Raw genomic sequence first — 115,343 nt, forward strand, 5'->3', positions numbered from 1 at the left:
GAACTTTTACGGTACCCGCAGGAATTACTAGTGTAACTGCACAAGTCTGGGGGGGCGGTGGAAAAGGAAGCACGAGAGGTACTAATGGTAATGGCGGTGGCGGTGGTGGTGGTGCTTATGCAAGCCAAGCTGTAACTGTAGATGCTCTTAATCCTACCTACACTGTTACAGTGGGTACAGGAAGTACAACAACAGCTGATGGACTAGACTCTTGGTTTTCTACGGCAGGTACTGTCCTTGCAAAGGGTGGTAAATCTCAAGCAGACAACACTCCTGGTGGAGCTGTTGGTGGCTTAGCCTCCACAAGTATAGGAACAACAAAATGGAATGGAGGTACTGGAGTTACTGGCGCTGTAGCTTATGGTGGTGGTGGTGGTTCATCAGCAGGCACAGGAGCTGTAGGAGTTACTGGATTGCTATCAGCAGGAGGAGTTGCTCCCGCTGGAGGTGGAAATGGCGGAGATGGTAAAAATACAACTCAAGGCGATGGATCACCTGGTGTAGTTCCTGGCGGTGGCGGTGGCGGTGGCTATAGAACTTCTAACGGGACAAGAAATGGTGGTAATGGAGCAGATGGTAGAGTAATTCTTACTTGGACTTGTCCAGCCGCTGGATATAGTTTAACAGGTACTTCAATAGCTTCACCATTGTGTAATACAAATGGAGCAGTGGTTACACTTACAGGAGGAACAGGTTTACCAACAGGAAACTACACCGTAACTTATACCCTTACTGGAACAAATGCTGCAACAAATGCTACAGCCACTATGAGTGTAACAACTGCAGGAACAGGAAGTTTCACTACAACAGCATTAGCTAACGTAGGACTTACAAATATTCAAATCACCAATCTTTCAAGTGGTGTATCGCCAGATAATTGTACTAGTGCTATAAGTAGCGGTAATACTGCCAGCGTTACGCTAACTACAGTACCTAATCAACCAAGTACCATAACAGGAAATACAAGTTCTTGTTTAAATACGTCACAGACCTATAGTGTCACAGCAGTAGCTGGTGTAACTTATACATGGTCATTCCCTGCTGGTTGGGTACAAACTGCAGGAACAACTACTAACTCTATAACCGTTACTACTAGTTCAACAGCTGGAAATGTTAGCGTTACTCCATCAAACAACTGCGGAAACGGCACAGCAAGAACTCTCGCAATAACAATAACTACGCCAACAGCCAATGCAGGTAGTGCCTTAAGCGCAATATGCCAAGGAGCAACATCAGCGGCATTAGGAGGATCTTTTGGAGGGACTGCAACTGCAGCAATATGGTCTGACGGCGGTACAGGTGGAACTTTTACCAATAATACAGGGTCAACTCCTAATACTACAACTTGGACTCCCCCATCCACTTATTCAGGGACAGCAACCTTAACACTAATCACATCAGGTGGTTCTTGCGGTACAACAACTGCCTCAAAAACACAAGTCGTAAATCCAGGACCTACCACCGCTACTGTAGGTAGTTTTCAAACTATTTATGCATCATTCGTTTCTACCTCATTAGGCGGCAACACTCCTAGTATTGGTTCTGGAGCATGGTCTAAAATATCTGGTCCAGGAACAGCTACATTTAGCGCTGGAACTTCGGGAACTTCAACTGCTACTGTTACATTAAACGGGGCTTATGTATTCCGCTGGACTATCACGGGTACTTGTGGTTCAAGTAGCGATGACATTACTGTAACTTACTTACCCTTTAAGGATCCTGAATATACTATTTTATACGAAAATTTTGATAATAGCAATGGTAGTTGGACATCATCTGGAACAACAGGCGTTTGGGGATATACAAATACAGCATCATCTGTTCACAGGGGAGAAGGCAATTTTTGGGCAGTAAATACAACTTCAAATCTTTACCCTAATAGTGCTTTAACATATCTTACGAGTCCTGCCGTTAGTACCACTGGCTATACGAATGTAAAACTCTTTATAGATGTAAGATACGACACTAATAATGACACTGATGATGGGATGCAATTACAGTACAGTACTGATAATGGCAGTACATGGTCTGTGCTAGGAGCTGGGTCTACTTCTTTTTATAATGCTACTAATGTTAATGCACTATCAGCTTCATTAACAAATACTGACGGATGGAATAATGATAGTTATTCATACAGCCCGTCAAAAAGCTCTACTGTATACTCTCAATTTCGTGAGAAATCAATACAAACCAGTGTTTTAGATAACAAAGCTACACTAAAATTTAGAGCCGTTTTTGCATCTGATGGAAGTAATCAAGATTCGGGAGTAGCAATTGATAATTTTATTATTAAAGGTGATCCCACAATTGCTTTCACAGATCCTGTCTCTGGACCAGGAAGTATTAACAGTAATTTGAAATTATGGTTAAAATCAAATACTGGAACTAATACCACAACAGATGGTACTTCGCTGGGAACTTGGAGCGATCAGGCTTTCAATAACAACTCCGTCGGAATTACTGGAAACAGCCCAGTTTTTAGAAATAATGCAACACGAAATATTAATTTTAATCCAGTAGTAGATTTTACTGCTGCTTCCTCTCAATTGATGAAAGGAAAAGGTGGATTCTGGTCACAAGATTATTATGTTGTAGTAAAAACTAATGGAGTGATTAATAATTCCGCAGCCAGCAGACAAGTACCTATTTCCGGTCGTCTTTCAGTAGATAGCTTTGAAGTAGACGGAACCGCTTTAGGCTTAGGAGATTTCACGGCACGTTACACAGATGAAATGGTTTCCCATAATATTAATTCAATCCCAGACAGTCCCCCTACACTTACTAAAAGTTATGGTAGAGCTTATAAAAGCTCAACAGATAGTTACAATCAACAAACCATTATTTTTAATATCAAAACAAATAGTTCAGGAACGGCATCTGAAATATACAAAAATGGTAAAAGAATAGACAATACAACTGGGTTAGCAACTGATAACGGGACCCTGAATTTTTCTGAATTCAATAATCTTCAATATAATTTAGGTGTAGGACGCTTTACATTAGGTGGTAATGTAGGCTCCTATTTAGACGGAAGAATGACGGAAATAGTTAGTTATTCTGCCCCTAAATCAGTTTTAGAACAACAAAAAATACAATCTTATCTCGCCATAAAAAATGGAGTAACACTTCATGACACTGGCAGTACTACTGCAGATGATCTTTGTGATGCTAATTATGTTGATTCATCTGGAAATACCATTTGGGATGCTACTGCCAATACTGGTTATAATTACGATATTGCAGGAATTGGTAGAGATGACAGTACGTTATTAAATCAAAAACAATCCAAAACAGAAAATCCAACATCCGATATTAGTGTGGGATTGGGTGATTTATTAGATGTAAACACAAACAACACAAATACCTTTGATACGAACCAAAAATACTTAGTTTGGGGTAACAATCATGGTACTTTAGCCGCACAGACTCCGGTAATAGTAAACATAAGTTCCGGAATCACTTCTCCATCTACTTTAACCAGTGATGTAAGTTTTGTTTCTGTGGGAAGAACTTGGAAAGTAGTGGAAACAGGTGGAAATGTTGGTACTGCAAAAGTATCTATTCCTGCAACAATGCTTACTGCAACTATTACACCTCCAGGAGATTACTTAATGTTTATATCCGATACTCCCGTTTTTAATCCTACGGCAGAATACCGTATTATGACTGTCAATGGTTCAAATCTGGAAACTACCTATGATTTTGACGGAACAAAATATGTGACTTTTGGATATGCACCAGAAAAAACGTTTGTACGTTGCATAAAATTTGATGGTGTCAATGATTATTTAGATGCAGGAAAAGTATTAGACTTAAACACTTCATTTACTGTTTCAGCTTGGGTAAATAGAAATAGCGTCAATCAAACTATTCTTTCTAAAAGAGACAGCGGTTTCTCTCAAGGATATGACTTAAGCATTAATGCAGCAGGAAAAGCTGAGATGAGTTGGTATGTAGGTGTCGCTAAAAAAACAATTACTTCTAATGTGGTAATACCATCCGGATACTGGCATCATATAGGAGTAACTTTTGATGGTACTACAGCTAAAATGTACATAGATGGTGTGAATAAAATAAGTACAGCGGCAGGAGTTCCTACTGCAACAACACAATCTTTTCTTGTAGCTGCAGCTGACGGAGTAACTCCAACATCTTTCTTTAATGGTTCAATTGATGAAGTACGTGTTTGGGATGTTGCCCTTACTGATGCTCAGTTTCGTTATGTGATAAATCAGGAAATTTTAAGTAATGGTACTTTAACAAATGGTGCTATTATTCCTAATACAATAACATTGAATAATATCAGCAGTATTCCTTGGGCAAATCTAAAAGCCTATTATCCAATGTCAACCTATACCTATACCAATGCAAAAGACATTTCGAATAATCATTATACCGCTGCACTACGAAATCTTACAACAGTAGATTTACAAACAGCTCCATTACCTTATGAGTCAGCTGCAAATGGAAATTGGCAAACTATAGGAACCTGGACAAACAGCACCTTACAAGATTTACCAAACAGTTCTTCAATAGAAGACAACACAAAAACTATTGATTGGAATATTGTTAAATCATCCCATACCATTACTTCAACAGGAAACAAAACTGTTTTGGGATTGTTTGTAAATAGTAACACACTTACAGCAACTTCTGCTTCAGGATTACAAACTGATGGAACAAAAATTGAAGTTTCGCATTATTTAAAATTAGACGGGAAAATTGATTTAGTGGGAAGATCACAATTGGTACAAACTGAAGGCAGTGACTTGGATGTGACCAGTGCTGGCTCAATTGAAAAAGACCAACAAGGACAATCAAATAAATTCAATTATAATTATTGGAGTTCTCCTGTAAGTCCAATAAGCACAACTGCTAATAACACTAATTACACTGTAGGGGGTGTATTAAAAGATGGAACAAATCCAGCTGTTCCAGTCAACATCAATTGGGTTACAGGTTATGATGGTTCTGCAACAACTCCTATTAGTTTAGCAAAATATTGGATTTATAAATTTGACAATGCCGCTAATCTTTATGCCAATTGGAATCAAATTTTTGAAACTGGGACTATTCCCGTAGGACAAGGATTTACATTAAAAGGAAGTGGAGCTGCTACTGCAACTCAAAACCTAACTTTTACAGGAAAACCAAATAATGGGACTATTACAAGGACTGTAGGAGCTACACAGTTATTACTGGTAGGAAATCCATATTCATCAGCATTAGATGCTAATGCTTTTATAACAGACAATAGTGGCTCTATAGACACTACAACACCAACCGCAACTGATGGTGCTCTGTATTTCTGGGAGCATTATACTGGAAACGGTACCCATATTTTAAGTGGATATCAAGGTGGATATGCTGTTCGAAATGCTGCTGCTGGTGTTGCACCAAGTTCAGTAGGAGTAGATTTTATTAGTACTTCTGGTACTTCTCTTCGGGCAGCCCCAAATCAATACATTCCTGTAGGACAAGGATTCTTTGTTATTGGGAATGCAACGGGAGGAACAGTCACTTTCAAAAATAGCCAAAGAGCATTTGTTAAAGAAGATAATGCCGCTTCACAAACTATGTATCGTATTCCAACAAAACCAAAAGGATTAGATCATTGGACAGATAATAGTGATGACCAAATAGAAAAAGACACCTACAAAAGAGTTCGTTTAGGATTTAACAATTACAATGAAGTTTTTCATAGACAAGTAGTTGTTGCCTTTATGGATGAAAAAGCAAATAGTGAGATAAACGAAGGATATGATGCTGAGAATATAGACGATGTTGATACCGATATGTATCTGGTAAATTCAGATAAAGAGTTAATCATTGAAGGCGAAGGATATTTTAATGAAGATGCCTCCTACCCTATTGGTGTTCGGTCAAATGCTGCAGGAAAAGTCTCTTTCGTTTTAGATGGCTTAGAGAACTTTGATGATAGTCAATCTATTTTTATTTATGATAAATCAGATGATACTTACCATAATATAAAAGACGCTTTGTATGAAGTAGAACTTCCTGAAGGAACTATTGATGATCGCTTCTATCTTCGCTTCACTGACAAAACCCTAAGTGTAAAAGATCAAGTCTATGAAAATGCTATCCAAGTAGACTATATTCGCTCTACTTCTATTTTGACTATTATAAATAATTCTAAAGACAATACCGTTAACACCGTATCCCTTTTTAATATTGAAGGAAAATCTATTTCTAAATGGGATATAAAGGATAAAGACCAAACGAATATTAAACTTCCTATTCAAAGTATTGCTTCAGGAGTTTATATCGTAAAATTAAAAACCTTGAAAGGAACAATTAGTAAAAAGATTATTATCAAATAATAAATTAAATATTGCCTTACATAAAAGACTTCTCAAATTGAGAAGTCTTTTTTTTTGTTTTTTAATGCTATAAAATTTAAACGCCAAATACAATTCCTAAGTATTAAATAACATTGATTTATAAATCATCAGAAAAAAATAAACTATCAAAATTTTTTTATTGTTTTATAATATTTTATAGTTTTTTACTTACTAATTAAATAAAAACATTCATTTAATCGATTATATCAGCTTTTAGTCTAAAAAATAAAACAAATTATTTAAATTTAATATCGCAATTTTAATTGTTTTTCTGAACTGATTTCATCTGGAATAAAAAACATATATCATAATTAATTAAATCGAAGAAAATTATGAAGAAAATCTACTTAAAAAAAAGAAAGTACAATTTAATATATTTATTATTTTCGATGCTGTTCTTTGTTGTGTCTTTTCAAATAGAAGCACAACAAGCTCCTACTTCTCCGCAAGTAAATTTTGCGCAAAGAACTTCTTCAGCCACACCAGCTAAAACAATATATAATGTCAAGGGCGATTTTACAATGTTAGGCAATACCAACTTAACGCTTATTAATTACGCTACCGGAACTGACAATCAGAACAATGCAATGAAATATGTTGATATTGATGGTAATTCCAGTACTTTGAATTCTTCTATGGCTACACTTGAACTTTCAAATTCGGGGGAGAATAGTGCCAACCAAAATTGTTCAACCGTGCTTTTTGCTGGCCTTTATTGGACAGGAAAATCAGATGACGCAAATGAAACATTTTCCATTAACAACACAACTATTGTCCATAATTCTACCATTCCATACACTAACTATACAATGACCGTATCTCTAGGAGGATCAGGTCCAAATAATTATTATCCCATTTATACTTTCACAGGTAATAGTCATACTTACGCCTTTAATTTTACCAATGCAGCTACGTCAGGTACTTCTACCGTTACGCTTACTTTAGACGGAGTTGCACAACCAGCTATTAATGTTACCTACAGTTCCGGAACGGCAACATTTTCCTATACATCCAATGCTGCATACGGCTCCCCCTTTACTATTAATAGTTTAACAAGAAACACATCAAAAAACCAAAGTGAACCTCAATATCAATCTAACAGTTATGCCAATGTTGCTTACTCACCTTCTAAAAATTACGACAAAAAAGTAGTTTCTTTAAAAGGCCCCGGAGCTACAACTTATACCACCATCACGGCTAAACCAAACGGTGCCACTTCTGATATCCGTTTCCCTGGATCATCCAACAGTGGGATTTTTATTGGTTATCAAGAAATTACCGATTACGTAAAAACTTATGGACCAGGAGCATATACTGTTGCTGACATCGCTTTGAAAGAAGGAACAAATTCTAATCCTGGTCTATCGGGAGGTTGGTCAATGGTTGTTATTTATGAAAACCCTCTAATGAAAAGCCGAGCCGTAACCGTTTTTGACGGCTATGCTTATGTAAACGGACAGCTTGCAGCAACTTCTCCTTATACTGCTCAGGGCGAATATGGAACGATCCCCATTTCAGGATTCACAACAGTTGGATCAGGGCAAGTAAATATGAAACTCGGAGTAATGACTGCTGAAGGAGATGCAAACTTAACAGGAGATTATCTGTCAGTACAAAAACTAAATTTAGATCCAACTGTTTATCCGACAAACTATTTGGTGTTAACTAATCCAAGTAATAATACAACCAATAACTTCTTCAGTTCTTCCATTTACCCAGTACCAGCCTCTGGTACAAGTAGTCCTATTTTACAAAACAATACAGGAGTTGATTTCAGCATGTTTACAATTCCAAATTCATCAAATTCAATCATAGCCAATAATCAAACTGCTACTACTTTTAGATTTGGTTCCACTTCTGACGTATTTACTATTTTCGGTTTTGCTATGTCAGTAGATGCCTATATCCCGGAACCCAAAGGATTAATAAGCGTAACTTCGATTAATAATGTTCCGAACCCTACCATTTTAAATGCATCTCCGGGGCAAACAATCAACTACTCCCTCAATATTACTAACGAAGGTACCGAAGCCACGAATAACACAATAGTTGCAATCCCCATTCCGGCAACCGCAATTTTCCATACAGGAACTATTGTATACCACACTTATAATGGTTTCACCACGACGAACGTTCCTTATTTTGATTCGGCAACAAACAAAATTATTTGGAATTTAGGAACATTACCCATCACGTCTGGTCATCCCGAATATATATATGCTGATATAAGCTTTACCCTCGATGTTACAACAGATTGTGCGATTATATTAAATGCAGGTTGTAGCCCAGAAGTTTCTTTAGAAACAGGTACAATAACGGGTACGGGTGCTACATCGGGAACTTCATTTACAAAATATTTTTTTCAAGGATATGATTCAACCTCTTGTCATTTACCAATAGATGGCTCAATTAAAGTAGCAATAGCTACAACTTCTTGTTTGTCCACATTAGCTGGACCAGATCAGACAACTTCTTGCGGAGGAGAATATGTTACATTAGCAGCAACATCTGGAACAACAGGAGCATGGTCCATCGTTAGTGGACCTACTGGTGGTGGAGAAATTTTCTCGAATAATACAAGTCCCACCACAACATTTTATAGTCCTAATGTTGGTGTATATACATTAAAATGGACGACATCAAGTTGCGCTTCTTCTTCAGATACTGCAATTGTTACTCTTATGCTTTGTAATGTTGTCAATTTTGATGGAATCGATGACAATATTAACTTTAAAAATAGCTTTAATTTAAACAGTGGTAATTTTAGCATAGAAGTATGGGTAAAATCAAATGCGACTAATGGCAATACTCAAACTATAACTTCAAAACACCTTAGTACGAATTCGACTGATGGCTATGATTTAAGATTAGTAAACAATTTCATTTCATTCAATTGGAACAATAACTCCATAATCGCCACTCATGCAATAGACACTAACAGATGGTATCACATTGGGGTTACTTTCGACGGTACTAACTATAAATTGTACATTGACGGAATATTAGACAAGACCACATCAGGCGTAAACCCAACATTGAATACTGTTGATTATATCATAGGTGCTATGAGTCAAAACACCAACACACCCTATAATTATTACAATGGCTATGCAGATGAACTCCGTATATGGAATGTTTCTTTGACAGTTGATCAAATTCGCCAAATGATGAATCAAGAAATCACAAATGATGGCCTTGGTAATGTAAAAGGAGTAATAGTACCTAAAAACATCAGTGGATTAATTTGGACTAATTTGGTAGGTTATTATCAAATGAATCGAACAAGTGATATCAACAATGGCTATTTAGTAGATAAATCCGGCAATTCCAAAAATGGTAAATTGAAAGGTATCTATGTCCAAGAGCCGGATACTGCTCCAATACCTTATACCTCAGGAACTAATGGTAGTTGGGAAACAGATGCCACTTGGACTAATTATCCTGTTTGGGATGTACCCAATAGTGTTGGTATAGATAATTCAACAAAAATAGACTGGAATATAGTTAAAACATCACATAATATTACTTCTAATGGCAATAAGACTGTTTTAGGATTGTTAGTGAATAGTAATACATTAAGCGCCGCAAATGATTCAAAAATTGAAGTTTCTAGTTATCTGAAATTAGATGGAAAAATAGATTTAGTAGGAATGTCACAGTTAGTTCAAACTACTGATAGCGATTTAGATGTTACCAGTTCCGGATCAATAGAAAGAGACCAGCAAGGACAATCAAACAAGTATAATTATAACTATTGGAGTTCTCCAGTAAGCCCTATAAATACTACTGCTAACAACACCAATTATAGTGTTACTGGTGTTATGAAAGATGGTACTACAACAACTCCTCAAAACATTAACTGGATTGGAGGTTATGATGGATCTCCAACAACTCCTATAAGTTTAGCGCGATACTGGCTTTATAAATTTGATAATTATGCCAATGCTTATGCTAATTGGTTTCAAATATTAGAAACAGAGGCATTGCGTGTTGGGCAAGGATATACATTAAAAGGAAGCGGAGCGGCATCAGGAACCCAAAATTATACTTTTGTTGGAAAACCAAATAACGGTACAATTGCAACAAATACCGTAGGTGATGATCAATTATTGTTAACCGGTAACCCCTATCCATCTTCATTAGATGCAGATGCTTTTATAACTGACAATATAAGTTCTTTAGAAACTTTCACAAGTCCGTCTATTGATGGAACGCTATATTTTTGGGAACATTACGCCTCTAATAACACTCATATTTTACGCGACTATCAAGGGGGTTATGCTGCAAGAAATTTAACCGGTGGATTAGCTCCTTCGGCAGCAGGAGTTGATTTTATTAGTCAAGCAGGTACCCCATCAAGAGGCATTCCTAATCGATATATCCCAGTAGGACAAGGCTTTTTTGTAAACGGAAAAGTTGGTTCGGGTGGTACGGTTGTTTTTAGCAATAGTCAAAGAGCCTTTCATAAAGAAAATGAATCTTTAAATTCTAATGTGATGTATAAAATTATGCCCGTTAAAGACAACTCTTGGAACAACAATAATAATGACCCTGTTATAAATAATACTTATAAAAAAATTCGTTTGGGATTCAATTCGCATAATGATTATCACAGACAAGTGCTTTTAGGATTTATGGATGAAAAAGCTACCAGCGAAATGGATTACGGTTATGACGGTTTAAATATTGACGATTTCCCTAATGATATGTATTTATTAAACGGAGAAAATCAACTTGTAATTGAAGGGGAAGGTTTTTTTGATGCCAGTGCCTCCTACCCTATTGGCGTAAAAACAGATGCGGAAGGAACTGTAAAATTCATGATTGATGACTTAGAAAACTTTGGCCTTGAACAAACTATTTTTATTTATGACAACGATACGGATATGTATCATGATATTCGCAATGAAATATTTGAAATAAACCTTCCTGAAGGGGAAAACAATACCCGTTTTTCACTACGTTTTACTGACAAAACATTGAGCGTTGATGAGAAAATCATCAATGATAATGCGATTAAAATTACTCATTTACAAAATGGAAACACACTTGTAATCAATAATAATTTATTGGATGCAACAGTTAAAAAAGTTACTTTATTCAATATTATTGGTCAATCAATAAGTACTTGGGAAATTAAAAATCAAGATCAAAAAAATATTCAACTACCAATTAAAAAAATAAGTTCCGGTGTATATATCGCAAAAATCCAGACTACAAAAGGAGATTTTAGTAACAAAATAATTGTACCATAACCCACAAAAACTAATTTTAAAAATATAAAACTGTCTGAAAAGGCAGTTTTTTTATTTCAAAATCAACTTTAAATGACGAAAAAACGGAAATATATAAAGTTAATTTCCTGAAAACGAGTAGTTCATCGGATGATAAAATCCTTTCATCGGAAAAAAATTTTTTTTTAAAACAATATCATCCTAAATAGTTAATTTTAAGGTATGTAAGCCTTATACATTAAAACAAAAACAAATAAATAGTACTCCGAGCACAATTCTTCTTATTACTTTTTGTGTAAAAAATAATTAAAAACTGCACCAAAACAGTAACAATAGGATCCATTTTTCATTGAAAATAATACCACTACAATAAACATTTTTTTGTTTGTAAAAAACAGCATGAATTTCTCTATGCCTTTTTATAAAAATATTAATCGTTTGATTTTAAAATGTAGGTGTCATGAAAAAAAATTACTTATTTATAATTCTATTGTCTCTAAATTCGCTTTGTAGTTTTGGACAAGATTGTATAACAGAAAGAATCATATCTGACCCTACAATATGTTTAGGTGAAAATGCCATAATCACGCTGTTCAATAGTGAGACTGGTATGGATTATCAATTACGAATAGGAACTACAGATGTTGGTAGTCCTGTGAGTGGCTTAACAGGAACCGACATAACTTTTTCAGTTTCTCCTTCCATCACAACTATTTATAATGTAATCGCAACAAGTGGAGCAATCTGTACCATTACCTATTCTGATGTTGCTACTGTCACTGTTAATCCATTGCCCATTGCCACAGCAGGAAGCAACTCTCCACAATGCGCCGGTTCTACATTAAACCTTACTGCATCGGGAGGAATCTCCTATAGTTGGACTGGACCAAATGGCTTTACATCAACTTCACAAAATCCATCGATCACTAATGTAACAACTGCTGCTTCGGGGACTTATACGGTGACCGTAACAGATGCAAATAGTTGCTTTGTAAGTGCAAGTACGACTATAGTAATTAATCCTTTGCCAATAGCTTCAGCTGGAAGCAACTCTCCACAATGTGCCGGTTCTTCATTAAACCTTACCGCATCGGGAGGAATCTCTTATAGTTGGATGGGACCAAATGGTTTTACATCAACTTCACAAAATCCATCGATCACTAATGTAACAACTGCCGCTTCGGGAACTTATACAGTGACCGTAACTGATAATAATGGTTGTATCAATACAGCAACGGTTACAGTAACGGTGAATGCTCTTTTAGTACCATCAGTAAACATTGGAGTAAATCCCGGAAATAATATTTGCGCCGGTACTTCTGTTACTTTTACTGCCACTCCTGTTAATGGTGGCGCCACCCCTATTTATCAATGGAAGATAAATGGTGTAAACGTAGGAATTAATAGTCCAACGTTTACTACTTCTTCATTAGTAAATACTGATAAAGTGACGGTTGTTCTAACTTCTAGTGTTACCTGTCCTGCTCTTGCAAATGTCACCAGTAATATTATTACGATGACGGTAAATGATATTGTGATACCATCGGTAAGTATTTCCGCATCGGCTACAACGATTTGCCCAGGTAATTCAATAAATTTTTCTGCTATACCAATAAATGGAGGTAGTACTCCTTCATATCAATGGATGATTAACGGTTTTAATGCAGGTACAAACAGTCCAAATTTTGCTGCCTCGTCATTCGTTAATGGTGATATAGTTACCGTTGAACTAACATCAAATGCACCTTGTTCGTCTCCCACTACTGCTATTAGTAATCCTATTACTATTACCGTAAACCCAGCAACACCAGCAACACCCGGGGCTATCAACGGAACAACTCCTGTATGTCCTGGTATTACAACTTTAACTTATGACATTACACTAGTCCTTAATGCAACAACTTATACTTGGACGGTTCCTACTGGATGGTCAATTACAGCTGGTGCAGGAACAAATTCAATAATTGTAACATCAGGAAGTACAGGTCAAAATGGAAATATTAGTGTCACCGCTGGAAATAGCTGTGGAACAAGTGCTGCAAGAACTTTGGCAGTAACTGTAAGTCCGGCAACACCAGTAACACCAGGAGCAATAACAGGTACTGTTACACAATGTCCAGCTCTAACAGGTCAGACATATACTGTTGCTCCAGTAACCAATGCGACAACTTATAATTGGACAGTTCCAACAGGATGGTCAATAACTGCAGGTACAGGAACTAATTCAATTACTATAACATCAGGCAATACTGGTCAAAATGGAAACATTAGTGTTACAGCTGAAAATAGCTGTGGTACAAGTGCTGCAAGAACTTTGGCAGTAACCGTAAGTCCAGCAACACCGGCAACACCGGGAGCAATAACGGGTACAGTTACACAATGTCCAGCATTAGCAGGACAAATATATAGTGTTGCTGCGGTTACCAATGCTACAACTTATACTTGGACAGTTCCTACAGGATGGTCAATAACTGCCGGTACAGGAACTAATTCAATAACTGTAACATCAGGTAACGCGGGTCAAAATGGAACTATTAGTGTCACTGCTGGAAATAGCTGTGGAACAAGTTCAGCAAACACTTTGGCAGTAACTGTAAGTCCCGCAACACCGGCAACACCTGGAGTAATAACTGGTACTTCACCTGCATGTCCAGGAATTACCGGATTAACGTATAGCATTGCTGCAGTAGCCAATGCGACAACTTATACTTGGACAGTTCCAACAGGATGGTCAATAACTGCCGGTACAGGAACTAATTCAATAACTGTAACATCAGGTAGTGCTGGACAAAATGGAACTATTAGTGTGACTGCTGAAAATAGTTGCGGAACAAATGCAGCAAGAACCTTGGCCGTAACGGTAAGTCCAGCAACACCGGCAACACCGGGAGCAATAACAGGAACGGTTACACAGTGTCCTGCATTAACAGGGCAGATTTATAGCATCGCTGCTGTAACCAATGCGACAACATATACTTGGACTGTTCCTACTGGATGGTCAATTACTGCTGGCGCAGGAACAAATTCAATCACTGTAACATCAGGTAGTGCTGGACAAAATGGAAACATTACCGTTACTGCTGGAAATAGCTGTGGCACAAGTACAGCCAATTCCTTGGCAGTAACTATAAGTCCAGCAACACCGGCAACACCTGGGGTGATAAGTGGAACTTCCCCGGTATGTCCAAGCATTACAGGATTAACGTATAACATAAGTGCAGTAGCTAACGCAACAACTTATACTTGGACAGTTCCTACAGGATGGTCAATTACAGCTGGCACAGGAACAAATTCTATTACTGTAACATCGGGTACTGCCGGTCAAAATGGAAACATTAGCGTTACCGCTGGAAATAGCTGTGGTACAAGTCCAGCAAAAACTTTGGCTGTAACTGTAAGTCCGGCAACACCTGCAACACCAGGAGCAATAAGTGGCTCAACAGAACAGTGTATAAGTAAATCAGGCCTTATTTACAGTATAACTGCTGTTCCAAATGCTACTTCTTATACATGGGCTTTACCTTCAGGATGGAGCATAACAACAGGGGTAAATACAAATTCTATTACGGTTTCAACATCAGGAACTGCAATTGGTGGAAATATTACCGTAACCGCAACCAATTCTTGCGGTACAAGTAGTGCTCAAACTTTTGTAGTAACTGTAAATACAGCTATTCCCGTAACACCAGCGATACCAACTAGCCCACAATCTACGTCAGTATGTCCCGTTGTTTCTGGATTACAATACAGTGTTACCGCAGTGGCTAATGCCACAAGTTATACATGGACTTTGCCAACAGGCTGGATTATTACTGCTGGCTCCGGTACCAATTCAATAACGGTTACTGCATCATCTTCTGCAGTAACCGGTAATATATCAGTAAAAGCAAGTAATGCCTGTGGTTCAAGTGCATCTAGTGCAAATTTACTCGTAACTGTTGGTAATTTTGCTTTTGTGGATGCAGGGGTTGATCAGGTAGTTTGCGCTGCATCACCGGATGTTTCCCTTTCTCCTACAACTGGAGGAGCAACAGGGAACAATAACGTAGTATGGAGTTCTTCTAATGGAGGTTCTTTTTCTCCTAATGCAAATAAATGGAATGCAACTTATACTCCCGGAGCTGCTGCAATAGCTGCGGGAACTGTAACATTAACCATTACATCTGATGATCCGTCAGGATCTTGTACAGCAGTAAGCGACCAAATGATAGTAACAATAACACCTATTGCGAGTATAGCTTCTGTTACAGGTACAAGTACTTTGTGCAGTTCCGGAACAACTACCTACATAGCGAACTCTGTAGTTCTTAGCGGTGGTATTGGTACTTGGAGTAGCAGTAATACTGCTGTAGCTACAGTTAACAGTTCTGGAATCGTAACAGGAATCGCAGCAGGTAATTGCAATATTATTTATACTATTACTGGAGGCTGTGGCGGAACTAAAACAGCCTTTCAATCTATCACTATTAACGCAGCACCAACTGTTAATGCCGGAGGACCCAAAAAAGGCGGAGGAGCTACAACCGGCGCATGGTCCATAACCTCTGGCGGGGGATTATTAAGCAGTACAGCACAAACTGCAACTCCTGCAACAGTAACTTATACTCCTGCAACAAACTTTAGTGGTACTGTTACCCTTACGCTTACTACAAATGCTCCTAGTGCCTGTTCTGTTGTAAGTGCAACTAGAACTATAACTATAAACACTGCTCCAACTGTTAATGCCGGAGGACCCGATGTGATTTGTCAATCTGCAACTCCTGCAAACTTTAGTGGTACTGTCACTCTTACGCTTACTACAAATGCTGCTAGTGCCTGTTCTGTTGTAAGTGCAACAAGAACTATAACTATAAACGCTGCCCCAACTGTTAATGCCGGAGGACCCGATGTGATTTGTCAATCTGCAACTCCTGGAGCCATTACATTAGCTGGAGCAACTCTAGGTGGTGGAGCAACAACTGGCGCATGGTCCATAACCTCTGGTGGGGGACTATTAAGCAGCACAGCACAAACTGCAACTCCTGCAACAGTAACTTATACTCCTGCACCAAACTTTAGTGGTACTGTTACTCTTACGCTTACTACAAATGCTCCAAGTACATGTTCTGTTATAAGTGCAACTAGAACTATAACTATAAACGCTGCTCCAACTGTTAATGCTGGCTCTGACTCAACAATTTGTTCAAATACCACTGCTACAATGGCTGGTTCTTTTGGAGGAAGTGCTACCTCAGCCACTTGGAGTACAAGCGGAAGTGGTACATTCAATAACAATACACCAACTGCAATTTATACACCAAGCGCTGCTGATATTATTGCAGGTATCATTACGCTAACATATACTACAAATGATCCGATTGGTCCATGTTCATCCGTAAACGCAGCTATCATCCTAACGATTAAAAAAGCTGTAGTAATTACAACACAGCCTTCAAACACGAGTGTGTGTGCTAGTTTTCCTGTAAATTTAAGCGTCGTTGCCATTGGTGATGGGTTAACGTATCAGTGGTATAAAGGCTCATCTCCAAGCGGAACACCAGTAGCTAATTCAGCCAATATTTCAGGAGCTCAATCAACAAATCTTCATTTTAATCAGGCAAATTTAACTGATGATGGTAATTATTATGTAATAATTGGTGGGGCGTCACCATGCGCATCAGCTACCTCTGCTCAAAGAACATTGAATGTAGACCAAGCTATTATTGTATCTACACAACCAGTTTCACAAGTACTGTGCACAGGTTCTAATGTGACATTTACTGTTGTTGCTGATGCGAATGGAGATCCTTTGTCTTTTCAATGGAGAAAAAATGGGATAAATATAGGTGGGGCAACTTCAACCACAACATCTTCTACATTAACAATCAATAATAGCACGGCAGCAGATGCGGCAAATTACGATGTCTTGATTTCAGGTCCTGCAGGTTATACGTGTTCATCTGTTCAATCTGCTGTTGCAGCATTAACTGTTAATCCGCTACCAACAATTAGTGGAACACTAAATGTGTGTGAAAGTTCCACAACTCAATTAAGCGGTTCAGCAGCACCGGCAGCAGTCAACCCTTGGGTATCTTCCAATACTTCGGTAGCTAGTGTAAGCAATACTGGTCTAGTAACTGGTATCACTGCAGGTACAACAGTAATAACTTATACCAATAGTAATGGTTGCAAAATAACTGCAACTGTCCTTGTTAATTCAACACCAAATGCTATAGCCACAAATGCTACACAAACAATTTGCTCAGCTGGTGCAATTACCACAATAGTTTTGTCAGGAAATGTAGCTGCTACAACTTTTAATTGGACTAGAAATAATACAGTCGCAGTAACCGGAATTCCTGCCAGTGGAACCGGTGACATTAGCGGAAGCTTAACCAATTCCACTAATGCACCAGTAACCGTAATTTTCACTATTACCCCAGTAGCAAATGGATGTCCGGGAACACCAATAACAGCAACAGTTTTAGTAAATCCAACTCCTAATGCAGTTGCAACTCCAGCATCACAAACAATATGTTCAGCCAATGCAATTACAACAATAGCATTTTCTGGAAGTGTTGCTTCGACTACTTTCAATTGGACTAGAGACAATACAGTAGCAGTAAATGGAATAGCAGCTAGTGGAAGTGGAAATATTAGCGGAAATTTAACCAATACAACCAATGCATCTGTAACAGTAACTTTTACCATTATTCCTACAGCTAATGGATGTCCAGGAACACCAATAACAGCTTCAGTTCTCGTGAATCCAACACCAAATGCAGCCGCAACAAATTCGGCTCAAACAATTTGTTCGGCAAATGCAATTGCAACAATGGTTCTTTCTGGAAGCGTAGCTTCGACTACTTTCAATTGGACTAGAGATAATACAGTCGCTGTAACCGGAATTCTTGCCAGCGGTAGCGGAAACATTAGCGGAAGCTTAACCAATTCTACTAATGCGCCTGTAACAGTAACTTTTAACATTACTCCTACAGCTAATGGATGTCCTGGAACATCTATAACAACAACAGTTTTGATAAATCCAACTCCTAATGCAGTTGCAACTCCAACATCGCAAACGATATGCTCAGCCAGTGCAATTACAACAATAGTACTTTCTGGAAGTGTTGTTTCAACTACATTCAATTGGACAAGAAATAATACGGGAACTGCAACTGGTATAGCAGCCAGCGGAAGTGGAAATATTAGCGGAAATTTAACCAATACAACTAATGCTCCAGTAACTGTAACTTTTACTATTACCCCTACAGTTAATGGATGTCCAGGAATACCAATAACTGCTACAGTTCTAGTGAATCCAACACCAAATGCAGTTGCTACTCCAGCGTCACAAACAATATGTTCAGCCAATACAATTACAGCTATAGTTTTATCAGGAAACGTAGCTTCAACTATTTTTAATTGGACTAGAGACAATACAGTCGCAGTAACCGGAATTTTGGCTAGTGGAAGTGGCAACATCAGTGGAACTTTGACAAACACAACTAATGCCGCTGTAACGGTAACTTTTACTATTATACCAACGGTAAATGGTTGTAGTGGGACACCAATAACTGCAACTGCTATTATTGAAGCTGCTTCAGTAGGAGGTGCAGTTACCGTTTCTCAACCCAATATTTTACCTGTGGTTAAAATCGTTACGGTATGTCACTCTGCCAGCGGAACGATATACTTGAGTGGGCATACCGGTACTATTGTGAGATGGGAATCTTCAACCACTGGAGGAGCTAGTTGGACGCCAATTGTAAATACTGGTACAACTTATAATTATACAAATATTCTGGCGACTACACTATTTAGAGCGGTTATCCAAAACGCATCATGTACACAAACCTATTCAGCAGCTGCTATTATAAACGTGATTCCAAATATCAAACCATCACCAGTTAGCGCAACGCCGTCAACAATATGCAATGGTGATTCAACAATTCTATCTTCACAAAGCGGTTATGCTACAAGTCAAAACCTTGTAACCGGCGGTGCTTTTGATAATTCTAACCCTACAGGATGGTTGGTAGATGGTTGCGGTAATTGTCTAAATGCTGGTTCAAGTAATACAAATCCAAACCCATTTCAACTAAGCGCAACAAATGGCGGTACTTATTCTGGCATTAATTATACCTCCGTTGGTAAATTTGCTATTGCTAATGGTAATTTTAACTCTATATTACAAACCCCTGTTTTTACTACTTTAGGTCTGTCATCAGCAAGTTTAAGTTTTGACCAAGCCTATTTTTTAACGGCTGGTGCTTCAGCAAAAGTTGAAATTTCTATAGATGGAGGTCTGACATACAACACTATTTTGGCTCAATACACTGGTCCAAGTTCTCAAGGACCTTATAATATCAGTACGAATATGAGTATTGATTTGAGTGCCTATTTGGGACAAACCAACTTAAAAATCCGATTTAACTATCAAGGTACCGTAGGAAGTTCATGGGCAATAGATAACATTAAAATTCCTGAAGCCCCTGTAGGAGTGCTGACATCACAATGGATAGATACCAATACTAATACCGTTATAAGTAATAGTAATTCTACAAATGCAACGGTATCCCCAAGCGTTACAACTACCTATGCCGTAACATCATTTCTTAATGGTTGTACTAGTTTTGGCCCTAACGGAACTACCTACGTAACAGTAACGGTAAATCAAAGACCTACAGCAAGCATAGGAGTGAATCAAACCATTTGTTATGATGGGACTGCCACTTTTAGTGTTGCATTAACAGGAACTGCTCCTTGGAGTGTAACCTATAGCAATGGTACAACTCTAACAACAGTTAACAATGTCAATGTGAATCCTTTTGTATTTACTATTTCTAATATCATAACAAATAAAACCTATACTATCACAGCATTAAGCGATTCTAAATGTACCGCAAAACCAATAGATTTAACTGGATCGGCTACTGTAACAGTTTTAAATGGAACAGCTGGTTTATGGACCGGATTGGTAAGTACAGATTGGTTTGATTGCAAAAACTGGGCTGGTGGATTACCTTCAAGTACGATAAATGCCCAAATCCCTACCGTCCCTTCTGGAGGACCTAGAATGCCAGTAATCGATCCGGCAAACTCTACTTTTGCGGCAGCATACAGCAATATTGCAAGCGCACAAGATATAATTATTGCAAGCGGAGCCTCGGTTACTATGGCTTCCATTGGGGCTTCAAATTTGCAAATTAGTCGCGACTGGAAAAATAGTGGCTCTTTTATTCCGGGAATTGGAACAGTAACCTTTAATGGGGGAACTGCTAATCAAATTCAGACTGTCAATCTGGGCATTAAAACCAATGAAACTTTTTATAATTTAACTACAAACAATTCAGGCACCGCTAAAGGAATTAGTCTAGTAGACAACTTTGAATTAACTGTTTCTAATATTTTATCCTTATTGAGCGGTGATATCCGTTTAACTGGGGAAGCGCAATTAGTTCAGGCTGGAAGCGGAGCAAATCCTATTGGCGGTTCCGGAAAATTATTGAGAGATCAACAAGGTCAAAAAAACAGTTTCAATTACAATTACTGGTCATCCCCTGTTAGTCTAAATAATACTAATTATTCTATTAGCGGTATTTTAAGAGACGGTACTGATGTAACCACAAGCCCCTTTAGTCCTGGAACTATAAATTTTGGAGATGGTGCCTATTTTGCTGATGGAGTTGCTACAAACCCAATAAAAATAAGCAACCGTTGGTTATTTGCTTATAATTCTCTTACACCTGATTCGAATACTGATTTAGAAAACTATTATCAATGGAATGCTATTGGGAATACTGGTTTATTAAAACTGGGAGAAGGATTTACAATGAAAGGAACTGATGGTACAGCTTCGCTTTTATCGACCCAAAATTATGTTTTTGTTGGTAAGCCTAATTCTGGGACTATTTCCTTAAGCATAGGCTTAGACCAAACCTATTTAATAGGGAATCCATATGCATCTGCACTTGATGCCGATGAGTTTATAAAAGACAATTTAAAAGATTGTGGTGGCTGTAGAGCTGGTGCAAATATCTTTAGTGGAGCACTTTATTTTTGGGATCATTTTGGATTAACAAGCAATCACTTTCTGGCGGAATACGTTGGAGGTTATGCAACTTATACCCTAATGGGTGGTTTAGTAGCCATCGCTGATGACCCTTTAAATGTAAATAATGGTTCAACCGGAACAAAAACACCAAAACGCTACATTCCTGTAGCCCAAGGATTCTTTGTAGACGCTTCTTTAGACCCATCATTAGCAGGAACAGCAACTACCGTTCAAGGTGGAACCTTGAATTTTAAAAACAGTCAAAGAGCCTTTATTAGAGAAAGTTCCGGGAATTCAATATTTATGAAACAAAGCGTTCCTAAAAAAATGGCAGTCGAGCAAATTGACCCAAGATCTAAAATCAGATTGAGTTTAGTATCAGCTATAGGAATAAATCGACAATTATTAGTGGGAGTTGACAGTAATACCACTAATGAATTTGACATTGGTTATGATGCCCCAATGCTAGAGATAGAAGGAGATAACATTTATTGGGAATTTAGTAATAGTAAGTTTGTGATTCAAGGTGTCCCCGATTTTAATGACGACCAAATAATTCCTATAGGCCTTACTATAGCAAATGAAGGCTTGACTACCATCAAAATTGATGCGCTAGAAAACGTACCTGAAACTACTGAAATTTACTTATATGACAATGTTTCCGGAAATTATCATGACATGAAAAATAGTGGATTTGCGATTCCGCTTGCTGTTGGCGAATACAACAATCGTTTCTCTTTGCGATTTACCAACAAAACACTCGGTGTTGAGGACAATATAATTAATGATGGTATTCTAGTCTTGTATTCAAACAACTATAAAGTTTTAATTATCCAAAACAAAGTGCTTGACACTATGATTAATGAAGTTCACCTGTTTAATCTATTAGGGCAAGATCTTACAAAATGGGATGTTGAAAATAGGGATCAAACTAGAATTCAAATTCCAATCAAGAATCTAAGTTCCGGAATTTACATTGTAAAACTAAAAACTTCGAAAGGAGATTATAGCAAAAAAATTATAATCAAATAAAAAAGTTATATCTAATGATAAAACTGGCGTAATTAAGTAAACATTAACCATAAATTTAAAATTGATATTAATTATTCTTTTTATATTTGAGGAATTAATTCCAATTAATTTTCGATCAAAATAATAATTACAATTTTAACTTTACAAAAATGAAAAAAATAGGTACCCTTTTAGCAATACTTTTATTTACAATCAGTGCCAGCGCACAAGAAGCTAAACCAGTTGCAAAAGAAAAAGCTAAAAAAGAATCTTGTTGTGCAAAAACAGATTCAAATGAAAAAGCAATGACAGCCGCAGAAGTGGAAAAATGCAAGATTAAATGCAAAGCCGAAGGTAAAAAATGTGAAGCAAAAATGGCGCAAGCTGAAGGTAAAAAATGTGGTACCACAATGACCAAATCCGAAGGAAAAAAATGCTGTGCTAAAAAAGCATAACTTAGTTTAAGAATGAAACGCCTCTAAATTTAGAGGCGTTTTTCATTTTTATTATTTCTATTACTACTAATTTATAAGTATTTTATTTAACTCTTACACTCCATTCAAAATCCATTTCGGATACTTGGACTCCTTTTTCATCTGTTCCAATGGATTTCATCCAAAAGGTTTGCCCCTCTCCATTAGCAATAGTTTCTTGAATCGCTTTTTCTATTAAATAACCATCTTTGCAAGTAAAAGTGATTCTTCCAGTCGCTTTCTTTGTAAAATTTCCTTTGTTGTTAGCCACTAACATCGATATTTTTCTGCCGCTTTGTTGAATTTGATACATAACCAAAGCTCCCGTAGAAAGCTCAGCAGCCATAGCTTGCACAGCAAAATACATGGAATTAAATGGATTTTGGTTAATCCAGCGGTGTTTTACTGACACTACACATTTATGCTCGTCTATCTCTTTTACACGTACGCCACAGATAAATGCCGATGGTAATTTGAATAATAAAAATTTATTAAGTTTTGATACGGTAAGTTTCATATATAGTTACTATTTGTTTTTTATAGGAATTATGGTATCGCTATTCTTCATTATTTTTGGGATTTTGAATCATGGCGAGTTGATTATTGCTGGTTTTTTTGCTAAAATACAAAAAAATACTATGCGTACATATAAAAATATTTTGTTAATATTTTGTTAATATTTGGTACTATGCGAAACAAGATACTGTCTTTTAGCCATATATTTGCATAAGAAATTACTATATACTTTTAATCATGGAAACAACTACTGAAAAAAACACCGCTACATTTACTCATTTGAGTGCATTAACTCAATATTTCATTCCTTTTGGAAATTACATTTTTCCAATATTGATTTGGTCTTCAAAAAAAGACAAATCAGAATTTGTAGATCATAATGGAAAACAAGTACTGAATTTTCAATTGAGTTTATTACTCTATTCTTTAGTATTAATTATGATAGCTGTCCCAATCTTTCTAATTACTTTCTTAAAGAATATTCCTTTTGAAGCGCTAATAAATGATCACGATATAGTTTTAAGAAATTTTAGTTTTGAGGGTAACATAGGATTGTTAACAGTAGGTTTAGTAGCTGTTTTAATTTTTGGTCTTTTGAAAGTGGCTGAATTCTTTTTAATCATTTATGCTTCCATAAAAACATCAAATGGTGAAAAATACAACTACCCAATTACGATTCCGTTTCTTAAATAAAAACAGAAATAGATTAAAAGATAATAGCAGTAGAAAATAAGGAACCAAATAGCCCTGATTGAAATGGAAATCCTTTTTTATTTTCCCTTTAAAAATAAAAAAGATTGAAATGGAAAGCAGGAATAAGCTCCAAAAAAAAAATCAATCATCAATCAAAAAATGAATAGTTTAATCAACCAAAAATCAAAAAAAAGAAATTATGAACATTGAAAACACAAAAGCCCAGATGCGTAAAGGTGTTCTCGAGTTTTGCATCTTATCCGTATTGAAAGAAAAAGATGCCTACACATCGGAAATATTAGACACTTTGAAAAACGCTAAATTGTTAGTCGTGGAGGGAACTATTTATCCATTACTTACAAGATTGAAAAACGATGGATTGCTCAACTACCGTTGGGAAGAATCAACATCAGGACCACCAAGAAAATACTATGGCCTGACCGAAATAGGACAAACTTTTTTAAACGAACTTAGTGGTACTTGGACTGAATTATCTGATGCCGTAAACCTTATAACCAACCAAAAACAATAGTCATGAACAAAACTGTAAATATAAACCTAGGCGGAATGTTCTTTCATATAGATGAAGATGCATACCAAAAATTAACACGATACTTTGATGCTATAAAACGTTCTTTATCGAATTCATCAGGGCATGATGAAATTATAAAAGATATCGAAATGCGTGTTTCGGAATTATTGAACGAGAAACAAAAAAGCGACAAACACGTTGTAGGATTAAAAGATGTAGATGAGGTAATTGCGGTAATGGGACAACCTGAAGATTACATCATTGAAGATGAATTGAAAGGTTCTCAAACGTATAGTGACAACACTAATAGAAGATCAAAAAAGCTTTACAGAGATAAAGAAAAAGGAATGATTGGCGGTGTTGCTGCAGGATTAGGGCACTATTTTGGAATCGATTCAGTTTGGATTAGAATTGTTTTAATATTATTAGTTTTTGCTGGATTTGGAACTGGTATTCTTGCTTACATTATCCTTTGGATTGTAACACCAGAAGCCATTACAACATCAGAAAAACTAGAAATGACTGGAGAACCGGTTAACATTTCGAATATCGAAAAAAAAGTTAGAGAAGAGTTTGAAAGCGTTTCAGGAAAAATAAAAAATGTTGATTATGACAAATATGGCAATCAAATAAAAACGGGTGCCAGTAAAATAGGAAACTCATTTGGTGATTTTATCATGACAGTTTTTAAAGTTTTTGCAAAATTTTTAGGGGTGATTTTGATCATAACAGGAATTGCAACTTTAATTTCTTTACTGATAGCCGTTTTTACTTTAGGTTCTTCTAATTTTATTGATGTGCCTTGGCAAAGTTTCATTGAGGCGGGAAATTTTACTGATTATCCAATATGGTCTTTTGGACTATTGATGTTCTTTGCTGTAGGGATTCCGTTCTTTTTCTTGACTCTTTTAGGTTTCAAATTATTGTCTCCTACCATGAAGTCAATAGGAAATATTGTAAAATATACATTATTGGCACTTTGGATAATTGCTATTGCCATCCTAATTTCAATTGGAATAAAACAAGCATCTGAAGTGGCATACGAAGGAAAAACAGTTCAAAAAGAAACTATTAATCTAATGCCAACAGACACTTTATATGTAAAATTCAGATACAATGATTATTACACAAAAAGTATTAATGACAGAGAAAACTTCAAGTTTGTTCAGGATTCTGCAAATGCTCAATTAATTTACTCCAATAATGTGAGATTCCAAATTTTACATACTGACGAGAAATTACCATTCATTCAGATTGAGAAAATGGCAAGAGGGAAATCATTTCAAGACGCTAAACTAAGAGCTGAAAAAATAAAGTATGCTATTAAAATTGAAGGAAATCATGTTATTCTTGACAATTATTTATTGACTGAAGTGAGTAATAAATTTCGTGATCAGGAAGTGGAAATCTTCTTATATTTACCTGAAGGAACTTTATTGAAACCAGATTCATCGGTTCAGGATTATGACAGGTCTGATGATTCATTCTTCAACTTACATTACAGTTCTGACAGCTATATTTATAAAGTAGAAAACTCACAAATAAAATGTTTGAATTGTCCTGCTGATGAAAATGAATATGATGACGTAGATAATGATACAGACAATGACAGCAGTCAAACATCAGTTACGATCAACAAAGAAGGAGTTTCAGTAAAAAATGACACTATCATTAACTCAAAAAACAACATTCAAGAATTAAAAATTAATAAAGACGGCATTATCATTAAAACCAAATAGCCATGATAAAAATCATCACATTAATCACAAAATTCATTATTGTCACTTTGACTGCCTTGTTATTTGCATCATGTAATCATATGATAAACATGAAATCAATAGAAGGAAGTGGCCATGTGACAACCGAAAAACGAATTGTACAAGGCGATTTTAAAAGTGTTGAAGTCAGCAATGCCATTGAACTTGTCATTGAACAATCAGACAAAACAGAAATCATTGTTGAAGCAGATGACAATTTGCAGAAAGAAATCACCACCAAAGTGGAAAACGGCGTTCTTATTATTGCTTGTGATTTCAATTCTTTCAACAATATAAAATCAAAAAAAGTAACGGTAAAAATGCCTGTTATTAATAGATTAGAGGCTTCCAGTGCAGCTACAATCAAAAGTAGCAATACATTGAAAGGGGAAAACATTAAACTGGAATCCTCAAGCGCAGCATCAATAGATATAAATATTGAATCGGATACTATTTTTGGTGAAGCCAGTAGCGGCAGTACTATTAACATAAATGGGAAAGCACTTAAACTTGATACTGAAGCATCAAGTGGCAGTACAATAGATGCCAAAAATTTATTGGCAAATGAAATCAGTGCTGAGGCTTCAAGCGGCGCATCTGTCCACGTACATCCAATTGTAAGCCTGAATGCAGAAGCATCTAGCGGAGCGACCGTAAGTTATAATACAGTTCCTAAATCAATTCAAAAAGAAACAAATTCCGGGGGAAGCATTCATCAGGAATAATAAAACTATTTACTTTAAAAATAAGATCAATCATCCATCAAAAGTGGATGATTTTTTTATATTTGTATACATCCTAATCCAAATGAAAATGAAAAAATATACTGCCATACTCCTACTCCTTTTATCAACGACATTGACATTGGCACAAAAAAAAGATAAAATAAAAGGATCAAAAACGGTAACCATTGAACAAAAGGAAGTTGGTAATTTTGAAACGTTAGAAGTTGAAGACAATCTCGAAGTCCATTTGGAAAGAGGAGAAAAAACGGAACTAAAAATTGAAGCGGATGACAATTTACATGATATTATTTCATTCGATTTAAGAGACAAAACGCTTCATATTTATACCACTAAACAAGCCGTAAATTATAAAAAACTAATTGTAAGGGTTACTTATACTAAAGATTTAAATTTGATAACTTCAAAAAATGAATCGACTATAAATGCAATACAAGAAATTCAATTAGACAATTTAACATTTAAAGCTTATGATTATTCCCAACTTTATTTGAATGTCAATACCAAAAATTTCATATTACAAGCGGATGATAAATCAAAAACCGAACTGAATTTAAAATCAGAAAGCGCAATTGTAGAACTAAGTAAAAGTTCCGCTTTCAAAGCATTAGTTACTACTATTGATTTGAAAGTTGATATGTACCAAAAATCAACTGCAACTATTGAAGGTGATGCTACCAATGCAATTATCCGATTGGATAATAATTCAAACTTGACAGGAAATAAACTAATTCTAAAAAATGCCGATGTAACCACCGAAAGTTATTCCAATTGCAGTTTAAACACAACAACAGCAGTAATTATTGATGCTGCTAATAAATCAGAAATTCAACTTTTAGGAACTCCAAAAATTGAAATCAGAAAATTTGCTGACGAAGCTAAATTGATAAAAAAACTGAAATAGAAAATCCTCTCCCCGGCCCTCTCCAAAGGAGAGGGAGTAAAAACTGGATTAAATAATTTTCTCCTAACCAACAAAAAGTCCCACTTGCTAAGGCAAATGGGACTTTTTTATTTTGAAACTTCCAGATTCTGATTATTCTTTAGAAGCTAAATATCTTTCGGCATCTAGAGCAGCCATACAACCCGTTCCAGCAGCAGTAATAGCCTGACGATAGACATGATCCGCTGCATCTCCTGCTACGAAAACTCCATCAACATTCGTTTTTGAAGTCCCAGGAGTATTGATAATGTATCCTGTTTCGTCTAAAGTGATATAGTCTTTAAAAATATCTGTATTTGGTTTGTGACCAATGGCTACAAAGAAACCAGTAGCTTCAATATCAAAAATGTCACCTGTAGTTTTATTTAAAGCTTTTACTCTTTCAACAACTTGTTCGTCACCTAATACTTCAACAGTATCATGATTCATTAATATAGTTATGTTTTCTGTTTTACGAACACGTTCTTCCATGATTTTAGAAGCCCTGAATTTTTCACTTCGCACCAACATTGTTACTTTTTTACAAAGTTTTGACAAATAATGTGCTTCTTCACAAGCTGAATCTCCTGCTCCAACAATTACTACTTCTTGGTTTCTATAGAAAAAACCGTCACAAACAGCACAGGCAGAAACGCCACCACCCATTTTTAAATAATGTTGTTCTGAAGGCAACCCTAAATATTTAGCAGACGCTCCAGTCGAAATAATTACGGTTTCACAATGCAATTCTTTAGTGCCATTGATCCAAACTTTATGGATATCTCCTGAAAAATCTACTTTAGTAGCCCAACCATCACGCACATCAGTACCAAAACGTTGTGCTTGTGCTTGTAATTGAACCATCATTTCAGGTCCAGTAACTCCATCTACATAACCAGGAAAGTTCTCTACTTCATTGGTTGTTGTTAATTGACCTCCAGGTTGGATTCCTTGATATAAAACAGGATTCATATTAGCTCTGGCGGCATAAATAGCTGCAGTATAACCTGCTGGACCAGAACCTATAATAAGACATTTAATTTTTTCGATTGTATCAGACATAGTAAGGTATATATAATTTTTAACAGCACAAAAATAAGTCATAATTGCTGTATTATAGAACCTGAATAATCAGTTTTTGTTATTCTATAATAAAAAAATCCCTTCTGTTGAGACAGAAAGGATTTTTAGTCGGGGTGGCAGGATTCGAACCTGCGGCCTCCTGCTCCCAAAGCAGGCGCGATAACCGAGCTACGCTACACCCCGAAAGCGGTGGCAAATATATAACTATTTTTTGCTTCTCCAAAACTATTTTGAAAATAAGAAATAAATTTATTTGGCGCAAAAAACAGTTCGAAAATCGAAAAGAAATGGACAACACAAAACAGCATTAAATCCCAACTCCTATAGCCCTGATGGCAGTGAAAAGCTTCGCCGAGCTGCTCGTTGTTTTTTCTTGACGTAAAAGAGCGACCAAAGGAAGCTCCTTTTATGACTTTAGAAAAACTAGGAGCAGCTCAAGAACTTGTAGCGCACAGCTGGAATAGCTTCAGAAAATCATATTCGTTTTAAAAAAATTAGAATCTGTCAAATAACGACTAATCAAGCTTTAACAAATGTTAACAAAATAGATTTTTAGAAACCATAAATAATTGTATTTTTACGGTTCAAAATTTAGAAAAATAAATGGGCAAAATCATCGCGATTGCTAATCAAAAAGGTGGAGTTGGAAAGACTACAACGTCAGTAAATCTTGCAGCTTCATTGGGGGTTTTAGAAAAGAAAGTATTACTTATTGATGCTGATCCACAGGCGAATGCCTCTTCAGGATTGGGTATTGATGTTGAATCTGTTGAAATAGGTACCTATCAAATTCTGGAACATAGTCATACGCCGAAAGAGGCCATCATAAAATGTTCTGCTCCAAATGTGGATGTAATTCCATCACATATTGATCTTGTTGCTATTGAAATTGAATTAGTCGACAAAGAAAATAGGGAATATATGCTTAAAAAAGCATTGAAAAGTGTCAAAGACGAGTACGATTATATTATCATCGATTGCGCACCATCTCTTGGATTACTTACCTTGAATGCTTTGACTGCTGCCGATTCTGTAATTATTCCTATTCAATGTGAATATTTTGCATTAGAAGGTTTAGGCAAATTATTGAATACCATAAAAAGCATCCAAAAAATTCACAATCCAGATTTAGATATTGAAGGGTTATTATTGACCATGTTTGACTCGAGATTGCGTTTATCAAACCAAGTAGTTGAAGAGGTTCAAAAACACTTTAACGACATGGTTTTTGATACCATTATTCAAAGAAATGTAAAACTGAGCGAAGCGCCAAGCTTTGGAGAAAGTATAATAAACTACGATGCAACAAGCAAAGGAGCTACCAATTACTTACATCTTGCTCAAGAAGTTATAAAGAAAAATAGTAAATAGTTTTATGGCAAAAGCAATAAAAAAACAAGCCTTAGGAAGAGGATTATCTGCGTTATTGAAAGATCCGGAAAACGATATAAAATCCGTTGACGATAAAAATGCCGATAAAGTTGTAGGAAATATTATTGAGCTTGAAATAAATGCGATTGAAATAAATCCGTTTCAGCCCAGAAGTAATTTCAATGAGGAATCATTGAGAGAATTAGCTACTTCTATCAAAGAATTAGGCGTTATTCAGCCCATTACAGTACGAAAATTAGACTTCAATAAATACCAATTGATATCAGGGGAGCGTCGTCTTCGTGCGTCAACTCTTGTGGGATTGACTACCGTTCCTGCTTACATTCGTATTGCAAATGACAATGAATCGCTAGTTATGGCATTGGTTGAAAATATTCAACGTCATGATTTAGATCCAATTGAGATTGCACTTTCGTACCAACGTTTAATTGATGAAATTCAATTGACTCAAGAACAAATGAGTGAGCGTGTAGGAAAAAAACGTTCTACAATCGCTAATTATCTAAGACTTTTAAAATTAGACCCGATAATCCAAACCGGAATTCGTGATGGTTTTATCAGTATGGGTCATGGTCGTGCGATAATCAACATTGAAGACCAAGATATTCAAACTGATATTTATCAAAAAATCGTTAGTCAAAACCTTTCGGTTCGCGACACAGAAGCTTTGGTAAAAAACTATCAAGAAAGTTTAAAACCAAAACCAGCCGGTAAACCTAAAGCGGCTTCGTTTGAAATTGCAGATGCTCACAAAAGCACTTTTACGAATTATTTTGGAACCAAAGTAGATGTAAAAGTAGCTGGAAACGGTAAAGGAAAAATAACAATCCCGTTTCACTCTGAAGAAGACTTCAACAGAATTATTAAACTAATAAACGAGTAGTGCGTAAAATCATTTTCATAGGTCTATTCCTCTTTATAACAGGAAATGCTACTGTTTTTGCACAAACGAAAACCGATGCGGTTTTGGTGGCGAAAGACACTTTGAAATCAAATGATATAGACCCTTTAACCCCTGCAAAAGCAGCATTTTATTCGGCCGTCTTACCCGGATTGGGACAAGCTTACAACAAAAAATACTGGAAAATACCGTTGGTTTACGGAGCTATTGGAACCAGTTTGTATTTTTATATTGATAATAATAAAAAATACCATCAATATAGAGATGCTTATAAAAGAAGATTAGAAGGTTACACGGATGACAATTATGCTTATCTTGACAAAACCAGATTGATTGCCGGTCAAAAATTCTATCAAAGAAATAGGGATTTGTCTGCTTTAGTCACTTTGGCATTTTATGCATTGAATATTGTGGATGCCAATGTGGATGCTGCATTAATACAATTTAATGTTGATGAAAATTTATCCGTAAGGCCAATTATTTATCCAAATGATGTAACATTCAAAACAAACTTCGGACTAACTCTTAATTATAATTTTTAACTACAAGACAAACAACGCGTCAGGTTATTGATTATTTAAATTTTAAAAAATTAAAACAAATGAAAATTGCGCTTTTAGGATACGGAAAAATGGGTCAGGTAATAGAAAGAATTGCTCTTGAAAGAGGTCATGAAATCGTTTTGAAAAAAGACGAATTCAATACTTATGACGGGCTTTCAAATGCTGATGTAGCGATCGATTTCAGTGTACCAACTGCCGCAGTGAGTAATATTTCCAGTTGTTTTCATGCCAATGTACCTGTAATTTCAGGAACTACGGGCTGGCTAGAACATTATGATGAAATGCTCGCACTATGCGCAGCAAAAAATGGCGCATTTATTTCCAGTTCAAACTTCAGCTTAGGCGTAAATATATTCTTTGAGCTCAATGAATATTTGGCAAAAATCATGGCGAAATTCGACAGCTACACAGTAGAAATGGAAGAAATTCATCATACTCAAAAACTGGATGCACCAAGTGGAACCGCAATTTCATTAGCAAAAGGAGTTATCGAAAATAGTTCATACACTAATTGGACATTAGAAAATCCTGAATCAAATCAAATTCATATCGAAACCAAAAGAATTGGTACTGTTCCGGGAACTCATACTGTAACGTACAATTCATCTGTAGATGCTATAGAGATAAAACATACGGCACACAATCGTGAAGGTTTTGCTCTAGGCGCGGTGATTGCAGCCGAATGGATTGTAGGTAAACAAGGCGTTTTCACAATGAAAGACGTATTAGATTTAGATAAAATTCAATAGACAAATTAGAGAATAAATTTTAATTCATCTAATAAACGATTAACAAAATAACATTATTATGACACTATATCAATGGTTTGTGTTTTTTCTTCTGGTTCAGATTATTCACTTTTTAGGAACTTGGAAGTTATATGAAGCTGCTGGCAGAAAACGTTGGGAAGCTGCTATTCCAGTATATAATGCCATCGTGTTAATGAAAATAATAGGTCGCCCTACTTGGTGGACTATTTTACTTTTTATACCTATCATTAACCTTATAATGTTTCCTGTAATTTGGGTTGAAACTTTAAGAAGCTTTGGAAAAAGAACTTCTTTAGATACTTTTTTAGGCATAATTACTTTTGGTTTTTATATCTATTATATTAATTACACACAAAAATTAGATTACGTAACCGACAGAAGTTTACAACCTGAAAATAAAACAGCGGACACAATCAGTTCATTGCTTTTTGCAATTATTGTAGCTACTTTAGTGCATACTTATTTCATTCAACCCTATACCATTCCTACCTCTTCGCTGGAGAAATCATTGTTAATTGGTGACTTTTTATTTGTGAGCAAAATGAATTATGGTGCTAGAGTGCCTATGACTACTGTGGCTTTGCCAATGGTTCATGATTCAATCCCTTTGACTAAAAGCAAATCGTATCTAAGTTGGCCACAATTACCTTATTTCAGATTGCCTGGTATTCAAAATATAAACCGAACAGACATCGTAGTTTTCAACTGGCCGGTCGATACCGTTTATAAGTTTTTTGACACATCAAAAAGAAGAGCTTATAAACCCGTTGATAAAAAATCGAATTACGTAAAAAGATGTGTTGGTATTCCCGGTGACAGTTTGTCTATAAAAGATGGTATAGTTTACATCAATGGTACAATATTACAACTACCGGAAAGAGCAAAACCTCAGTTTTCGTATGCAGTAGCATTGGACAAAAAAACACCAATCGATTTTGAATCTCTATTAAAAGAATTAGATGTTACGGATGATGCAGGCTTTAAAAGTGATTTAAGAGACACTTTATTCTTAAAAGCACTTACTGCTGCAGGAGCAGAAAGATTAAAAAATGTTCCCGGAGTAGTATCTGTTACCAGACAAATTTCAAAAGGTGTTGAAGATGGTATATTCCCTCATATCAACAAATGGAACCGTGACAATTTTGGTCCGATTTATATTCCTCAAAAAGGAAAAACAGTTGCGTTGACCACCGAAACACTACCTTTTTACAGAATGATTATCTCTGAATATGAGAAAAAAGATTTAAAAGTCAATGGAAGCGAAATTAGAATTGATGGTAAAGTAGTAAATAGTTATACTTTCGACCAAAATTACTATTGGATGATGGGAGACAACCGTCACAATTCTGAAGACAGCCGTTATTGGGGTTATGTACCTGAAGATCACATCGTAGGAAAACCAATTTTTATATGGCTAAGTATTGATCCACATGGAAAAGGGTTAAATAAAATTCGTTGGGATAGAGTTTTCACAACTGTTAGTGGTGAAGGCCAACCGCAATCATATTTTAAACTATTCCTACTTGCTTTAGTTGCATTTTTTGTTGGAGAATATTTTTGGAAAAAAAGAAAAGAGAAAAAGGACCTCTAACTAAAACTCGAATCTAAAAAACTTTAAACTATAAGCAAATATCATGACACTAAATCAGTGGTTTCTTTTTTTTCTAATCATTCAGGTCGTTCACTTTTTAGGGACTTGGAAACTATACGAAAGCGCAGGTAGAAAAAGATGGGAAGCAGTCATTCCAGTTTATAATGCTATAGTTTTAATGAAAATAATAGGCCGTCCCACTTGGTGGACGGTTTTACTTTTTATTCCGATTATAAATCTCATTATGTTCCCTGTAATTTGGGTCGAAACACTGAGAAGTTTTGGAAAAAAATCTTATTTAGATACTTTTTTAGGCATAATAACTTTTGGATTCTACATCTATTATATCAACTATACTCAAAAGTTAGATTATAAAGCTGACAGGAGCTTACATCCTGAAAACAAAACAGCAGATACCATTAGCTCTTTACTTTTTGCAATTATCGTAGCTACTTTGGTTCATACTTATCTTATACAGCCATTTACGATTCCGTCTTCTTCATTAGAAAAAACATTATACATTGGCGATTATTTATTTGTGAGTAAATTAAATTTTGGAGCAAGAACTCCTATGACTACAATTGCGCTACCTATGGTGCATGATTCAATCCCCTTTTTAGGAGTTAAGTCATACCTATTTGATGATGATATTACAAAAAAGGAAACTTCTATTTTTAACAAGTTTCAATTACCATATTTTAGATTCCCTTCGATTGAAACGATTAAACGCAATGAAATTGTTGTGTTTAATCAACCCGCCGATACTTTATTGGATATGGATAATTTTAAACCAAAAAGAAATTATTACAAACCGATTGACAAAAAAACAAATTTAGTAAAACGCTGTGTTGGAATACCCGGAGATTCTTTGGAGATTCGTGAAGGGAACATTTATATCAATGGAAAACCAGCTAAATTACCAGAAAGTGCAAAACTCCAATATAATTTTTTTGTAAATACTCAAGGCACAAGTATGGATCAAAATTCGCTAGTAAACATGTATGGTGCTAGAGATGGTTTAAAGAACGGGAATGGAGATTTTGCATTGACCAATAATGGAGAATATGTATTGACATTAACCGATAACGAAGCAAACAGAATAGCAAACAATCCCGTAGTTAAAGGTGTCAAAAAGTATTTACTTCCAAAGGGAGAAGATGGAGATGTATTTCCTCATATTCATTCGTTAGGATGGAACATAGACAATTTTGGACCAATTTATATTCCAAAAAAAGGAAAGACAATTAAATTAGACAAAAAAACACTCCCATTTTATAAACGTATCATACAGGAATACGAAAAAAACACATTACTGATTAACGGTGACAAAATTATAATAAACGGAAAACCAGTTAGCACCTATACTTTTAAGCAAGATTATTATTGGATGATGGGAGATAATCGTCAAAATTCTTTAGATGCAAGGTTTTGGGGATATGTTCCTTTTGATCATATAGTTGGCAAACCAGTATTCATTTGGTTCAGTTGGGATAAAGATGAAAAAGGACTTCAAAAGATAAGATGGAATCGAGTTTTCTCTTTCGTAAATAGAAATGGAGAGCCTAAATCTTATTTAATTCATTTCTTAATCGCTTTTGCCGCCTTTTTTGTTGGAGAGTATTTTTGGAAAAAAAGAAAAGAGAAAAATAATTAGTCAAAAGTTTCAAAGTCGAAAGTTTTAAAGTTTATATATTATCAAACTTTATGCCTTTCGATTTTATGACTTTAAAAACTTTAGACAAACATGAACACACTATTACATCCCACCTATTTCCCATCGATTAGCCATTTTGCGGCCATGGCACAATCTGAAAGTGTTACATTTGAAATAGCCGATAATTTCCAGAAACAAACCAATCGCAACCGAACTTATATTTATAGTCCAAATGGGATTCAGTTATTGAATATCCCTGTAAAGCATTCGAAAGAAAGTCATCAAAAAACAAAAGATATAAAAATAGAAACTGATTTAGACTGGCAAAAACAACATTTTAAATCACTGGAAGCAGCATACAGAAGCTCTCCCTTTTTTGAGTTTTTCGAAGATGACTTACGTCCAATATTCGAAAAAAAATACACTTTTCTTTTAGATTTAAATTTTGAATCTTTAGCTGTTCTAACTAAGTGTTTGCGAATGAAATTAGAATATTCTAAAACCTCCGAATATTTTCATGAAGTAGATACAAATGCCATAAAAGACTTCAGATTTTTAGTAGATGGAAAAAAAGACACTTCCTCATTTGAAAGTTACACTCAGGTTTTTGATGACAAATATGGTTTCATCAATAATTTAAGTATTCTGGATTTATTATTTAATGAAGGAAAATATGCAATGGATTATTTGAAGCAACAAGAACTTATAATAAAATAGATTCCAACAGTTTTATTCGAAAGATAATCTGGCCATTATAGGAAAATGATCCGAATTAATAAATTCCGGGAAACTTTCAAATTTCTTGACAGCAATTTTTTCGTCAGTAAATATATAATCGATACGAGCAGGATAGTATCTAAATTTATAAGTGGCGCCAAAACCCTTTCCAGCTTCTTCAAAACTGTCTTTTAGCTTTCCTTTAATACTGCGGTAAACATACGAAAAAGCACTATTATTCATGTCTCCACAAATTATAATAGGATATTTACAATCCTTTTTATGTTCCATAAAAATCTCTGCTTGCTCTTGTTGTTGTTTAAAAGCAACACTAATTCTTTTGAACATCATTTGAGATTTATCCTGATTAATTGCATCAATATTCTCATCAATTTCATTAACATCAGGAGATATTTTTAAGGATTGTAAATGCATATTATAAACCCTGATAACATCTTTTCCTTTTTTAATATCTGCAAAAACAACATTATTAGTTGAGTTAGGAAAAATAATATTTCCTTGGTCAATAATGGGGAATTTAGAAAAAATAGCCTGCCCACTTTTAATATTGTTTCCATCAGTAAAAATATATCTATGTGGATATACTTTTAAATCAATATTAGCTGAAGAAGAATATTCCTGAATACACAAAATATCAGGATTTTTTTCATTTATAAACGTTAGAATCTCGGCAGGAACATCATCTCTATCAATCCACTTGAACACATTAAACAGGTGAACATTATAACTCATTACAGTAAAATCCTTTTCTTCGACTGGGAAGTCAGTTGTAGAAAATTTATAAAATTTATTTATAAAAGTAATTCCTATCAAAAGAACTAAACCGGAAACAAACATTCTTTTTTTAAACTGTAATGCCCAATAAATAAAAAACAATCCATTCAAAATAAAAAAAAGAGGCATAAAAAGAGTCAATACCGACAAAAGAGGAAAAGATTTTGGAGCTAAAAAAGGAAAAACATAAGCAATGAATGTCACTATAGTGAGCATCATATTTAAAATAAACATCCCTTTATTGAACCATGAAAGATTTTTCATTTTTTAGTTTTTTTCTGCAGATTGAAAGTTAAACATTACCAACTTACTTCCCCGCTTTAAACAAGAATTCTTTTTCTTCTTTGGTTAAACTATCATAACCGGATTGACTTATTTTATCCAAAATTTCATCAATCTGTTGCTGCGCTTTGTCTTTTGTAATTATTCTTGAAGTGCTTTTTTCAGCTGGTTTGCTATAATTTTTATGGACAGCTTTAAAAGGCGTGGAAGAAGATTTTGAAAATAAATTAGTAAAAAAATCTAAAAAACGAGAAACTATTTTACTTAAATCAATTCCATTTTGGAGCAATTTAATGAAAATAAATCCAAAAAAAGCTCCTGAAAGGTGCGAAATATGACCTCCAGTATTTTCTAATCGAAACTGCATTAAATCAATCAGAATAATTACAAAAGTAATATGCCATAGTTTTACATTTCCTATTAACAGTAATCTTACATTCATCAAAGGATGATATGTTGTTGTAGCAACTAAAATAGCCATTATTGCTGCTGAAGCTCCAACAATAGCCGAACTTAAATTCAAGAAATAATATCCGGTAACAAAGGCTATTCCAGCAAATATAGCGCTCAATATATACAACCCAAAATATTGTTTTGGAGTAAAAAATGTCAAAAATAAAGTACTCGAAAAGTTTAAAACCATCATATTAAAAAACAAATGCCAAAAACCATCATGCAGAAACGCATATGTTAAAAAGGTCCACGGTTTTATAATAAAATTAGAAGGCTCTGAGGAAAGTGCAATCCAACTTGGAAAATCAAATGCGCCAACCTTAAAATTATAAAAAAATAATAATGAAACTAAAAAACAAAGAACATTCCAGAAGATTAGCCTAATTGCTACTCCTCCTATTTTGTATTGTAATTTAAGATCGTCTATAATATTCATAATTTAATTCGTTTTTAATGTCATTCATAATAGCCTTAAAACAGAACAGTACAAATTAAAATTAATTCTTTTTTTAATTCCAGCGATTTTTATTAAACTGATTTTTCTTCCAGTACCACATAATTAAAAAGCCAAATAAAGCCCCTCCGACGTGAGCAAAATGGGCAATTCCTCCTCCTCCACCAAAAATAGATTTACCAGAAACTCCTAAATACAAGTCTACTAAAACTAACCCTGGTACAAAATACTTTGCTTTTATTGGCACCGGAATAAACATCAAAGCCAATTCAGCATTAGGAAACATAAAAGCAAAAGCAACAATTACACCATATATAGCTCCAGAAGCTCCAACAACAGTTCCGAAATAAGCACTTACAAAATTTTGAAAACTAGGACTGTTTAAAAGCGGGACAATCTGATCATTCCCTTTTCCATTTAAAACTGCTAAAATTTCCGTTTTAGAAAATCCTTGCTCCATCAAAACATTTAGTCCATCTTGATAGTAATAATAATTGATTCCTGTATGAAGCAATGCTGCACCTAATCCACAGGAAATATAGAAAAAGAGAAACTTTTTACTTCCCCAAATACTTTCTAATGCAGACCCAAAAGAATATAACGCAAACATATTGAAGAAAATATGCATAAATCCACCATGCATAAACATGTGTGAAATAGGCTGCCAAACTTGGAAATTTGGATTTTCAGGGAAATACATGGAAAGCATTTTATAAGCGGGATCCCCTAAAGCAAGTGTCCCGACAAAAAATAAAATATTAATAATGATTAATTGCTTAACCGTTTCTGTTACGTTTCTCATAGTGCAAACTTTTTATCTAAATCTTCCACACGCATCGTGATGAAAGTGGGTTTATGAAATGGGGAAACATTGGGGTCTTTACAAGCAAAAAGCCCGTTTACCAAATTTTCCTGTTCTTTTTCTGTAAGGTGTGTTCCGGTTTTCACCGCTAAACTTTTCGCCATTGATTTGGCAATCGTATCATTTTGGCTAAAACTACTTTCTGGAATTCCATCCTGTAAATCACTTAACAATTGTTCCAAAACTAATGAGACTTCACTCTCTGTCACATTCACGGGTATTCCTGAAATGACGATATGGTCTGTATTATTTTCTTCGAAAACAAATCCGGTGTTCATTAATGAAAGTTGTAATTCAGCGATAAGTTCCATTTCGCTTGACGAAAAAAACAAGTTTAATGGGAATAACAACTGCTGGCTTGATGCCTGATTAACTGTGATATTAACAAGAAATTGTTCGTACAAAACACGTTGATGTGCCCGCTGTTGATCCACAATAACCATTCCTGATTTTATGGAAGAAACAATGTATTTTTTATGAATTTGATAGGTTTTATGAACCGCATGCTCTACTTCTTCATCATTAAATAAAGACGAAGTCACTTCTTCATTTTCGAAAGTGATATGACCAATTTCATCTGTATCTTGTTTTAAGCCTACATACAAACTTTCCCAATTTGCTGTTGGTTCCTGTTTTCTATAATTAGAAAATTGTTTGCTGGGTTTATCTTCAGAGAACGGATTGAAATTTCCATCAACCTGAATCGTTGGAGTAGCACCTTCTAAATCTTTGTAATGATAGGGCGTGTCCAAATTAGAATCCCGATCAAAATCCAAAACTGGAGCCACATTAAATTGTCCCAAACTATGTTTTATTGAGGCTCTTAAAATCGCATATAAAGCGTGTTCATCATCAAACTTAATCTCCGTTTTAGTGGGATGAATATTAATATCAATCGTATTAGGCGGTACTGATAAATATAAAAAATAACTAGGTTGCGCACCATCTTTCAAAATCCCGTCATAAGCAGCCATAACTGCATGATGCAAATAACCACTTTTTATAAAACGGTCATTCACGAAGAAAAACTGTTCTCCACGATTTTTCTTGGCAAATTCTGGTTTGCTTACAAATCCTTGAATCGTCACTATTTCTGTTTCTTCCTGAACTGGCACTAATTTCTCATTGGTTTTACCCGAAAAAATATTGACAATTCTTTGTCGCAAAGTCGAAGGTGGCAAATTAAACATTTCACTACCGTTGTGATAAAATGTAAAATGTATTTTGGGGTGAGCCAAAGCCACTCGTTGAAATTCATCAATAATATGGCGGTATTCAACTGTATCCGATTTCAAGAAATTGCGTCGTGCAGGAATATTAAAGAATAAGTTTTTGACAGCAAATGAAGTGCCTTTTGGCAAAACAGCTACGTCTTGCGATACAAACTTACTGCCTTCAATTATAATGTGCGTCCCAAGTTCTTCTTGATCTTGTTTGGTTTTCATTTCTACATGGGCAATAGCTGCAATAGAAGCCAATGCTTCTCCACGAAACCCTTTGGTATGCAAAGAAAATAAATCTTCGGCTTGACGAATTTTGGATGTGGCATGACGTTCAAAACACAAACGCGCATCGGTTACGCTCATTCCTAAACCATTATCAATCACTTGAACCAATGCCTTCCCTGCATCTTTAATAATTAATTTGATATCCGTTGCTCTGGCATCAACTGCATTTTCAAGCAATTCTTTAACCACCGAAGCTGGTCTTTGAACAACTTCTCCAGCAGCAATTTGATTGGCAACGTGATCAGGAAGTAATTGAATAATACTCGACATTAAAAAATTTAGGTTTAAAGTTTACGTTTTTAGGTTTTCAGAACCAAGAAGTACAAATTTAATGAAATTCTATTGGGAATGGTAGCTTATTTAATCATAAAAAAAACAAAAAAACCTATACTATTCATGAAACAGTATAGGTTTTAATAATTAGTATTTTTATTATTTATTCTTTCAACTCTAAAGGCGAACCTTCTTCAATTTGAATTGCTCCTGCAGACAATAAATGTTGATTATCTATTTGATGTGACAATGAAGCCTGCTGACGAATATACGCCATTTTTATAGCCGCAATAGCCGCTTCTGTACCTTTGTTCCCGTGAATTCCTCCACTTCTATCAATAGATTGTTGCATGGTATTATCAGTCAAAACACAAAAAATAACCGGAATATCAGTTTGTACATTCAAATCTTTAATTCCTTGAGTTACTCCTTCACATACAAAATCAAAATGCTTTGTTTGCCCCTGAATTACACATCCAATAGCAATAACAGCATCAACATTCTGCGTTTGCAACATTTTCTTTGAGCCATATATAAGCTCAAAGCTTCCAGGAACATTCCAGCGAATGATATGCTGAGATGGAACTTGGTTTTCCAAAAGGGCTTCTATAGCTCCTTTATAAAGTCCTTCAGTTATGGAATCATTCCATTCTGAAACAACAATCCCAAAGCGAAAATCTTTCGCGTTTGGGATTGAATTTTTATCGTACTCGGATAAGTTTTTATTTACGGTAGCCATTTGATTTTAGAATTTTGATTATAGAATTTTGATTTGAGATATTAAAGATAGCATTTTGAAAACAAAAATCTTCAATCTTCAATCAGGAATCTTAAATCATTTTTACTATTGTGCCAATCCTATCAAAACGTCAATTGAAGCAGCTTCTGGAGTTGCATCAAAATTTTCTTTTATGTCTGTAAAATATTTCAAAGCATCCGCTTTATTTCCTAATGCCAAAGCAGTTTTTCCGGCTTTCAACAAGAAACGAGGTGTAGTGAAATCATTTTTATTTGTCTCAGCAGCTTTTACATAATTCTCCAAAGCTTCTTTCGGTTGATTTTTTTGAGAATAAGCATCACCTATTGCTCCTTTTGCCAAAGCTCCCAATACAATATCTTCAGATTTGAATTTACCTAAATATTCAATTGCTTCAGTATATTTACCTGTGTTCAAATAAGCAATACCAGCATAATAGTTAGCTAAATTTCCTGCATCTGTTCCAGAATACTCATCAGCAATTTTCAAAAAACCAAATTTACCTTCTGAACCATTCAAAGATAATTTATACAATGAATCACTAGCTACTCCATCAGTCGCTTTTTGAAAATTTTGTTGTGCAACAAACATTTCGTTAGCTGCTTCGTCTTGTTTTGGCGTAGCAATAAATTTTTGATACGCTAAATAACCAACAGTAAATAATGCAACACCTGCAACTAATCCAATAATGACTTTTTGATTTCTGGCAACCCAATCCTCAGTTCTTGAAGCTGTTTCGTCTAATGTTGAAAAAACACCAGCTGTTGTGCTGTCTTTTTCATCAATTACTACCTCTTCAACTCCGTCTTTTACTTCCTTTTCTTTTGGTGCTTTATATCCTCTTTTACTGTAAGTAGCCATTTAATTTTAATTTAGTGAGTCGCAAAAATAAAATTTTTATTCAAATCTAAAAGCCATTTTTATCGATATTTTTCAATAATTTGCACCCACTTTGAAAAACCTGTTCAAAAACATCAAAGTTCTCAATACCAGCAAGCCTTACAGATGTATTTAAAAAAAATTTCATTATTCAATTATAAGAATTTTTCGGAAGCAAATTTCGATTTTGACAACAAAATAAATTGTTTTGTAGGTAAAAATGGTATTGGAAAGACTAATGTGCTCGATGCAATCTACCATTTATCCTATGGAAAAAGCTATTTCAATCCATTAGCCGTTCAGAATATAAAACACGGTGAAGAGTTTTTTGTAATTGATGCTGAATTTGAAAAAAACGAAAGAAACGAGCAAATTCTTTGCAGTTTAAAAAAAGGTCAAAAAAAGATATTAAAACGCAACGGGAAAGCATACGAGAAATTTTCAGATCATATTGGCTTTATTCCTTTGGTTATCATTTCTCCTGCCGACAGGGATTTGATTGTAGAAGGCAGCGAAACCAGAAGAAAATTCATGGATAGCGTAATTTCGCAACTAGATTCCCATTATTTACAGCAACTGATTCAATACCAGAAAGTAATGAGCCAACGTAATGCTTTGTTGAAATATTTCGCGCTGAATCATGTTTTTGAAAACGATACCTTATCTATATATAATGAGCAGCTCAACAGTTTTGGAAATTATATTTTCGAAAAAAGAAAAGAATTTATCGACCAGTTTATTCCTATTTTCAACACACACCATCAAGCCATAACCGGCTCGCAGGAAACCGTTCAACTGGTATATGAAAGTCATTTATTCGAGAAAGATTTACTGACGCTTTTACAAGAGAACATTAATAAAGACAGAGCACTACATTATACAAGTGTGGGAATTCATAAAGATGATTTATCATTTGAAATAGACGAACATCCTATCAAGAAATTTGGGTCTCAAGGACAACAAAAATCTTTTCTAATTGCTTTAAAATTAGCACAATTTGAATTTCTAAAAAAACAAAGTGGCGTAAAACCAATTTTATTATTTGATGATATCTTTGATAAACTAGACGAAAGTCGGGTATCTAAAATTATTGAAATGGTCAACAGCGATACTTTTGGACAGCTCTTTATTTCAGATACACACCCAGAACGCACGGAAACGATTGTAAAATCGACGCATCAGACCTATAAAATTTTTAATTTATAACTTTTATTTAATAACTTTAAAAGTTCAAAAAATGAAAAAATACCTAATTTAGCCTATTTCAATTTAAATCAAATCACAATGAAATTTCATTCTATATTTCTACTAATCTTCTCTTTTGTAGTTTTATCCTGTAATGGACAAACTTCAAAAAACGTAAAAACCATTGAAGCCAAAGCTTTTGCAGAAAAAATAAAGGAGACTCCAAATTCTCAAATTCTCGATGTAAGAACTCCTGAAGAATTTGCATCAGATCATATTGACAATGCCAAAAATGTAAATTGGCTTGGAAATACTTTTGTTACTGACGCAGAAAAACTTGATAAATCAAAACCAGTTTTTGTGTATTGCAAAAGCGGAGGAAGAAGTCAAAAAGCATCTGAAAAATTAAGCGAATTAGGTTTTACAACAATTTACCAATTAGACGGAGGAATTCTAAAATGGGATGCAGCCGGATTATCGAAACCAAGCGATAAAATCATTGGAATGTGCAGTCAGGAATATGCCGAATTATTAAACTCAGATAAAAAAGTACTAATTGATTTTTATGCCGAATGGTGCGCTCCATGTAAAAAAATGACGCCGTACCTTTTGCAAATGCAAAAAGATTTAGCAAATAACGTGACCATCATTCGATTGAATGCAGATGAAAATAAAACATTGATGGCTGAATTGAAAATCAGTGAACTTCCTACCTTATTATTGTATAAAAACGCAGCAGTAAAATGGAAACATTCTGGTTTTATTAGCGAAGACGATTTAAAAAAACAATTACAATAATTTCTATATGCTTTCAAAAGACACACTACAATTTCTGGATGATTTAAAGGCCAACAACAATAGAGATTGGTTTTTGGAAAACAAAAAACGCTACGAAGTGGTTAAGAAAGAGTATCAGCAATTAGTTGCCGATTTACTTGACGTCATGAAGCCAATGGATTCCGCACTGGAAATGCTGGAAGTAAAAAACTGTACTTTTAGAATCAATCGTGACATTCGGTTTTCTAAGGACAAAACTCCTTATAAATCGCATTTGGGTGTTTGGCTTTCTTCCGGAGCTAAAGGCTTAAATCGCTCTGGGTATTATATTCATTTAGAAAAAGGAGCCAGTTTCATTGCCGGTGGATTGTATTGTCCTGAAGCGGAGGATTTGAAAAAAATGCGTAAGGAAATTGCTTATTTTCATGATGATTTAGAAGCAATTCTTGAGGAGAAAAATTTCAAAAAAGAATTTAAAGACTTTGATCGAAACGAAAAAAATACATTAAAAAATCCACCACGAGGGTACGAAAAAGAACATCCTGCTATTGAATTTTTAAAATTAAAAAGCTTCGAATCTTCTCAAAAAATTGATTTTTCAGAAGTGACAAAAAAAGATTTTGTTACTACAATGAGTAAAAAATTAATCACACTAAAACCGCTGAATGACTTTATAAATCGCGCTTTAACTTCTGAGTAATTCTAATTTATACCGATGCAAAAAAAGAAAATACTTTTTCTGGGAGAATCCTATAGAGCAGATGCCATCACTTGGATGAATGGTCTCAAGGAGTTTGGTGATTTTGAAATCATTACTTGGGAATTAAAAAACCCCAGCAACTGTATTTATAACCGAATTTTAAGGATTTTTGAATTTGAATTGGCTTTTTTTAAAATTAGGCAACTAATAAAAATGCATCAGCCAGATATGGTTATTGCAGAAAGAACGACAAGTTACGGATTCTTAGCGGCATTATCTGGTGTAAAATCTATAGCAATTGCTCAACAAGGCAAAACCGATTTATGGCCAGAAAAATCTATTTCATTGCCTTTAAAAAAACTCATTCAACATTATGCTTTCCAGAAAGCCAATTTAATTCATGCCTGGGGTCCTGTGATGACACTTTCTATGATGGAAGCCAAAGTCGATATGAATAAAGTTTTGGTTTTACCAAAGGGAATTGATTTAGAGAAATTCGGCAATACCAACAATGCCAATCCAGGAAAAATTTGCGCTATCGTCACTCGCTCCTTATTGCCGGAATACCGTCACGATATTATTTTAAAATCTTTTGCCATTTTAAACCAAAAAGGAATAGATTTCGTACTTACCATTATAGGAGACGGAACACAACTTTTGGCATTAAAAGAATTAGCAAAAAAATTAAACATTGAAGACAAAGTCAATTTTACCGGAAGAATTCCAAATACTGCATTACCAAAACTGTTACAGCAATCTAATATTTACATTAGTATGCCAATAACTGAAGGAGTTTCAGCCTCTTTATTTGAAGCGATGGCTACTAATTGTTATCCAATTGTAACTGATATTCTAGGAAATCAAAGTTGGATTAAACATAGAGAAAATGGACAATTAGTTACCGTTGATAATTTTGAAATGCTAGCAGAAGAATTAATCTGGGCATTTGAAAACAATAAATATCGAAACGAAGCCGTTTTAAAAAATAGAATATTTGTAGAACAAAATGCAGATTACAATATTAACATGAGAATTATTGCCCAAAAATACCACGAATTAATTAACACAAATAATAGCCCCAACTAACTATGTGTGGAATTAATGGAATCTTGCATTTACAATTACAAAAAAAAGTTGACGAACGCGTTCTTACAAAGATGCGCGATTCGTTGGAACATCGCGGACCTGATGATAAAGGATTGTTTATAGAAAACAATATTGGCTTTGGACACAGAAGACTTTCAATTTTGGACATTTCCTTAGCCGGACACCAACCTTTCCTGTCAGAAGACGGAAGGTATGTGCTGGTTTATAATGGCGAAATCTACAATTTCAAAGAATTTTATCCCGAGTTAAAAAGCAATGGATTTGATATTAGGACCAGTTCAGACACCGAAGTTTTGATGAAATTATTCCAATTACATGGTTTAAAAATGCTCAACCGTCTCAACGGAATGTTTGCATTTGCTATTTGGGATAAAATGGAAAAAAAACTGACTGTTGTTCGTGACAGAATGGGAGTTAAACCGCTATATTATTCTTTTTACAACGAGACTTTTTATTTTGCATCCGAACAAAAAGCACTTTTCACGGCTGGGGTTCCTCTCAAAATGGCACAAGACGGGCTCGAGGAGTATATTTTTAACCGATTTGTTGCCGGTGAAAACACATTGTACCAAAATGTAAAAAAAGTATTGCCTGGGCACATCATGACCATTCATGAAGGAGGAAAAACCACTACCGAAAAATGGTGGAATTTAAAAAAGGAAATTCAAAATCAACCCGAAATAAAAAATCCGGCAGAATGGTTTCGCGAAACTTTTGATGATTCCGTAAAACTGCGAATGGTAAGTGACGTTCCTGTTGGTGTATTATTGAGTGGCGGACTGGATTCTTCTTCCGTTTTAGCTTCCTTACACCACCAAAAATACAAAGATATTGAAACGTTTAATATTGGCTTCAAAGAGAAAGAACATAACGAAGCACATTTGGCTAAAATTTTAGCAAATAAATTCGATTACGGTTTTCACACAATGCAATTAGAAGATAAAAATCTTTTCGATAAATTATTAACTTCTACCTATTTCCAGGACGAACCTATCATGCATTTAAGTGAGCCGCATCTGTTAGCAGTTTCTCAAATGGCTAAACCGTCAGTAAAAGTATTACTATCCGGTGAAGGTGCTGATGAATTTATGGGGGGGTATGTACGTTACAAAGCTTTACAATATCCATCACTATTGAATTCCATTGCCACAATTGGTAATTTAGATGTTTTTACAAAACAACCACGATACGAAAAGTTAACCCGCTATGCACAAATCATTAAAAAATCTGATTTAATCATATATAATGGCTCCAATATTTACCCCAATGATATTGCGGAAACTTTTGGAATTAATACACCTCCTAAAAACGAATACAGGAGACAAATTTACAAAGAAGCAAAGTCTTTATATCCGGACAATTTACGTAGACAAGCACTTTATTTTGACCAGCATACTTATTTATGCTCGCTTCTGGACAGAAATGACCGCTGTACGATGGGTGCATCAATTGAATGTCGGGAACCGTTTTTGGATCCAAGATTAATTGTTGGATTAGGCTCATTGGAAGATAAATGGTTGTTTGCAGGAAAAAAGTGGAAATTCATCTTGAAATCAGCAATGCAAGAACGCTTACCTGATGAAATCCTAAAGTTCAAAAAAATAGGATTGAGTGCTCCTTGGGGAGATTATATCACAAAAAGTCCTGCTTTTAAAGACGAATTAGAATCTTTTTCTAAAAGTGATTTATTTCAAATCCCTTATTTTGAACACATAAACATCCAGAAATTAATTCAAAATTTACAAAAAGGAGACACCAGAATGACGCCTTATATTATGCCTTTGTTTATGATGCATATCTGGATGAAAACGTATGCAACTAAATTTTAATTCTTACTTTTGACCTAGGATTAAACTATTCAAAAAAGCACTTTCTTTTATGGAAATACTACATAATTTCTCTTTAAAAAAATACAATACATTTGGCATTGAAGCCAAAGCAAAACAGTTTGTTGCAGTTCATTCAAGCGAAGAATTAAAAACTATTTTACAAGGAAATAAATCCCATAAAAAATTCATTTTAGGCGGGGGAAGCAATATGCTTTTGACAAAAGATATTGATGCCTTTGTTATTCATATTGATTTGAAAGGCAAGAAAATTATAGAAGAAAATGATGATTTTGTCTGGGTCGAAAGTCAGGCTGGCGAAAACTGGCATGAATTTGTGCTTTGGACCATCGACCAGAATTTTGGCGGTTTAGAAAACATGTCGCTTATACCCGGAAATGTAGGAACCACTCCAGTACAAAATATTGGTGCATACGGCACTGAGATTAAAGACACTTTTATTTCCTGCAAAGCGATGACGATAGAAAATCAGGAAATTAAAACGTTCACAAAAGAGGAATGTCAATTTGGCTACCGAGAAAGCATCTTCAAGAACGAAGCAAAAAACCTATATGTCATTACATCGGTTGTGTTTAAATTGACAAAACGCAATCATAAAATCAATACTTCTTATGGTGATATTACGTCAGAATTAGAAAAAAACAACATTACCAATCCTACCTTAAAAGACGTCAGTAATGCTGTAATTGCGATTCGTCAAAGCAAATTACCAGATCCAAAAGAGTTGGGAAACAGTGGTAGTTTCTTTAAAAATCCAATTTTACTGAAATCAGATTTCGAAAAAATTCATCAGCAGTTTCCTGAAATGAAATATTTTGATATTTCTGAAACCGAAGTAAAAGTTCCTGCAGGCTGGCTTATTGAACAGGCTGGTTTCAAAGGAAAACGTTTTGGTGATGCTGGAATCCATAAAAATCAAGCTTTGGTTTTAGTGAATTATGGCAATGCGACCGGACAGGAAATTTTGAATGTTTCAAAGGATATTCAAACAACTATTTTTAAAACATTTGGGATTCACATTGAAGCCGAAGTAAATGTGATTTAATTTTAGATTTAAAAACTTTAATTCCTTATTGACATGTTCATTCCTGAAATCTACAAAAACGAGAATCAAGAAGAAATTAAAAAATTTCTTCAAGAGAATAGCTTTGGTCTTTTAATCAATCAAACCAATGGAAAATTGTGCGCAACACATATTCCACTAGAACTGGATACTAATAAAGATGGAAATCAAATTTTATGTGGCCACATTTCTAAAGAAAACCCACAATGGAAAGGTTTCACAGATAACGACCAAATTTTAGCTGTTTTCTCCGGACCACATTCTTATATTTCTTCCTCTTGGTACGATCATGAAAATGTGCCAACATGGAACTATATTGCTGTTCATGTTTACGGAAAAATCAAAATTATCGAAGGAGAAGCAGTAATAGAATCCTTAAAAAAGCTGGTTGATAAATACGAACAGAATTCTGAAAACCCAGTTCGTGTAGCAAATTTATCTAAGAAAACAATGATGCAAACCCGAGGGATTGTAGCATTTGAAATTGAAATTACAGAAATCCAAGCCACTAGAAAATTATCGCAAAACCGAGATAATAAAAATTTCCAAAACATTATTTCCGAATTAGAAAAGACAGAAGATGTCCAAGCGATTGCTGTAGCAAATGAAATGAAGAAATGCCCTCGATAAATTATTTCGAAATTCACACATTGTACTTAACAATTCACAATTCTATTCATACCTTTGCACTCGATTTAAAAACTCATTAAACTCAGATGCTTATACTAATTCTTTACTTTTTTATTTTTATAGTTGCTGTTCAAATTTCGTATTATCTGGGTGTTTTTGGTAAGTTTGCTTTCGCCAAAGCACAAAAGATAACGCCAAAAAGAATCCCAATATCAGTAATTGTTTGTGCCAAAAACGAAGAAGAAAATGTTACAAATTTCGTCCCGTTACTTGCTGAACAGAACTATCCTGACTTCGAAATTGTCTTAATTGATGATGCTTCAAGTGATAACACTTTGGCTATTTTAGAAGAATTTGAAAAGCAATATCCAAATGTACGCTTGGTAAAAGTGGAAAACAATGAAGCTTTTTGGGGAAACAAAAAATATGCATTGACTTTAGGAATTAAAGCAGCAAAAAAAGAATATTTATTATTCACTGATGCGGATTGCTACCCAACTTCAAAAGATTGGTTAACAGCAATGAGTTCGCAATTTACCATGCAAAAGACAATTGTTTTGGGTTACGGTAAATATGAAAAAATTCCTAATTCATTTCTGAATAAAATAATTCGCTTTGAAACTTTGCTTACGGCAATTCAATATTTTTCTTGGGCAAAAATAGGACATCCTTATATGGGTGTAGGACGAAATTTAGCCTACAAAAAGGAAACTTTTTTTAATGTAAATGGTTTTATAGAACACATGCAAATTCGTTCCGGAGATGATGATTTGTTTATCAATCAAGCGGCAAATGCAAAAAACACAACTATTGCTTACACACCGGAAAGTTTTACACTCTCTAAACCAAAAACAACATTTAAAGATTGGTTTACCCAAAAAAGAAGACACATAGCTACGGCAAATTATTACAAACCTTTAGATAAATTACAATTAGGAGCTTTTTATTGTTCGCAATTACTATTTATTTTATTGCCTATTATCTTATTATCTTTTCAATTTCAATGGATATTAGTCTTAGGTTTAATTACAGTGCGATATCTGGTTGCATGGATTGTTGTTGGATTTTCTGCAGGAAAATTAAAAGAAAATGACATTAAAGTATGGTTTCCTATAGTGGAGATAGCACTTATATTGACACAAATCAATATCTTTATAACGAATATTTTCTCAAAACCGGTACATTGGAAATAAACAAACAAATAGAAAAAGCAAAACAAGGCGATCAGGTTGCCTTTACTTTTCTATTGGATTATTATTGGAATGAAGTGTATGGTTTTATGCTCAAGCGCACTGAAAATGAAACCAATGCAGAAGACATTACAATCGAAACTTTCTCAAAAGCTTTTGACAAAATAGCGACTTACAACTCTGAATTTCAGTTTAACACCTGGCTTATCGCTATTGCAAAAAATGTACACATCGATTTATTACGAAAAAAGAAATCGAGTCTTTTTGTCGAAATTACTGAGGAAGAAGACCAACAAGCTTACAACATTGCCGACACTACTCCGTCTGCAGAAGATGAATTAATTACGGAACAAAACCTTTCGCAATTACTACAATTCATCAAAGAATTAAAACCACATTACCAAGAGGTCATCCAATTGCGTTATTTTCAGGAAATGAGTTACCAGGAAATTGCCAACAAAATTGACGAACCATTGAGTAATGTGAAAATTAAATTGCTTCGCGCCAAAAAACTTCTTGCGGAAATTATTCAGAATAAAAGGTAACTTTAGGTTTATTCGATAATTTGGTTAATCGTTTAATCGAAACTTAGCCTAAAGGTCAAACGAATAAACGACTAAAAAATTAAACTAAAAAATAACTACACTTTACATACTAAATTTCTTGTTATTTACGTTGTTAAATAAAAAACAACACTTGCTTATGATTTAACTGATACCTAACCTTTAAATCCATAAATTATGTCCAAATTAAGCATTTACGAGACCAGCTGGATTGACCTTGTTTTTCAATACAGAAACAAAGAATATGGAGCGTATCAGTTGCGCCAAGAAAGTACCAAAACTTCAATAATGGCACTTTTTATGGGAATATTACTTTTAACTTCTGCTTTGAGTATTCCTGTAATTCTGAATTATTTTAATCCAGAAAACAAGATAACAATACCTGAACTTACAAATACCTTAGTGAATGTAACTGACATTATTATACCCAATCAGCTTCGGGAAATAGAAAAACCAGTTCTTCCAAAAGTTAAAGCACAAAATACGGAAGCACCAATTCAAAGTGACCAACTAGTGAATCCTATAATCGTGCAGGCACAACTGGCAAATCAAAATATTGCAAAAAATACTGATAATACTACGATTACAAACACGAGTACTGAAGGAACAGCAACTGTTGGTATAAATCCAACTTCTTCCACTGGAACAGGAACGGCAACTGATACTCCTATTGATCCAGGAAATACAATTGTAGCCACTGCAACTCTAGATAAACTTCCGGAATTTCCAGGAGGAATCAACAAATTCTATACTTATGTAGGAAATAATTTTGAAAAACCAGATGTTGACAGTGGTAGCACCATGAAAGTTTATGTGGCTTTTGTAATAGAAAAAGACGGAAGTATGACTGACATTCAAGTAAAAAGAGATCCTGGTTATGGTTTAGGAAAAGAAGCTATCCGAGTATTGAAATCATTGAAGACCAAATGGTCACCGGGAATGATTGGCTCAAAACCGGTTCGAACTGCCTACAATCTTCCTATTACGGTACAAATGAATTAGTTTATAAAACAAAAAAGCAGAACCTAAAAGTTCTGCTTTTTTTATGCAATTAAAAAAATCTTATTTCTTCTTTTTGGTTGTAGTTTTTTTAGTCGTTGTAGTTTTAGCGACAACTGCTTTTTGTTGTACATACGGTTTGTACAATCCATCCGTTTCCGCTCTTTGTTTAGCGGCTTCTGCTCTTTCTTTAGAATCAGGATGTGAACTCATCATTCTGTCCAAAAAAGAAGCTTGAGTTCCTTCGCTCATCTTTGCCAAAATAGAAAAGGCTGAAGAAACCGCATTCACATTATATCCATTTTTTTTCATGAAATTATACGAGAATTCATCGGCTTCTGATTCTTGTTTTCTACTGTGTTTGCTATCAATCATAACACTTCCCAATTTAGCCAATTGGCTATCTGTTACAGCCGCCACTTTATCTGATTGTGAAGCAACTACATCTATTAATGCTTCTTTTTTATACGCCGCTTTCATAGCATCTCGCGAATCATGATTAGCCACATGACCTATTTCATGACCTATAACGGCCAGCAATTCATTATCATCCATAATATCCATCAACCCTGAATAAACACGAACACTTCCATCAGCGGTGGCAAATGCGTTTACTTCATTTAGCTTATAGACTTTATAGTTTAATGTATATCCGTCCCCGCTTGTGTGTTTCCCAAAAACTTTATTAAGACGGATGGTGTAAGGATCTTTTGGTCCTGTAACGATATGTTCCGCATCCATTTTATCAACAGCTGCTTTAGATAAAGCTGCTGCATCAGCGTCGCTAAAAGTGAATCCTGCAACCCCTTTTTGAACCGCACCTAGCGCTTTTTCTCCAAAATTAATTTGTGCATTGGCTTTTGAAATACCAAAAACTACCAATAATACCCCTAATAGTATTGATTTATTTTTCATTTATTTTTGATTTTGAATTTCAAATATAATATTTTTTGAATAACTGGTTTAATGGCATACAACAAAAGTCAATCTTTCTTTAGAACGAATGTTGTCACCGACGCATTCTAGCCCATATAGCAGTGGAAATTGCTCCTGAAAATTATTGAAATTTGCACTCTTAAATCGTAATTCTAAAATCTTATTTCTTAAATCAACTTTCCTTATCTTTGTACTTTGAAAATTGATATATGGAAACTGTTTTAGAAAATACTTTACCTATAGGAAAACCGAAATGGTTGAAGGTAAAACTCCCAATTGGCCAAAAATATACAGAGCTTCGCGGCTTAGTAGATAAATATAGTTTGAACACGATTTGTACTTCCGGAAGTTGTCCAAATATGGGCGAATGTTGGGGTGAAGGTACGGCTACATTCATGATTTTAGGAAATGTATGTACGCGTTCTTGTGGTTTTTGTGGTGTAAAAACCGGGAGACCAGAAACTGTGGATTGGGATGAGCCAGAAAAAGTGGCGCGTTCTATCAAAATAATGAACATCAAACATGCCGTAATTACCAGCGTTGACAGAGATGATTTGAAAGATGGCGGTTCCATTATTTGGATTGAAACCGTAAAAGCCATTCGCAGAATGAACCCAAATACGACACTGGAAACATTGATTCCTGATTTTCAAGGTATCGAAAGAAATATTGACCGTATCGTGGAAGCTAATCCTGAAGTAGTATCGCATAATGTAGAAACCGTTCGCAGGCTCACTCGTGAAGTACGTATTCAAGCTAAATATGACCGAAGTCTGGAAGTATTGCGTTACTTGAAAGAAAAAGGAATTAATAGAACGAAGTCAGGAATCATGCTGGGTCTTGGTGAAAAAGAAGAAGAAGTTTTTCAAACGATGCGCGATTTACGCGAAGCAAATGTTGATATTGTAACGATAGGCCAATACTTGCAACCAAGTAAAAAACACTTGCCGGTAAAGGAATTCATAACACCGGATCAGTTTGCAATATATGAAAAATTTGGCTTGGAATTAGGATTTCGTCATGTAGAAAGCGGGCCATTAGTTCGTTCTTCTTATAAAGCACAAAAACATATTTTATAAAAAGTTTATTTGTTTAATCGGTTAATCGGTTAACTAAATAAACGAATAAACGAATCCATTTGAAAACAAGAATTGCCATTAATGGTTTTGGAAGAATTGGTCGAAATTTATTTCGCTTACTTTTAAACCATCCTACCATTGAAGTCGTTGCCATAAATGATATTGCTGATAAAAAAACCATGGCGCATTTAGTGAAATACGATAGTATTCATGGAGTTTTACCATTTACAGTAAGTCCTGATGAAAAAGGTTTTTCTATAGATGGAAAACATTTTTTGTTCTTTCACGAAAAAAGTATTTCCAACTTAGATTGGAAAAGTTTAGACATCGATTACGTAATTGAGTCGACTGGAAAATACCACACTTTTGAAGAAATAAATGCTCATGTTTTGGCTGGTGCCAAGAAAGTAATTCTTTCTGCGCCTTCAGAAGTAGACACAATAAAAACAGTTGTTCTGGGTGTAAACGAGAATATTCTTGATGGCACTGAAACTATTATATCTAACGCCAGCTGCACAACGAATAATGCGGCGCCAATGATGAAAATCATTGATGAGCTTTGCGGCATTGAGCAAGCCTATATTACTACTATTCACTCGTATACTACAGATCAAAGTTTACATGATCAACCACATAAGGATTTACGCAGAGCACGAGGAGCAAGTCAATCCATAGTTCCTACAACTACTGGTGCAGCTAAGGCATTGACAAAAATTTTTACTAAATTGCAAGGAAAAATTGGTGGATGCGGTATTAGAGTCCCAGTTCCCGATGGTTCCTTGACGGATATTACATTCAATGTAAAACGAGCAGTTACCATAAACGAAATAAATGCTGCTTTCAAAACCGCAGCACAAACTAACTTAAAAGGGATTCTCGATTATACTGAAGATCCAATTGTTTCTGTAGATATTATTGGAAATAGAAACTCTTGTCTTTTTGATGCCCAACTCACCTCAGTAATAGATAAAATGGTGAAAGTAGTAGGTTGGTATGACAATGAAATAGGGTATTCGTCTAGAATTATTGATTTAATTCTTTTGGTAGAAAGCAAGAAAAATTAACAATAAAAATTTAGTTATAAATGAAATACCTTTTCATTTTTATCTTTTTTTTAAATTCGGTTCTGTATTCTCAAATCAATGAGAAAACAGATAGCATTTCATATTACAGTAATTTAAGTAAATCCAATATCTTAAATAATAAATACAAGAATGCCCTTTTATACACACAAAAAGCAATAAATTATACTAAGGAAATTAGCGATGTCCAAGCTCAGGCGAATCAAACGTATAACTTAGGTAAAATTTATTTTGATTTAAAAAAGTATAGTGATGCTATTGAAACTTTTCATAAAAGCATCGCATTATATAAAAATTTAAAACCAACGGTCACATACGCCTATTCTTATTATTATCTAGGAATATGCTATGTAGCAAAATTAAATTTTGCTGATGCCAAAATTTGTTTCGACGAAACGCAATCACTATTTAATAATTTAAAAGTTACCGATACTGCCGAAATACTAACACTTCAAAGAGGAATAATCAGTAAATCGATAGGAAATTCAGAAGAAGCATCGACAATTTTTAAAACCATTATTGCAAAACCAGACAGTCCTGCAATATTAAATACTAAAGCAGAAGCCTTATATCAAATTGGGACTATTGAAGCTACAAAAGACAGATACAACTTGGCTTTAAATTATCTGAATAAAGCATTAGAACTAAATGAAAAGAATGAAAATTTAGAGCAAAAATCAAATATTCTACTGGCATTAAGTTCAGTATATGAAAAAATGTTGGATAAAAACAATGCCTATTCCTATTTGAAACAGCATCTTAATCTAAAAGAAAGTATTTCAATTTTAAATAATGAAAGACTTGGAATTGATGATTATGATAAATTTAAAGAATCCGAACGTTTAAAAGAATTAGCACAAGTTAACCAAGAAAATAAACAGCAGGAAAAAGCAAATAAATTTTCTAAATTAATTAGTATCCTCGCAATAGCTTTAATATCAATACTATCGTTATTAAGTTTGTCTTTGTATAAAAACAACATCATTAGAACGCAGTCCAATCAAATGTTAAAAGAAAAAAATAAAGAATTGGAAATCGCTAAAGAGAAAGCAGAAAGAGCTTCTAATGCAAGATCTGAATTTTTATCGACTGTAAGCCATGAACTTCGAACACCGCTGAACGCTATAAATGGAATCGCTCATTTATTATTAGAAGAAAAGCCTAAAAAATCCCAAATGAACTATTTGTCTTCCTTAAAATTTTCTGGAGATTATCTGACAAAGTTTATAAATGAAATTCTGGAAATTAATAAAATTGATTCCAATAAGCTTGAAATAGAATATATAAACTTTAACCTTAAACGATTATTAGAAGACATCCAGAACTCTTTAAAAGAATTAGCTTGTGTGAACAACAACAAGTTTAACCTCGAAATTGACTCTTCAATTCCTGATTATTTGATTGGTGATCCTACAAAATTATCCCAGATAATGATGAATCTGATTAACAATGCACTTAAATTTACAAAAAACGGTGATGTTAGTGTAATTGCAAAACTTCATTCTTTGGAAGATAAAAATGCAACTTTATATTTTGAAGTAATTGATACAGGAATTGGAATTCCGGCAGACAAATTACAAAGTGTTTTTGATAGTTTTTCACAAGGTTCAATAGAAATCAATCGCAAATATGGTGGAACTGGTTTAGGTTTAACAATTGTAAAAAAAATAATTAAAATTCTGGGCGGAAGAATAAATTTAAATAGTGTAGAAGGAAAAGGCTCTTCTTTTTCATTCGAACTACAATTTAAACTAGGCTCGCAAGTAGTAAATATTGAAGAAAAACCAAAAACTTATGATGATTCTTCCTTAAAAAACAAAAAAATACTTTTAGTGGAAGACAATAAAATTAATCAAATGATTACCGAAAAAATGCTTCACAATAAAGGAATATTTTGCAAAATAATTGACAATGGTGAAGATGCTATAGAAATAGTAAAAAACAATAAATTTGATTTGATTCTTATGGATGTCCATTTACCAGGAATCAATGGAACTATTGCTACAGAAGAAATTAGAAAATTTGATACTAAAACACCTATCATTGCACTCACCGCTATCTCATTAGACGAAAATCGAGAGATGCTTTTATCCTTTGGCATGAATGATGTTGTTACCAAACCATTCATTCCAGAAGAATTCTATGCAGTAATTGCTAAAAATGTTTAGCAATTACTAATATCTCAAAATCAATTCTTTAACAAGACTTCTCACTTTTGGCTCTGCATTTTTAGCAGCTTCCAAAACTTCATCATGCGAAATAGTTCCTATACTTTCTTCATTTCCCATATCAGTGATTACAGAAATGCCGAATGTTTCTAAATCCATGTGACGAGCCACAATCACCTCGGGAACTGTAGACATTCCTACGCAATCAGCACCGAGAATTTTCACCATTCTATATTCAGCCAAAGTTTCAAAAGTAGGACCTTGCAAACCAAGATAAATGCCTTCGTGAACGTCAATATTTAATTCTTGCGCTAATTCAGTAGCTTTAGTAATCATTTTTCTAGAATACGGTTCGCTCATATTTACAAAACGAGGTCCAAAGCGTTCCTCATTTTTACCCCGCAAAGGATGTTCTGGTGTCATATTGATATGATCTGTAATCATGACAATAGAACCCACTTTATATTTTGGATTCACTCCTCCTGATGCATTTGAAACAATTAATTTTTCAACACCTAAAAACTTCATTACTCGCACCGGAAAAGTCACTTCTTTCATCGAATAGCCTTCGTAAAAATGAAATCGACCTTGCATGGCAACCACTTTTTTATCACCTATTGTTCCAAAAACCAATGCCCCTTTATGACCTTGAACGGTTGACACTGGAAAATTTGGAATTTCATTATAGGGCAATGTAAATTCTACTTTCATTTCATCCGTAAAACTGCCTAAACCTGACCCTAGAATCACACCATATTCTGGTGCAAAATTGATTCTTTCCTTAATAAAACTAACGGTTTCTTGTACTTGTTCCCACATAATTTAATCTAATTTATTTTAGAAAAAACTTCATAATACATCGTTTAAAATACTACTATTAGAAGTGATTTATAATCAAATATAGTTAAAAATATCAAGCCTAATTTAGGTGAAAAAGAATATTTTAAAAATCAAAAAATTAATTATTTTATTATTTTAATTCTAAGATAGTTTCCTTTTTTAATTTGATGGCTGTGAATAAACGGTAACGACTGCTGTCGAAAAACAATTGTCTTTTTTAACAGTTACATTGTAATTTTGTCTTGAAGGAACATTTGTAAAAACAGCGTTAGTTTGAAAATCTACATCATTTACACTATAAGTATATCCAGGTCCAATAGGCGAATTTACTGTTATAGTAGCTGTGTTTTGAGCTACTGATGGTTGTTCGATTGTTATAATTGGAATTGCTACTGGCTCACACAATACGGTTAATGAAACTAAAGCTTGACTACAATTGTTTGGATTAGATATTTGACAAATTTGATATGTAAGTGTATAATTTCCCGCAGGAGTTCCTTGAGAAACTACTACATCTACTCCAGATAAAGAAATACCAACATTGCTAGAATGAACAAAAGTAGTAGTTACTTCTGTTGGTAAAATACTATTTCCATTAAGTGTATCGTTAGCTAAAACATTTGCAAATCCTATTGAATTTGAGGATGAATTAACAATTGTTGCGGTATCATCAACAGCAGAGATGGTATCTAAAACATCATTAAAACATAACGTATTTGTATAAATAACTCCAGTACTAAAACCTATTGCACCGGTAGTTGAAAGCATTCTGCCTTCTAGATTACCATTTGCTCCCATAGTATTTGCTCCGTTATGAGCAATAAGAGTTCCTTTCATAAAAGTAAAAGTTCCCATAGAAACTGCACCTTCAGCTATCCAAAAAACATTACATCTTCGAGTTCCATTTGCCAAAATCACTTTCGACTGTGCAGCAGTTGTAAATGCTCCATCAAACTTAAAGATGAAAAGTGCATCAGGATTTCCTTGACCGTCCAGCGTTATTGTTCCTGCTAAAGAACCTGCTCCTAAAATCGAATAAACTCCTGCATTTAAAGTTTCTCCACTCCCAAAAGCTGGCGTATGAGACATGTTTGTATTTGGTGTATTATAAAGTTGAACATAAGCAGATTCTAAATCAATTTTAGCTTGAGCTGTTTTAGCGTCAACATTATAAAAAGATCCAGCTACAGTCGAACTTGCAAAACCACTTATATCGCCAGCATTTGACCCAATATCACCAATTATTCCAGATGTAGCAGCATTTGCAACAGCACCTTTACTTGTAAAAAGAGCAAAATTGGCAACAGTTCCTAAAATAGTATTGTTACATGTATTTACACAACTTATCGGGATTGTAATTGGACCAGCCGGAGGATATGCCAAGCCAGGTCCAAAAGTTATTGCGCCTTCAGAAGAAAACATTCTTCCTTCTAGATTACTATTAGCGCCTACGGTAATTGCACCAGGATGGGCAATTAAAGTTCCTTTTGTAATGCTTGATGCTCCTATTGAAATTGCTCCTTCCGCAATCCAAAAGACATTACAAGCTCGAGTTCCATTACTCAATACTATAGTTGAACTTGCTCCAGCGGAAAATCCGCCTTCAAACTTAATTATAAATGCTGCATTTGGATTTCCTTGACCATCGAGAGTAATACTACCTGCTAAAGATCCTGCACCAGCAATGGAATAAACCCCAGGCGTAATAGTTTCACCACTCCCAAAAGCAGCAGCATGACTTGTATTAGTGACAAAAAGATCACTTAGATGAATATAAACTCTAAGCAAATCAATTTTGGCTTGGGTAGTAATGGCATTTGCATTTTGTGGAATACCATTAAAACTAGTCGGTAAGCCAAATCCACTTATTGCTCCAACATTTGTACCAATATCACCCGTAAATTGTGATGTTCCAATATTAGAAACTGCTCCAGTACCGGAATAAGCTTCAAAATTTGAAAGTGTTCCTAAATTTAAAACTTGGGCAAAATTTACATTTGGAAATAAAAATAGAGCGATAGCTATTATACTATATAATTCTTTTTTTTTCATCAGAATGAAATAAAATGGGATTTAGTTTGTTGCTTTATTAATGCTTTAAGGAGGATCCTTTATAGTGCATTTTTGTGAAGAATTTTCTAAAATCAACTTTCCATTATAATTGATTTAAGAAGTAAACAATTGTTAAAATTGATTACAATGCCAAACCTAATCTATAAAATAGTCAATTGATACTTTATATCTGTAAACAACCTAATACAACTGCTGAAATACCTTTATTTCGATAAATTGAGTAATTAAATGTGCGAGCCCAGTTATTATACAAATTAAAAACCGCTAAAATACTTTATTGAAGATTTGAATTTTGATTGTTTAAAATATAGTTCAAGATAACTTTATCAAAATTTTCACTTCCTGAAATAAAAGAACTTTTTATGGGCAAATAGAAAAGTTGCTCACTTGGCAAACTTCCTTTCAATCGCACATAATCTTTTTCGGTAGTGATAATAAGGCTGTTTTGGGCTAAATTTTTAATTTCTAAAATATCTTTATCGGTAAAATTATGATGGTCCGGAAAAGACAAACAAGCATCATTTGTGTTCTTCAAATAAGTAAAAAACGGTTCGGGCTTGGCAATTCCTGCCACTAATACTTTACCAAGTGATTTAATTTCATCGACTTTTATCTTTCTATTTTCAGAATAAATACAATCGTCATAATCGATGTAGGTAAAATACAATTCCTGATTTAAGGAAAGTTTCAATTTGTTTTTAATCTCCTTTTGCTCGTCAAGCGAAAGAGGAGAAGGACATTTTGTGACTATAATTATATTCCCTCTTTGAGCTCCACTTCTGCTTTCTCGTAAATTACCTGTTGGCAAGATAAAATCATCCGAATATAAATCGCCGTATGAAGTCAGTAAAATATAGAAACCTGCTTTCACTTTTCTATGCTGAAAAGCGTCGTCAAGCAAAATAACTTCTGGTTTATTGGATTGAGAAAGTAGTTGTTCTATTCCATTTTTTCTGTTGGTATCAACTGCAACTTGAATATTTGGAAATTTTTGATAAAACTGAAAAGGCTCATCTCCAAGTATTGCAGCATTTGAATTGGCATCAGCCAAAATAAAACCTTCCGATTGTCTTTTATATCCACGGCTTAACGTGGCAATTTTATATTTATCCGAAAGCAACCGAATCAAATATTCAATTTGAGGCGTTTTTCCAGTTCCGCCAACGCTGAGATTACCAACAGCAATAATAGGTAAATCAAAAGAATAGGATTTTAAAATCCCTTTGTCGAAAAGGAAATTCCGAATACTAGTTATCAGACCATATAAAATGGCAAATGGAAACAGTATTTTTCGCAATAAATTCATTTTACGAAAGTAGAATATTTTATCTTTATAAAAAAAGTTGATTTGTTTATTCGTTAATTTGTTAATTCGAAAAAAAATGAAAATGAAATCGAAGATTATTGCATCCGTTAGCCTTTTAGGCTCGGGTCACGAATACTAAAAAACTGAACGATGAGTAAAATCAAAGAAATAATATCTGTACTCGAAGAAATGGCGCCACTCGCCTACGCTGAAGATTTTGACAATGTGGGTTTATTGGTTGGAGATCAAGAATCAGAAGCGACAGGTGTTTTAGTTTGTCATGATGCTTTAGAAAATATAATTGACGAAGCGATTGCAAAAAACTGCAATTTGGTAGTTTGTTTTCATCCCATATTATTTTCGGGATTAAAAAAAATAACGGGCAAAAACTACGTGGAACGAGCTGTTATCAAAGCCATAAAAAATGACATTGCCATTTATGCCGTTCACACCGCTTTGGATAATCATCAAGAAGGCGTAAATAAAATATTTTGTGATGCCTTGGGATTGGTTAATACTAAAATCCTGATTCCGAAGCAACATTTTATTCGAAAACTAGTAACCTATACGATTCCTGAAAATGCAGAAGAAGTGCGAAATGCACTATTTGATGCCGGAGCTGGAACCATTGGAAATTATGAAAATTGCAGTTTTAATTCGAAAGGAATCGGAACCTATATGGGAAACGAACACAGCAATCCTCAAGTTGGTGAGCGATTCGAATTTGTACAAGGAGACGAAATCAAAATCGAAGTTACTTTCGAAAAACATTTAGAGACCAAAATTCTAAAAGCATTATTCAAAAGCCATGCCTATGAAGAAGTGGCCTATGAAATTTATGACTTGCAAAACCAACATCAAAATATTGGCTTAGGAATGATTGGCGAATTAGAAAATCCCATAAAAGAAAAAGAGTTTCTGCTTTTTGCAAAAGAAAAAATGCAAAGTGGCGGAATTCGACATTCTAACTTTTTAGGAAAAGAAATAAAAAAAGTAGCCGTTCTTGGCGGAGCAGGAAGTTTTGCGATAAAAAATGCGATCCAGGCCGGAGCGGATGCTTATTTAACCGCTGATTTGAAATACCATCAGTTTTATGAAGCCGAAAATAGGCTTTTATTGGCCGATATTGGACATTTTGAAAGCGAACGCTATACAAAAAATTATATTGTTGAGTATCTTCGGAAAAAAATCCTTAATTTTGCAGTTATTTTATCAGAAGAAAATTCAAATCCAGTTAAGTACTTATAGAATATGGCGAATACGAAAGAATTAAGTGTTGAGGACAAGTTAAGAGCAATTTACGATTTACAGCTAATTGACTCTAGAATTGACGAAATCAGAAACGTAAGAGGAGAACTTCCTTTAGAAGTAGAGGATTTAGAAGATGAAGTTGCAGGTTTAAGCACCCGTTCAGAAAAATTGAAAAGTGAACTTGAAGTTATCGAAGATCTTATCAAGGTAAAAAAGAATGCAATTGATGAGCACAAAGAGGCTATCAAAAAATATACGAAGCAACAAGAAACTGTTCGTAATAACAGAGAATTTAATTCGTTGACTAAAGAGGTTGAATTTCAAGAATTAGAAATTCAATTGTCTGAAAAACAAATTAAAGAAATGAAAGCTTCTATCGAACACAAAAAAGAAGTAATCTCAAATTCAAAAGAAAGATTAGAAGCAAAATCTAATCATTTGAAACATAAAAAATCAGAGTTAGACGCTATCATGGCTGAAACTGCTAAAGAAGAAGCTTTTTTATCTGAGAAATCAGCTGAATACCAAGCTTTAATTGAAGAAAGATTATTGAAAGCTTATACTAGAATCAGAACAAGTGTTCGTAATGGATTAGCTGTTGTTTCTATTGAAAGAGGAGCATCTGCAGGATCATTCTTTACGATTCCACCTCAGACACAAGTAGAAATTGCTTCAAGAAAGAAAATTATCACTGATGAGCATTCAGGAAGAATATTAGTCGACAGCACACTGGCCGACGAAGAAAAAGAGAAAATGGAACAATTGTTTTCTAAATTCTAATTACATTTAAGCCTCCTAATCGGAGGCTTTTTTATTATGAAGAAATTGTTGTTTTTTATATTTACTAAATCCATTGGATTATACATTAATATTTTGAGTTTTGTATTTCCAAAGAAAGCTTCGCAACTTGCGTATGCCTTTTTTAGTGAACCCAGAGAAGGAAAACTATCAAAAGGGAATCTTCCTGAAATTTTACAAGAAGCACAATCCGAAACGTTTCATCAAGAAGAGCATTCTTTTCAAACGTATACCTGGAAAGGAAATGACACCATTATTCTTTTGGTTCACGGATGGGAAAGCAACGCTTCTCGATGGGAGAACATCTTACCATATTTAAAAAAATCAGGAAGTACTATTATTGCCATTGATGCTCCGGCGCATGGCTTATCCAGCGGAAAAGAATTTAGTATTCCTCAGTATGCCGAGTTTATTCATATTGCTGTCCAAAAATTTAAACCACAATACTTGATAGGCCATTCTATGGGCGGAAAAACCTGTTTGTATTATCAATCGGTATATCAGAATGATTCTCTTAAAAAAATGGTGATTCTAGGAGCACCAAGTGATTTCAATATTATCCTGAATAATTACATTGCGTTATTAAGCTTGAACTCTAGAATTTCAAAAGCTTTAGAAAATCACTATTTAAATCATTTTAAACTACAACTAGAACATTTTTCAGGTAAAATGTTTGCTTCTAAATTAAACATAAAAGGACTAATAGCTCATGACATTGATGACACGGTAGTTTTATTTGAAGAAGGAAAAAAAATTGCAGGCGCTTGGAAAAATTCAATTTTTATCGAAACTAAAGGCTTAGGACACAGCATGCACGACGATGAATTATACAAAAAAGTGGCTGGTTTTTTATTTGAAGAAAAATAGACTTCTTAGATTTTTAGATGATACGAACTTGTGAATTAAATCTAATAGGACTTAGTAGAATCAATCGAAACTAAACTTTCTAAAAATCTAAGAAGTCTAAAAATCTAACATCCAAATTGATTACTTTTGCATCATGGAAGAAAATCTAAAACGCCTCAACAAATTCATAGGAGAAACTGGGTATTGCTCCCGCCGCGAAGCAGATAAAATCATTGAAGAAGGTCGTGTAACCATCAATGGAATCGTTCCGGAATTAGGGACAAAAGTTTCCCCCGATGACGAAGTGCGTATTGACGGTAAACTAATCCGTGAGAAAAATGAGAAACCCGTTTATCTTGCTTTCTATAAACCGGTAGGAATTGAATGTACTACAAACCTTGATGTTCGCAATAACATTGTAGATTATATCAATTATCCCAAACGTATTTTTCCTATCGGGAGACTGGACAAAGCGAGTGAGGGATTGATCTTCATGACTAATGATGGTGACATCGTAAATAAAATATTACGCGCCAGAAACAATCACGAAAAAGAATATACCGTTACAGTTAACAAACCCATTACAGATCGTTTCATCGAAAGAATGGGAAATGGCGTGCCAATTTTGGACACGGTTACCCGAAAATGTAAAGTGGAACAAATCAGCAAATTCACTTTCAAAATCATCTTGACACAAGGTTTAAACCGTCAAATTCGTAGAATGACAGAATATTTGGGGTATGATGTTACGGCTCTAAAACGCATCCGAATTATAAACATTTCACTTGATATTCCTGTAGGTCGTTATCGCGATTTGACTGATGCCGAAATCAAAGAATTAAATGAATTGATTGAACCTTCCAGCAAAACAGAAGAAGCGAGTTTACCCAAAACGGAAGCGCCAAAAAGAAAAACCGAATTCATCAAAAAAGACGATCCTAGATTTAAGAAAAGAGGCGATTATTAAACATAAAAAATCCCATTCGCATCTGAATGGGATTTTGCTTTTATTTCTTAGTTATAAATTCGTAATACAAAGCTTTTGATAAAAATTTTTCAGATTTCCTGTCGCTAATCTGTTCTTCTTTTGAAAGCTCAATTTCTTTTCCATCTAATTTCTTTAGTAAAAAATAGTCTCGACGGGTTTCATCATTAAAATTTAATCCAGATAAAAAAATAGGCTCCACCCCTTTATTTACAGAAATATTGTAATTGGTGATTATGTTCCCCCAATTTATAAAACTGCATAAAAGTATTGTTCCATAAAAACACCAAATCATTTTATTAAAAAGATAAGCATTTGTTTTTTGTTTATAAATCTTCCAAAAAGTTATTAGCAAACCTACAATTGCTAATAATAAGAAAGCGAAAACTCCTAACCTTTTATAGGTTAAACCAAATGCAGCAACATATTCAATGTTTTTTATAATTGTACTAATAATTAACACTCCGTTCAATGCTATCCAAATTTTAGAAAGCAATTTGAGATGCCTCGCTTTCTTGTCAAAATTGAATCCATTTTTAAAAAAGAATAGCATCACCCCAACCGCCATTATTATTGAAAAGATAACGGCATTTACTCTTTCATGTGTTGCTGCGCTCAAAGACGCAACCACGTTCTCCTCAAAAAACTGCTCGTAATTATAGGTCCCAATAAAAATTAAAATCATGCAATTTAAAAGCACTAATGTAATTTCACCACTCTTTCTTTCAAAATCAAGATCAAGAAATGAAAAAGTTTGTTGATGCTCCATTCTTGCCTCGCTACTAAAATCATTATCTAATTTTGAATTAAAATCATAACAAATATCAGGAACCCAATAATTCCAGAAACTGAACGAAATATAAAAGCCTAGCAAAGCAATTAGAAAGACTTCCAAAACATCCAAATCTAAAGTATAATCCGTAAATAGAGATGAAAAATGTTCGCTACCGAACGCGTATACCACAAAAAAAACGGTTATAAATAGAGCTGGAATAATAAAGTAAGCTATTAGTTTTTTAGCAAAATCATTTTTGATTTCTTTTTTTGGAAGCCATTGACTAAACATCAATATACGACCTAGTGAAGCAAATCCATTGATAAATACAATTGGAAAAATCTGTACTATTTTAAGTTTTACTTCATGAGTTTTAAATTGTAAAAAAAGAACAGACATAGATAAAGCCAAAACAGACACAAAATCGCCATACCAAGCAAAGGCAGAACACGACAAAATAGAAGTGATTACTAATCCTAAATGCAAGCGACTTGTAAATCGTTCCTGAAAGAAATAGCAAATCATTCCAGTCAATACCAACCCGAAAATCGCCAGATTTACTCCTACAGTTTCCTTGTAAAAAAGCAATGTAAAAACCATGCTACAAGCTAAAATTAAATGGTGTTTTTTCATAATAAAAATTTAAAAGTACTTTGAATTTCAAAGCATTTGATTAAAAAAAAGGTTATTTAGATTTAATTAATTTTTCAAGACTATTTAAGTGGGAAACAAAAGCTGTTCTTCCCATATTGGTAACTCGATACGAAGTTTTCGGCTTTTTACCGACAAACTCTTTTTTCACTTCTATGTATTCTGATTTCTCCAAAGCAGAAGAATGACTCGCTAAATTACCATCAGTAATATCCAATAAAGATTTCATTTCAGTAAAATCAATCCAGTCATTTACCATCAAGACAGACATAATACCAAGTCTGACTCGACTTTCGAAATCTTTATTTAATTTATCAATGATTCCCATTACTATTTATATTTTTTGAACATAATTAAACCATACAGAATATGTAAAATTCCAAATCCTATAGCCCAAAAAATAAGTCCATATCCAAGATAAAAGAGAGAAATACTTCCTAAAACAATTTCACATATACCCAAATATTTAATATCTGAAAAAGTATACTTTTCAGCATTAATAAGTGCTAAGCCGTAAAATAATAAAGTTGTAGGTGCAATGAGGGCAAATAATTGATGGTATAAAAGTGCCACACAAAATACTCCCCCAACAAATAAAGGAATCGCTAAATGGAGCAACATTTTTTTAGTAGTATTAGTCCAAACTGGTAAATTAGCACTTTTACTTTTTCTCAAAGTGAAAAATATACCAAATACCAATGCTAAAATCAAAATTAACAAAGCAACAAAAGTTAATTCCATTATCAAATCAGAACTATATATCTTTTGCTCACCATCAAAATATTCAATACCATGTTGTTTAAACAGCAGATACACATACATTGCCCCAGCTAATGCAACTATCCCTGCAAATACTCCTGAAAGGCCACTTAACGAAATAAATCTTGAAGAGCGCTCCATCATGGAACGAATATGAGATAAATCTTCTTGATGTTTTTGATTCATAAATAAAGTACTTTGAAATACAAAGTTATTTATTATTTTTAGATTTCAAAATAGAAATCAATTTAATTTCAATAAATTTTATAAAGTAATTTTATCAAAAGATTCACCCTTAAAAAAAGAAAGATTCTTAATTACTGGATTTTTCTCCGCTTCGCTTTTACAATTTGTTCATCAATCAAAACAGCTTCATAGATTTGCTGTCTCAAAAATGCAACATCAATTGCTGCAACTGAAGTAAACGTTACTTTGGAAGTAAACTTTGTAGTTTCAAAAGTCTCGTCTAAAAATGAGGTGCCTTTGCAAAAACCAATAGCTACTCCTTGTTCTACTTTCCCCCAAGGAATGGAAGCGGGCCAGATATAACAAATTCTGGAATGACGATAATAAAAAGGGACATTGTAAGCTAATTTCTCTTTGCAATTTGGAATACATTCTAAAATAATTTTACGCAAAAAAAGAACGATTTCCCGTTCATCTTCGGTAAGATAATCTAAAAACTCTTCTATTGTATTAAATTGTATTCCTTGTGTATTTCCCATAATAAAAAAAGCCTATTCTCTCGAATAGGCCTTAGCTTTTCTAATTATCTTTAGCGATTCTCATTTTTCTGGCAATAAGTGTATTTTGTAATAACATCGCAATCGTCATTGGTCCTACTCCACCAGGAACCGGTGTTATAAAAGAGGCCTTTTTACTTACTTCATCAAAATCAACATCTCCTGTGATCACATATCCTTTTGGGTGAGAAGCATCTTCCACTCTGGTAATACCTACGTCAATTACAACCACTCCATCTTTCACCATATGGGCTTTAAGATAATTCGGAACTCCTAATGCTGTAATAATAATGTCAGCATTTTTAGTAAACTCCTCAATATTTTTAGTTCGACTGTGAGTCAGTGTTACTGTTGAATCACCTGGATATCCTTTGCGGCTCATCAAGATACTCATCGGTCTTCCCACAATATGGCTACGTCCAATAACAACGGTATGTTTACCAGCTGTTTCTACTTTGTAGCGTTCTAACAATTGCATAATTCCAAATGGCGTTGCCGGTAAAAATGTTTCCATTTCCAAAGCCATTTTTCCAAAATTTGCAGGATGAAAACCATCAACATCTTTATCAGGATCAATAGCCATCAAGATTTTTTGCTCATCAATGTGTTTCGGCAAAGGCAATTGAACGATATAACCATCTAGATTATCATCATCATTTAGTTCTTTGATTTTTGAAAGCAACTCTGCCTCGGTAATAGTTTCCGGTAAACTTACTAAAGTAGATTCGAAGCCAATTTGTTCACAAGAACGCACTTTACTTCCAACATAAGTTAAGCTCGCTCCATTAGTACCAACGATTACAGCTGCTAAATGAGGTACTTTTTCCCCATTATTTTTCATTTGTTGTACTTCGGCTGCTATTTCGTGTTTAATATCTTCCGATGTTTTTTTTCCGTCTAGTAGTTGCATTTCTTCTTGTTTAAAAAGTTCAAAGTTTAAAATTTAAAGTTTTGGAAACTTAAACAAAAACTCTTAAAAATATTAATAATATAATGTGTTTCAAAACTGATTATTAAAAACCTGAATATCGACCACGATTTTTTTTATCTCATTCCTGGCATACCACCTTGCATGCCACCCATCATTTTCATTAGATTTTTCCCTCCTGGTCCTTGCATCATTTTCATCATCTTGCTCATTTGCTCAAACTGTTTCATCAATTGATTGACTTGCTCAATTTTTGTTCCGGAACCTTTAGCAATTCTAGCTTTTCTTTTTACATCAATTAGAGCAGGCTTACTTCTTTCTATTGGAGTCATCGAGTGAATAATTGCTTCAATATGTTTGAAAGCATCATCTTCAATTTCTACATCTTTCATGGCTTTTGAAGCACCTGGTATCATTCCAACCAAATCTTTCATATTCCCCATTTTCTTTACTTGTTGAATTTGAGACAAGAAATCATCAAAACCAAATTCGTTTTTGGCGATTTTCTTTTGTATTTTTCTTGCTTCTTCTTCGTCAAATTGCTCTTGCGCTCTTTCTACCAAAGACACAACATCTCCCATTCCAAGGATACGTTCCGCCATACGAATAGGATAGAATACATCAATCGCATCCATCTTTTCTCCTGTACCTACAAATTTAATTGGTTTGTTTACTACAGTTTTAATAGACAACGCTGCTCCTCCACGAGTATCACCATCTAGTTTAGTTAAGATAACACCATCAAAATTCAAGATATCATTAAAGGCTTTAGCAGTATTTACTGCATCCTGACCTGTCATTGAATCGACAACAAACAAAGTTTCTTGTGGCTGAATTGCTTTATGAACACGTGCAATTTCATCCATCATTGCCGCATCGACTGCTAAACGACCCGCAGTATCCACAATCACTACATTAAAGCCATTGGCTTTTGCATGTTTGATGGCATTTTGGGCAATTTCAACCGGATTTTTATTTTCTGGTTCGGAGTAAACCTCTACACCTATAGAATCACCAACAACGTATAATTGTTGAATCGCCGCTGGACGATAAATATCACAGGCAACCAAAAGTGGTTTTTTATTCTTTTTTGTAAGTAAATAATTTGCTAGTTTTCCAGAAAAAGTAGTTTTTCCTGAACCTTGCAAACCTGACATTAAAATCACTGTAGGATTTCCTGATAAATTAATTCCGGCAACATCACCACCCATCAATTCCGTCAATTCATCTTTAACCAATTTAACCAATAATTGACCTGGTTGAAGTGTCGTTAAAACGTCTTGACCAATTGCTTTTTCCTTTACTCTAGTAGTAAAATCTTTTGCGATTTTGAAGTTAACATCGGCATCAAGTAAAGCTCTACGAACTTCTTTTAATGTTTCGGCAACGTTTACTTCGGTGATTTTTCCGTGCCCTTTTAGTATATGAAAGGCTTTATCTAATTTATCGCTTAAATTATCGAACATGATTTTTTATTTTATTGAAGTGCAAAGATAAACTAATTAGATAATTAGGCAATCAGATAATTGGATAATTGACAAAGGGAATTTCAATTTATTTTAACAAAAAAACGACCTCAATTTGAAGTCGTTTTGTATTTGAATAATTTATCTTGTTACATTCTTTCCGGAACATTAATTCCGAACAAACTGAAAGAAGCAGCGATAGTATCAGCCACTTTTTTAGACAACTGTACCCTAAAAATTTTCTTCTCTAAATCTTCTTCTCCAAGAATAGGAACAGCCTGATAGAATGAATTGTATTCCCGCACCAAATCATACGTGAAATTTGCCAGTAAAGCCGGACTATGATTGTGTGCCGCATTTTGAATTACCTCAGGAAACAACTCCAATTGTTTCAATAATTCTTTCTCTTTTTCATGCAATGTTACTATTTTTGATGTATTTGAAAAATCAAAATTAGCTTTGCGAATAATAGATTGAATTCGAGCATATGTATATTGAATAAACGGCCCCGTGTTTCCTGCAAAATCTACTGATTCTTCAGGGTTAAAAAGGATTCGTTTTTTTGGATCCACTTTCAAAATATAATATTTCAAAGCGCCAAGACCTATAGTATTGTATAATTTTGCTTTTTCTTCGGCAGAATAGGTATCTAATTTCCCTAAATCCTCAGCAATTTTTTGAGCTGTATCCGTCATTTCCTGCATCAAATCATCTGCATCAACAACAGTTCCTTCACGGCTTTTCATTTTTCCGGAAGGTAAATCCACCATTCCATAAGACAAATGGAAAAGATTTTTAGACCAATCAAAACCTAGTTTTTTCAGGATAAGAAACAATACTTTGAAATGATAATCTTGTTCATTTCCTACCGTATAAACCATTCCGCCAACATCCGGGTAATCTTTTACACGCTGAATAGCTGTTCCAATATCCTGCGTCATATAAACTGCTGTTCCGTCTGAACGAAGTACAATTTTTCTATCTAAACCTTCATCCGTTAAATCAATCCAAACGGAACCATCAGGATCTTTTTCGAAAACACCTTTCTCCAAACCAATTTGAACAACGTCTTTTCCTAATAAATAGGTGTTACTTTCGTAGTAATAACAATCAAAATCAACTCCTAAATTTTTATACGTAATGGCAAAACCATCATAAACCCATTGGTTCATGGTTTTCCAAAGATTTATCACATCAGCATCTCCAGCTTCCCATTTCAAAAGCATCTCTTGTGCTTCCAGAATGATTGGTGCTTGTTTTTTAGCCTCTTCTTCCGTTTTTCCAGTACTCATTAATTGAGCAATCTCTTCTTTATAAGCTTTATCAAAAGCTACATAAAAATTTCCAACTAATTTATCTCCTTTTAAACCTGTTGACTCTGGTGTTTGTCCGTTTCCAAATTTTTGCCAAGCCAACATTGATTTACAAATATGAATTCCTCTATCGTTTATGATTTGGGTTTTATATACTTTTTTACCTGATGCTTTGATAATTTCGGCAACCGAATATCCTAAAAGATTGTTACGAACGTGACCTAAATGCAATGGTTTATTCGTGTTTGGCGAAGAATATTCCACCATTACAGCTTTATCGTCAGGATTAGGTGTAACGAAACCAAACTTTGTATTGTCTTTTATTTCATTGAAGAAATTTAAATAATATTCATCAGAAATAACAATGTTTAAAAATCCTGAAACCACATTAAAACGACTCACTTCAGTTACGTTTTCCACTAAATAGTTACCAATTTTGTTTCCTAATTCTACCGGATTACTTTTAATAACTTTCAATAACGGAAAAATAACCATCGTAATATCACCTTCAAATTCCTTCCGAGTGGTTTGAAATTCAACTTTGTCAATAGCAATGTCAAATAAAGCTAGAACCGCTTTTTCAATAGAAGGCGTAAGAATTTGTGATAATGTCATTTTATGTATTTATTTAAAGGTTGCAAATATAGTTATAATGCATCGATTTGAAAATTGGAAAACAATATAATTTCCTAGTCAAAGCATCCAGTTTGAATATTTACTAATTACTGTTGCGTTATTTTTTTCAAAATACTTGTAACAATTTATCCTTTAAAGAGTCTATTAGGTAACTTTTAACATTCCATTTTAATAAAATATTTTTTTATGCATAAAATAGTACTATGCAATACATATATTTAAAATAAATGAATACCTTTGCATCATCATCAATCAAATTTTAATCAAAAAACAAACATCATGAATCTCAAATTAATTTTACTATGCTTATTCGGAACCGTGTTTTCGATGCAAGCGCAAAATTCGGTCAAACCAACGCTTCTGGAAAACCCTGGAAGTATATCCGGTAAAATAGTTGACAAAAAAAGCAACGAACCGCTTCCTTATGTAAATATTGTTGTAAAAGAAGAAAACAAAGTGGTTACGGGAGGGATAACTTCTGACAAAGGGACTTTTCTTATCAAAAATCTAGCTTTAAAAAATTATACCGTTGAAATACAATTTATTGGATACAAAACTATTACTAAAGCAGTTTCATTAACAACTGGAGACAAAAATGTCAATATGAACATAATTCCGTTAGAGGAAGATGCGATTCAATTGAAAGGTGTTGATGTGGTAAGTGAGCGCTCCACAATTGAACAAAAGATTGATAGAAAAGTAATCAATGTTGGTAAAGACTTAATTTCAGCTGGGGCCACTGCGGCAGAAATCATGAATAACATTCCATCAGTAAGTGTTGATCCACAAACCAATGCAATAAGCCTAAGAGGGAATTCGAACGTACGTATTTTAATAGATGGAAAACCTACTACTATTGAAGCTTCGCAATTACTACAACAAATTCCATCAACATCCATCAAGCAAATTGAATTAATTACTAATCCTTCGGCGAAATACAATCCGGAAGGAATGAGTGGAATTATCAATATTGTATTGAATAAAAATAGTAAAATTGGTTTTAACGGAAGTGTAAACAATGGTGTAACTTTTGGAAAAACACCAAAATTAAATTCCTCATTAGACATGAATTACAGAACTGGGAAGTTCAACATTTATGGAAATTATGGTTTGAATACCGGAAAACAATCCAATCACGGATTCATAAAAACGACAGAGCCAGGTCAGGAAGATTTTCAAAAATTTACTTTTTTGAATAATAATACTTCCCATTTAGCCAAAGTAGGTTTTGACTTTTATTTGAATGAAAAAAACACTATTTCCTTCTATACTACACAAAACATTTATAGAGGAAATGGAGATTCTAAAACCACTGTAGATTTTCTTGATCCATCCAAAACAGATATTACTCAATTGTTTAATAACAAAAATAAAAATTATTCACAGGCCTATAATTTCGATTACAAAAAGGACTTTAAAAAAGAAGGCCATAATATAGAACTTGAAGTAAATTACAGTAATAATGACGACAAGGAAAATGCTTTTTTCAGTTCTCCTGCCACTAATTACATTACAAACAGAGGAAACAATACGTTAATCAATTTAGACTATACCAATCCTTTAACGAAAACTACAAAACTAGAATTAGGATTAGAAAGCAGAATCGAAAACACGAAAAACAATTTCCTTTTAAATAATTCTTATAATTCCGATTTCTCTTATGACAGAAACATTTATTCTGCTTATGCAAATATTTCGAAACAGATAGGAAAATGGAGTGGACAAGTGGGAACTCGTTTCGAAAAATACAATGCCAAAGCTTTATTCAAAAAAGTAAATGAAAATAACGAGACTTTCGAAGATGATTTATTTACACTTTATCCATCAGGATATATTAATTACACCCCGAGTGAAAAGAACTCATTCAATTTAAGTTTTTCAAGACGTGTGGACAGACCAAGTATTGATCAAGTAAATCCAATACGTGAATGGAGTACCCCACAAATTGATTCAGAGGGAAATCCTGAGCTTTTTCCTCAATTTACAAATTCTTATGAATTGAATTATACCAGAAAAACAAAAATTGGTTCCATAACAACTGGTGTATTTTACAGAAGAATAAATGATGAAATTACAAGAACTCTTTATGAAAATCCTAGTGATCCGTCTAAGCTAATCTTGTCCTATGCTAACCTCAACGACAACAATGCTTATGGTTTTGAAATTTCTGGAAATTTACAATTCACAAAATGGTTTAGTTCTAACGTAAGCTTTGATGCCTATAGTAAAAAAACAAGAGGTATAGTCGCTGATGAATTTGTTGAAGTAAATGTAACATCTGTTAATGCTCGCATAAGCAATACATTTAAAGCTTCTAAAAACTTGCGCTTTCAATTATCTAGTATGTATAGAGGCCGCGATTTAGGAATACAAATGCTTAGACAACCTATGTGGAAAATGGATTTAGGAACCAGTTATACTGTTCTTAAAGGAAGTGGAACCATAACTGCACGATTCAGCGATGTTTTCAACACGATGCACTTCGCTTTTGAAGGAACCAAGCCAAAAAAATTGGAAGGTCAATTCAACTGGGAAAGTCAATCGGCATATATTGGATTCAATTACCGTTTTGGTGCAGGAAAAAACAAAGCGATTCAGAGAAAACAACGTGACAAAAACGAAACCCAAGGTGGTGGTGGACTTTTATAAGATAAGTTTTAATAGTTTGTTGCAAAAAAGAAAAACCCAGAGTATGCCAACTCTGGGTTTTTTGATTTAAAAAAATGTGTTTTTTAAATTATATCCGATTCCCTTTTAATGCTTGTACCTCATCTCCGTTTGCCGTTTCACTGGAATCTGTAATGGCAGATGAATGATAAAAGGAAGCATTTGTTTTTTGTTTTAGTAGTGCAATATTGAATGATCGCAAGCCACCACCGGGCATAATGGTGATTCTATTATTCGCTTTTTCGACTAATTCAGCCAATACATCAATTCCTTCGACAACATTTTTTTCCTGTCCGGAAGTCAATATCGTTTTAAAACCACATTCGATTACGGATTCAAGTGATTGATTTACGTCTTTTACAACATCAAAAGCGCGATGAAAAGTACATGGAAACGGATGTGCCAATACCACTAATGCCGCATTTTGCTCATTATTGACACTCCCATCCTCCTTTAAAATTCCAAAGACAAAACCATCAACATCTAATTTTTTAAATTCTTCAATTTCAGTTTTCATTTCCTCAAATTCACCATCTGAATAGACAAAATTTCCACCTCTTGGCCGAATCATTACATTCAAATCGATTGACAGAATTTTGCGAACAGCTTTAGTTATTTCAAAATCAGGCGTTGTTCCTCCTTCCTTCATATTGGCACATAATTCTACTCTATCGGCACCATTTTCCTGTGCAATAATTACAGATTGGAGATTAAAACATGCTATCTCCAGTTTACATTTTTCCATCTATTTTAAAAAATAATCTGCATCAATTAATCGATTTCCCGTTGCATCATTAACAGCATAGTTAAAACCTCCTTGAATGCAATAAGAGCCATATTCTCCTTGCTTATTCAAGGCAATAAAACCAACTTGAATGTCTTTTAACTCTTTATTTCTATTCTTAGTCAATTTTACAATTCGAGCAACTGCTTCTTCACACGCTTTTTGTGGTGATTTACCTTGACGCATCAATTCTACAACCAAATGACAACCTGAAATCCTGATTACTTCTTCTCCGTGACCTGTGGCTGTGGCAGCTCCAATTTCGTTATCAACATATAATCCTGCTCCAATAATCGGCGAATCTCCCACACGACCGTGCATTTTGAAAGCCATTCCGCTTGTAGTACAAGCACCGGAAAGGTTTCCGTCTGAATCCAAAGCAATCATCCCAATGGTGTCGTGATTCTCAATATTGGCAATAGGCTTATATTGACTGGTTTTAAGCCATTCTTTCCACTCTTTTTCGGATTCTTCAACCAATAAATTCTCCTTTACAAAACCTTGTGATAAGGCAAACTGCAAAGCACCATCGCCAACCAACATCACGTGAGGTGTTTTTTCCATCACTGCACGAGCCACTGCAATAGGATGCTTAATATATTCCAAACAAGCTACCGAACCAATATTAGCATTTTCATCCATAATACAGGCATCGAGTGTAACCCTCCCATCTCTATCCGGTCTTCCTCCATACCCAACACTTCGTTCTTTTGGGTCTCCTTCCGGAATTTTTACCCCGGCTTCAACTGCATCTAGGGCACGCCCGTTATTTTTTAAAATTTCCCAAGCAGCGGCATTAGCTTCAATTCCAAATCGCCAAGTCGAGAGTACAATGGGTTTCTTTCCCTTTTTAGATAAAAAACTACTCTCCTCCTCCGATTTTCCTTTGAACGAATTTAAAGCTACTGCAACTGAACCAATAGCTGCAGTTTTTATAAAATTTCTACGATTTGTCATACTCTTTACTTTTAATTAACTATAATTTTGCCTGAAAAAACAACCAACTGTAATTAGAAAATGAACCTCAATAACTAATTAAATATTTTCTTTATAAAGCATACTTGCAGCTCCCAGCAAGGCTGCTATTTCATTATCTGCAGAAACCAAAACAGTAACTTCACTACCTGCAATTTTTATTTTTTCTTTAAAAGCTGATAAGAAATAAGCACTTGCATTTGCAATTTTACCTCCAATTATGAAACTATCAGCTTCAAATTTTTCAAACCACGGAATTACAATCTCCGCTAAATTCTCTCCCATTTCCTCGAATACTTTTATAGCCATAACATCTCCTGTATTAGCCAGATTAAAAAGCGCAAGTCCATTCTTAATATTCATTCCGCTAACATCATAATAACGAGATAAAAGTCCGCGCACCGAGACATAATCTTCGGCAATACTTTCTTTGAATGGAATATTGTATAACTCACCATTAGCAGGTACTTGAATTCCTGAATCTAATGCTTTGCCATTATCTATAAAAGAAGCGCCAAGACCAGTACCAAGGGTCACTCCCATTAGTCTTTTTGAACTATTTTCTGCATTTTTAAAAAATTCTCCTTTACCAAAACAATTGGCATCATTATCAAAAAGAATAGGTAAATCATCAGACAAATTAAGTCTTTTTCGAATTAATTCACGAATGTTTAAACTATAAAAATGTTCGTATTTAGCTTGTCCTTTTATCCAACAAATTCCATTTGTATAATCAAATGGACCTGGCATACATATCGCTAATCCTTCTAACTTTTCTACTCCTGAATTCTTCCATGAAGTGCGAATGGCTTTCTCCCAAATATCCAAAACCTCAACTGCAGGCAAATTAGAATCAAAAGACTCTTTATGTACTGAAAAATCCAGTACTTTCATCTCATTAATAGCTATAACTGCCGCAGTAATGTGAGTTCCTCCAACATCTAACCCTAATGCATATTCTTTATTCATTTATTTTTTTCTTGTTTTACTATTTGTTTAAAAAGTTACGTAGCCCTTTTTGATACATTACCGCTGCTATTCTACTATAATTTCATCTGCAAATAGCCATCCTGGCTTTCCTGCGCCGCTATGCCCTAGAGGACATAAATTATTTTTAGCTGTTACTCTTATGTATTTTACTTTTTGTTGTATAAATGTTGCGTTAAAATCATATAACGCTGTTTTCTGATTAATGTCTATTGGATTGCTCACCGTTTTTATTTCAGTGAAAACAGTTCCATCAGTTGACACTTCAAATTTGACGGATTGAGGCAGAAAAATCCAACTACCGTAATTCTGCAGACAGCCCAATGAAATACTTTTAATTATTTTTGGTTCACCCAAATCTACTGTTGCAATCATATCTTTTCCACTGAATCCATGCCAATATTTACCGGGTGCATTTCCTCCTCTAACTCCATCAGTCAAAGAATTTGGGCCATCGGCTAAATAATATTCACTTACAGGGTTGGTATATTGCACTGCACTTCCAACGGCTTTGTGCATCACAAAATTTTGTTTTACAGCTTGAACTCCTTTTATCTGACCATCTACAACAGTAGATGCTTTTAGTACAAAAGAAGATTTTACAGTAATAGGTTGTTCATATTTTTCGCTTTGCAGAGTAGGTTCTGAACCATCAGTCGTATATCGAATTTCTCCGTTCAGTGCTTCCGAATAGAGATTTACCAGCAATTGCCCGTTTTGAGAAGAAGGTTTAATGTTTACCGTAAAATTACCGGGAGAATAATGCAGCCCTTTTTGTCCGTATCCTTTAAAGTGATATTGCAATCGTTCATTAAAATTATCCCAGTTTTTATTTCCTTTTGGAGACCATAAAACTTCTGCCAAAGCTGCCATACGAGGCAATACCATGTATTCCAGATGTTCTGTAGTAGTAATAAATTCAGTCCATACATTACCCTGAGCACCTAACACATATTTCTCTTCCTCCGTGTTTAACTCTTTTGGAATGGGCTCATAATCGTATACTTTTTTTACGGTATTGAAACCGCCAATAGCAAAAGGTTCTCCTTCTGGTCCTGCCTGATAATGGTCAAAATAACATGGAGAACCTGGAGTCATCACTACATTATGTTTCATTTTCGCAGCTTCGATTCCACCGGCTTCACCACGCCAGCTCATCACAGCTGCCTCTGGAGCAAGTCCACCTTCTAATATTTCATCCCAGCCAATCATTTTTCTTTGTTTGCTGATGATAAATTTTTCCATTCTTTTCATGAAATAACTCTGCAACTCATTTTCATCTTTCAGTCCTTCCGCTTTCATTCTTGCTTGGCAGCGTGGGCATTTTTTCCAAGGTGCTTTGTCAACCTCATCTCCACCTAAATGAATATAAGTAGAAGGAAAAAGTGCCATAACTTCAGTTAACACATCCTGTAAGAAAGAGAAAACTTCGTCATTACCTGCACAATAATTAGATGACATATTGGTATAATTTCCACCTGTTAATGGCAGTTGTGGTAGTTGGGTACAACTCAATTGCGGATAAGAAGCAATAGCAGAAGCCACATGACCCGGCATTTCGATTTCAGGTACAATCGTTATGTTTCTTTCTGCGGCATATTTTACAATGTCTTTAATCTGTTCTTGTGTATAAAATCCGCCGTAAGTTGGCTGTTCTCCTTCTTTAGACTGAGGTCTTTCCCTCCAGTTCAAATTGGTATGATCCACTCTCCAAGCACCAATTTCAGTAAGTTTTGGATATTTTTTTATTTCAATCCTCCAGCCTTGGTCGTCCACTAGATGCCAGTGAAACACATTCATTTTATAAGAGGCCATAAGATCAATGTATTCCTTTATTACGTCAGGACCAAAGAAATGACGGCTCACATCCAGATGCATTCCTCTCCATTTAAAACGAGGATAATCATTCACTTGCATAACAGGTACTTCCAAAGCTGCATTAGTACGTATCGCCGATAGGGTTTGGAATACCGATTGCATACCGTAAAAAATACCTTTAGAACTGCTTGCTTTAATTACAATAGCAGTTGGCGATACATTTAACTGATATCCTTCATCTGGAATGTCTTTATCAATTACAAGCTCAATTTTTTTCGTTGCCGTCTTATTGGATTTCAAAGAAAATCCTGAAATATTTTTGATATAGGACGCAAAAAAATGGGCAGTTGCTTTAAGCTCTTTTTGTGATTTTTTGTATTTAATAGCCGTATTTTCATCAATCGTAAAGTAACCATTCCCTATTTTAAGATCAACAGGTTTTGGAATAATGGAAGGCAGTTGTTGTGCATTTATTACACCTGAAATTAATAAAAAATATAAAAGAACTGAACTTCTAAGTGCCATAACTGTTTGTTTTATTATAGTATTCATAGGTTATATTTTATTTTGATAATCCAGAAAGATGCTATTCTCATCCCTCCTATTTTAACTGATTTCGACTACTCAAGGTCTATTGATTGAAAAATGGTTAATTATTTCAACACTTCCATTATCTCTTTAGCTATCGGATGGTTTGCTTTAAAAGTATATCCCAACAGTTTCGCAATGGTCTGGGCAAATTGTTCTTGGTATAATTGTCCTTCCGTTTTAATTTCTCCTTTGGCAGTAATCCCTGGTCCCATTGCTGCAAACCATATTTCGGATGCATTTTGTATAGCACTCCCATGGCTTGTCCATTCTGCTTTAATTTTGTCCCCTCGTCCATGATCCGTTGTAAAGACTAAAGTGGTTTTGTTTTTATACTGTGGGTCATTTTGCACAAAATCCCATATTTGTTTAATCCATGCATCAACTTGATGAGCGGCATCTAAATACGAACGATATTGTCCGCTATGTGCCCATTCATCCGTTTCACCATAAGCGACATACAATACTTTTGGCTTCTTGGTTTTTAATTCCTCTAAAGCTTCATATTGTGTAAATACATCTAAACATTCATCTAGATGCCAAGGTTTATAGGAATCAACCAGCATATTATTAATCAGGTTTTCCTTGGCAGTTGGATGAGTCCCTCCTATTTTATCAAATGCTGAAGTTACCGGTATACCACTTCTTTTTTCGTTTAGGATTCTATCAAAGGCTTCCCAAGCTCCAAAGGCTGCTATTTTCCCTTTCAACTTTGGTTGCTGATTTAAAAACTCTAATACAGTAACATGTGGGTTGGGTTCATAGTCATTTGAATTTATGGCAGGATCAGCAAAACCCGTCATTATTTCGCTATACCCTGGATAACTAAACCAGTGAGGATTGGCATTATTTACCTTATTGTTATAATTTCTGTTGCCATATAATTGTCCTTTTGCAGCAACTACTGACCAGATAAAAGGCAGCAACTTTTCCCTGCGTTCTTTAACATTATCACTCCAATATTTTTTAAAAAGATAAGTACTATCCCCTTGGTTAAATTTTCGGTCATTGGCAATAGATGAATCCATACCTTCAAATAGTTCATGCCATCTAAATCCATCCGTTGTTATGATGATAATGTTTTCCGCTTGTTGTGCATTAGAAATAACACTAACAAAAAGCAATAATAGTAATCCGATTTTTTTCATTTTATTTTTTATATGATACAGATAGATTCTTTATTTATGATTGACTCTTGTAATCTACTATAAACGAATGCAGCCGTTTTACTCAGATTAAGAAATGCTATTTAGCAGTTTTTATTTGGTATATCGCATCTAACATGCCATTGCGGGAAGTATCTAAAACCAGTTCCCAAAACATAATACCGCCCAGTTTCTTTTGTATTGCATAGTCCGTTTTTGCCTTAACTGAAGAAATATCATCGCCAGTAGCAAATAATTTTTCTTTTTCATTATACCAGTAAGGCGCTTTTGCTTTTTTGTCCCAAAAATAGTTCCAACCCTTAGCTTCTGTAAATGAGGTAGAATATTCTCTAAAATTCACCCCATTAGTTGGCACCCCAGATTGATATAAACCATTATTAACAGCTGATACTTCTTTCCAAACTCGGGTATAAAAAGCTGCCCCAATGACTAGTTTTTTGGCTGGTATTCCTAATTTTAATAAGTAACTTACTGCTTTATCTGTAGATTCTTCATCCTTTTTCGTACTAAACAATGGCGTATGATGTCCTGTGACTTTTGAATAACCGTTGACTAAATCATAACTCATAATGTTTACACGATCTACCAATGGTATTATTTTTTTCCACTCCACGGATTGGTCCAAATATTTTTGGAATCCTCCAGCCGCAAAGCTCAATTCATTCTTATTTCCTAAAGTTTGACGAAGAGTTTTTATAAGTTCCATAAAATTCTTTTTGTCTGCTTCTTGATACAAATGACCTGGATATCCTTCAATGGTAGGATATTCCCAATCCAAATCTAATCCATCGCACTTAAAATAAGTATTGACTTCTTGTGCTGATTTCGCAAAAACTGCTCTTCCTTTTGCTGTAGAAAAAACATCCGAACAAGGAGCGCAACCTCCCCAGCCTCCTAAAGACAACATAATTTTGAGTTGTGGATTTTTAGCTTTTAAGGATACCAAATATTTAATGGTGATAGAATCCTTAGCGGTATCGACATTTAATTTACCATCCTTCAAATGACAAAAACTATAGATGATATGCGTCAGTTTATTGACCTCAAATTCATTTATTAGTTTATCATCACCCGTATAATACGCAATTACAGCTAATTTTTTATTGCTTTGAGCAGTTATACCGTTAGTAATAAGAAGTAACAAAAAAAGGAATTTTATACTTTTCATTTTTACATTATTTATTGATTTTTACATTGTAATTGATATTGCCATTGATATGTCTAAATCTGTGTAAAAAAAATAAGCACGCAGATCTCGCAGATTTATGCAGATTTTAAAGCAACAAAATGAAGCTATGATTTTCTTATAGATTAAAAAATAGTTTATTTTAAAACCGAATGTCCTGCTATTGTAATTGACATTGCCATTGTCTAAATATTTTTATCCTTTAAAATTTGGGGATATTTGATACTTGTATGAACAATCAATTCGCCAAACAATGTATTCGCCCAGGCAAACCATTTACGGGTAAATTTTGTGACATCGTCTTTGTGAAAGGATTCATGCATAAACCCCGTATCTGCATTTGTTTTTATCAAATTGCTAATACACATTCGGATTTCCTTTTCATCTACACTTGTAATTGCTCTTAAAATTATACTCATCGGCCAGATGGTATCAGCGCCAGTGTGGGGACCTCCAACACCTTCTCCAGCTTTTCCTTTATAGAAAAACGGATTGTTTTCTGAAAGCACTACTTTTCGAGTATTAAGATATAAAGCATTATTAGGTTGAATGGCTCCTAAATAAGGTAATGACAATAAGGAAGGCACGTTGGCATCATCCATCATGTGAAAACTTCCATATCCATTTACTTCAAAAGCGATGATTTTTCCAAATTTTGGATGCTCAATAATTCCATTTTCTTTTAATCCTTTCTGAACCTGTTCCTGCAATTCTTTTGCTTTAGCGACCAAATCAATATCTTTCATTTCCGGTAAAGAGAAAATCTCCATTAAATAACCGAGCACTTCGATGGCAAACATATTACTCGGAATCAAATACCCAAACAAAGTACTGTCATCACTTGGCCTGAAAGTAGAAACGATTAATCCGCAAGGTTTTACCGGATAACCATAACCACTTAAAGGAACTCCGTCAGTTGCCCAAGCCGTTTCGCGCTGAAAACTGTAAGGCCCTTTATCATGCATTCGTTGTTGTTCTTTGAACGTTTGCAATACTAAAAGCATCGCTTCTTTCCATTTTTTATCAAACAAGCTTGTATCTCCAGTTTGTTTCCAATACCCATGCGCCAGTCTGATAGGATAACACAAACTGTCTATCTCCCATTTACGCTCATGAATGCCGGGTTTCATTTTGGTCAAGTCATTTTTCCACTCACTTACTTTCGTAAAATCTTTATAAAAAGCATTCGCATACGGATCGAGCAAAATACATTTCGTTTGGCGGTTGATTACTCCTTTTACCAACTCTCCAAGTTTAGCGTCTTCTTTTACAAATGGGAGATAAGGCCAAATCTGGGCGGTACTATCCCGTAACCACATCGCATCGATATCTCCAGTTATCACATACGTATCCGGTTTTCCGTCGATGATTTCAAAATCGACTGTAGTGTCTAATGTGTTTGGAAAACAGTTTTCGAACAACCAAGCCAGCTCAGGATTCGCTATTTGTTTCTTGATGCGTACAATAGCGGCTTCTACTGCTTTACTGGTAAATTTTCTCTCGGCCAATGGAGGGCGTTTGCTAACAAAATCCTTCATTGGAAAATTAAAAATATTGGACTCAGAAGCAAAAACTTTCGATTGAAGTGCTAATAATCCCGCGGATAAAATTCCTGTGTTTTTTATAAATTTTCTACGTGTTTGCATCGTATTATTTTGAAGTTGAATAAGAATATGGATAACTACTCGCTGAAGTTCCTCTTTGTAAATTGGGCGTACTAATCATGTCAAAATTCAACTCGGCACCTTTCAACACATCAAAATGATTGATATAGTTCTTTGTGTAGGTTTCATTATTCCATTTTAACTCCTGAACGTATTTATTATCTCCCGAATTATTTGGTGCATTTATAATTAACTGCTTGCCATTTTCTAATTCTAAAGTTGTTTTTTTGAACAAAGGTGCTCCAAGAACATATTCCTCTGTGGCTGGACAAACGGGATAAAAACCCATAGCGGAGAAAATATACCAAGCCGAAGTCTGGCCGTTATCTTCATCACCACAATAACCGTCTGCCGTTGGTTTATACAAACGATTCATTACTTCTCTGGACCAATACTGCGTTTTCCAAGGCTGACCAGCATAATTATACAAATAAATCATGTGTTGAATAGGCTGATTCCCATGTGCATATTGTCCCATATTCATAATTTGCATTTCACGTATTTCATGAATAACCGAGCCATAATAACTGTCATCAAAAACTGGAGGCATAGTAAAAACTGCATCCAGCTTAGTAGTGAATGCTTTTTCTCCACCCATTAAATCAACCAAACCTTGCACGTCATGAAACACACTCCAGCTGTAATGCCAACTATTCCCTTCGGTAAAAGCATCTCCCCATTTGAAAGGATTGAAATCCGCAGGAAAACTTCCGTCTTTATTTCTTCCGCTCATCAACTTAATCGAAGGATTAAAAACGTTTTTATAATTCATCATTCGTTTTTCGAACAAATTAATTTCTGCTTTTGGACGATTTAAGGCTTTCGCCAATTTCCAAATAGCAAAATCATCATACGCATATTCTAACGTTCGTGCCGCATTCTCATTAATCTTTACATCATAAGGAACATAACCCAACGTATTGTAATACTTCACTCCTGTTCTTCCTACCGCATCCATCGGTCCTTCATTATTGGCTCCGTGTACTAATGCTTCGTACAACTTGTCAATATCATATCCTCGCAATCCTTTTATATAAGCATCCGAAACTACGGAAGCCGAATTATTCCCCACCATCACATTTCTAAATCCAGGACTGGACCATTCCGGCAAAAAGCCACCTTCTTTATAATCATTAATCAAACCTTCCTGCATTTCTTTATTTATAGCAGGATAAACTAAATTAAGTAATGGATACAACGCTCGAAAAGTATCCCAAAAACCAGTACCGGCGTACATATAACCCGGCAATACTTTTCCATTATAAGGGCTGTAATGAACAATTTTCCCTTTCGAATCTATTTCATATTGCTTTTGGGGGAAACATGCTGTGCGGTACAAACAAGAATAAAAAGTTTTGAATTGTTCGTCACTTCCTCCTTCCACTTTTATTTTTCCTAAAACTTTATTCCATTCTTCTTTTGATTCCACAACAGTTTTTTCAAAAGAAGCATTCCCTAATTCCGTTTTCAAATTCAACTCAGCTTGCTCGACACTTATAAATGAAGAAGCGACTCTGACATTGATTTTCTCCCCTTTTTTAGTTTTAAAACTTACTACAGCACCTGCATGATTGGCTAAACTTTCCAATTTATCTTTTTCCAAAACAGTGTCTTTCCAAGTATAATTTGATGAAAAAGACTTATCGAATAGTAACACAAAATAATTTTTAAAATTAGCAGGAACACCACCGCTATTGCGAGTTGTGTATCCAATAATTTTATTTTCGGAAGGGATAATTTTAATATAAGAACCTTTATCGAAAGCATCAATTACGATGGAAGATTGCTCATTTTCCGGGAATGTAATTTGAAAGTGCGCTGCTCTTTCGGTTGTTGTTATTTCAGTCGTCACATCATAATCAGCCAGATATACGCTGTAATAATACGGCTTTACAGTTTCGGCTTTATGACTGAACCAACTGGCTCTTTCCTCTTCTTTAAAAACTAATTTACCTGTAACAGGCATAATAGAAAACTGCCCGTAATCATTCATCCAAGGCGAAGGCTGATGGGTTTGTTTAAATCCTCGAATCTTATCGGCAGTATAAGTATACGCCCATCCATCACCCATTTTACCGGTTTGCGGTGTCCAAAAATTCATTCCCCAAGGTCTGCAAATTGCGGGATATGTATTCCCATTAGAAAGATTGGGTGAAGATTGTGTTCCCATTAAAGGGTTTACATATTCTACTGGATCTATAACTTCAGTCTGTGCATTCGCTGCAACAAAAACAAAAAACAAACCGCAAATAATTATTATTTTTCTCATACCTTATAAAATATTGATAGAATTTTTATTCTAATTTTTAAATTTAACCTCAAATTTATTAACCTACAACGGTCTGTCTTCTTTTTTCACACCCCAAGTTACCGAGGGCGTACTACCCATATACAATTTCAACTCTCCTCCCTTTGTAATCATTTCGTGAGTGATATAGGATTTGGTAAAAGGCTTCCCATTGTATTCTGCTTTTTGAATATACATATTCGTACGACTATTATCTATTGCTGTTAATTTGAAAGAGATACCGCCCTTATAATTTATTGTAGCATTATTTACCAAAGGACTCCCCAAAACATAAACACCATTAGCAGGATTAACGGAATAAAATCCCATTGCGGAGAAAACATACCAAGCTGACATTTGTCCTAAATCTTCATTTCCACATAATCCATCTGGTTTTGTGGAATAAAATTTATCATCAATTTCCCGAATCAGTTTTGCCGTTTTCCAAGGTTGTCCTGCATAGGCATACAAATAGGGAATATGATGATTGGGTTCGTTTCCTTGTGCATATTGCCCAATCAAACCACTGATATCCGGAGAAGCTTCTTCACCTTCCACTTTGTCAGTTATTAGGAATAGCGCATCTAATTTGGCTAAAAATTTATCTTCACCTCCAAATAAGTCTATTAAACCATGAGGATCTTGAGGCACTAACCAAGTGTATTGCCAAGCATTTCCTTCTACATAATCGTCTTTGCGATGGGCAGATGAAAGTGGATTGAAAGGCGTTCTCCAATTTCCATTGGCTAATTTCCCTCTCATGAACGTTGTTTCTTTATCAAAATAAAGTTTGTACAGATTGGCTCTTTTTGAAAAATAAGCAAAATCCTCCATCTTGTTCAAAGCTTTTGCCATCTGGGCAATACACCAATCATCGATGGCATATTCCAAAGCATTTCCAACGGTTTCTAACATCGTATCGGCAGGAATGTATTGCAGTTTTTGAACATAATCCATTCCGTCACGGGTTTGCATCGCAGTTTTTTTGATGGCTTCGTACGCAAGAGCCGTATCATAATCTCGGTATCCTTTTAGATAAGCATCGACAATAACCGCAATTGAATGATTCCCATTCATGGTATTAGTTTCATTACCCATCAAATGCCAAACCGGTAATCGTCCTTGTTGCTGATAGATTGCCAAGAAAGATTTCACAATATCATTAATTTTGTCTGGTTGTGTAATGGTGTACAAAGGATGCAAAGCACGATACGTATCCCAAAGTGAAAAAGTGGTATAATTAGTGAAATTCGCTTTTTCATATACCTTTTTGTCTGTTCCTCTGTAATCTCCATTGGCATCATTAAAAATAGAAGGAGCAAACATCGTGTGATACAATGAAGTGTAAAAAACCTTCATCGTTTTTTCATCGGCCTTAATCTGAATTTTATTGAGCGCTGCATTCCATTTTGAATTGGCTTGTTTCACCGTTTTATCAAAATCCCAAGTTGGAATCTCCGCTTTTATATTTGCGGAAGCATTCTCATAACTTACCGGAGAAAGACCTACTTTGACTAAAACCTGTTTGTTTTTTAAAGTTGCAAAATCAATAACTGCTTTCATTCGGACACCTTCTCCCTCCTTCCCTTTTATTATAGCAGTGCTGTCATACAGAGCGATATTTGCAATAGGTTCAGAAAATTCCATTGCAAAATATACCCTTTGATCATCAGCCCAACCTTTCGAAAGGCGATAACCCACAATGGTCTTGGCTCCAGTTTTTTTAATGAATGTCTTCACAGGTTTGTCCCATCCAATACCATCTGCAAGGTCTAAAAGAACATGAGCATCATTCGTAGCATTAAAAGTATATTTATGAAACCCTACTCTTTCGGTAGCGGTTAATTCTGCTTTAATTTTGTATTTATCCAGTAAAACACTGTAATATCCTGGCTTGCTTATTTCATTTTTATGCAAAAAATAAGAGCCATAACCGGTAACCATATCTTCCTTTGTTCCTTTAGTAAGTGGCACTTTACCGGATACCGGCAATAAAAGGATATCATTCAAATCTCCAATTCCTGTACCGCTCAAATGGGTATGTGTAAATCCTAATATTGTATTACTCGCATAATTATAGCCGCTGCACCAATCCCAGCCTTCAAAAACATTTACCGGCCCTAACTGAACCGCTCCAAAAGGAACATTGGCTCCCACAAAAACATGTCCATGTCCAGCTGATCCTATGAATGGATTGACATATTGCGTGTACTCTAAATGCTGCTTTCCGGTTTTTACTTGTGAAACTGCCGGCTCTGTAAATAATATACTGAACGCTACAATCCCTGAAAAGGCTATTTTACTATATTTTGCAAACATTATTCTTTATTTTATTAATTGACTTCGTTAAAATTAACTCATTTCTAACGGATAAAATTAATCCGCTACAATTCTATTTGTTTTTATTTGTATCTGTTAATTACATCATATAATGATGTAACTGTTATAATTGGCTTTGTTATTTTTCCTTCAAACGAAATTTTCATTTCTTCTCCAGCTTTCAAATCCATATAATTAGTGCTTAGTTTTCCTTTGTATCCCTTAATCTCCACATAAACATATTTGGCTGGTTTCAAGGCTTTAATGATTATTTCATTTCCTTTAATAATCCAACTGATTTTAGGATTTTCCAATTTCAAGTCTATAGGTCGTGTCAGGTCGATCTCAGGAGTTTTGTCATCCCGATACGCTTCCCGCATGGCGTACCAAGCTGCTTTGGGTTGTCGGTTATAATAATCGGTGACACTCCAACTCGCCACAGGCCAACAATCATTCAATTGCCAAACTACAGTTCCCATATTATAAGGCGCTTTGGAACGATGAATCCCAATAATATTCTTTAGCGAATAATATTGCAAACACTGGGTGAGATAAGTATAATCGGCCACTTTCATGTTTTTTACTTTGGTGGAATCAATAAAATAGCGATTCAAATAGGAGTTTAACTTCGTAAACCCTTTTCCCGCTTTTTGATGCGCTTTTAATACATCCGAAAACAAATAACGGTCTTCAGGTGACGTAAATTTTTCTATTGAAGAATAATTCGGCATGGCTTGCATTCCGTATTCACTAACAAAACGTCCTGTTTTATTTTTAACCACTTCAATATCTTCCAATCCCCACCAAGTTCCCCAATAATGGCTGTCCCCTTCTGTAATACTTTGTTTTTTTCCCCAACCAAATAATGGTGAACTGCTGATATACGGTCTTTTATTATCTACCTCTTTTACCCATTTTGGAATACTGTCCTGAAACAATCGAACATAATCTTTCCACAAACGAATAGAATCTTGCTTTGGCATATTCATCGTTTTTTGCCATCCCCAGTTTTTAAATGCTTCATCAGATTCGTTATTACCGCACCACAAAACAATACTTGGATGATGACGCAAACGCTTCACTTGGTATTGCACTTCTTCTTTTACATTATCAAAAAAAGCTTTATCTCCAGGGACCATCGTTCCGGCAAACATGAAATCCTGCCAAACGTTGATCCCATATTTATCACATAAATCATAAAAAAAATCGTCTTCATAAATCCCGCCCCCCCAAACACGAAGCATATTCATATTGGCGTCTTTCGCCATTGCAATCACCTTTTCATATTCTTTTTTGGTAACTCTCGAAAGAAAAGCATCCGATGGAATGTAATTGGCTCCTTTCATATAAACCGGCTTGCCATCAATTTTAAAATAAAATGATTTCCCAAGACTGTCGGGTTGTTGTACCAATTCTATTTTACGGTTTAGAACATAAGGCTTCTCTGGTGTTTTTTCATCGTAAGTTTCCAATCGCACTGCTTTCCAAATACCGCAAGTAGTAAATTTAGGTCCCCAATCCCATCCAAAATGATATTGTGCTTTGCGTACATACGCACGAGGATTGTCCGGAATTATAAAAGGCAAATCTTTTTTGGCAAGTGAATCAACAACGTTTTGTGCCGATTGAAATACAACTACCAAATCATTATTGCCTGATTTTATTATTTTTTTCACATCAACACGCCATTGACGAAACATGTTATCAGCTTTTAAGATTAACTTTTCATTCAAATAAACCGTTGCATACGTATCCAGTCCGTCAAAAACCAGTTCTACATTTTTTTTATTTAACGTTCCTGAATTTACTTGAAATGAAGTTTTATACTCCCAGTTCTTTTTTTCAATCCATTGCAGTTTTTTTTCATTATCACGATAAAACGGATCTGGAATGAGTTTATTATTCAGCAAATCAGTATGCACTTCTCCCGGAACTGAAGCGGCATTCCATTTTGCCGTTTTCTCTTGACGAAATTGCCAGCCATTTTTTAGAACTATTGAACTATTTTGAGCATTCGCCACAAAGAACAAATTTGTAAAACAACAAATTACAAACCAACAAAATTCTTTTTTACATTTCATCGTGGCTGATTATTTGGTTATTGTGTTGCTTTTTATCTTTCATAAAAGTAAAATTTCTGTTATTTGATTCCAATATTTTTATGATAATGTATTTCCCAATTTGCTCTCCTTGCAAAGCGCCATTTTCAATGGAATCTCTAAAATGAATCCCTCCGTATAACCTTGAAATAGCTGCTTCTTGCGATGCCTGCAAAAAGGATTTAAATTTTCTTTCAGGCAAACCAAATTCTGTTTCAGTTGTATCTGTAAAGGAAAAATTATCTCCGAAGATTTTAGTAAGCACCGTTGCCGCCGCCGTAGATATCACACTATGTCCTGATGTATATTCCGGAAAAGGCGGTGTTTGTAATAATGGCTTCCATTTATTGTCAATCCATTTATTAATCGCCGTTTCTGGTCTTACTCTATTCGTTTTATATTTTCCATCCCAACAAGAAATAAATGCATCGGTTAATGTAATGGCGACAGTTGTATGAATAAAAATAGTTTGTTCTAAACTTGTTTCCTTTTTTAAACAGGCATTCCCCGTAATACCAATCCAATGTCCGCCTGGAGATATTTTTTTTAACCCAAATTCTACATGTCCAATCTGTTGTAAAGCAAAAGGATTACAATCCCAAAAACTGGCTATTGCTTTTTGTTTTTTGGTCAATTTGTTTACAATATTATAAACCTCATCCATTTGTTTATAGAAAGGAGATGTTTTGGCAGTATCAAATACAATGGGAGCAATGGGTTTAAATTGTTGGGCAGAATCCAATAAAAAAGGGCGTATTTGGTTCCAGTTTGGTTCCAGTGCTTGCATATATCCCGGTCCGGTTGGTTGCCAATGTCCGTCACCGCTTAATGGCGTATATTTTTTAAAGCTGCTTAATTTTCGGAAATTATCTGCCTTTATATACGGTGTTATTTGAGTTATTGCAATTTGCACCAGCTGTGAAGTACGCTCCGTTTGTTCTTTAGAAATTCCTTTTTTTATAGCTACCCGTATTAAAGAATCCCCTTCAGTTGAAAACTTATATCCAGATGGCAACAGTTTTTCTGCCATTTTATAAACGGTATATACGGATGCTAAAGAAGCGTCACTTTTTGTGATAAGCGTATCGGCAACCTGTACTTTTGGAAAACCATTGAGCGATTTCGAAAAAGATTGCTCCGGCATTTGAAATAACGACATTACTTCATTCGACGCAAGCGTTACATAGGCATAGTATCTAGCTGCTGCCACTGGTGATGTAACATCATTAACCATGACATCGGTTACTTTTTTTAAAGCTGAAACATAATCTTTTGAAGAAAATTTTTCAGAATTCTGGGAAAAACATGTAGTTCCCAGAAAAAGTATAAACACGACAAGAATATATTTTCTCATATTGGATATATTAATATTTGTAAACCGCAGGAAGCTGGTTGTTGATAGAAAACAAGACCTTTTTTTCACCCTTAGATTCTATAGAAATAATGTCCTTTACGCAGCCCTTTACATTCAAACCAGAACTTAGTTGAGGCATATAAGTAAAATTCCCTTTTCCGTCTCCTGTCAATAAAACACCATAATTAGCATCTATTTTTCCAATTTTTATTCTTGTTTTCTCTATATTTCCTCCTAATAGAATGTCATTTTTACCGTCATGATTATAATCCGCAATGGCAATAGCATAAATAGGAGCATAATTTGCCTGCATGGGTAAACGGTGTGGAATGAAAGTACCATTCTTATTTTCGAACCAACTTGTTTCAAAAGAATCCGCTTTCAGAACTTTTGCCAACTGCAATTGCTCTGGTGATAAAACTTCATTGATAGTTGCTTCTGAATAGGAATCATAAGTAGGAAAGCGCTGTCGGAGGCTCACCATCTGATCAGTCAATTCATCTCTACTCGCCACAGGAAAGGATTTGCCCTGAATGTATTGACATAAAAAGGGATCTATAGAACCATTTTTGTCAAAATCGCCATAATAAAGTGTCGCTGGTTCCGTGTTGCTAACCTTGATTTGACTGTTAGTACCCCAGTTTGCGGCTACCAAATCTAAATCACCATCACCATCTAAATCGGCTGAAGCCAATCGGTTCCACCAACCAGATAAAGCAGTGGGGAAATATTTTTGAGTGGCATCGACAAGCTGACCATTTTTGTTTTCGAAACAAGATATTATCATCCATTCCCCACAAACAACCAAGTCCGGTTTTCCATCTTTATTTACATCCATCCAGATGGCATCAGTAATCATACCTAACCGTTGCAATCCAGGTGCTACTGTTGCAATAGCATTCGTAAACTTCCCTTTTCCATCATTCAATAATAAAAAACTCTCGGGTGCTTCAGGATATTTTCCCGAAATAACACGACTACCTATAAATAAGTCAGGATCATCATCACCATCTACATCCGCTAGTTTCACACAAGAACCATTACTTGTTTCTATTGGTAAAGCGCCCTGACTTTTTACAAATGTACCGTTGTCATTTATATAAATTCGGTCTTGTAAAGCCGCGTCATTTTCATCAAATGCATAACCACCGCTTACGACATACAAATCCATATCTCCATCCATATCGGCATCAAAAAATAATGCATCTACATCCTCAGAAAGGCTGTCTTCTTCAAATGCTTTTTGAGTAGAACGAATAAAACTTCCATTTTGCTGTTGCAATAATAACTGCCCTGCCTGATTTTTAGCTCCGCCAATGAAAATATCTTCCAGCCCATCTTTGTTCACATCTGCTTTGGCAATATGTGGTCCGCTATACGAAAGCATATTGGTCATTAAAGGCTGTGTTTTAAAATCATTCGTTTCTTCTTCAGTATGTCTGTAAGGAACAGAAACATCTGCTAAAGAAAATACAGTTGAAGCACTAGTTGGAGCAGAATAAATACGATTTGGATTAGTATATGTAACATGTATTGTTTGATTTACCGTGTTATTTTTAAGTATCTCCAATTTGCCATTCGGCCAATAAACAGCAATCGAATCAATTGTTGCAGAAGGCAAACCAATATGCAAGGGTTCTTGCATTGCACTTTGAAAACCATGTATCGGATAATTTTCCTGTGTTACAATTCCCTTTGGTGTATACACTTTTACTTTCGCTCCCAAAGCATTTCTATTTTGCCCCGGCATTTGTAATGCTACGTTAATATAATTCCCCGTATTATTCATTTCAACAGCATTATTGCGATAAATTGCTGCCACATCATTCATCCTATTTATTACCAAATCAAGATCTCCGTCATTATCAAGATCCGCGTAAACTGATCCCTGAGAAAAATTTTCATTTTCGAGTCCCCAATCCATGGAGCAATCTTTAAACTGAAGATTTCCTTTATTTTCAAAAATATAATTGTGAAGTGGTGTAGACTGGATTCCTTTCAGCATTTGAAACATTCTTTCTCCAGACTCTCCACGCAAATATTTCAATCGTTCATTGGCATAAAATTTTGCAAAATCGCGATTTATCATGTCTCTTCCATATCCATTGGAAACAAAAAGATCTTTATTACCATCATTATTAAAATCAGCAAACAAAGCTGACCAACTCCAATCCGTATTAGAAATTCCGCTTAATTGTCCCGTTTCGCTAAAGGTGTTATTCCCATTATTTACCTGTAACATATTACGCATTAACTGGTGGTAAAACCCATTTTGTAAGGTGTTATTATAGAGCTCATAATTATCTGGAGCGTATAATAATTTCTGCCTTTTATTATCTGCCGGCAACATGTCCAGCGTATAAATATCAGGCCAACCATCATTATTAATGTCTGCTATATCAGCTCCCATAGAAAAATTAGAAATATGTCCCATTTGCTCTTTTAAACGATCCGTAAAAGTTCCATCTCCATTATTGATATAGAGATAATCTTCTTCTACATAATCATTGGACACATAAAAATCTGGCCATCCATCATTATTAATATCACTGACAATAACTGAAAGCCCATATCCAAGCGGATTGGAAATAATACCAGCTTCTAGAGTTACATCTGTGAAATGATTGTTATCATTACGATAAAGTCGGTCACCTGCATCAGGGTCTACCATCTTTTTGACAAAAGCAGCATCAAAATTCCGTAATTCTTTAATATTGTGATTTAGTACAAAAAGATCCAAATCACCATCACGGTCATAATCAAAAAAAGCAGCTTGGGTAGAATAGCCCGAATCAGCAACTCCCATTTCTACAGCTTTGTCTGTAAATGTAATTTCACCGTTGACAGAGGGAGAAGGCCCATTATTGATAAACAACTGGTTCCTTCTCTTTTCAGGTTCGGTATCGCCGGAATAACTAACATACAAGTCCAGCCAACCATCCCCATTAACATCTGCCACACTTACACCTGTTTTCCATCCTTTATGTCCATCTACACCGGCACTTTTTGTATTATCTTCAAATTTGAAGTCTCCTTTATTCAAATATAATTTGTTGGGCTGTGTATTAGCGGTAAAATACAGATCTATTAATCCATCATTATTAAAATCGCCGGTAGCTATACCACCACCATTGTAAAAATATTCATAGGTTATAATGTTAAGTTCGGGTGATTCTTTTAAAAGGTTATTGAACGTAATTCCAGTTTTTTCAGCAGGGAGCAAAGAAAACAATTTTGTCTGCTGCGAAAAAACAGGTAAAAAGAACAGTAAACCAATCCCAATAGGTAACAAAAACTTTTTCATACTTTCTTGTTGTTATTAATACCGATAGCTTAATTTAAAATAAGTCGGGTAGGTTTTACTACCCGACTCAGATTAAGTTTTATCTAAACTACTGCTTTAAAATCAAGGCTTATCCCACCAAACTCTAGTAGTGAATTCATCGGTACCTTGTTGTGTAATAGCTGTATTATAATTAGCCGTATTATTAACACGTTCCGTTTCGTCATAAATTAAACGTCTTGGCATTGTTCCTCCAGTTAAATTACCTGGAAAATTTACCGGTGTTATAATTGGATAACCAGTTCTTCTAATCTCGGCAAATGCTTCTAATCCATTGAAGAATAATGCAATCCATTTTTGTGTTCCTATCTGATTTAATTTAGCGGCAGTTGTACCCAATGTCATAAAAGGATTTGCAACTAAATAAGCAGTAACCTCAATATTACTTACAGGAGCCACGGCACTTCCATATACAGTAAGCATTTGCATGGCAGCAGTTACTCCGTTGTTGTAATAGGTTTGTGCATTTCCTGAATCCCATCCTCTTACAGCTGCTTCAGCTAATAAAAATTGTACTTCGGCATAACTCATAATAATATCTGGGGCATCTTGACGCAATATAGTCAAGGTATTAGGATCAGAATACGCTTTAATTCCTGCAGCAGTCCAGCTTGGATGCGTAGTGATTGTTCCTGAAGTATAGCCATTAGGTAATCCTTTTTGACTAGCAGGTGTATTATCACCCGTGCTTTCTATACGAGCATATATACGCAAACGCGGATCACTGGTGTTTTGCAATTGATCAATAAATGTCTTACCAAGTTTTGTACTACCATTTCCTTCTTGTAAATCTTCACGTAAAAAAGGAGTTGTATAAGGATTTCTGTTTACGCCGTCAGGTCCAGTAGCATGATTTAAAATAACATTATCAGCATTGGATTGAAAAACGCCCCCAGCTATTGCTTTACCAACCCAAAGTTGTGCTTTTGCAGGATCTACTTTAGAAAGACGCATTCCCAATCTAAGCATTAGAGAGTAAGAAAACTTTTTCCATTTAGCAACATCTCCCGAATAAAACAGATCTGAAGAAGCAAAAAAGGGCTTGCTTGCATCCAATGCTTGAGCTGATTCATCTAATTCTTTCAAAAGATCGTTATAAATATCTTGTTGCTTATCGTATTTAGGTTTCAGGATTACATTAGTATATCCTTTACCTGCATCAAAATAAGGAACATCTCCGTACAAATCAGTCAAACGGTGAAATAAATATGCTTTAATGATTCTAACAGCACTTCTCTTATTCGCATTTTCTGGAGTATCCGGAATGGTTGCCAATAATTGTGATGTTTCTTTTATTCCGTTGCTGTAAGTTGATCCAAAAAAAGCACCAGACCACTCGGTTGAATAGGCATATTTATCGCCAGAATAGGTAAATGAACCTAAATGTTGAACCATAGCACTTGCGTAAATCAAGTTTGCTCTATGATTTTCATAATCTTGTCCATTCATGTACACTTCTGATAAAGAAAAAACGGAATTTATATCAGGAGTTACATAGGCATTAGGGTTTTTATTTAAATCTTCAAACCCATTATCGCAGGAAGTAAGCACTAGTATACATCCTAAACCAGCGCTTAAATACTTTATTAAATTATTTTTCATTTTCGTATGTTTTTTTATTAAAACTTAACATTCAGGTTTAACCCAAAGCTTCTGGTTACAGGCACTCCACCTCTTTCAAGTCCTTGTTCATTACCATTTTGATAATTTGATTCAGGATCAACATTAGGAACTTTACTATAAAGACTTAGTAAGTTACGAGCTACGAAAGAAATATTTACACCTTCAATATGTGATTTTCCAAGGAAGCTTTTTGGAAAGTCATAACCTAGCGATACCGATCTCAACTTGATAAAATCTGATGAGTAAACAAAATTAGCTGTTTGTCCACGTGCCCATGCTCTCCAATAATCCTGTGCATTAGCAGTTACATTTACCGGAGCTCCATTTACATCTACACCACTAACCGGAATTCCATCTTCTCTTCCTTCCAATGTTCCTTTGTGTAATCCTAAACGATATCCTAAATAGTTACTGGATGAAAATACATCACCACCAAATTTAGCGTCAATCAATACTGATAATCTGAAATTTTTATAAGAGAAATCATTGGTAAAGCCCATACTATATGGAGCTACACCTTTACCTGCTGTTACTAATTCACCTCTGCGTAAAGTACCATCAGTATTGTATACCAAGGCCCCACTTGCATTTCTTTCAAAATCATAGGCTTTTATAATACCAAACGGTTGCCCTTCTTCTAAAACAATAAAAGCATTACCATCTCTATTATCAGCCAAAGTTTTAGACTTAAGTTCATCCGAAAGTTTTACTACTTTACTTTGGTTATACCCCATATTAAAACCGGTATTCCATGTAAAATGCTCTGTTTTAAAAGGGATTCCGCTTATTTGTAGTTCTACCCCTTTATTAGAAATTTCACCTACATTTATTTTTGTTGAATTATAACCTGATGAAATAGAAACGTTTGCATCAGCGATATCATTAGTCGTCGTTTTACTATAGTAAGTCACATCCAGGCTCAATCTGTTTTTAAAGAAAGAGTTTTCTGTACCAAATTCTATAGTTCTTACATTATACGGTTGTAAATTTCCATTAGGTATGGTATTTCCATTTGTTCCAACCAATGGTTGTCCAAAATAACCTTGTCCTACTGGATTGTATGTTAAAACCAAAGCATAGGCATCTGGCAAAGCACCACCTACATTACCCCAGCCACCTCTGAATTTACCGTAACTCCACCAATCTGGTAATTTAACAGCATCCGAATAAATAAAACTGGTACTAACCGACGGATAAAAGGTATGATTGTTTTTTGGGCTCAAAGTAGAAAACCAGTCTTCACGTCCAGTAAAGCTTACAAAAAATAAGTTTTTATAACTCAAATCGGCAGAACCAAACAAGGAGTTCACTTCGCTTTCTGCAAAACTTTCATTAGAAGATTTATTTTTTAGGTTGCCATAAAAATATTGAAAAGGCACAATGAATTCACTACCGCTAAGGTTGATTCCTTTGCTACGATTATGCTGGCGGTTTGCTCCCACAAAAGCATTCACTTCAAATTTATCCAAAAAGGTATTTTTATATCCTAGGATTCCCTCAGCATTATACTCATATCTGGTTTGTTGAATAACATTCATTCCTCCATTTGGATTATAAGCTATACCTGTAGGCTCGATATCAGTATATTCATAATTAATATGGTCAATACCTAATTTACCCTTTGCATAAAGATTTTGATTGAAGTTATAAGTAATACTGGAAGAACCAATAAATCGGTTTCTACGATCAAAATTCTTAACATAATTTGTAGCGAAATATGGCGTTTGAGAATAAATATTACCCCCAAAATGATTCGCTTCAAACCCATTTGCATCTACACCTGGTTGCAACCATCTAACATCTGTATTGGTCGCCAATTGATAAACGGATAGGTTCGCATTCTTTGGTGAATCCGAAAGAAAAGGTCTGTTATTTGCTCCTTCAATAACATATTGCGCATTGGTCTCCAAAGTAATTTTGTCATTTGGAGTTGCATTCAACGATAAAGTGAAATTTTTTCTATTGAAACCTGCACTAGGCAAAATGGCTTTATTCTCAACATTTCCTAATGAAAATCGATAATTGATTTTATCATCTCCACCAGTTAATGCAATAGTATTCGAATTAGTCGTACCATTGTTATAGAAGTTTTTCATGTTATCCTTTTGAGCACTATAAGGATGCATCAAACCATCGATAGAAAGGACCTGAGAACCATCTAATTTTGCTCCCCAAGAATAATTATATAAATCCTGAGCATCGGCTAAATTAGCTGGTTTTTGCCCTCTGTCTCCTGAACCATATACATATTGCCAATCGGTAGTTTTAAATACTTTTTCAAAAGTGTAGTTTGAGGTATATTCCACTCCTATTCCGTGTCCTGATTTCCCTCTTTTAGTGGTAATTAGGATAACCCCATTCGATCCTCTATATCCGTATAATGCAGAAGCGGCACTTCCTTTCATAACAGATACTGAAGCAATATCATCTGGGTTAAAAGAAGATAAACCATCTCCTTTGTCAGCTCCACCCCAACGTCCAGCGTTACCTTGCTGTGTATTGTCTATTGGAATTCCATCCACAACATACAAAGGTTGATTAGAACCGGATGCTGATGTAGCGCCACGAATTACTACTCTACTGGAACCTGCTGGTCCTGTCGCAGTTCCGGAAACATTTACTCCAGCCACTCGACCTTGCAAAGCATTTCCTAAATTGATTTCTTTTGCTTTAGATAAATCATCTCCTTTTACCTGACCAACTGCATAACCAAGTACTCGTTTTTGTTTTTTTACTCCTAAGGAAGTAACAACAACTTCACCAAGCTCTTGTGTGCTTAAAGCCAGTACAACAGTAATATTGTTTTCATTTTCAGTAACATCTACTGATTTAGAACCAAATCCTATAGAAGATACAATCAGAGTGGTTTTACCTGAAGGCACCATGACCGCAAAGTGTCCGTCTGAATCTGTTATTGTACTAATGGATTTCCCTTTTACCTTTACGGTTGCAGAAACAATACCCTTGTTTCCTGCATCTGCGACTACGCCTGTTATGGATCGGTTTTGTGCTATTGCGCCAAAGCAACTGAGCATAACCAATCCTAACACTGCTAAAATTCGTTTCATAAGCAATTTGTTTTAGTTTGTTTTTGGTTTTGTTTAAAAAAATTAATAAAAAAATAAGGACTCAATTTCAAAATAAGACTGAAATAAATTCTCCAATCTTACTCTAATTTCTTGCACTTTAAATACTATAAATCGATGGTTTAAATCGATTCAATAATTAGAAGAAAAAACATTTGTTACATTTTCAATATTTCAAAATAGCTTCCTATTCTTATTAAACAAAGATCGAATTGAGCGACTATATCGATTTCGTAAATAAAAAAAAGCGTACAGATTCCCTGCCTTTTTAAAGCTATCCAGTCTTTTAATCAAAATCGAATAGAGCAATTATCGACTTTACGATTAAAAAACATACTGAATTCACAACTACTATTCTTTCCTCTTTATCATTCCTAAACCGAATAGAGCAATTATCGATTTTATAATTAACAAAAAAAGTAGCATTTTTAACTCCTAAATAGTTATTCCAATTCCTTCTAAAATTGTTTGAAACAACTATTCCAACTTAATAATTAAATGAAAATCAGCTACATTTTCATTTTCTAAATCACTTACCCTTCGAGTAAAGTTTTAATTCATTTTACTAAATCGATTTAGCAAAATGATAAAAAAAACGAACTTTTCATTTTTTGCAATAAAATGAATAGCCCTAATCTAAATTATACAGATTCCCTTATGAGAAGCTTCCCTTTTTGAAGCACCTTCTCTATTACAAAATCCCTACTGTCTATCATTTGATCCATAAGCAACGCTACTGCTTTCACAGCTATAGCATCAATAGGTTGCTCAATAACAGATATTGATGGTGTATGTAATCTAAAACTATAATGATCATCAAAACTAATAACAGATAAATCTTTTGGTATTTCTAAATCCATTTTACGAAAAGCCTGTAATCCAGCAAGTCCCATATAGTTAGCTGAAAAAAGCACAGCATCAATCCCAGTATTCGTTTCAAAAAAATGAACTATGGCTGCAATTTTAGCATCTTCATTACTATGATATTCTAAATGAAGAATAAGGGATTCTTGGTAAAGTCCTGCCTCTTTCATCGCATCAACATAGCCCTTTTCCCTCAATTGCATCTGAATCATTCCTGATGTATTATTTACAAAAGCAATACTACGACGCCCTTTCTTTATAAGAAATTGTGTAGCGGAATAAGATCCCTCATAATTATCCATAACAACATGACTAACATTTTGCCCTGGAAAATACCTGTCAATCAATACCACAGGCTTTTTTAATTTAATCAGGTGATCGATACTTTTTTCCAATTTTTCTGTTGGAGTAATAATAAAGCCATCCACATTAGCCTGAAGAAGGCTTTGTATCAGTTCATCTGAACGATCATCATCATTACCGGTACTGCAATAAAAAACTCTATAACCCAGTTTTTTTGCCTCATCCTCAATTACCCTTGCCAAATCAGAAAAAAATTGATTCGAAATATCCTCCACAATAAGACCGATTGATCTTGTCTTTCCGGTACGTAGACTACTCGCAATCATATTAGGTCTGTACTGTAACTTTTCAGCAACTTCCTGTACCTTTTTAATAACAGCCTTACTAATGTTCATTTTCTCACCTTTATCGTTAAGGACAAAAGATACCGTAGAGATGGAAACCTTAGCTTCCATGGCAATATCTTTAATGGTGATTTTTTTCATTTAGCGTGTTAATTTTATATTAAACTGTTATTGATTATGTGACAAATATATATAAAAATAGTTACAAAATCGTTTTAGTAAATATTTTTTTAAAAGAATTCTTTTTATAAAGTTAATAAATCAGCAAATACACAGTATTTATGAATATATACAGAGATATCTTTATATCTGAATAATAAATAAATTCGCATTAAAATTAGACTCACAATTAATTTTAATTTGACAAAAAACAACTTTATTCAACTACGAATCGCTACTTATGAAATAAACACCTCTAAAAGGGACGCTTTTCCTTGGAGAACAAATGCATTCATGGCAGCTGGAATTAAAACCGTATCCCCTCTTTTATATTGTAATTTTGAATTGTTGTACTCAATTTCAAATGTTCCCTCTACACACATATATACCGTAAAGCTTTTCCCAGATTTAGAAACGGTAATTGCTCCATCTAACGGAATGAAATTAGTCGTGAAATAAGGACAGTCTACAACAGTATTGGATTCGTTTACCTTTTTAGTATATTCTTTTTGAGTCTCTACCACATTGTAGTTAATCGCATCCAAAGCCAAATCAACATGTAGTTCCCTAGTATTACCACTAGCATCAATCCGCTCAAAATCATACAATCGATACGTTATATCAGAAGTTTGCTGAATTTCAGCAACAACTAATCCCGCACCAATTGCGTGAACTGTTCCCGTTTCCAAAAAGAAAACATCTCCTGACTTTACTTTTACATCATCCAGAATAGAAAGTACCGTTTTATTTTTTAGATTTTCTAAATAGTCGTTTGCATTCGATTTTTCTTTAAAGCCAACAATTATTCGAGCATCATCATCAGCTTGCATAATGTACCACATCTCCGTTTTCCCAAAAGAATTATGACGCTTTTTGGCCAACTCATCATTAGGATGAACTTGTATGGACAAATCTTCACGGGCATCCAGATATTTAAAAAGCAACGGAAACTGTTTTCCAAACTGAGTATGAACCGCTATTCCCAAAATCTCATTAGGAAACTCATTAATAATATCAGTCAACGATTTCCCTTTCCAATCTCCATTAGCAATGACACTCACATCACCTTCTACAGTGGATAACTCCCAGCTTTCACCAGTTATTTTTGATGTAATTGGTTTATGAAGTACTGTTTTCAGTTTTTCACCGCCCCAAATTCTTTCTTTCAAAATAGGATCAAATTGTAATGGATAAAATTTCATTTTGCTTTTTTATATGATTATTTTTTTTCTAGTTAAATCAATTTTGCTAAATCGATTTAGCAAATATATAAAAATAGTTATAAATCAGAGAAACTGAATTCGAAATTTAAATATCATCAAAAAATAAATCATTTTAAGGTTCCATTTATTTCTTAAGAATTCCCAATAACAAAAAAACCCGAAGTAGCTACTTCGGGTTTTCTCCTATTAAAACAATTCGTTTATAATCGATAAACAAAAGGATTGACTACCATTTTATAATAGCACTCCCCCAAGTAAATCCGCTACCAAAAGCAGCCAAAACTACTGTATCTCCTGATTTTATTTTTCCTTTTTCCCAAGCTTCAGTCAAAGCAATTGGAATAGAAGCGGCAGTTGTATTGCCATATTTTTGAATATTATTATATACTTGTTCATCCGTAAGGTTGAATTTCTTTTGGATGAATTGGGAAATTCTCAAATTCGCCTGATGCGGAATTAACATATCAATATCCGAAACCTGCAAGTTATTCGCTTGCAAACCTTCATTTATTACCTCACTGAAACGAACTACAGCATTTTTAAACACAAATTGTCCATTCATATAAGGAAAATAACTTTCATCATCCGGATCATTATCGGCTAAAATATCCGTAACCCAGCGTCCTCCCATTCCTGGTGCTTTCACAATTAGCTCTTCGGCGTGTTGTCCTTCTGAATGCAAATGTGTGGATAAAATTCCTTTAGTCAAATCTTCTTCTCTGCTCAAAACGGCCGCTCCTGCTCCATCTCCAAAAATTACAGAAACACCTCTGCCTCGAGTCGTCATATCCAATCCGGTTGAATGCACTTCAGAACCAATTACCAAAACATTTTTATACATTCCCGTTTTGATATATTGATCAGCAACTGACAACGCATAAACAAAACCGGAACATTGATTTCTAACATCCAATGCACCTACAGTTCTAAGACCTAAATCACGTTGAACTAAAACTCCCGGTCCAGGAAAATAGTAATCAGGACTTAAGGTAGCAAAAACTACAAAATCAATGTCTTCTTTTGCAACACCGGAACGCTCAATCGCAATTTCAGCCGCTTTCACTCCCATCGAAGTTGTCGTATCTTCCCCGCGTATAATGTGTCTTCTTTCCTGAATACCCGTACGCTCCTGAATCCACTCATCATTCGTATCTATAATTTTAGACAAATCATCATTAGTAACTATATTGGAAGGAACGTAAAATCCTAATCCTGCAATTTTCGAATGGTACATATGTTTTATTATTTTATTAAAATCAAGGCTATAAATTTAAATATACTTTAAAATATTAGACCACAAATTACTACTTTTTTGGTAATATGCAATTATTTTTTCAGGAGCTATTTCCTGCTATACGCTGTATCTTTTATTCTCGTAAAAAAAAAGAATAAAAGGATGCCGCTTCTATCAGGGCTAGGGCATTTTGTTAAAAAACAAGATCAGTTTTTAGAAAAAAACTTAAAAAATTAATTTTGATACTAAAATAAAAAAACCGTCTCGATATATCGAGACGGTTTTTTTTAACCTTGAATTAAATTTAATGTTGCCTTTTTTTTTAATAAAAACAAAAAACCATCTAAGAGTATTAGATGGTTTTATTAAAGAGCCGGCGGAGGGACTCGAACCCACGACCTGCTGATTACAAATCAGCTGCTCTAGCCAACTGAGCTACGCTGGCGACTCATTACGGGTGCAAATATAAGTCTGAATTTCTATTTTCCAAAACAAATTCAAACTTTTTTTGCTTTTTTTTTCACTACAATTCGTTGATTTTAGCAATCAATTGATTAGCAGTTTGTTCCAATTCAACATTAATTTGTTTGAAGTGTGCTTTTTTATCTTCTACCTTTTTTGCGTTCACTTTAGTGATTAATGCGTCAAAAGCAGCGATAGCTTCGTCAATTAAATCATTAGTTTCTGTTGTTGGTTTTCCTGTTGTAGAAATTTCGAACAAGTAAACTGCTTCAATAATATCTCCTAAAACGTAGTTGATGTCTTTCTTTAAATTCTTAACGTTTGCCATTTTTATTTTTTTAAAATTTGAATTTTAATTTGCGTCTGCAAAAGTACACATAATCTTTCTATTACCGACTATGAAATGTAAATTTCTAAAATTGAAGCTTTTCCATTGAGAATGAATGCATTCATTGTAGCAGGAATCAAAATAGTATCTCCTTTTTTATATTGCAATTTTGAATTGTTAAACTCAATTTCAAATGTTCCTTCCACACTCATATAAACAGTAAAAGTTTTTCCGGATTTAGATACCGTAATTTTATCTTCTAGCGGAATGAAATTAGTCGTAAAATAAGGACAATCTACTATAGCATCGACTGCGCAAAAATTATAAGGCGGCAGGTAATCTATGATACTAATTTTTTAATGGTTTCAAGTGCTTTAGACATGTGCTTAGTAGCCAAGACACTATCAAAAATCATTTGAATAATTCCATTTTTATCTACTACATAGGTCACTCTTCCTGGAAGTAAACCAAGGATTCGAGAGTGAACACCAAAAAGCTTTTTGATTTTTTTATCAGGGTCTGACAAAAGAAGAAAAGGCAATTTATAATGTTTGGTAAATTCTTGATGGGAAGCTACACTATCGCTGCTAATACCAATTACTTCAGCTCCTAAATCTTTGAAATCTTCATATTCATCTCTAAAACTACAGGCTTGGGCGGTACAACCCGGAGTATTATCTTTTGGATAAAAGTATATGACAAGAGGTTTCAATCCAACTATATTTTGACTGTCAAAATCATTGCCGTTCGTATCTTTTGCTTTAAAATTCGGGATTTTATCTCCCACTTTTAAGTCCATTATTCCCCTTTATAGGTTACAAAATTTCGAGGTGTTTCATAAAGAACAACTTCCAATTCAAATTCTGGTTTGACTTTTTTTCTGATTTTATTCCAAATAACTACTACAATATTTTCGGCAGTAGGATTTAAATCTTGAAACTCTGCAACATCAAGATTAAGATTTTTATGATCAAATTGATCCTCAACTTCTTCTTTGATGATTTCGCTCAGGAATTTCACATCCATGACAAATCCAGTTTCGGGATCAATTTTCCCCGTTACACTAACAATCAATTCATAGTTATGTCCGTGATAATTAGGATTATTGCATTTGCCAAAAACTGCATCATTTTGTTCGAAAGTCCAGTCTTTTCTATACAATCTATGTGCCGCATTAAAATGGGCTTTTCGTGAAATAGTAACTTTCATATTAATTTAGGGTATTTATCTTCAGCTACGCTCAGAATTACAATTAAATTTTAATTTATTCAGATACTGCAGTCTGAAATTTCACAACTGTAACCTTATATTTTATGTTCTTCCAGGAAGTGATAAAACTCGTCGAAAATTATTTTAAACCAAACGGTATATAGTTCGGGATTAATTTCCATGTCAACTCTTACATCTTCAATTGTCATCCATTTCCAATCTTCAACTTCCTCTCTATTTATTTCCGGACTATCGCTGTAATACCCTATCATCACATGATCTAATTCATGCTCGGTCAATCCATTGTCAAAAGGGGCTTTGTATATAAAATGAAAAAGCTCTTTGAGTTCTGTTTTAAAACCCATTTCTTCAAATAATCTACGACTTCCAGCTTGAATATTGGACTCTCCTTCCCGTTGATGACTGCAGCAGGTATTCGTCCATAACAAAGGAGAATGGTATTTTTGATGGGCTCGCTGCTGTAACATCAATTCGTTTTTACTGTTTAAAATAAAAACAGAAAACGCACGATGTAAAACTGCTTTTTCATGTGCTTCTAACTTAGGCATCAGCCCTATTTGCTCATCATTTTCGTTAACTAATATTACGTTTTCTTCTTTCATAGGTATTTTTAGCATTACAAAAATACAAAAAAGAAAATTATCGAATAGGGCTTTAACGTTCTGTTTCGATTTGTTGAAGCGGAATAACTTTGGGCAATCCAAATAAAACACAAAGTCATCAATTTAAATATTCTTTTGTATTTTTATATTCAAATACAAATATCACAATGCACGACATCACAATCCGAAAAGCACATCCTGACGATTTAAAGAAACTCCTTGAATTTGAACAAGGAATTATTATAGCCGAACGTCCTTTTGACCCCACTTTAAAAGAAGGAAAAATCCATTATTATGACATTGAGAAAATGATTTCGGCATCTCATATTGAAGTATTGGTAGCCGAAAGTGATTCGGAAATAATTGGTTCCGGATATGCACGATTAGAAGACGCGAAGCCTTATTTGAATCATGAAACCTATGCCTATTTAGGATTCATGTACACAGATCCCAATCACAGAGGAAAAGGAGTGAATTCCAGAATTATCGAAGCACTCAAAGATTGGTGTCGTTCTAAGGACATATTCGAACTCCGATTAGATGTATACAATGATAATACTCCAGCAATTAAAGCCTATGAAAAAGTAGGATTCAAAAAACACTTGATAAATATGCGAATGGGTTTGTAGTATTACACTTTTATTAATTACAAATCCAAAAGTGATTTTTTTTCGTAAATAACAATAGTTAAAACTTACTTAAATCGCTATTAATTTGTAAAGTAGGCGACATATAATGATTCTAAACCGCTTTACATTTGTAGTATAAAAACAAAATTATGAAAACAACAACCCGTTTTTTAAGCGTATTATTTTTACTCCAACTATTCATGTTTACAGCCTGTGGGCAAAATACAAGCAAACTAAACAATACTAAAAAAACTACTAGTATGGAAAATCCAATCAATAAACCCGGAAATCCGTATTATTCCAATACGGATACGACAAAACTGAACCTTACGGATGCCGAATGGAAAAAAGTATTACCCGAAGATGTCTATGAAGTAATGCGACATGCAGATACTGAAAGACCGTTTACAGGAAAATACTGGAACACGGATGAAAAAGGAACGTATTATTGTGCTGCTTGTGGCAACAAATTATTCCGCTCTGGTGCAAAATTTGCCAGCAGTTGCGGTTGGCCCAGTTTTTTTGAGCAAGACAATAAAAACAGCGTGGTTTATAAAACTGATAATTCCCTTGGAATGGAAAGAACCGAAGCCCTTTGCGGTAGATGTGGTGGCCATTTAGGACATCTTTTTGATGATGGACCCGCACCTACCGGAAAAAGATATTGCATGAATTCGATAGCACTTGACTTTATACCTGATACTAAATAATATGAAAAATCTATTTTTGATTTGTTTACTGACATCATTAAGTATGTTAGCACAAAATAATGTTGCCCAAAAAGCCCCAAAACAATCCAATTTCGAAACCATCACTTTAGCAGGCGGTTGTTACTGGTGTGTAGAAGCCGTTTATGAAAATCTCAACGGAGTAAAATCAGCAGTATCAGGATTTGCAGGCGGTAAAATGATGAATCCATCGTATGAGGATGTTTCCACCGGAAGAACTGGTTATGCCGAAGCGGTACAAATTACCTACGATAAAAATGTAACGAATCTAGACGAAATTTTCAAAGTTTTCTTTAGTGTGCATGACCCTACAACCTTAAATCGCCAGGGCGCTGATGCAGGAACACAATACCGGTCTGCTATTTTCTACAAAAATGAAGAACAAAAAACTGCGGCGCAAGCGATTATCAATGCCTTAAAAAAAGTTAAAGTATATGACAGTCCTATAGTAACAACATTGGAACCGCTAACCAAATTTTACAAAGCTGAAGATTACCATCAAAATTATTATGCAAATAATAAAAGCCAACCGTATTGTCAAATGGTGATTCAACCCAAAATAGAAAAATTTGAAAAGCTATTTAAAGATCGATTGAAAAAGAAAAAATAGAAATTATGACAAAACCGCCTCCTTATAAAGAGGCGGTTTTTTTATCTCTATAAAGAAATAATCCTACGCAACACCTTGATTTTCTGCTCTAAATTTCATATATTTATACTGATTATTCAACAATTTAAATAATCTATCATGTATAACGGACATCACTTTTGGGGAATGCATATGTTATGGTGGGTATTCTGGATCGTCATTTTAATATGGGTATTTGTAACTCCTTATGGCATCCCAGGTCAGCGAACAAAAAACGATACTCCACTGGATATTCTAAAAAAAAGATTCGCCAAAGGAGAAATTACGCAAGAAGAATTTGACGAAAAAAAGAAATTTCTTGATCAGAATTAACAACAATCTTTTCCTCATATACATTTCACACACTCCAACTAGCAATCAAAAAACTCCATGTTATATTTGATTTGGCTAGCTTTTGCGACAAAAGATTTAAACAAAAAAGGCTTTCAAACCCTTCAAGCTTATTTTTCAGAAAGACAGGAAAATAAGGAACTTCAATTGGAGACATCTTTACTTGAAAAGATAAAAGTAATATTTATATTCAAAAGGGAATTATTATATAAACCCGTTGGTTGCAATTAGTTTTTGATACTAATTTTCTAGTTCTCGATATAATTTTCTTCCCGAAGCTTCGGGAGAAAATCACTCGAACTAACGTTTTGAATAATTACACCAAACTGGTTAAGTATATTTATATAGCTATGCTAAAAAAATTATAATTCACGTTCTTTGCATACGCTAATGAGTACATAAAACTTAAAAAATGAAAGCACTTACTTTTTCAACATTTGGCAATTCAGATGTTTTAGAATATATTGAAATTCCAACTCCAACATTAAAACAAGAGGAAATACTGATTGAAATGAAAGCCATCGGTTTAAATTTTGCAGATGTTTACAGACGAAAAGGAAATTATCATCTAAAAGGAAACCCTCCCTTTATTGCGGGTTATGAAGGTTCTGGAGTGATTGTAGACACAAACAATAATCCTGATTTTAAAATTGGGGACCGAGTTGCATTTGCTGATGTTCCTTTTGCAAATGCTGATTTTGTGTCTGTTCCCGTTTCGAATGTGATACCGTTACCGGAAACCATTTCTTTTGAAACAGCTGCAACGATACTGTTACAAGGATTAACAGCACATTATTTAGCCACAGACAGTCACAAAACTAAAATTGGAGAAACAGTCCTTATTCATGCTTCGGCAGGAGGAGTGGGACAATTTCTGACACAAATCAGTAAATTATTAGGAGCCAAAGTAATTGGTTTGACCTCATCAAAAGAAAAAGCGGAGATTGCACTACAAAATGGTGCCGATAAAGTATTCCTATACTCCGAAGATTGGAAATCACAGGTTTTATCTTTTTGTCCAAACGGAGTAGATGTGGTTTATGACAGTATCGGCAGTACTTTAAGTGATAGTTTTGAAGTGACTAAAAATCGTGGGCAAGTAGTCTTTTTTGGTATGGCCGGTGGCGATCCAGATTTTGTCAATCCAAGAATGTTGATGGACACATCCAAAACATTGACTGGCGGTGACTTATGGAGTTATTTAACTACTAAAGAAGAGCGCATTAAAAGAGCGCATCAATTATTTGATTGGATTAATAGCAATCAAATTACTATTGCTGCACCAACTGTTTTCAAACTTTCTGAAGGCAAGAAAGCACATGATTATTTGGAAAGCAGAAAAAGTACTGGAAAAATCATATTGATTCCTTGACGCATTTTGTACAGTCGAACACAGTCGGAGACACAATACTTTATCTCGACTACACTCGATGAGACACAACTACTGCTTTTTCAGTAAGAAAACAACATACCATTTAGACCTCGATTAATTTTTCGAGGTTTTTTATTTATTCAAAATTGCCCCAATCATCAACGCACATTTCTCGCCATCAATAGCTGCAGAAATAATTCCGCCGGCATAACCCGCTCCTTCTCCACAAGGATACAACCCTTTTATTTGCACATGCTCATAAGTCAATGGATCTCTAGGAATACGTACTGGTGATGAAGTACGGCTTTCTGGCGCATGAAGTACCGCTTCATTAGTCAAATAACCGCGCATGGATTTACCGAATTCAGAAAACCCTTCTCGCAATATCTGCGTTAAAAATCCAGGAAAAACCTGCCCCATTTCTACTGAAGTCGTTCCGGGAACATAAGACGTTTTCGGAATATCCGATGAAACTTTATTTTGGGTAAAATCAATCATGCGTTGTGCAGGAACTTTTTGGGTTTCACCAGCCAAATGCCAGGCGCGTTGTTCAATGCTTTTTTGGAATTCCAATCCAGCCAAAGCACCAAATTTAGCAAACGGTTTAAAATCTTCGAGTTTTAATTCGATTACAATTCCGGAATTGGCAGTAGCCTGATCCCTTTTGGATGGAGACCAACCATTCGTAACCACTTCACCCGGACTCGTCGCACAAGGCGCAATAACACCACCAGGGCACATACAAAACGAATACATTCCCCTGCCTCCTACTTGTTTTACAATAGAATAAGGTGCCGGAGGTAAATGTTCGCCACGATAATCGCAACTGTATTGAATGCTGTCAATTAAGGATTGTGGATGCTCGGCTCTTACGCCCAAGGCAAAAGATTTGGCTTCAATAAAAATTTCCTTTCTGTCCAATAATTCAAAAATATCACGGGCAGAATGTCCAGTGGCCAAAATGAGTTTGTTAGCAAGAATCGTATCTCCTTTTTGAGTGACGATACCTTGCACTTCATTGTTTTTTACTAAAATATCAGTCAATCGGGTTTCAAACAAAACCTGTCCACCGCATTCGATGATTTTCTCTCGAATATCCTGAATAATTTGAGGCAATTTATTCGTTCCAATATGCGGATGCGCTTCAATCAAAATATCTTCTGAAGCACCAAAAGCGACAAATAACTCCAGAATTCTCGTTACATCGCCACGTTTTTTGGAACGCGTATATAATTTCCCATCTGAATAGGTTCCTGCACCGCCTTCACCAAAACAATAATTAGAATCTTCATTGACAAGATGATCTACATTGATGGCTTTCAAATCCCTACGTCTGCCACGTACATCTTTTCCTCGCTCAACAACTATAGGCTTCAAACCCAATTCTATCAATTGCAATGCAGCAAAAAGTCCAGCAGGTCCTGCACCTACAACAATTACTTCGGGAGCTGAAGAAATATTTTTATAATTGGGAAGTTGGATTTTATGCTCTTTAAAAGATTCTCCTTTCAAATAAACAGCCACTTTCAAATTGATTTTTATCGCTTTTTGACGCGCATCAATAGAGCGTTTTAAAATAGAAACATGCTGAATTTCATCTGCAGAAACTTTAATTTGTTTCGACAAATGGTCTTTTAGCAACGATTCATTCGCAGCAATTTCCGGAGTTACTTGTAATAATAGTTCTTGAGGCATTTTATCTTATTTAATCATTGTTTTGTTGATTCGTTTATTCGAAAAACAAAAACAAAGTACAAAAATAGTATTTTGAAGTGGAATTAGTGATTCAATAAAGAATCCATTTTCAAATTTTCAAATTAGCTCATTTTCAAATTAGACTTTGTAACTTTGCCTCTTTGAGTCTATGAACCTTTGTACCTGATAAAAAATGTCTAGAAAAATAAAATTGATTTGGGATTTCCGTGGACCTGCAGCTGCAAAAACGGCGGAGCATCACGAAATTCATTTGAGAGAATATATCGCTATTGAAAAATTTGACTTAAATATCACCGGTTTTGAAATTCATGGTGAAATGCAAGCCATTGCTTTTATGGTAGTAACCGATGAAAACATGATTCAGGTAAGAGATGCTTTGAAACCGCATCGAGGAGAACTTTTTTAGTTTACAGTTTGCAGTGATGAGTATTCGGATAGCAAAAATTCCTGAACACTGATTACTGCAAACTGATTACTTTCTAATTTGCCACTTCGCTGATAAACTTAATCCGCATCAGTCGCAATTCATCAATATCATAATCGCCTTCAAATTCTTTGAGTGCAGCTTCTATATTATCGGATTCGGATTCCATAAAATAATCATGAATTTCTTCTTGTTGATCATCGTCAAGCATATCGTCAATCCAATATTTTATGTTTAACTTGGTTCCGGAATAAACAATTTGCTCCATTTCTTTGATTAAATCATCCATCTTTAACCCTTTTGCGGAAGCAATGTCATCAAGAGATAATTTTCTGTCGATATTTTGAATGATGTAGAGTTTATTTACTGAATTGACTCCGGTGGATTTAACCACTAAATCTTCTGGACGAATAATATCGTTATCTTCTACATATCTACTAATTAATTCGAGAAATGCCGCACCGTATTTCTTGGCTTTTCCTTCTCCAACACCATGAATATTAATCAATTCTTCTTGGGAAATCGGATATTTCAAAGCCATATCTTCGAGCGATGGATCTTGAAAAACCACAAAGGGAGGAACACCTAATTTCTTGGCAACTTTTTTACGTAAATCCCGTAACATGCCCATCAATAATTCATCGGCAGTTCCTGTAGATTTTGCCGCAGTAACAATAGCTTCATCTTCGGATTCATTATATTCATGATCTTCAGACATCATAAAGGATTCGCGGTTTTTAATAAAATGCAATCCTTTCTCGGTAATTTTTACGATTCCGTAGGTTTCTATGTCTTTCGACAAAAGTCCGGCAACTAGAACTTGCCGCAATAAGGCCATCCAATATTTCTCGTCATGATCTGAACCACATCCAAAAAAAGACTGGGTATCCG

General features: G+C 34.7%; 83 protein-coding genes and 2 tRNA genes (2 of these 85 running past the window's edge). 40 read left to right on the plus strand and 45 right to left on the minus strand.

Going from position 1 to position 115,343, the window contains the following annotated elements:
• The 4 genes from OA85_RS17060 to OA85_RS12145 all read left to right on the plus strand — a co-directional run.
• Positions 1 to 6,341: the 3' portion of a LamG-like jellyroll fold domain-containing protein gene (locus OA85_RS17060; RefSeq protein ID WP_052257242.1), read on the plus strand. The gene continues 106 nt to the left of window position 1, outside the view; the window shows 6,341 of its 6,447 coding nt (coding positions 107-6,447); its start codon lies off the left edge, out of view; it ends in the stop codon at positions 6,339 to 6,341.
• Positions 6,342 to 6,694: 353 nt separating this feature from the next.
• Positions 6,695 to 11,617 (plus strand): LamG-like jellyroll fold domain-containing protein, encoded by a 4,923-nt coding sequence (locus OA85_RS12135; protein ID WP_082014166.1) that lies wholly within the window; start codon positions 6,695 to 6,697, stop codon positions 11,615 to 11,617.
• A 439-nt stretch (positions 11,618 to 12,056) separates the two neighbouring features.
• Positions 12,057 to 22,664: a PKD-like domain-containing protein gene (locus tag OA85_RS12140; RefSeq protein ID WP_039110047.1), complete on the plus strand. Its 10,608-nt coding sequence runs from the start codon at positions 12,057 to 12,059 to the stop codon at positions 22,662 to 22,664.
• 149 nt (positions 22,665 to 22,813) lie between these two features.
• Positions 22,814 to 23,098 (plus strand): hypothetical protein, encoded by a 285-nt coding sequence (locus OA85_RS12145; RefSeq protein ID WP_039110048.1) that lies wholly within the window; start codon positions 22,814 to 22,816, stop codon positions 23,096 to 23,098.
• Positions 23,099 to 23,180: 82 nt separating this feature from the next.
• On the opposite strand, the gene OA85_RS12150 is transcribed toward OA85_RS12145, so the two are convergent.
• Positions 23,181 to 23,633 carry a DUF4442 domain-containing protein gene (locus OA85_RS12150; RefSeq protein ID WP_039110049.1) on the minus strand — a complete coding sequence of 151 codons (453 nt, stop codon included), beginning with the start codon at positions 23,631 to 23,633 and terminating at the stop codon, positions 23,181 to 23,183.
• 236 nt (positions 23,634 to 23,869) lie between these two features.
• Here OA85_RS12150 and OA85_RS12155 point away from each other — a divergent pair, with 236 nt between their 5' ends.
• The 5 genes from OA85_RS12155 (at position 23,870) to OA85_RS12175 (ending at position 28,261) form a co-directional block, all read left to right on the plus strand.
• The gene (locus OA85_RS12155) at positions 23,870 to 24,325 is read left to right on the plus strand and encodes a DUF4870 domain-containing protein (protein WP_039110050.1); all 456 of its coding nucleotides are present in this window, start codon (positions 23,870 to 23,872) and stop codon (positions 24,323 to 24,325) included.
• A 199-nt stretch (positions 24,326 to 24,524) separates the two neighbouring features.
• On the plus strand, positions 24,525 to 24,857 hold the full coding sequence (locus OA85_RS12160; protein WP_039110051.1) for a PadR family transcriptional regulator: 333 nt from the start codon (positions 24,525 to 24,527) through the stop codon (positions 24,855 to 24,857).
• 2 nt (positions 24,858 to 24,859) lie between these two features.
• A complete protein-coding gene (locus OA85_RS12165) occupies positions 24,860 to 26,596 on the plus strand; it encodes a PspC domain-containing protein (RefSeq protein WP_039110052.1) in 1,737 nt (578 codons plus the stop codon).
• Between the two features lie 2 nt (positions 26,597 to 26,598).
• The gene (locus OA85_RS12170) at positions 26,599 to 27,339 is read left to right on the plus strand and encodes a head GIN domain-containing protein (RefSeq protein ID WP_039110053.1); all 741 of its coding nucleotides are present in this window, start codon (positions 26,599 to 26,601) and stop codon (positions 27,337 to 27,339) included.
• Between the two features lie 88 nt (positions 27,340 to 27,427).
• Positions 27,428 to 28,261 (plus strand): GIN domain-containing protein, encoded by an 834-nt coding sequence (locus OA85_RS12175; protein ID WP_039110311.1) that lies wholly within the window; start codon positions 27,428 to 27,430, stop codon positions 28,259 to 28,261.
• 132 nt (positions 28,262 to 28,393) lie between these two features.
• Here OA85_RS12175 and trxB read toward each other — a convergent pair whose 3' ends face one another.
• Both trxB and OA85_RS12185 read right to left on the minus strand, forming a co-directional pair.
• Entirely contained in the window at positions 28,394 to 29,341 is a 948-nt protein-coding gene (gene trxB / locus OA85_RS12180; RefSeq protein WP_039110054.1) for a thioredoxin-disulfide reductase, read from the minus strand.
• A gap of 129 nt (positions 29,342 to 29,470) precedes the next feature.
• Positions 29,471 to 29,545 (minus strand) — tRNA-Pro (locus OA85_RS12185).
• A 420-nt stretch (positions 29,546 to 29,965) separates the two neighbouring features.
• Here OA85_RS12185 and OA85_RS12190 point away from each other — a divergent pair.
• The 7 genes from OA85_RS12190 (at position 29,966) to OA85_RS12220 (ending at position 36,950) form a co-directional block, all read left to right on the plus strand.
• The gene (locus OA85_RS12190; protein WP_039110055.1) at positions 29,966 to 30,733 is read left to right on the plus strand and encodes a ParA family protein; all 768 of its coding nucleotides are present in this window, start codon (positions 29,966 to 29,968) and stop codon (positions 30,731 to 30,733) included.
• Between the two features lie 4 nt (positions 30,734 to 30,737).
• On the plus strand, positions 30,738 to 31,637 hold the full coding sequence (locus OA85_RS12195; protein ID WP_039110056.1) for a ParB/RepB/Spo0J family partition protein: 900 nt from the start codon (positions 30,738 to 30,740) through the stop codon (positions 31,635 to 31,637).
• Positions 31,637 to 32,197 carry a DUF5683 domain-containing protein gene (locus OA85_RS12200; protein ID WP_039110057.1) on the plus strand — a complete coding sequence of 187 codons (561 nt, stop codon included), beginning with the start codon at positions 31,637 to 31,639 and terminating at the stop codon, positions 32,195 to 32,197. The genes OA85_RS12195 and OA85_RS12200 overlap by 1 nt, the downstream gene beginning before the upstream one ends.
• A gap of 59 nt (positions 32,198 to 32,256) precedes the next feature.
• Positions 32,257 to 32,967: a 4-hydroxy-tetrahydrodipicolinate reductase gene (gene dapB, locus OA85_RS12205; protein ID WP_039110058.1), complete on the plus strand. Its 711-nt coding sequence runs from the start codon at positions 32,257 to 32,259 to the stop codon at positions 32,965 to 32,967.
• Between the two features lie 58 nt (positions 32,968 to 33,025).
• A complete protein-coding gene (gene lepB / locus OA85_RS12210) occupies positions 33,026 to 34,579 on the plus strand; it encodes a signal peptidase I (RefSeq protein WP_039110059.1) in 1,554 nt (517 codons plus the stop codon).
• Positions 34,580 to 34,622: 43 nt separating this feature from the next.
• Positions 34,623 to 36,233, plus strand: coding sequence for a signal peptidase I (lepB, locus tag OA85_RS12215; RefSeq protein ID WP_039110060.1), 1,611 nt, complete (start codon positions 34,623 to 34,625; stop codon positions 36,231 to 36,233).
• A 90-nt stretch (positions 36,234 to 36,323) separates the two neighbouring features.
• The gene (locus tag OA85_RS12220; protein WP_039110061.1) at positions 36,324 to 36,950 is read left to right on the plus strand and encodes a WbqC family protein; all 627 of its coding nucleotides are present in this window, start codon (positions 36,324 to 36,326) and stop codon (positions 36,948 to 36,950) included.
• Between the two features lie 12 nt (positions 36,951 to 36,962).
• Here OA85_RS12220 and OA85_RS12225 read toward each other — a convergent pair whose 3' ends face one another.
• The 6 genes from OA85_RS12225 to OA85_RS12250 form a co-directional block, all read right to left on the minus strand.
• A complete protein-coding gene (locus tag OA85_RS12225) occupies positions 36,963 to 38,009 on the minus strand; it encodes an endonuclease/exonuclease/phosphatase family protein (RefSeq protein WP_039110062.1) in 1,047 nt (348 codons plus the stop codon).
• A gap of 43 nt (positions 38,010 to 38,052) precedes the next feature.
• Positions 38,053 to 38,916, minus strand: a complete 864-nt coding sequence (locus OA85_RS12230) for a rhomboid family intramembrane serine protease (RefSeq protein ID WP_039110064.1) — start codon at positions 38,914 to 38,916, stop codon at positions 38,053 to 38,055.
• A gap of 73 nt (positions 38,917 to 38,989) precedes the next feature.
• Positions 38,990 to 39,736, minus strand: coding sequence for a rhomboid family intramembrane serine protease (locus OA85_RS12235; protein WP_039110065.1), 747 nt, complete (start codon positions 39,734 to 39,736; stop codon positions 38,990 to 38,992).
• Entirely contained in the window at positions 39,733 to 41,574 is a 1,842-nt protein-coding gene (gene mutL / locus OA85_RS12240) for a DNA mismatch repair endonuclease MutL (protein WP_039110066.1), read from the minus strand. Before mutL ends, OA85_RS12235 begins: the two co-directional genes overlap by 4 nt.
• A 166-nt stretch (positions 41,575 to 41,740) precedes the next feature.
• A complete protein-coding gene (ribH, locus tag OA85_RS12245) occupies positions 41,741 to 42,316 on the minus strand; it encodes a 6,7-dimethyl-8-ribityllumazine synthase (protein ID WP_039110067.1) in 576 nt (191 codons plus the stop codon).
• 105 nt (positions 42,317 to 42,421) lie between these two features.
• On the minus strand, positions 42,422 to 43,195 hold the full coding sequence (locus OA85_RS12250) for a tetratricopeptide repeat protein (RefSeq protein ID WP_039110068.1): 774 nt from the start codon (positions 43,193 to 43,195) through the stop codon (positions 42,422 to 42,424).
• 144 nt (positions 43,196 to 43,339) lie between these two features.
• On the opposite strand from OA85_RS12250, the gene OA85_RS12255 reads away from it, so the two are divergent.
• From OA85_RS12255 to OA85_RS12300, 10 genes are all read left to right on the plus strand, one after another.
• Positions 43,340 to 44,419: a DNA replication/repair protein RecF gene (locus OA85_RS12255; RefSeq protein WP_039110069.1), complete on the plus strand. Its 1,080-nt coding sequence runs from the start codon at positions 43,340 to 43,342 to the stop codon at positions 44,417 to 44,419.
• 78 nt (positions 44,420 to 44,497) lie between these two features.
• A complete protein-coding gene (locus OA85_RS12260) occupies positions 44,498 to 45,196 on the plus strand; it encodes a thioredoxin domain-containing protein (protein WP_039110070.1) in 699 nt (232 codons plus the stop codon).
• Positions 45,197 to 45,203: 7 nt separating this feature from the next.
• The gene (locus OA85_RS12265) at positions 45,204 to 45,875 is read left to right on the plus strand and encodes a DUF2461 domain-containing protein (RefSeq protein ID WP_039110071.1); all 672 of its coding nucleotides are present in this window, start codon (positions 45,204 to 45,206) and stop codon (positions 45,873 to 45,875) included.
• Positions 45,876 to 45,890: 15 nt separating this feature from the next.
• On the plus strand, positions 45,891 to 46,961 hold the full coding sequence (locus tag OA85_RS12270; RefSeq protein ID WP_039110072.1) for a glycosyltransferase: 1,071 nt from the start codon (positions 45,891 to 45,893) through the stop codon (positions 46,959 to 46,961).
• 2 nt (positions 46,962 to 46,963) lie between these two features.
• A complete protein-coding gene (gene asnB, locus OA85_RS12275; RefSeq protein WP_039110073.1) occupies positions 46,964 to 48,811 on the plus strand; it encodes an asparagine synthase (glutamine-hydrolyzing) in 1,848 nt (615 codons plus the stop codon).
• 49 nt (positions 48,812 to 48,860) lie between these two features.
• Positions 48,861 to 49,874: a UDP-N-acetylmuramate dehydrogenase gene (gene murB / locus OA85_RS12280; protein ID WP_039110074.1), complete on the plus strand. Its 1,014-nt coding sequence runs from the start codon at positions 48,861 to 48,863 to the stop codon at positions 49,872 to 49,874.
• A 33-nt stretch (positions 49,875 to 49,907) separates the two neighbouring features.
• Positions 49,908 to 50,522, plus strand: a complete 615-nt coding sequence (locus OA85_RS12285) for an FMN-binding negative transcriptional regulator (protein WP_039110075.1) — start codon at positions 49,908 to 49,910, stop codon at positions 50,520 to 50,522.
• 86 nt (positions 50,523 to 50,608) lie between these two features.
• A complete protein-coding gene (locus tag OA85_RS12290) occupies positions 50,609 to 51,715 on the plus strand; it encodes a glycosyltransferase (protein ID WP_039110077.1) in 1,107 nt (368 codons plus the stop codon).
• The gene (locus OA85_RS12295; RefSeq protein WP_039110079.1) at positions 51,706 to 52,257 is read left to right on the plus strand and encodes an RNA polymerase sigma factor; all 552 of its coding nucleotides are present in this window, start codon (positions 51,706 to 51,708) and stop codon (positions 52,255 to 52,257) included. The genes OA85_RS12290 and OA85_RS12295 overlap by 10 nt, the downstream gene beginning before the upstream one ends.
• Positions 52,258 to 52,452: 195 nt before the next feature.
• Complete coding sequence (locus tag OA85_RS12300) at positions 52,453 to 53,277, plus strand: energy transducer TonB (protein WP_039110080.1); 825 nt, start codon at positions 52,453 to 52,455, stop codon at positions 53,275 to 53,277.
• A 60-nt stretch (positions 53,278 to 53,337) separates the two neighbouring features.
• Here OA85_RS12300 and OA85_RS12305 read toward each other — a convergent pair whose 3' ends face one another.
• Positions 53,338 to 54,189, minus strand: a complete 852-nt coding sequence (locus OA85_RS12305) for a M48 family metalloprotease (protein ID WP_039110081.1) — start codon at positions 54,187 to 54,189, stop codon at positions 53,338 to 53,340.
• A gap of 230 nt (positions 54,190 to 54,419) precedes the next feature.
• Between OA85_RS12305 and lipA the strand changes: the two genes are divergently transcribed.
• The 3 genes from lipA to OA85_RS12320 are packed head-to-tail and all read left to right on the plus strand — an operon-like array spanning position 54,420 to position 58,539.
• Entirely contained in the window at positions 54,420 to 55,289 is an 870-nt protein-coding gene (gene lipA, locus OA85_RS12310; RefSeq protein ID WP_039110082.1) for a lipoyl synthase, read from the plus strand.
• 59 nt (positions 55,290 to 55,348) lie between these two features.
• Complete coding sequence (gap, locus tag OA85_RS12315) at positions 55,349 to 56,353, plus strand: type I glyceraldehyde-3-phosphate dehydrogenase (RefSeq protein ID WP_039110084.1); 1,005 nt, start codon at positions 55,349 to 55,351, stop codon at positions 56,351 to 56,353.
• A 20-nt stretch (positions 56,354 to 56,373) separates the two neighbouring features.
• Positions 56,374 to 58,539 carry an ATP-binding protein gene (locus tag OA85_RS12320; RefSeq protein ID WP_039110085.1) on the plus strand — a complete coding sequence of 722 codons (2,166 nt, stop codon included), beginning with the start codon at positions 56,374 to 56,376 and terminating at the stop codon, positions 58,537 to 58,539.
• Between the two features lie 6 nt (positions 58,540 to 58,545).
• On the opposite strand, the gene OA85_RS12325 is transcribed toward OA85_RS12320, so the two are convergent.
• From OA85_RS12325 to lpxK, 3 genes are all read right to left on the minus strand, one after another.
• Positions 58,546 to 59,358 (minus strand): purine-nucleoside phosphorylase, encoded by an 813-nt coding sequence (locus OA85_RS12325; RefSeq protein ID WP_039110086.1) that lies wholly within the window; start codon positions 59,356 to 59,358, stop codon positions 58,546 to 58,548.
• Positions 59,359 to 59,538: 180 nt separating this feature from the next.
• The gene (locus OA85_RS12330) at positions 59,539 to 61,431 is read right to left on the minus strand and encodes an ice-binding family protein (RefSeq protein ID WP_052257243.1); all 1,893 of its coding nucleotides are present in this window, start codon (positions 61,429 to 61,431) and stop codon (positions 59,539 to 59,541) included.
• Positions 61,432 to 61,726: 295 nt separating this feature from the next.
• Positions 61,727 to 62,758, minus strand: coding sequence for a tetraacyldisaccharide 4'-kinase (gene lpxK / locus OA85_RS12335; protein WP_039110087.1), 1,032 nt, complete (start codon positions 62,756 to 62,758; stop codon positions 61,727 to 61,729).
• 150 nt (positions 62,759 to 62,908) lie between these two features.
• Between lpxK and OA85_RS12340 the strand changes: the two genes are divergently transcribed.
• The 4 genes from OA85_RS12340 to rluF all read left to right on the plus strand — a co-directional run bounded on the left by OA85_RS12340 (position 62,909) and on the right by rluF (position 66,620).
• Positions 62,909 to 64,006: a Nif3-like dinuclear metal center hexameric protein gene (locus tag OA85_RS12340; protein ID WP_039110088.1), complete on the plus strand. Its 1,098-nt coding sequence runs from the start codon at positions 62,909 to 62,911 to the stop codon at positions 64,004 to 64,006.
• 3 nt (positions 64,007 to 64,009) lie between these two features.
• Positions 64,010 to 64,789, plus strand: a complete 780-nt coding sequence (locus OA85_RS12345) for a zinc ribbon domain-containing protein (RefSeq protein ID WP_039110089.1) — start codon at positions 64,010 to 64,012, stop codon at positions 64,787 to 64,789.
• Between the two features lie 36 nt (positions 64,790 to 64,825).
• Positions 64,826 to 65,674 (plus strand): alpha/beta fold hydrolase, encoded by an 849-nt coding sequence (locus OA85_RS12350; protein ID WP_039110090.1) that lies wholly within the window; start codon positions 64,826 to 64,828, stop codon positions 65,672 to 65,674.
• A 133-nt stretch (positions 65,675 to 65,807) separates the two neighbouring features.
• Complete coding sequence (gene rluF / locus OA85_RS12355; RefSeq protein ID WP_039110091.1) at positions 65,808 to 66,620, plus strand: 23S rRNA pseudouridine(2604) synthase RluF; 813 nt, start codon at positions 65,808 to 65,810, stop codon at positions 66,618 to 66,620.
• Positions 66,621 to 66,660: 40 nt separating this feature from the next.
• Here rluF and OA85_RS12360 read toward each other — a convergent pair whose 3' ends face one another.
• The 7 genes from OA85_RS12360 to argS all read right to left on the minus strand — a co-directional run bounded on the left by OA85_RS12360 (position 66,661) and on the right by argS (position 73,888).
• Entirely contained in the window at positions 66,661 to 68,046 is a 1,386-nt protein-coding gene (locus tag OA85_RS12360; protein WP_039110092.1) for a DUF4173 domain-containing protein, read from the minus strand.
• A gap of 52 nt (positions 68,047 to 68,098) precedes the next feature.
• Positions 68,099 to 68,392, minus strand: coding sequence for a transcriptional regulator (locus OA85_RS12365; protein ID WP_039110093.1), 294 nt, complete (start codon positions 68,390 to 68,392; stop codon positions 68,099 to 68,101).
• 2 nt (positions 68,393 to 68,394) lie between these two features.
• Positions 68,395 to 69,009, minus strand: coding sequence for a hypothetical protein (locus tag OA85_RS12370; protein ID WP_039110094.1), 615 nt, complete (start codon positions 69,007 to 69,009; stop codon positions 68,395 to 68,397).
• 131 nt (positions 69,010 to 69,140) lie between these two features.
• Positions 69,141 to 69,548 carry a DUF1801 domain-containing protein gene (locus OA85_RS12375; protein WP_039110095.1) on the minus strand — a complete coding sequence of 136 codons (408 nt, stop codon included), beginning with the start codon at positions 69,546 to 69,548 and terminating at the stop codon, positions 69,141 to 69,143.
• Positions 69,549 to 69,588: 40 nt separating this feature from the next.
• Positions 69,589 to 70,476: a bifunctional 5,10-methylenetetrahydrofolate dehydrogenase/5,10-methenyltetrahydrofolate cyclohydrolase gene (locus OA85_RS12380; RefSeq protein WP_039110096.1), complete on the minus strand. Its 888-nt coding sequence runs from the start codon at positions 70,474 to 70,476 to the stop codon at positions 69,589 to 69,591.
• A 134-nt stretch (positions 70,477 to 70,610) separates the two neighbouring features.
• Positions 70,611 to 71,960, minus strand: coding sequence for a signal recognition particle protein (gene ffh / locus OA85_RS12385; protein ID WP_039110097.1), 1,350 nt, complete (start codon positions 71,958 to 71,960; stop codon positions 70,611 to 70,613).
• A 149-nt stretch (positions 71,961 to 72,109) separates the two neighbouring features.
• Entirely contained in the window at positions 72,110 to 73,888 is a 1,779-nt protein-coding gene (gene argS / locus OA85_RS12390; protein WP_039110098.1) for an arginine--tRNA ligase, read from the minus strand.
• Positions 73,889 to 74,188: 300 nt separating this feature from the next.
• On the opposite strand from argS, the gene OA85_RS12395 reads away from it, so the two are divergent.
• Positions 74,189 to 76,558, plus strand: coding sequence for a TonB-dependent receptor domain-containing protein (locus OA85_RS12395; RefSeq protein WP_039110100.1), 2,370 nt, complete (start codon positions 74,189 to 74,191; stop codon positions 76,556 to 76,558).
• 88 nt (positions 76,559 to 76,646) lie between these two features.
• On the opposite strand, the gene OA85_RS12400 is transcribed toward OA85_RS12395, so the two are convergent.
• From OA85_RS12400 to idi, 23 genes are all read right to left on the minus strand, one after another.
• Positions 76,647 to 77,321, minus strand: coding sequence for a copper homeostasis protein CutC (locus OA85_RS12400; RefSeq protein WP_039110101.1), 675 nt, complete (start codon positions 77,319 to 77,321; stop codon positions 76,647 to 76,649).
• Positions 77,322 to 78,317: an isoaspartyl peptidase/L-asparaginase family protein gene (locus OA85_RS12405; protein WP_039110102.1), complete on the minus strand. Its 996-nt coding sequence runs from the start codon at positions 78,315 to 78,317 to the stop codon at positions 77,322 to 77,324.
• A gap of 78 nt (positions 78,318 to 78,395) precedes the next feature.
• A complete protein-coding gene (locus OA85_RS12410) occupies positions 78,396 to 79,304 on the minus strand; it encodes an ROK family protein (RefSeq protein ID WP_039110103.1) in 909 nt (302 codons plus the stop codon).
• A gap of 66 nt (positions 79,305 to 79,370) precedes the next feature.
• Positions 79,371 to 81,692, minus strand: a complete 2,322-nt coding sequence (locus OA85_RS12415) for a family 20 glycosylhydrolase (protein WP_197056085.1) — start codon at positions 81,690 to 81,692, stop codon at positions 79,371 to 79,373.
• 101 nt (positions 81,693 to 81,793) lie between these two features.
• Entirely contained in the window at positions 81,794 to 82,876 is a 1,083-nt protein-coding gene (locus OA85_RS12420) for a sulfatase-like hydrolase/transferase (RefSeq protein WP_039110104.1), read from the minus strand.
• Positions 82,877 to 82,973: 97 nt separating this feature from the next.
• A complete protein-coding gene (locus tag OA85_RS12425; protein WP_039110105.1) occupies positions 82,974 to 84,062 on the minus strand; it encodes a glycoside hydrolase family 18 protein in 1,089 nt (362 codons plus the stop codon).
• Between the two features lie 203 nt (positions 84,063 to 84,265).
• Positions 84,266 to 85,726, minus strand: coding sequence for a glycoside hydrolase family 125 protein (locus OA85_RS12430; RefSeq protein WP_039110106.1), 1,461 nt, complete (start codon positions 85,724 to 85,726; stop codon positions 84,266 to 84,268).
• Positions 85,727 to 85,730: 4 nt separating this feature from the next.
• Positions 85,731 to 88,013 (minus strand): GH92 family glycosyl hydrolase, encoded by a 2,283-nt coding sequence (locus OA85_RS12435; RefSeq protein ID WP_039110107.1) that lies wholly within the window; start codon positions 88,011 to 88,013, stop codon positions 85,731 to 85,733.
• Between the two features lie 63 nt (positions 88,014 to 88,076).
• On the minus strand, positions 88,077 to 90,350 hold the full coding sequence (locus OA85_RS12440; RefSeq protein WP_039110108.1) for a GH92 family glycosyl hydrolase: 2,274 nt from the start codon (positions 90,348 to 90,350) through the stop codon (positions 88,077 to 88,079).
• A gap of 83 nt (positions 90,351 to 90,433) precedes the next feature.
• Complete coding sequence (locus tag OA85_RS12445) at positions 90,434 to 92,431, minus strand: glycoside hydrolase family 2 protein (RefSeq protein WP_052257244.1); 1,998 nt, start codon at positions 92,429 to 92,431, stop codon at positions 90,434 to 90,436.
• Positions 92,421 to 93,803 (minus strand): vanadium-dependent haloperoxidase, encoded by a 1,383-nt coding sequence (locus OA85_RS12450; protein ID WP_052257245.1) that lies wholly within the window; start codon positions 93,801 to 93,803, stop codon positions 92,421 to 92,423. Before OA85_RS12450 ends, OA85_RS12445 begins: the two co-directional genes overlap by 11 nt.
• Positions 93,804 to 93,813: 10 nt before the next feature.
• Positions 93,814 to 97,107, minus strand: a complete 3,294-nt coding sequence (locus OA85_RS12455) for a VCBS repeat-containing protein (RefSeq protein WP_052257246.1) — start codon at positions 97,105 to 97,107, stop codon at positions 93,814 to 93,816.
• Positions 97,108 to 97,209: 102 nt separating this feature from the next.
• Entirely contained in the window at positions 97,210 to 98,748 is a 1,539-nt protein-coding gene (locus OA85_RS12460; RefSeq protein WP_039110109.1) for a SusD/RagB family nutrient-binding outer membrane lipoprotein, read from the minus strand.
• 17 nt (positions 98,749 to 98,765) lie between these two features.
• The gene (locus OA85_RS12465; protein ID WP_039110111.1) at positions 98,766 to 101,837 is read right to left on the minus strand and encodes a SusC/RagA family TonB-linked outer membrane protein; all 3,072 of its coding nucleotides are present in this window, start codon (positions 101,835 to 101,837) and stop codon (positions 98,766 to 98,768) included.
• A 659-nt stretch (positions 101,838 to 102,496) separates the two neighbouring features.
• A complete protein-coding gene (locus OA85_RS12470; protein ID WP_039110112.1) occupies positions 102,497 to 103,507 on the minus strand; it encodes a LacI family DNA-binding transcriptional regulator in 1,011 nt (336 codons plus the stop codon).
• Positions 103,508 to 103,764: 257 nt separating this feature from the next.
• Positions 103,765 to 104,727: a type I phosphomannose isomerase catalytic subunit gene (locus tag OA85_RS12475; protein WP_039110113.1), complete on the minus strand. Its 963-nt coding sequence runs from the start codon at positions 104,725 to 104,727 to the stop codon at positions 103,765 to 103,767.
• A 247-nt stretch (positions 104,728 to 104,974) separates the two neighbouring features.
• Positions 104,975 to 105,982 carry a 3-oxoacyl-ACP synthase III family protein gene (locus OA85_RS12480; RefSeq protein WP_039110114.1) on the minus strand — a complete coding sequence of 336 codons (1,008 nt, stop codon included), beginning with the start codon at positions 105,980 to 105,982 and terminating at the stop codon, positions 104,975 to 104,977.
• Positions 105,983 to 106,353: 371 nt separating this feature from the next.
• Positions 106,354 to 106,427: transfer RNA gene (locus OA85_RS12485), tRNA-Thr, on the minus strand.
• 78 nt (positions 106,428 to 106,505) lie between these two features.
• On the minus strand, positions 106,506 to 106,772 hold the full coding sequence (locus tag OA85_RS12490; protein WP_029286506.1) for a hypothetical protein: 267 nt from the start codon (positions 106,770 to 106,772) through the stop codon (positions 106,506 to 106,508).
• Positions 106,773 to 106,840: 68 nt separating this feature from the next.
• Positions 106,841 to 107,125: a hypothetical protein gene (locus OA85_RS17775; protein ID WP_369699888.1), complete on the minus strand. Its 285-nt coding sequence runs from the start codon at positions 107,123 to 107,125 to the stop codon at positions 106,841 to 106,843.
• Positions 107,113 to 107,571 carry a peroxiredoxin gene (locus OA85_RS12495; protein WP_039110115.1) on the minus strand — a complete coding sequence of 153 codons (459 nt, stop codon included), beginning with the start codon at positions 107,569 to 107,571 and terminating at the stop codon, positions 107,113 to 107,115. The genes OA85_RS17775 and OA85_RS12495 overlap by 13 nt, the downstream gene beginning before the upstream one ends.
• Entirely contained in the window at positions 107,571 to 107,981 is a 411-nt protein-coding gene (locus OA85_RS12500) for a 6-carboxytetrahydropterin synthase (RefSeq protein ID WP_039110116.1), read from the minus strand. The genes OA85_RS12495 and OA85_RS12500 overlap by 1 nt, the downstream gene beginning before the upstream one ends.
• Positions 107,982 to 108,076: 95 nt before the next feature.
• The gene (gene idi / locus OA85_RS12505; protein ID WP_039110317.1) at positions 108,077 to 108,604 is read right to left on the minus strand and encodes an isopentenyl-diphosphate Delta-isomerase; all 528 of its coding nucleotides are present in this window, start codon (positions 108,602 to 108,604) and stop codon (positions 108,077 to 108,079) included.
• 167 nt (positions 108,605 to 108,771) lie between these two features.
• Here idi and OA85_RS12510 point away from each other — a divergent pair, with 167 nt between their 5' ends.
• The 5 genes from OA85_RS12510 (at position 108,772) to OA85_RS12535 (ending at position 112,312) form a co-directional block, all read left to right on the plus strand.
• Complete coding sequence (locus tag OA85_RS12510) at positions 108,772 to 109,233, plus strand: GNAT family N-acetyltransferase (protein WP_039110318.1); 462 nt, start codon at positions 108,772 to 108,774, stop codon at positions 109,231 to 109,233.
• A 149-nt stretch (positions 109,234 to 109,382) separates the two neighbouring features.
• Positions 109,383 to 109,943: a peptide-methionine (R)-S-oxide reductase MsrB gene (msrB, locus tag OA85_RS12515; protein WP_039110117.1), complete on the plus strand. Its 561-nt coding sequence runs from the start codon at positions 109,383 to 109,385 to the stop codon at positions 109,941 to 109,943.
• A gap of 1 nt (position 109,944) precedes the next feature.
• Complete coding sequence (gene msrA, locus OA85_RS12520; protein ID WP_039110118.1) at positions 109,945 to 110,571, plus strand: peptide-methionine (S)-S-oxide reductase MsrA; 627 nt, start codon at positions 109,945 to 109,947, stop codon at positions 110,569 to 110,571.
• Positions 110,572 to 110,709: 138 nt separating this feature from the next.
• Complete coding sequence (locus tag OA85_RS12525) at positions 110,710 to 110,922, plus strand: SHOCT domain-containing protein (protein WP_039110119.1); 213 nt, start codon at positions 110,710 to 110,712, stop codon at positions 110,920 to 110,922.
• 430 nt (positions 110,923 to 111,352) lie between these two features.
• Positions 111,353 to 112,312: a quinone oxidoreductase gene (locus OA85_RS12535; protein WP_039110123.1), complete on the plus strand. Its 960-nt coding sequence runs from the start codon at positions 111,353 to 111,355 to the stop codon at positions 112,310 to 112,312.
• Between the two features lie 132 nt (positions 112,313 to 112,444).
• Here OA85_RS12535 and OA85_RS12540 read toward each other — a convergent pair whose 3' ends face one another.
• Positions 112,445 to 114,007 carry an NAD(P)/FAD-dependent oxidoreductase gene (locus OA85_RS12540; protein WP_039110124.1) on the minus strand — a complete coding sequence of 521 codons (1,563 nt, stop codon included), beginning with the start codon at positions 114,005 to 114,007 and terminating at the stop codon, positions 112,445 to 112,447.
• Between the two features lie 193 nt (positions 114,008 to 114,200).
• On the opposite strand from OA85_RS12540, the gene OA85_RS12545 reads away from it, so the two are divergent.
• Positions 114,201 to 114,434, plus strand: a complete 234-nt coding sequence (locus OA85_RS12545) for a hypothetical protein (protein WP_039110125.1) — start codon at positions 114,201 to 114,203, stop codon at positions 114,432 to 114,434.
• A gap of 73 nt (positions 114,435 to 114,507) precedes the next feature.
• Here OA85_RS12545 and recQ read toward each other — a convergent pair whose 3' ends face one another.
• Positions 114,508 to 115,343, minus strand: the 3' portion of a protein-coding gene (gene recQ / locus OA85_RS12550; RefSeq protein ID WP_039110126.1) for a DNA helicase RecQ. 1,360 nt of this gene lie beyond the right edge of the window; only the last 836 of its 2,196 coding nucleotides appear in the window; the start codon falls outside the window, past its right edge; the stop codon is at positions 114,508 to 114,510.

The sequence above is a fragment of the Flavobacterium sp. AED genome (assembly GCF_000812945.1).
Lineage (GTDB): Bacteria > Bacteroidota > Bacteroidia > Flavobacteriales > Flavobacteriaceae > Flavobacterium.

Excerpts from the sequence above, each read along its gene's own strand:
- OA85_RS12135 (WP_082014166.1), top strand. The coding sequence starts at position 6,695 with ATGAAGAAAATCTACTTAAAAAAAAGAAAGTACAATTTAATATATTTA.
- OA85_RS12140 (WP_039110047.1), top strand. The coding sequence starts at position 12,057 with ATGAAAAAAAATTACTTATTTATAATTCTATTGTCTCTAAATTCGCTT.
- OA85_RS12145 (WP_039110048.1), top strand. The coding sequence starts at position 22,814 with ATGAAAAAAATAGGTACCCTTTTAGCAATACTTTTATTTACAATCAGT.
- OA85_RS12150 (WP_039110049.1), bottom strand. The coding sequence starts at position 23,633 with ATGAAACTTACCGTATCAAAACTTAATAAATTTTTATTATTCAAATTA.
- OA85_RS12155 (WP_039110050.1), top strand. The coding sequence starts at position 23,870 with ATGGAAACAACTACTGAAAAAAACACCGCTACATTTACTCATTTGAGT.
- OA85_RS12160 (WP_039110051.1), top strand. The coding sequence starts at position 24,525 with ATGAACATTGAAAACACAAAAGCCCAGATGCGTAAAGGTGTTCTCGAG.
- OA85_RS12165 (WP_039110052.1), top strand. The coding sequence starts at position 24,860 with ATGAACAAAACTGTAAATATAAACCTAGGCGGAATGTTCTTTCATATA.
- OA85_RS12170 (WP_039110053.1), top strand. The coding sequence starts at position 26,599 with ATGATAAAAATCATCACATTAATCACAAAATTCATTATTGTCACTTTG.
- OA85_RS12175 (WP_039110311.1), top strand. The coding sequence starts at position 27,428 with ATGAAAAAATATACTGCCATACTCCTACTCCTTTTATCAACGACATTG.
- trxB (WP_039110054.1), bottom strand. The coding sequence starts at position 29,341 with ATGTCTGATACAATCGAAAAAATTAAATGTCTTATTATAGGTTCTGGT.
- OA85_RS12190 (WP_039110055.1), top strand. The coding sequence starts at position 29,966 with ATGGGCAAAATCATCGCGATTGCTAATCAAAAAGGTGGAGTTGGAAAG.
- OA85_RS12195 (WP_039110056.1), top strand. The coding sequence starts at position 30,738 with ATGGCAAAAGCAATAAAAAAACAAGCCTTAGGAAGAGGATTATCTGCG.
- dapB (WP_039110058.1), top strand. The coding sequence starts at position 32,257 with ATGAAAATTGCGCTTTTAGGATACGGAAAAATGGGTCAGGTAATAGAA.
- lepB (WP_039110059.1), top strand. The coding sequence starts at position 33,026 with ATGACACTATATCAATGGTTTGTGTTTTTTCTTCTGGTTCAGATTATT.
- lepB (WP_039110060.1), top strand. The coding sequence starts at position 34,623 with ATGACACTAAATCAGTGGTTTCTTTTTTTTCTAATCATTCAGGTCGTT.
- OA85_RS12220 (WP_039110061.1), top strand. The coding sequence starts at position 36,324 with ATGAACACACTATTACATCCCACCTATTTCCCATCGATTAGCCATTTT.
- OA85_RS12225 (WP_039110062.1), bottom strand. The coding sequence starts at position 38,009 with ATGAAAAATCTTTCATGGTTCAATAAAGGGATGTTTATTTTAAATATG.
- OA85_RS12230 (WP_039110064.1), bottom strand. The coding sequence starts at position 38,916 with ATGAATATTATAGACGATCTTAAATTACAATACAAAATAGGAGGAGTA.
- OA85_RS12235 (WP_039110065.1), bottom strand. The coding sequence starts at position 39,736 with ATGAGAAACGTAACAGAAACGGTTAAGCAATTAATCATTATTAATATT.
- mutL (WP_039110066.1), bottom strand. The coding sequence starts at position 41,574 with ATGTCGAGTATTATTCAATTACTTCCTGATCACGTTGCCAATCAAATT.
- ribH (WP_039110067.1), bottom strand. The coding sequence starts at position 42,316 with ATGGCTACCGTAAATAAAAACTTATCCGAGTACGATAAAAATTCAATC.
- OA85_RS12250 (WP_039110068.1), bottom strand. The coding sequence starts at position 43,195 with ATGGCTACTTACAGTAAAAGAGGATATAAAGCACCAAAAGAAAAGGAA.
- OA85_RS12255 (WP_039110069.1), top strand. The coding sequence starts at position 43,340 with ATGTATTTAAAAAAAATTTCATTATTCAATTATAAGAATTTTTCGGAA.
- OA85_RS12260 (WP_039110070.1), top strand. The coding sequence starts at position 44,498 with ATGAAATTTCATTCTATATTTCTACTAATCTTCTCTTTTGTAGTTTTA.
- OA85_RS12265 (WP_039110071.1), top strand. The coding sequence starts at position 45,204 with ATGCTTTCAAAAGACACACTACAATTTCTGGATGATTTAAAGGCCAAC.
- OA85_RS12270 (WP_039110072.1), top strand. The coding sequence starts at position 45,891 with ATGCAAAAAAAGAAAATACTTTTTCTGGGAGAATCCTATAGAGCAGAT.
- asnB (WP_039110073.1), top strand. The coding sequence starts at position 46,964 with ATGTGTGGAATTAATGGAATCTTGCATTTACAATTACAAAAAAAAGTT.
- murB (WP_039110074.1), top strand. The coding sequence starts at position 48,861 with ATGGAAATACTACATAATTTCTCTTTAAAAAAATACAATACATTTGGC.
- OA85_RS12285 (WP_039110075.1), top strand. The coding sequence starts at position 49,908 with ATGTTCATTCCTGAAATCTACAAAAACGAGAATCAAGAAGAAATTAAA.
- OA85_RS12290 (WP_039110077.1), top strand. The coding sequence starts at position 50,609 with ATGCTTATACTAATTCTTTACTTTTTTATTTTTATAGTTGCTGTTCAA.
- OA85_RS12300 (WP_039110080.1), top strand. The coding sequence starts at position 52,453 with ATGTCCAAATTAAGCATTTACGAGACCAGCTGGATTGACCTTGTTTTT.
- OA85_RS12305 (WP_039110081.1), bottom strand. The coding sequence starts at position 54,189 with ATGAAAAATAAATCAATACTATTAGGGGTATTATTGGTAGTTTTTGGT.
- lipA (WP_039110082.1), top strand. The coding sequence starts at position 54,420 with ATGGAAACTGTTTTAGAAAATACTTTACCTATAGGAAAACCGAAATGG.
- OA85_RS12320 (WP_039110085.1), top strand. The coding sequence starts at position 56,374 with ATGAAATACCTTTTCATTTTTATCTTTTTTTTAAATTCGGTTCTGTAT.
- OA85_RS12325 (WP_039110086.1), bottom strand. The coding sequence starts at position 59,358 with ATGTGGGAACAAGTACAAGAAACCGTTAGTTTTATTAAGGAAAGAATC.
- OA85_RS12330 (WP_052257243.1), bottom strand. The coding sequence starts at position 61,431 with ATGAAAAAAAAAGAATTATATAGTATAATAGCTATCGCTCTATTTTTA.
- lpxK (WP_039110087.1), bottom strand. The coding sequence starts at position 62,758 with ATGAATTTATTGCGAAAAATACTGTTTCCATTTGCCATTTTATATGGT.
- OA85_RS12340 (WP_039110088.1), top strand. The coding sequence starts at position 62,909 with ATGAGTAAAATCAAAGAAATAATATCTGTACTCGAAGAAATGGCGCCA.
- OA85_RS12345 (WP_039110089.1), top strand. The coding sequence starts at position 64,010 with ATGGCGAATACGAAAGAATTAAGTGTTGAGGACAAGTTAAGAGCAATT.
- OA85_RS12350 (WP_039110090.1), top strand. The coding sequence starts at position 64,826 with ATGAAGAAATTGTTGTTTTTTATATTTACTAAATCCATTGGATTATAC.
- rluF (WP_039110091.1), top strand. The coding sequence starts at position 65,808 with ATGGAAGAAAATCTAAAACGCCTCAACAAATTCATAGGAGAAACTGGG.
- OA85_RS12360 (WP_039110092.1), bottom strand. The coding sequence starts at position 68,046 with ATGAAAAAACACCATTTAATTTTAGCTTGTAGCATGGTTTTTACATTG.
- OA85_RS12365 (WP_039110093.1), bottom strand. The coding sequence starts at position 68,392 with ATGGGAATCATTGATAAATTAAATAAAGATTTCGAAAGTCGAGTCAGA.
- OA85_RS12370 (WP_039110094.1), bottom strand. The coding sequence starts at position 69,009 with ATGAATCAAAAACATCAAGAAGATTTATCTCATATTCGTTCCATGATG.
- OA85_RS12375 (WP_039110095.1), bottom strand. The coding sequence starts at position 69,548 with ATGGGAAATACACAAGGAATACAATTTAATACAATAGAAGAGTTTTTA.
- OA85_RS12380 (WP_039110096.1), bottom strand. The coding sequence starts at position 70,476 with ATGCAACTACTAGACGGAAAAAAAACATCGGAAGATATTAAACACGAA.
- ffh (WP_039110097.1), bottom strand. The coding sequence starts at position 71,960 with ATGTTCGATAATTTAAGCGATAAATTAGATAAAGCCTTTCATATACTA.
- argS (WP_039110098.1), bottom strand. The coding sequence starts at position 73,888 with ATGACATTATCACAAATTCTTACGCCTTCTATTGAAAAAGCGGTTCTA.
- OA85_RS12395 (WP_039110100.1), top strand. The coding sequence starts at position 74,189 with ATGAATCTCAAATTAATTTTACTATGCTTATTCGGAACCGTGTTTTCG.
- OA85_RS12400 (WP_039110101.1), bottom strand. The coding sequence starts at position 77,321 with ATGGAAAAATGTAAACTGGAGATAGCATGTTTTAATCTCCAATCTGTA.
- OA85_RS12405 (WP_039110102.1), bottom strand. The coding sequence starts at position 78,317 with ATGACAAATCGTAGAAATTTTATAAAAACTGCAGCTATTGGTTCAGTT.
- OA85_RS12410 (WP_039110103.1), bottom strand. The coding sequence starts at position 79,304 with ATGAATAAAGAATATGCATTAGGGTTAGATGTTGGAGGAACTCACATT.
- OA85_RS12415 (WP_197056085.1), bottom strand. The coding sequence starts at position 81,692 with ATGAATACTATAATAAAACAAACAGTTATGGCACTTAGAAGTTCAGTT.
- OA85_RS12420 (WP_039110104.1), bottom strand. The coding sequence starts at position 82,876 with ATGAAAAAAATCGGATTACTATTATTGCTTTTTGTTAGTGTTATTTCT.
- OA85_RS12425 (WP_039110105.1), bottom strand. The coding sequence starts at position 84,062 with ATGAAAAGTATAAAATTCCTTTTTTTGTTACTTCTTATTACTAACGGT.
- OA85_RS12430 (WP_039110106.1), bottom strand. The coding sequence starts at position 85,726 with ATGCAAACACGTAGAAAATTTATAAAAAACACAGGAATTTTATCCGCG.
- OA85_RS12435 (WP_039110107.1), bottom strand. The coding sequence starts at position 88,013 with ATGAGAAAAATAATAATTATTTGCGGTTTGTTTTTTGTTTTTGTTGCA.
- OA85_RS12440 (WP_039110108.1), bottom strand. The coding sequence starts at position 90,350 with ATGTTTGCAAAATATAGTAAAATAGCCTTTTCAGGGATTGTAGCGTTC.
- OA85_RS12445 (WP_052257244.1), bottom strand. The coding sequence starts at position 92,431 with ATGAAATGTAAAAAAGAATTTTGTTGGTTTGTAATTTGTTGTTTTACA.
- OA85_RS12450 (WP_052257245.1), bottom strand. The coding sequence starts at position 93,803 with ATGAGAAAATATATTCTTGTCGTGTTTATACTTTTTCTGGGAACTACA.
- OA85_RS12455 (WP_052257246.1), bottom strand. The coding sequence starts at position 97,107 with ATGAAAAAGTTTTTGTTACCTATTGGGATTGGTTTACTGTTCTTTTTA.
- OA85_RS12460 (WP_039110109.1), bottom strand. The coding sequence starts at position 98,748 with ATGAAAAATAATTTAATAAAGTATTTAAGCGCTGGTTTAGGATGTATA.
- OA85_RS12465 (WP_039110111.1), bottom strand. The coding sequence starts at position 101,837 with ATGAAACGAATTTTAGCAGTGTTAGGATTGGTTATGCTCAGTTGCTTT.
- OA85_RS12470 (WP_039110112.1), bottom strand. The coding sequence starts at position 103,507 with ATGAAAAAAATCACCATTAAAGATATTGCCATGGAAGCTAAGGTTTCC.
- OA85_RS12475 (WP_039110113.1), bottom strand. The coding sequence starts at position 104,727 with ATGAAATTTTATCCATTACAATTTGATCCTATTTTGAAAGAAAGAATT.
- OA85_RS12480 (WP_039110114.1), bottom strand. The coding sequence starts at position 105,982 with ATGTACCATTCGAAAATTGCAGGATTAGGATTTTACGTTCCTTCCAAT.
- OA85_RS12490 (WP_029286506.1), bottom strand. The coding sequence starts at position 106,772 with ATGGCAAACGTTAAGAATTTAAAGAAAGACATCAACTACGTTTTAGGA.
- OA85_RS12495 (WP_039110115.1), bottom strand. The coding sequence starts at position 107,571 with ATGGACTTAAAAGTGGGAGATAAAATCCCGAATTTTAAAGCAAAAGAT.
- OA85_RS12500 (WP_039110116.1), bottom strand. The coding sequence starts at position 107,981 with ATGAAAGTTACTATTTCACGAAAAGCCCATTTTAATGCGGCACATAGA.
- idi (WP_039110317.1), bottom strand. The coding sequence starts at position 108,604 with ATGAAAGAAGAAAACGTAATATTAGTTAACGAAAATGATGAGCAAATA.
- OA85_RS12510 (WP_039110318.1), top strand. The coding sequence starts at position 108,772 with ATGCACGACATCACAATCCGAAAAGCACATCCTGACGATTTAAAGAAA.
- msrB (WP_039110117.1), top strand. The coding sequence starts at position 109,383 with ATGAAAACAACAACCCGTTTTTTAAGCGTATTATTTTTACTCCAACTA.
- msrA (WP_039110118.1), top strand. The coding sequence starts at position 109,945 with ATGAAAAATCTATTTTTGATTTGTTTACTGACATCATTAAGTATGTTA.
- OA85_RS12525 (WP_039110119.1), top strand. The coding sequence starts at position 110,710 with ATGTATAACGGACATCACTTTTGGGGAATGCATATGTTATGGTGGGTA.
- OA85_RS12535 (WP_039110123.1), top strand. The coding sequence starts at position 111,353 with ATGAAAGCACTTACTTTTTCAACATTTGGCAATTCAGATGTTTTAGAA.
- OA85_RS12540 (WP_039110124.1), bottom strand. The coding sequence starts at position 114,007 with ATGCCTCAAGAACTATTATTACAAGTAACTCCGGAAATTGCTGCGAAT.
- OA85_RS12545 (WP_039110125.1), top strand. The coding sequence starts at position 114,201 with ATGTCTAGAAAAATAAAATTGATTTGGGATTTCCGTGGACCTGCAGCT.